We start from the raw sequence: 112,245 nt of genomic DNA, 5'->3' as shown, positions 1-112,245 counted from the left end.
ACCGCAAGGCCGGTGGCGCAGTCGCGCATGCCGGTCGCTCGTCCGCCGGTTCAGCCAAGCGCGCCCCAGCCCGTGCGGAGCATTCCCGCGCCGGCACCGCAGGCCGTTTCCGCCGTTCGCGCCGAAGTCGTGCGTTATCGTCCCGAGGGTGTCTCGCTCGCCGCGCAGCCGGTCACGGCGCTGCCGCGCAAGCCTGTCTTCGAGGCGACGCCGGGCTCGGTGGTGGCGCTTTACCGCGAGGTGGCAAACCGCGCCGTGTCGGCGGCGCCCTTGGTGCCGGCACAGGCCCAGCCGGCGATGACCGAGCCTGTCGCGCCGCTGGAGATGGCCGCTCCGGCACCGCTTCAGGTGACCTCTTCGTCCATTGCTCCGATGTCAGCCGCCTTGCCGCGCCAGCCGCTGTTCAAGGCGCAGGAAGCGCTGGGTGAAGGCGAATACGAACTGCCCTATCTCGACTACCTGCAAATGCCGCCGGTGCAGACGGGCGTGACGATGACGGCAGAAGCGCTCGAACAGAGTGCCGGTCTTCTGGAAAGCGTGCTCGAAGACTTCGGCGTCAAGGGCGAAGTTATCGACGTGCGCCCCGGCCCGGTCGTGACACTCTACGAATTCGAGCCGGCGCCGGGGGTCAAATCCTCGCGCGTCATCGGTCTCTCCGACGACATCGCCCGGTCGATGTCGGCGCTGTCGGCCCGTGTTGCCGTCGTCCCCGGCCGCAATGTGATCGGCATCGAGCTGCCGAACCCGGTGCGCGAGACGGTCTATCTGCGCGAGCTGATCGAGACGCCCGATTATGCCGAGACGCGCTACAAGCTGCCGGTGTGCCTCGGCAAGACCATCGGTGGCGAGCCCGTCATCGCGGAGCTTGCTAAGATGCCGCATCTGCTGGTCGCCGGCACCACCGGTTCGGGCAAGTCGGTGGCGATCAACACGATGATCCTCTCCCTGCTCTACCGGTTCCGACCGGACGAGTGCCGCTTGATCATGGTCGATCCGAAGATGCTGGAGCTTTCCGTCTATGACGGCATTCCGCATCTGCTCACCCCCGTTGTTACCGACCCGAAGAAGGCCGTGATGGCTCTGAAATGGGCGGTGCGCGAGATGGAGGATCGCTATCGCAAGATGAGCCGCCTCGGCGTGCGCAATATCGACGGCTACAATGCCCGGGCCGCCCAGGCGCGCGAGAAGGGCGAGACGATCACCGTTTCCGTGCAGACCGGATTCGACCGGCAGAGCGGCGAAATCGTCTATGAGGAGCAGGAACTCGACCTTTCGCCGATGCCTTACATCGTCGTCGTGGTCGACGAGATGGCCGACCTGATGATGGTGGCCGGCAAGGAGATCGAAGGCGCGATCCAGCGGCTGGCGCAGATGGCGCGTGCGGCCGGTATCCACCTGATCATGGCGACCCAACGTCCCTCGGTCGATGTCATCACCGGCACGATCAAGGCCAATTTCCCGACGCGCGTCTCCTTCCAGGTGACCTCGAAGATCGACAGCCGCACCATCCTGGGTGAACCGGGTGCCGAACACCTGCTCGGCCAGGGCGACATGCTGCACATGGTCGGCGGCGGGCGTATTGCGCGCGTACATGGTCCCTTCGTTTCCGACGAGGAAGTCGAGAAGGTCGTCGCGCATCTGAAGCTGCAAGGACGCCCCGAGTATCTGGGCACCGTGACCGAGGATGCCGACGAGGCGGAAGACGAGCCCGAAGAGGATGTGGCCGTCTTCGACAAGAGCGCCATGGGCGAAGAGGACACCAACGACCTCTACGACAAGGCGGTGAAGGTGGTGCTGCGCGACAAGAAGTGCTCGACCTCCTATATCCAGCGCCGCCTGTCGATCGGCTACAACAAGGCCGCCTCGCTGGTCGAGCGCATGGAGCAGGAGGGTATTGTCGGGGCTGCCAACCATGTCGGCAAGCGGGCGATCATCGTCGGCGGGCGCGAGGTGAGCGGCGATAGCGACTTCGAAGGTTGAGGCATGAGCTGATTGTCATGGCCGGAACTCGGCCTTGACCTCCTTCATCGCCAGGCGGTCGACGATCTGAGGCGCAAGCAGCCTGAGCCAGCGACCGAGCTTCATACGGGGCGTCATGAGAACCTCACGGCGCCCCTTTTCCATGCCCTCGCGGATGAGCCTTGCGCAGGTTTCGACCGGCATGGCGCGGTCGTCCCGGATCATCGAGACGCCGGCCGGTGAACCGCCGGGGCCGAAGCCCCGCTTGCGCAGATCCGTATCGATCGTGCCGGGATAGGCAATCATGACCCTCAGCCCCTTGTGGGCGAGTTCAGCACGCAGCGCCTCAAGAAAACCGTTCATGGCGAACTTGGTGGCACAATAGGCGGTGCGACCCGGGACGCCGACGAGGCCGGCCACGGAACTGACGCCGACGACGAGGCCTTTCGAGGCAATGAGATGCGGTAGCGCCGCCTTTGTCAGCCAGACGACGGACCAATAGTTCATCACCATCAGTCTTTCGGACCAGTCGAAATCGGCATCGGTGAAGCCTTCGAAATTGGCATGGGCCGACATGCCGGCATTGTTGACGAGGATATCAATGTGGCCGAGGCGAGAGATGGTTTCGGCGATCAGGCGCCGGCAGGCTTCGCGGTCCGTTACATCGGTCGGGATCACCTCGATGCGGGCGCCGTAAGGGCGTAGTTCTGCGGCGAGTTCCTGGAGACGGGTCACATTTCGGGCCGCGAGCACGATGGCGACGGCGCTCTTCTCGCGCGCCGCGATCTGCCGCGCCAGTTCGCGGCCGATCCCCTCGGATGCGCCTGTCATGATGATGGATTTCATATCGCGTCTCCTCCCGCCGATCGGGTCTGCAGGGTGCAGTCCTCACCAAGCACGGTCAAGCCAGGGAACCGTCACCCGGGGCGACAGTTGGACCAGGGCAAACCGACACGGGAGACATTCACATGGTAGAAGACCGACGCTCGCTATTCGTCACCGGCCTCAAGAACGCACATGCGATGGAAAACCAGGCAACATCCATCATCAAGCCGCAGCTGAAACGCATCGAGAATTATCCGCAGGTGGCGCGACGCCTGGAGGAGCACTTGCGGGAAACGGAAACCCAAATGAAGCGGATCGAGGACATTCTTGCCAGCCTCGACGAAGATCATTCATCGATCAAGGACTGGATGCTATCTGCCGGTGGAAGCATGGCGGCGATCGGCCACTCCATGGCTGACGACGAGATCCTGAAAAACTCCCTGGCGAACTACGCCTTCGAAAACTACGAGATCGCTGCCTATAATTCTCTGCTTGTGATGGCCGAGATGGGTGGATTCCAAGGCGCGATGGCGTCCTTGCGCCAGAACCTGTCCGAAGAGGAAAACATGGCGCGCTGGCTGAGCGAAAACCTGCGCGAGGTTACAGCGGAATTCGTGACCCGCCGCGAAGCCGGCGAAAGCGCCAAGGTCTGACATAGCACGCGAGGGCAAGCCATGGCCGAAGAACCGCGACACCGAAGCGCCAATCCGGCGCAGGTGAGAGGCGACATCCAGGCGGGGCTGACGGGCGACAAGCGCCCGGGCTTCGATCCGGCCATGGCTCCGCTCGAAACAGATGCGGAAGCGGGCGGCGTCTCGCTTTCGCAAGCCGAAATCCAGACCGCGCGGCAAGAGCAACGCGAGGGCCGTCCCAGAGATGTCTCCGGAGATAGCGGCACAGCCATGCGCTCCAGTTTTTCCGGAAACCGCGCAAGACAAGGGCCGTTCTGGCTGTATTTCTTCGGGCTTCTCCTCATCGCCATCATCGGCATTGGGGTACTGGTCTCCGTCTACGCACTGCCCTGATCGATCGCAAAAACTCATGCATCAAGAAGCCCGCGGGGCTTGTGACCTGCCCTGGCTCTGGTCCAGATTGCGCCGCACGTCACGTTCAGTGGCGCATGGCAGGAGGAAGAGCATGAGTCGTCTGGATGGCAAGATCGCGGTCGTGACAGGGGGAACGCAGGGGCTGGGAGCCGAGGTTGCCCGGCTCTTTGCTGAACGCGGGGCAGAAGGTCTCGTAGTCTGCGGACGCAGCACTGAAAAAGGCGAAGCGCGTGCCAGGTCCATTCACGAGGCCTATGGGACGAAGGTTCATTTCGTTTCGGCGGATCTGGCGGAGGTCGAAGACTGCCGCAAGGTCATTGCAGAAGCACGCTCGACATTCGGGCGGATGGACGCATTGGTGAATGTCGCAGCCATCACCGACCGAGGCACGATTCTCGATACCGATCCGGAACTCTTCGACCGAATGTTTGCCATCAACACGCGCGCACCGTTCTTCCTCATGCAGGAGGCCATCAAGCTGATGCTGGAGACGAAGACGGAAGGCACGATCGTCAACATCTCCTCGATGTCGGCGATGGCCGGCCAGCCGTTCATCGCGGCCTATTGTGCCTCCAAGGGGGCTCTCGACACGCTGACGCGCAACACGGCTTTCGCGCTGCTGAAGAACCGGATCCGCGTGAACGGGCTCAATATCGGATGGATGGCGAGCGACGGGGAAGACCGGATCCAGCGCGAGTTTCACGGCGCGCCGGAGAACTGGCTTGAGCAAGCTGCGGCTAGGCAGCCCTTCGGACGCCTGGTTGACCCGGCCGAGGTGGCGCGGGCCTGCGCCTATCTGTCCTCGGAGGAATCAGGGCTGATGACCGGGGCGACGATCAACTTCGACCAGTCGATCTGGGGCGCCTACGAGGACAGCCCCCATCCGTCGAAACCGTTCTGATCAGTCCTGTACCGGTCGGATGGTGTCGATGGCGATATTGCCTTCGATCACGCCGCGGCTGAGATCGGTGCGGTCCCGATCGATCTCGACGACCGTGTAGAGCTTTTCCGAGCGGAAGGCGCTGGCCATGCTGGTGGTCACGTCTTCTGCCGGTTTGGCATCGATTTCCATGTAATCGAGCTCGCCGGCTGCGGCGACGAGGCGCGCATCGCCATTGGAGCGGGCCGCAACGACAACCTCGCCCTGAAAAGGCGAATTTTTCCAACGGGGATCGTCGGGCTCTGCGGTCGGGACAAGACGGTAAAGGTTCAGAACCTCGGAGCGACGCATTCCGCTATCGGTACCCGCAGCGGCAGCCGCATCACCCTGGCGGGCTTCGATTTCCAGTGGCCTTCCTGTCAGCGTTTCATCCGGCTTTTGCTCCCAGGCAGGAGCGTCCTGTCTGTCGCGATCCATCTTGCTTCTCCCGTTGGTCGTGCCTTTCAACGTCTCGCCGGCGGCTACAGTTCCGGCCGGACGCTGGCGATCGTGCGGAACCAATGGCGGGCAAAGGTGTTCCCGCCTCAGGGGGGATGCCATGTCAGACAGGCCGGATCAGCATGACGCGCAAGCCCATTGCGATGTCGAACGTGGCCGGGATGCCAAGTCACCAGGCGAGATACCCCGGCGCGGGCTCAAGGACGTGGCCATCCGGATCTATAGACGGCTGATGCGCGAGCGCGTGACGCTAACCGCGGCGGGTGTCGCCTTTTATCTGCTGCTGGCGCTCTTTCCCGGTCTGGCCGCGATGGTCTCACTCTATGGCCTCGTATTCGACACATCCTCAATCGCCGGGCAGATGCAGTTCTTCTCCGGCCTGGTGCCGGGCGATGCCATGGACCTGGTGCTTGGGCAGCTCGAAGAACTGACGCGGCAGAACAACAGCACGCTCAGCATCGGCTTCCTGGTCGGTCTCGGGATTGCTCTCTGGAGCGCGCATAACGGCATAGTGGCCCTGTTCGAGGCGATGAACCTCGCCTATGCGGAAGATGAGAGACGCAGCTTCCTGCACATCACACTGCTCAGTACCGCCTTCACATTGGCCGGGATGGTCGTTGCAGCGATCCTTGCCGCGGCATTTGCGGTCCTGCCTGCAGTCATGGCTGTCGTGTTCATCCCGGATCGGGTGGAGCTTCTGATGAAACTCTTGCGGTGGCCGATCCTGCTGGCATTGATCTGGGGCGGGACGGTGCTCGTCTATCGCTATGGTCCCAGCCGGGAGGACGCCAAGCTGCGCTGGCTTGGCCCCGGCACGATTTTCAGCACCGTGGCCTGGCTGATCGCCTCGTTCGGCTACTCCTACTATCTGGAAAATTTCGCCGATCTCAACGCCACCTACGGGACGCTCGGGACCTTTATCGGCTTCATGCTCTGGACCTGGATCTCGACGGTGATCCTGATCGTCGGTGCGATCATCAATGCCGAGCTCGAACATCAGACGGCGCGGGATTCGACCACTGGACCCGGCAAGCCGATGGGCGAGCGGGGGGCCCGGATGGCCGATACGCTCGGCGAAGCGCATCCTTAAGCCGCGCTGATCCTCAAGAGGCGGTCACCTCCCGGCTGCCGGGGAAGAGCAGTTCGATGAACCGGGCGGCCGTCGGCTGGGGCTCGTGGTTGGCAAGGCCCGGGCGCTCATTAGCTTCGATGAAGACATAGTCGGGCCTGGCCGGATCGCGGATCATGAAATCTATGCCGACGACCGGAATGCGGATGGCGCGGGCCGCACGGCAGGCCGCGTCGACGAGATCGGGATGGACCTGGGCCGTGACATCATGAATCGTGCCGCCGGTGTGGAGATTGGCTGCCTTGCGGACGGTGATTTCACGCCCCTCCTGCAGCACGCTATCGAGATCGAGATCCTGTTCGGCGAGGCATCGCCTGGTCTCGGCGTCGACAGGGATGCGGCTTTCACCACCGGTTGCGGCGGCACGGCGACGGGATTGCTGCTCGATGAGCTTGCGGATGGGCGTCTGGCCATCACCGACAACGCGCGGCGGGCGGCGCATGGCCGCCGCCACAAGCTTGTAATCGATGACGACGAGTCGCAGATCTTCGCCCTCGAAGCAGGCTTCCAAGAGGACGCGGTCGCAGACCTGGCGGGCCTGGCGGATGGCCGCCTGCAGCGCTTCCATCGAGGAGATGCCGACGGAGATGCCGCGACCCTGCTCGCCACGGGCGGGCTTGACCACCAGCTTGCCATGCTTTTCCAGAAACGCCCGCTTGTCACTGTCAGGCGCATCCGCCGAGAGCTGTTCGGGAACGTTCAGGCCAGCGGTTTCGGCGAAGCGGCGCGTCACCGCCTTGTCGTCACAGATCGACATGGCGACGGAGGACGTCAGGTCGGACAGGCTCTCGCGGCAGTGGATCGTGCGTCCGCCATGGATCAGGCGGAAGAAGCCGCCCGCAGCGTCGGTCACCTCGACATGGATCCCGCGGCGCAGGGCCTCGTCTACGATCAGGCGCGCATAGGGATTGAGCTCTTCATATCCTTCGACCGGCTGGGCGAAGAACTTCTCGTTGATGGCATTCTTGCGTTTGACCGCAAACAGCGGGACGCGGCGGAAGCCGAGCTTTTCGTACAGACGGATCGCCTTGTCGTTGTCGTGGAGTACGGAGAGGTCGAGATAGGCGAGGCCGCGAGCGTGGAAATGTTCGGCGAGAATGCGAACGAGCCCCTCGCCGATACCCGGCTGGCGGGCCTGCGGATGGACGGCGAGGCACCAGAGCGAAGCACCACGCTCGGGATCATCGAAGAGACGCTGGTGGTCGATGCCGGTGACCGTGCCGACAATCTCACCGGTCGCATCATCCTGGGCGACAAAATAGGTGACGGGCCGGTTGTCGCGTTCGCCAGTGAAGAAGTCCTCGCGCACCTGCACCATGCCGCAGGCGGCATAGACGGCATTGATGCCGGCGGCGTCCGTTTCCGAAGCGAGGCGGCGAAGGGTAATGCCGCGCGGGCGGCGACCGCCGGCACGATAGGTGGACAAATCGAGCCGGAAGGTATGGGAGGGGTCGAGGAAGATTTCCTGCGGCGCGCGGGAGAGCAGGACATGCGGCTCTGCGACATAAAAGGCGATGTCGCGGCTATCGGGGGCTTCTTCCTTCAGCGCTTCGAGCAGCACCTCGTCATCGGCGAAGGTGCTGGCAAAGAGAAGGCGGCCCCAGCCGCAATCGAGAACGATGTTGCTCCCGATCTCTCCGGCCTGCCCCTTGCCCGGGCGCGAGGCACGGGTCGTGGCACCGGGCGCGCGCAAACGGCTGAGACGGTGAGAGACAGCCTTGGTGCTGCGCGGCGCGCGCAGGACGGTGGCAGGTTTTTCGAGCTTCTTCATGGTCATACCTCGTGGGTCTGGAGCCACATTTCGAGCAGGCCGGCCTGCCAGAGTTCCGAACCCTGCAGCGGCGTGATGTGTTCGGATGGCGCTGAAATCAGCGCATCGAGATAGGACTGACGGAAGAGGCCGCGCTCGCGGGCAGCGCTTGAGGAAAGCGTATCGCGCAGCATGTCCAGGTAAGGACCGGCAATGTATTTGAGCTGCGGCACGGGGAAATAGCCCTTCTTGCGGTCGATGACCTCGGAAGGGATCACCTTGCGGGCCACGTCCTTCAGGATGCCCTTGCCACCGTCGCGCAACTTCTCTTCCGGCGGGATGCGGCCGGCGAGCTCAACCAGTTCGTGATCGAGGAAAGGCACGCGGGCTTCGAGCCCCCAGGCCATGGTCATGTTGTCGACGCGCTTGACCGGGTCGTCGACCAGCATGACGGAGCTATCGAGGCGCAACGCCTGATCAACCGGCGTATCGGCGCCCGATCGAAGGAGATGTTCTCGCAGGAGTTCGCCGCTGACATCCGTCTCGGCCATCCATCGGCTCTCAAGCTGGGTTTTCAGAACCTCATGGGAGCGATCCCGGAAGGCCTGGCCGTAGTCGCGCACCACGTCTGTCGAGCCGACCAGCGGCGGATACCAGTGGTAACCGCCAAAGACTTCGTCGGCGCCCTGGCCTGATTGCACGACCTTGATGTGTTTCGAAACCTCCTTCGACAGAAGGTAGAAGCCGACATTGTCGTAGGAGACCATGGGTTCCGACATGGCGGCGATGGTGCCGGGCAGCGCGCCCATGAGATCGGCCGAGGGCACAAAGATCTTGTGATGGTCGGTGCCGAAGCGCTCGGCGATCAGATCGGAATAGACGAATTCGTCGCCCTTCTCGCCATTAGCCTCCTCGAAACCGACCGAAAAGCTCATCAGGCCCGTCTGACCGGCTTCCGCCAGCAGGCCGACGATCAGGCTGGAATCGACGCCGCCCGACAAAAGCACGCCGACAGGCACGTCGGCGATCATCCGGCGCTTGACGGCCAGCCGCAGCGCATCCAGCAGGCGCTCCTGCCACTCCTCTCGGGTAACGGTCGCGTCTTCCGGACGACGCTGATAGGGCGGATCGAAATAGCGGCGATCCTCGAAGCGACCATCGCGCTCATAGATGCGGATCGTTGCGGGCGGCAGCTTGCGGACGCCATTGAGAATCGTACGCGGTGGCGGCACGACGGCGTGGAAGGTCATGTAGTTGTGCAGAGCGTTGAGGTCGATCGACGTATCGACGCCACCGGCCTTGACGATGGCCGGGAGAGACGAGGCAAAGCGCAAGGCGCCTGAAACTTCAGCAATATAGAGCGGCTTGATGCCGAAACGGTCGCGGGCCATGACGACACGACCGGTGTCGCGCTCGTGGATGACGAAGGCGAACATGCCGTGGAAGCGGGCGACACAATCGGGACCCCAGGCATGCCAGGCCTTCAGGATGACTTCGGTGTCGCCATCCGAGAAGAAGCGGTAGCCTTTGGCTTCCAGTTCGCCACGCAGTTCACGGAAATTGTAGATGCAGCCGTTGAAAACCAGGGACAGGCCAAGGTCCGGATCGACCATGGGCTGCTGCGATTTGTCGGAGAGATCGAGGATGCGCAATCGTCGATGGCCGAGCCCGACATTGCCCCTGACCATCACGCCGGCCGAATCCGGCCCCCGAGGGGCAAGAACATCCGCCATGATCGAAACTGCCACAACCGACGGCGATGCGCCGTCAAACCTTACTTCTCCGCAAATGCCACACATGAACCGGGCTGAAACCTCCGTTGAAAGACCAAACGAAAAGGCGCCGCGCAGCCGCTCATCGAAGGACGGCTGACCGGACGCACATTTTGCAAATGGCCGAGAGGTTCCAATGTTCCCTATTTTTGTCTTGCGCATTGAGAGCAGAGGACACGGCTGCGTTGATGTGGGTCGTCAGGGCTTGTGCTGGCTATCCCCGTGACCATGGGCATGACCGGCCTCGCCTTCGGCACCTTCGACCATGACCGTGCCTTCGAAGCTGGCGAACAGAGCCAGTGTTTCAGCCGGCAGCGGTTTTTCGGCTTCGGCAAGGTGATGGGCCAGATGCTCGGCATCCGAGGCCGGAATACCGATCTTGGTCAGCACTGCGGCCTCCTTGAGGCTGTCGCCGCTGCAGAGATGGATGCTCCAGCCTTCGCCCTTGCGCTTCAGCAGCGCGCGGCCACCCTTGCCATCCTGGATCCAGCCGGCAATCGCCCAGTCACCGGCCACGACAACCGGCTCGACGGCAAGCGGATTTCCCTCTGTTTCGAACATCGCCTTGAGCTTTGCGGTGATATCGACGGCGGCGTCACCTGTTGGGGCGGGCTCGTGGGCGGAGCCTGCACCATGGGCGGCATGGGCCTCCGGGTGCTTGTGAGCCTGATGGGCCGAAGCCGATACGGGCAGCGTCAGGGCAAGCAGGGCCGCGAGGGCCGGCACGAGATGTCTGTTCATGAATTGCATCCTCCTCAGGGTGATGGGTGTTGGATTGTCGACAGCGGCAGGATCACCGGCCGCCCGGTTCGGCAGGTGAGGAACTCGGCTTCGACGCCGTAGATTTCCCGAAGTGTCGAAGGTGTCATGACGGCTTCAAAGTTGCCTGCGCCGACAAGACCGCCCTTGCCGAGCATGAGGATGCCGTCGGTGTGGCGCGCGGCGAGATTAAGGTCATGGATGGCGAAGAGAACGAGGGCTCCGGTGCGCTGGACATAGCGGCGCAGCAGATCGAAGACGCGCATCTGGTGGGCGAGATCGAGCGCGCTGGTGGCTTCATCGAGCAGCAGCAGGCGGGGTTCGCGCAACAGGCGCTGGGCCAGCATGACAAGCTGCTGCTGGCCTCCCGAGAGCGTGCGGATCTTGCGGGCTGCGAGATCGGCAAGGCCGAATTCCGAGAGGATGGCGCCTGCCGCTTCGAGTACATCGGGTGAGACGCGCCAGCCGAGGCGTTCATGGCGGCCAAGCAGGACGACTTCCATGACGGTCAGGTCGGCTGCGACATGGGCCTGCTGTGGCATGAAGCCGATTTCGGCATGGTGGATCGGGGCACCGGCAAAGCGGATCAGGCCCTGACAGGCAACGGTACCAGCGATGGCGCCGAGAAGCGTGGACTTTCCGGCGCCGTTCGGCCCGATCACCCCGATGATCTGGCCGGCGGCGAGATTGCAATCGATGCTATCGAGGATCCTCCGGCGATTGCGGGTGACCGAGAGGTTTTCAAGCGTCAGCAAGTCGGTCATGCGCGCCCCCGGTTGCCGGAGAACAGGATGACGGCAAAAAGCATGGGAATGCCGGCCACGGCGGTGACGATGCCGACCGGGATTGCCGCACCCGGCGAGATCGCCTTGCCCAGCACCGAGGCGCCGATCAGGATGATGGCGCCTATGACAGCCGACAGCGGCAGTGAGAAGCGGTGATCCTCGCCGACCAACATGCGGCAGACATGCGGGGCAATCAGGCCGACAAAGCCGATGGTGCCGACAAAGCAGACGGCGGCGGCTGTGAGCAGTGCCACGAGCAGGAAACTCTGACGGCGCAGGCTGTCGACGGAGAGGCCGAGGCTCCTGGCATTGGCGTCACCGAGCTTCAGCGTGGTGAGTGACCAGCAGTTGCGGGCGACGAAGGGCAGGCAGGCGAGGAAGATGAGGCCGCTGACCATGACGCTTGTCCAGGTGGCCTTGAGCAAGCTGCCGAAGAGCCAGAAGACAATCTGTTGCAGGACTTCCGGCGAGGCCATGAATTGCAACAGCGACTGCAGGGACTGAAAGAAGAAGGAGACGGCGATGCCGCCCAGCACGAGGATTTCCGGCGAGACACCGCGCAGTCTTGCGATCAGATGCACGATGCCGGCGGCGGCAAGTGTCATGGCGAAGGCGGCAAGCGGGGTTACGATGTAAATCGGGAGAGGTAGAAGCCCGCCCAACATGATGGCGAGTGCCGCACCGAAGCCAGCGGCGGCCGAGAAGCCGAGCGTGAAGGGGCTGGCCAGCGGATTGTCGAGGATGGTCTGCATCTGCAGGCCGGCAAGTCCGAGGCAGGCACCGACAATGGCTCCCATCAGGGTCTGCGGCATGCGCAACTGCCAGAGGATGGTGGCGATCGTCTTGTCTTCGCCGGCGGGCCCTGCAAGCAGTCCCGTCCAGACATCGGCAAGCGGCATGCCGGAAGGGCCGGTGGTCAGGTCGAGCAGCATGAGCGCCACGAGTGCGGATGCGGCCAGCATGAGGCTGACCGCACGGCGGACGGATGCACGGCGAAACGCGCCGTGCATCGCATCGATATCGCCGGAGGCGAGGCTCATTGGCCGGCGGCCTGATAGGGCAGCACGAAGACGCCATCGGCCGTGATCGGCAGCCACTTGGCGTAATAGTCGGCGATATTCTTCGCCGGATCGACGTCCTTGAAGGCATCCGGATAGAGCTGCTTGGCGATATACTGGGCGTAGACGAAGTCCGACAAGGTGCGGGCGCCGCCATGGTAGATCGCGTGAACCTGGCCGTTCTTGACTGCCGGGAGCTCGCTCCAGCCGGCACGTTCGACATAGGGCTTCATGCGTTCGCGGGTCAGCGCCGGATCAGCACCAAAGCCGACCTGGACCGACTGCGGGCGATTGACCCATTCGGAACCGGCGAGGAAGATCAGGTCGGGCTTTTCAGCGAGAACATATTCGGGGCTGAGCGGTCCCCAGTTGCTGACCTGACCCTTGGCGATGTTCTTGCCGCCGAGCTTTTCGATGACGGCACCCCACATCGTATCCCCATAGGAGTTGCCGACTTCGGCAGCTCCCTTCTGGGCGAGTTCGACATAGACCTTCTTATCCGTCGGGCCGGCTGCCTTGATGCGGGCGTCGATGTCGGCCATTGCCGCTTCATAGTCCTTGGCGAGCTGCTCGGCGCGATCTTCAGTGCCCATCAGCTTGCCGAGGGCCAGTGTCGAGGCGACATGCTTTTCAACGGTCTGGGCATTGTAGTCGAGAACGACAATCGGGATGCCCGCGGCTTCGATCTGCTTGATGCCTTCGCCGAGTGCATCATAGGACCAGGCGGCGAGGATCAGGAGATCCGGCTTTGCGGCCACGACCTTTTCAATCGAGAAGGTATTGTCCTCTGTGTTGCCGACATCCGGAATGGAGGAGAGCTTCGGCAGGGCCTTCTCATAGAGGGCGAACTGGTTCGGGCGCCAGTCCTTCCAGGTGGAGAGTGACAGCGCCACCACCTTGTCGAGTGCCTCCGGGCCGGCAATCGCCAGATAATCCTCGTAGTAGAAGCCGAGCACGACGCGCTCAGGCACGTCCGGGACGGTGACCGTGCGGCCCTTGACGTCGGTGACGGTGATATCGGCGAAGGCCTGGCCGACAAAGGCCAGCGTCGCAACGGCGGCGAGGAGAAGTTTCTTCATCAATGGTACCCTTTGTATTTCGTAGATTTGAAGTTGGTGCGGCGGTGGCGAACCTGCTGCCGCACCGATAGACGTCGATCAGCTCAGCGCCTTCTTCAGCGGCGTGATGTGGCGGAAGACGAGGAGGTCGAGGAGGAGAACCGCGAGCAGTACGGCGCCTGATAGCGGGAAAAGCAACGCCGTTCCCAGCATGACCAGCGCTCCGGTCTTCCAGAGCGGTCCGGGCTCGCCGACGCTGGGTGCCATGAGGCGGGCGGCCCCCTTAGGACGGCGCTTCCACCACATGACGAAACCGCTCACAGAGAGGAAGATGACCGACAGACAGAAGGCCGTGACCAGGATCAGGTTCCAGAGGCCCATATCGCCTTCGTGGAAGGCAATGCCGGCGGCCATGGCCTTGCCGGCGGCGCCGTAATCGGCGAAGCCGACATCGGCGAGGATGCGGCCGGTATACTGGTCGATGTGGACGGTGCGGTCCATCAGCGGGTTGGCACTGTCATTGCTCATGGTGTCACGCGAGATGGTCCAGACGGCTGTCTCGTCTTTCGGGAAAGCGAGCTGGAAGCGCTGATCGAAACCGAGCGTACGGGCGAGCGCGACGATGGCATCCAGCGTCACGGGTTGCCCTTCGGGTGTGCCGGTGACACCGGCTACGGAGCCGGATGCTGGCATCGGCGTCTGTTCCAGCGTCCACGGCACTTCCTTCACGCCGCCATGGTTCATGCTGGCATGGGTCTTGTCGGAGAGGGGCACATTGTCCCACTTCGCGGCCGGGAAGGTGCTCCAGGCCTGGGTCATCTTCTCGCCCCAGATCCCGGCCCAGGTGAGGCCCGAAATGAGGAAGATGGCGAGAAAGATCGAGGCATAGAAGCCGATGGTCAGATGCAGCGACTTCCACAGCTGGCGACCTTTCGCAGACAGGCGCGGGACAAGCACCGAACCGAAGCCTTGGCCATCGCGCGGCCACCAGAGATAAAGCCCCGTCACGACCAGCACGATGCCGAAGCCCGCGGCAATCTCGATCAGGCGGTCGCCGAGGTCGCCGATCAGCAGCGTGCCGTGGATCTTGTTGGCGAGATCATAGAGGCCGTCACGGCGGTCCCAGTGACCAAGGACTTCGGCCGTGTAGGGATCGACTGCCACCATGACGGAGGATTCGCCCTGATTGATTCGGAAGAGCGATGCCTGCTCAGGATCACGCGGCGCGATGTACTGGATGATCTGGCCGGGGACTTCGAGCGTGGCGGCACCTGCCTGGGCGGAAACCGAGGCGAGGCTTGCCTGCGGTTCGACGGCAAAGAGCTTTTCGCCGTCCCGGCCAAAAAGCGTTGCGGTCCAAAGCATGATCAGGCCGGTGATGGCGAGCATGAACAGGAAGGGCGCCACATAGAGGCCCGCATAGAAATGCCAGCGCCAGGCGGTGATGTAGAAGCGGCGCGACAGGGCGGAGCTGTCTGCCCTTGTGGGAGAGAGATCGGAAACGGTCGTCATTCTGGGTCTCGATGGTTGGAAGGATCAATGGGACAGCGATCGATCGCCGGCGGCGATGCCCGCGAGCTGTTGCGGATCGAGCAGGGTGACGAGATCGCCCTGTCTGATGTCGATGAGGGCCGCCTTCTTCAGGCGGGTGAGGCAGCGGCTGACCGTTTCGAGGGTCAGGCCGAGCCAATCGGCAAGGTCGCCGCGCGTGGGATAGAGATGAAAGGTGATGGCGCCCCGCCGCTTGTCGCGTGCCGGGCGGCCGAACTGTCGGGACAGGTCGATCAGCGCGGAGGCGACGCGCTCAGGAGCGGTCTTGCGGCCAAGCAACATGACCAGGCTCTGCGAGCGGGCGAGCATTTCGCTGAGCGCCTGATCGCGCTCGCCCTGAGCCATGCTGTCCGACACAAGTTCCAGCCGGGTGAATCCCAGTGTTTCGGCGGAATAGCGGTTCTGATCCCCGAACCCCAAACCGATCAGGCGTCCTGGGCCAACCAGGTCGATGATCTGGCGTCGGCCATCGGAGAGGGTCTGGGCGGTTGCGACGCAGCCGTCGACCACACGGTATTGCGGGCAGCGGGTAAGGCCTTCGAGAAAGACGACGGTGCGCGGCGGCAGAAGCGGTCCAGCCAGAGAGACCGCGCGCATCTCCGGCGTTGTTGAAGAGACACGCGGGAACGCGGGTTGTGCCGCGGGATTGGCGAGCATTTGCAGCATGACAGACATCCGATTGCGACCGGAGCTGCGAAAACTGCAGGCCCACCGGTCTGACGATACGACCGACCGACGCGAAGCGCCGGCGACGAGGTTCAATCAGACGGTGACGGGTGGTGCGCGGGGATGGCCCGCGGGCGGGAAAAGCTGGCGATAATGTGCCTCGGCCGGCTGCGGCAGGGTGACGGCAGCGATCAGCGGGAGCCGAACGCCGACCGCATCGGACGGCGTGGGCAGGAGGGCGGTTGCGGCAATCCGGCAGGCTTCGCATGTCGGATTGCCGGCATGCGGTTTGCTCTTGCCGTCTTCCGAGGGCAGGCAGAGTTCCGGCAGCGTGCCATCGGGAAGGGTCAGCGCTGCGATTTCCTGAGGAGAAAGCTGCGGCGCGAAAGAAACGGCAGGGCGATGCGCAAGGCCGAGCATAACCAGCGCGACGACGCAGAACATGCGTATCGCCCGATCAAGACTTTTCGGCGAGCCCCACTTGGCCATTCTATCCCCCGACAGAGTTTACGTGGATAGCACCCGCTCGCGCCGCTCACAAGCGGGTGACCGCAATCCATGACGTCGCAGGCAGGGCCGCTAAAACAGCAGCTCCTGAATGAGCGGGCAGGTATCAATGCGACCGTCAGGCGGCCGGCTGGCTTCGCATCTGGCCGGGTGTGCGGCCGTAGGTGCCCTTGAAGACGCGGGTGAAATGGGAGGTGTTCTGGAAGCCGACCTGCAGCGCGATGTCGATCAACGATGCGTTCGTCTGTGTCACGAGCATCTTGGCGCGCTCCATCCGGAGCTTGGTATAGATGCGGGCGGGGGAGACGTCGATCTTCTGGGCGAAGAGACGTTCGAGCTGTCGGCGGGAGAGCCCGACGGAGCGGGCGAGCTGATCGATGGTCAGTTCGTTTTCCAGACTCTGCTCCATCAGGATCAGAACCGCCTTCACCCGAGGATCGTCGCATTCGATGGTCAGCGGACGGCGGACCTGGATGTCCCTGTTGGTGCGGGCCTTCTCGATCTGCAGGACTTCCAGCGCATTGCGCTCGGCATCATGCCCCAGATACTGGCGCACGATGAAGGCCGCAAGATCGGCCGAAGAACTGCCACCGGCGCAGGAGCCGCGCCGCCGGTCGAGATTGAACAGGCGGTCGGAGCGGACCTCGTGATCGGGAAAACGATCGCGGAACTCCTGGTAATGCAGCCAGCTGACGCAGGTCTGGTGGTTCTTCATCAGACCGGCTTCGGCGAGGATGAAGGTGCCGGTGCAAAGCCCGATCAGCGGCACTTTCTGGGCATCGGCCTTCCTGAGGAAGGCGATGGTCTGGTCGTCGACGGCCGGCTGGCGGCCGAGCAGGCCGCCGACCACCACGATGTAATCGAATCGGCCGGGATCGACGAAATCGCTTGTCGGCGCGACCTGAACACCGCAGCTCGAGGTGATCAGGTGCCGGGTACTGCCGATGACCTGCCAATCTGCCAAAACGCGGCCGGAGCGGTCATACTCGTCGCTTGCAAGCCGGATCGTATCGATGAACAGGGCAAAGGCCGACAGTGTGAAGGAACGGGACAGCACAAAGCCGATCTTCAGTCGCGGCCTCTTCGTTGCCTCGTCACCCGACATTGTCCTGGTCTCCGAAAAACCGGCGAAATCGCCATTATCCAAGCTAGCAGCGGACCTATGTCGCTGCAATCACGACTCATCGGGATCGTTCGCTTTCAGATCCTGCCGGGCGGGCACGGCCTTCTGGCGTGTGAAGCCGCTCAGGCCGGAGACTTCCTCCGAATCGCGCTCGATCTGCACCTCGCTGAGCGCGTAGTAGATGACGAGTTTTGCGATCGACATCAAGGCGTGAAGGTGGATGCGTTCATACCCATGCGAGGCATCGACACCGAAGGCCAAAAGCGCCGTGCGCACGTCGTGCCCGGCCTCAACCGCCGATGCGGCATCGGACCGGTAATAGCGGAAGACATCCTTCTGAACGCGGATACCGTGCTCGCCGCAAAGCTCGTAGAGTTTCTTCGACAGGTGATAATCGAAAGGACCGGTCTGGTCGGCCATGGCGAGTGTGACGCCGAATTCGTCGGAATTCTGGCCCGCCGCCGTAGTGCCGTTGTCGACAGCAACAAGGGAGGCTATTTCCGGCACGAGAGCGGCAGAGGCTCCGACTCCGACTTCCTCGCCGATGGTGAAGAGCCAGTAGGTATCCACGGGTGTCTCGACACTCTCGCGTTGCATGGCTTCGAGCGCCGCCAGCATGATGGCGACACCGGCCTTGTCATCCAGATGGCGGGAAACGATGAAGCCGTTGTCCAAGAATTCCGGCTGCGGATCGATGGCGATGATATCGCCGATATCGATCCCGAGCTGGGCGATATCCTTGCGATCCCGCGCCAGGGCATCGATGCGAAACTCGACATGGCGCCACCCGGTCGGCTGGGTATCCACCTCATCGTTGAAGGTGTGGCCAGAGGCCTTCAGCGGCAGGATCGAGCCACGATAGATGCCTTTCGAGGAAAAGACGGAGGCACGCGCCCCCTCCGCAAAACGCGCAGACCAGTGGCCGATGGGCACGAGCTCAAGCCTGCCGTTATCCTTCAATGCCTTGACCTGGCCGCCGAGTGTATCGAGATGGGAGACGATGGCGCGGGCCGGCCTCTCATGGGTGCCCGGGCGCCGCGCCCGGATCGCGCCGCGGCGGGTCAGCTTGACTTCGAGCCCGAGGCGTTCGAGTTCTTGCGCCGTGTAGCGGGCGGATTCATCGGTGAAACCGGTGGGGCTCGGGATGGAGAGCAGTGCTTTCAGCCGTGACCGGAGGTAATCCGGGTCGATGTCGATGGGTGTATGCATCTACGCTTCCTGACAAAGGCTGCCGCCGTCACGCATAAGCGGCCGGGCTACACATTCCGATTGCGGGCGCCCCCTGCTCGCCCCTGCTTTCAGACCTTGTGCAGGGCATCCGGCTTGTGGGCGGCGCGCTCGCCGGTCTTGATGCTCTCGACGATGTATTGAGGGTCCGATTTCGACGCCTTGACTTCGTGACCCTTGATCCTTGTCGGCGCGGTCTGTTTCCGGACGACCTTGCCCTCCGTCGTGCCCTGGCTTGTTTCCCACTCGACCTTGTCGCCCTTGCGCAGGTTCTTCGTCATGGTCCTGATCTCCCTGATCGGATTGGATTGCAGCGCCCATCGCGGTTACTGAAGCTGTTCCTTCACCCAGTCGCGCCCGGCATCACCACCCCAGAGGAGCCAGGCGATGTAACCTGCAGAGGGGCTGTCGTCGTCACCGAAGTTCTTCGCCCTCTTGTCGACCGTGTGACGCGCGAAGTAGCCTTTCATGCGCTTCATCGTGTCCTCGCTCAGATTTCGCTGGTTCTTAAGGTCGCGCGCCCGTGCAACGCCCACCTCGGTTCCGCCGCGTTTGAATTTCTGGCGCAACTCCAGCCCCCGAGCGGCCTCCCTGGCAACGGCTGCGGGCGGCTTGAACCTATCGGACATCTCGGCTTCCTCCGGCATGCATCATGGTGGCGTCGGTGCTTGACGTGGGGCAAGGCGACGCCAGCGGTACCCAGAAGAACGACCGACCGAGGACGAGGTTCCGGGCACGCGGACAGACAGAGGGTGAGGAAGAGAGGCGTCGCGGATTGTGTGACAAGGATTGGGGGGAAGCAGCGCTGGCCCGAATGCTCAAGCTCGGACTCCGGCCAGAGGTGCGGATGGGCAAGCGGATCTTTTCGGAGGGTGGCGGACAGAGAGGGATTCGAACCCTCGATACGCTTTCACGTATACACGCGTTCCAGGCGTGCGCCTTCAACCACTCGGCCACCTGTCCAGGAGGATCGCGGGGAGGAAGCCACCGCGTCGGTCGGGCGGGATATATACCGATGAATTCCGAGGGATCAACCGAAATCTATCAGAATTTTGACAACTGCCGACAATTCCCTATTTATAAGGACAGCCCGACGGCCCGGAAAGGGAAGCGGGCTTCAGCCGGAGACATTTGCAGTGCGGTTCCTGTTCAGGTTCTTGAGTTTGCTTGCGCTTTGCGTGGCTGTGGTGCTCGGCGTGGTGGATGCGATCGCATCCGTTTCGGCGTCGCAAGCGCTGCTGACGCCGCTTTCCGTCGCCTGGATCGGCGCGCATCCGGGATCGCTGATGTGGCTTGAGACCCTGGTGGTTACGAGGCTTGGTGACGGTGCGTGGCTAACGTTGCGGGATGTGGTGCTGCCGCAGCCGGCCTTTGCGGCCATGCTGGTGCTCTCCCTGATCTTCTGGATGGTCGGGTACAAAAAGCCTTCGCCGGCCGGTCGGTTTGCCGCCTGACGGGACAGGCGGGTGGCCACGCGGCCAGGCGGTGGTGTGTAGCCGCCCTGTAAGTTTCAGCGGGTTGCGGCGACCATAGAGACATAGGCCGCAGCCGATCCCTTCGGGGGCGGCAGGCGGCGAACTGCCGGCATGGCAGATTTTCGAACGGAAAAGCAGGCCGACGGACGGCCTCAGGAGGTTTCAGATGTTCCTGATCGACATGTTCAACAAGAAGACGGTGATGCCCACGGCCGAAACGGCGCTGCCGGGCCGGGCCGAACCGATTCCGACCGCAGCCACGCATTTCGTCTCGGGCCTGCCGCTCAAGGGCCCCGTGCCGCAGGGCATGAAGACGGTGTACCTGGGCATGGGCTGTTTCTGGGGCGCGGAGCGGCTGCTCTGGCAGACGCCGGGGGTCTATCTGACGGCATCGGGCTACCAGGGCGGCATCACGCCCAATCCGACCTATCAGGAAACCGTGACCGGCCTGACGGGCCATACGGAAGTGGTGAAGGTCGTCTACGATCCCGCAAAGATCACGCTCGAAGGGTTGCTCAAGGTGTTCTTCGAGGCCCATGATCCGACACAGGGCATGCGCCAGGGAAATGATATCGGCACCACATACCGTTCGGCGATCTATGTCGAGGACGACGACGACATGGCGCTGGCGGTTGCCGTTCGCGACCGTTTCCAGGAGGCGCTGGTGAAGGCCGGCAAGAACAGCCGGATCACCACCGAAATCGCCCATGCCGATACGTTCTACTACGCCGAGGACTATCACCAGCAGTATCTGGCGAAGAACCCGAACGGCTATTGCGGGCTTCGGGGGACGGGCGTTTCCTGCCCGATTTCGCCCGCAGCCTGAGAGCATTTGCTCAAACCCGCAGCAGAAACACCATTGATCTGACTGATTTTTCAGCGACAAACGCTGAAAAATCAGTAGGCTTGTGAATCTTTACCAGATGAAAAAAATCTGGTGAATTTTCGAACAAGCCATGCAAGGATGAAAGCCAGCCAGGACCTCCGGAAAAGGGGGCGGCGGTTCCGCAGACATGCTTTTCCCTCGCGGAAAGGCTTGCGGGAGGACCCAACAAGATCAATAGCAACAACAGGGCTGCACAATGAAGAAAACCCTCCTCAGTCTCTTTGCCTTGGCCGCGATGTCGACGACCGCGCTTGCGGCCGACATCAAGCCGGCGCTGGTTTACGGCACGGGCGGCAAGTTCGACAAATCCTTCAACGAAGCTGCCTATGGCGGTGCCGAGAAGTTCAAGGCCGAAACCGGCATTGAATATCGCGACTTCGAGCCGACCAGCGACACGCAGGGCGAACAGGCGATCCGCAACTTTGCATCGCGCGGCTTCAACCCGGTCGTCGCCGTTTCCTTCGCCTGGACCTCGGCCATCGAAAAGGTCGCAGCCGAATTCCCGGACACCCAGTTCGTGATCGTGGACTCCGTCGTCGACAAGCCGAACGTGCGTTCGGTCGTCTACAAGGAGCACGAAGGTTCCTATCTCGTCGGCCTGCTGGCCGGCATGGCTTCGAAGTCCGGCAAGGTCGGCTTCATCGGCGGCATGGACATTCCGCTGATCCGCAAGTTCGCCTGCGGCTACGAGCAGGGCGCACGCGCTGCCAAGGCCGATATCGAAGTCTTCCAGAACATGACCGGCACGACCGGTGCTGCCTGGAACGACCCGGTTCGCGGCGGTGAACTCACCAAGAACCAGATCGACCAAGGCGCGGACGTCATCTACGCGGCAGCCGGTGCGACGGGTCTCGGCGTGCTCCAGACGGCGACCGACAACGGCAAGCTGTCGATCGGCGTCGATTCCAACCAGAACCACCTGCATCCGGGTTCGGTCCTGACCTCGATGGTCAAGCGCGTCGATCTCGCCGTCTACAACGCCTATGCCGATGCCAAGGGTGACAAGTTCACGCCCGGCCTTCAGGTTCTCGGCGTTGCCGAAGACGGCGTTGCCTATGCGCTTGACGACAACAACGCCAAGCTGATCACGGACGACATGAAGGCTGCCGTCGAAAAGGCCAAGGCCGACATCATCGCCGGCACCGTCAAGGTGCACGACTACATGTCGGACAATTCCTGCCCGAAGTGATCTGAAATCCGGGCGCAGGACGGCGACCAAGTCGTCCTGCGCCCTTTTTGTATGTCTGGGGGACCGGAATGAATGCAGCGAACCAGGCACCCGCGATCGAACTGATCGGCATCGACAAGAAGTTCGGTGCGGTGCATGCCAACAAGAACATCAATCTGACGGTCGCCAAGGGTTCTATCCACGGCATCATCGGTGAAAACGGTGCCGGCAAGTCGACGCTGATGTCGATCCTCTACGGCTTCTACCAGGCCGATCATGGATCCATCCAGATCGACGGCAAGCCGATCACCATCAAGGACAGCCAGACCGCCATCAGTTCGGGGATCGGGATGGTGCACCAGCACTTCATGCTGGTCGAGAATTTTACCGTGCTGGAAAACCTGATGCTCGGGGCCGAAGGCGGCGCCCTGCTCGGCAAGGGCACGGATGCAGCACGCGCTGCGCTGAAGAAGCTGGAAGAAGACTACGAGCTGGAAGTGGATCCCGATGCGATCATCGAGGAACTGCCGGTCGGTCTGCAGCAGCGCGTCGAAATCCTGAAAGCCCTTTATCGCGGCGCTGAGATCCTGATCCTCGACGAGCCGACGGGCGTTCTCACGCCGGCCGAAGCCGATCACCTGTTCAAGATCCTCGGCGTGCTGCGCGACCAGGGCAAGACGGTCATCCTGATCACCCACAAGCTGCGCGAGATCATGGCGATCACCGACACGGTCTCGGTCATGCGCCGCGGCGAGATGGTCGCGACCCGCAAGACCTCGGAGACCACGGTGGAAGAGCTCGCCGAGCTGATGGTCGGTCGCCGCGTGCTCCTGCATGTCGAGAAGAAGCCGGCCAATCCGGGCGATGTCTTCCTTTCTGTGCGCAATCTGACGGTCAAGGACAACCGCGGCGTCGTGATGGTCGACAACGTCTCCTTCGATGTACGCTCCGGCGAAATCGTCGGGATCGCGGGCGTGGCCGGCAATGGCCAGAGCGAACTCCTGGAAGCGATCACCGGCATCCGCAAGCCGACCTCCGGCGAGATCTGGATCAACGGGCAGAACGTGGCGGGTCTCGATCCGGCAGAACTGCGCGGCATCGGCGTGGCGCATATCCCGGAAGACCGCCACCACATGGGCCTGGTGTTGCCCTTCGAGGAAAGCCAGAACGCCATTCTCGGCTATCACCGCGACGAGCGTTACGGGAAAGGTCCGTTCCTCGATCCGAGCCTGATCCGCAAGGCGGCGGTGGAAGAGATCGAGAAATACGACATCCGCCCGCCGAACCCACGGCTGAAGACGGCCAACTTCTCCGGTGGCAACCAGCAGAAGATCGTCGTGGCGCGCGAAATCGAGCGCGACCCGAAGCTCCTGATCGTTGGCCAGCCAACGCGCGGCGTCGATATCGGTGCCATCGAATTCATTCACAAACGGATCGTGGAAACGCGGGATGCCGGCAAGGCCGTGCTGCTCGTCTCCGTCGAACTCGACGAGATCCGCTCGCTTTCCGACCGCATTCTGGTGATGTTCGCCGGCAAGGTCGTCGGCGAGAAGACGCCTGACACTGGCGAACAGACACTCGGCCTGATGATGGCCGGCATTGCCGCTTGAGGTTTTGATGAGCACTGCATCCGTACCCCTTCCAAACTGGATCAATTATGCGCTGCTGCCGCTGATCAACCTCCTGCTTGCCTTCCTGGTGTCGGGCCTCGTGGTCTGGATCATCGGGGAAAACCCGTGGGAGGCACTGAAACTGATGATCGAGGGCGCGCTGGGCAGTGGTGAAGGCATCGGCTTCACGCTGTTTTATGCCACCAATTTCATCTTCACCGGGCTTTCGGTGGCCGTTGCCTATCATGCCGGTCTGTTCAACATCGGATCCGAAGGCCAGGCCTATCTCGGCGGCCTGGGTGCAGCGCTCGCCGCACTCGCGCTCGATCACTATGTGCCGTGGTATGTGACCATGCCGTTCGCCATCATGGCGGCGGCCCTCTTCGGTGCCGCCTGGGCACTGATCCCGGCCTGGCTGCAGGCCAAGCGCGGCAGCCACATCGTCATCACCACGATCATGTTCAACTTCATCGGCGCGGCGCTGATGGTCTATCTGCTGGTCAACGTGCTGATCGTTCCGGGCAAGATGGCGCCGGAAACCCGCACCTTCCTCGAAGGCGGCCAGCTGCCGAAGCTCGACTGGCTGATCGCCATGTTCGGCGGCACGCTCGGCCCTGCCCCGTTCAACGTGTCGTTCCTGATCGCACTCGTGATGTGCGTTCTCGTCTGGGTGCTGATCTGGCGCACCAAGCTTGGCTACGAGATGCGCACGCTCGGCATCAGCCGCTCGGCAGCCGCCTATGCCGGCATCCCCTATGTCAAGATCGTCATGATCACCATGCTGATCTCGGGTGGTCTGGCCGGCATGATGGCGCTCAACCCGGTGCTCGGTGCATCTGCCCGCCTGCAGGTGGAATTCGTTGCCGGTGCCGGCTTCGTCGGCATTGCCGTTTCACTGATGGGTCGCAACCATCCGCTCGGTATCGTGCTCGCCGCAATCCTGTTCGGCATTCTCTATCAGGGCGGTGCCTGGCTCTCCTTCGACATGCCCAACATTACCCGCGAAATGATCGTGGTCATTCAGGGTCTGGTGATCCTGTTTGCCGGCGCGCTGGAATTCATGTGCCGCCCGATGATCGTGCGGATCTATCAGTCACTGACAAAGGCCTGAGGACGCGACCATGGAATCCTTTGACATGCTCATCAGCATCCTCGGCTCGACGATTCGTCTGTCGATCCCTCTGATCCTGGCGGCCCTTGCCGGGCTCTACTCTGAACGCGCCGGCGTCTTCGACATCGGCCTGGAGGGCAAGATGCTGGCGGCAGCCTTTGCCGCGGCCTGTGTGGCCTATCTTACCGGCTCGGCCTGGCTCGGGCTGCTTTCGGGCATCGCCGTCTCGCTGGTGTTCTCGCTGGTCCATGGCTTTGCCTCGATCACCAATCGCGGCAACCAGATCGTTTCCGGCGTGGCGCTCAACTTCGTGGCGGCGGGGCTCACCGTCGTCCTTGGGCAAGCCTGGTTCGGCCAGGGTGGCCGGACGCCGCAGGTCTCCGGCGAAGGCCGTTTCGCGCCAATCATCCTGCCGGGCGCTGATGCCATCCGCGAGATCCCCTTCATCGGGCCGCTCTATTCGAACGTCATCTCGGGCAACAACATCATCACCTATATCGCCTTCCTCGCGGTGCCGATCTCGTGGTGGGTTCTCTATCGCACGCGTTTCGGTCTTCGCCTGCGCGCGGTGGGCGAAAATCCGGGTGCGGTCGACACGGCTGGTATCTCGGTGACCTTCCTGCGCTATCGCGCGGTTCTGGTCGCCGGTCTGCTCTGCGGCATTGCCGGCACCTATCTGGCGATCGCGCAGTCGGCGGCCTTCATCAAGGACATGTCGGCGGGCAAGGGCTTCATCGCGCTTGCCGCCCTCATCTTCGCCAAGTGGAAGCCCGTCCCTGTCATGTTCGCCTGCCTGCTGTTCGGCTTCCTCGATGCGCTTGCAAATTTCATGCAGGGCAAGGCGATCCCAGGAATCGGCGAGGTGCCGGTCCAGCTCTTCCAGGCGCTGCCCTATATCCTCACCTGCATCCTGCTCGCCGGCTTTATCGGCGCCGCCAACCCGCCGAAGGCCGGTGGCGTGGCCTATACCAAGGAGCGCTGATCCATGGCTCACGATCTCTTCGAAGCGGCGCGCGGCGCAATGGCCTTTGCGCATGCGCCCTATTCCAAGTTCCCGGTGGGGGCTGCGATCCGTGCCGATGACGGCAAGATCTATACTGGCGCGAATATCGAGAACCTCTCCTTCCCTCAAGGATGGTGTGCCGAGCCGACGGCGATCGGCTGCATGATCATGGGTGGCGGCAAGAAGATCGTGGAGATGGCGGTGATTGCCGAGAAGCTGGCGCTGTGCCCGCCCTGCGGCGGTTGCCGGCAGAAGATCTCGGAATTCGCATCTGCCGACACCAAGATCTATCTCTGCGACGAAGTCGGCGTGCAGAAGACCATGACCATGGACGAGCTTCTGCCGCTCAGCTTCAAGACGGATGTCATCGGATGAAGGCGGCTGTCGATCTTCTGGTGGAACGGCTCAACGGGCTTGTTCCGCGCCATGCGATCGTGCTGGGATCTGGCCTCGGTTCGCTGGTGAACGAGGTTCGGGATGCGGTTCGCGTGCCCTATTCCGAGCTTCCCGGCTTTCCCTTGAGCGGTGTCTCCGGCCATGCCGGCGAGATCGTTGCCGGCTATCTCGGGCGCACGCCGGTGATCATGCTTGCCGGTCGAATGCATTACTACGAGCATGGCGATGCGAATGCGATGCGCAAGCCGATCGAGGTCCTGATGGGTCTTGGCGTAAAGTCGTTGATCCTGACCAATGCGGCGGGATCACTGCGTGAGGACATGGCCCCCGGCTCGGTGATGCAGATCACGGATCACATCAACTTTTCCGGCAAGAACCCGCTGATCGGCGAGCCGAGCGACGGGCGCTTCGTCGGCATGACCTCGGCCTATGATGCCGAACTGCAGGCAGCGATGCGGGCGGCGGCCGAAGCCGAGGGCGTGCCGCTCTCGCAAGGGGTCTATATGTGGTTCTCGGGCCCCAGCTTCGAGACGCCAGCGGAGATCCGGATGGCGCGTGTGCTTGGGGCTGATGCCGTCGGCATGTCGACGGTGCCAGAGGTCATTCTGGCGCGTTTCTTCGGTCTCAGGGTTGCAGCCGCGTCCGTGATCACCAATTATGGGGCAGGCATGACCGGTGGCGAACTGAGCCACGAAGAAACCAAGGACATGGCGCCGATCGGCGGCAAACGTCTGGCCACCATCCTGAAACGGATGATCGGCGGAGGAAATGACATTGGATAATCAAGAACTGCGCGCTGTCGCTTCGCGGGCGCTTTCGCTGCTCGACCTCACCAACCTGAAGGACGACTGCACGCCCGAACAGATCGTGACGCTGTGCGGCAAGGCCCAGAGCGCCTTTGGCCCGACGGCGGCGATCTGCATCTGGCCGCGCTTCGTGATGCAGGCGCGCACCCTGCTTGGACCTGATAGCCCGATCCGGATCGCGACGGTGGTCAACTTTCCTTCGGGCGAAATGAAGACCGAGGATGTTCTGGCCGAAACACGCGATGCGGTTGCCGATGGCGCCGACGACATCGATCTGGTGATCCCCTACCGGGCGCTGGCGGCCGGTGACGACAAGGCCGTGACCGACATGGTTTCCGCCGTGAAGGGCGCCTGCGGTCCGGCGATCCTCAAGACGATCCTGGAAACGGGCGAGCACAAGGATATCGCCTTGATCCGTCGTGCCTCGGATCTCTCGATCGCAGCCGGCGCGGACTTCATCAAGACCTCGACCGGCAAGGTCGGCGTCAATGCGACGCTGGAGGCGGCCGACATCATGCTGCAGGCGATCCGGGACAGCCGCAAGAAGGTCGGCTTCAAGCCGGCCGGCGGGATCTCGACGGTCGCCGATGCGGCCCATTACCTTAAGCTCGCCGACACCATCATGGGCGAGGACTGGGTGATGCCATCAACCTTCCGCTTTGGTGCTTCGGGCTTGCTCGACAACATTCTCGCGGTGCTTTCGGGCCACCAGGCTCAGGCTCAGGTTTCGGGGTATTGACCATGCTTCCCCAGGAGATCATCCGTCGCAAGCGGGATGGCGGCACGCTGACAGGCGAAGAGATTGCCGCATTCATCGAGGGGCTGTCGAAGGAAACGATCTCCGAGGGGCAGGTGGCGGCCTTTGCCATGGCCGTGTTCTTCAAGGGCATGACGCCGGACGAAATCGTGGCGCTGACGCTGGCCATGCGCGATTCCGGCGACGTGCTCTCCTGGGCCGGTGTCGGCAAGCCCGTGGCTGACAAGCACTCGACCGGCGGTGTGGGGGACAATGTCTCACTGATGCTGGCGCCGATCGTGGCGGCTTGCGGGCTTGCCGTACCGATGATCTCGGGGCGTGGGCTTGGGCACACGGGCGGCACGCTCGACAAGCTGCAGTCGATCCCCGGCTATGACGTAATGCCGGACAATACGGTATTCCGACGGACGGTCGACCGCGCCGGCTGCGCGATCATCGGCCAGACAGGCGATCTCGCACCCGCCGACAAGCGTCTCTATGCGATCCGCGACGTAACGGCGACGGTCGAGTCGATTCCGCTGATCACGGCCTCCATCCTGTCCAAGAAGCTTGCCGCCGGGCTCGAAAGCCTGGTGCTCGACGTGAAGGTAGGCAATGGCGCCTTCATGTCCAGGAGCGAAGATGCGGAGGCCTTGGCGCGTTCGCTGGTCAGGGTCGCCAATGGAGCGGGCGTGAAGACCACGGCACTTCTGACAGATATGAACGAGCCGTTGGCCGATTGCGCCGGCAATGCGATCGAAGTGCAGAATGCCGTCGATTTCCTGAAAGGCCAGAAGAGCGGCACACGACTTGAAGAGGTGACGCTGGCACTCGGGGCCGAAATGCTTGTCAATGCCGGCGTCGAAACCGATCAGAAGGCGGCGCTTGCGCGCTGCAGCGCGGCTCTCGGATCCGGACGTGCGGCCGAAATCTTTGGCCAGATGGTCAGCGAACTCGGCGGGCCCTCGGACTTCATGGACAAGGCGGAACGCTATCTGCCCCGTGCGAAGGTCGAAGTGGTCGTGTTGGCCGATCAGGACGGTTATCTGAGCGCCTGTGATACGCGCGGGCTCGGTCTTGCCGTTGTTGCGCTCGGCGGTGGTCGCCAGCGGCCGAGCGACAGCATCGACCACGGCGTCGGCATTTCCGGCTTCAAGCCGCTCGGCACCCGGGTTGCGAAGGGCGAGCCGATTGCCTTTGTGCAGGCCAATGACGAGGCATCTGCCGCCAAGACCGCGAAGACGGTGGCAGAATGCTATCGGATCTCGGAGACGAAGCCGGCGGAAACTCCCGTCATCGGGCTGCGCATCGGTGCGGCCTGACCTCAATTCGCGCTACTGGATCATCCTGAGGGTGCGGCCCTCGGCAGTGTAGGATCTGAGCTTTTTCATGAAGCTCATGCCGACCAGGGTCGAGGACAGTGCCTCATCCCCAAGCACGAAAGCATCGACCTCGCGCACCCTTATGCTGCCGATCTCGACCTTGTCGAGAACCACGTGGGCCGCCTTGATCGATCCGTTCGCGGTGTTGACCTGATAACGAAAATCGAGACTTGCGGGGCTGAAGCCGAGGCGGCGTGCGGTCGACACATTGATCGCAATGAGCGATGCGCCGGTATCGACCATGGCCTCGACGGGCTTGCCGTTCATCCTGAACGTGCCTTCGTAGTGGCCGCCGGGCCCCATGGTCAACACCGTCTGGCCGGACCTGGCGTCGGCAGGTTTCGGCACGATGTCTGCCGGGGCTGCCGGTTCGCGTTTATCCAGCATAGCCTGAACCTTGCCTGCAATCGTCGGCCACTGGCTGGCGGAGAGCGCGAGCATCAGAACTGTGAACAGCGTGCGAGCGAACATCGGCATGATCCCGTAGACAATGCCAGATCGTAGCAGCCAGGATGAACAAGTTGGATAACCCGTCATGGAAAACGGCCCGAAACCGGGGTTTCGGGCCGTCAAACCTTGCGATCTGGTTAAGAAATCACTTCGTTCCGTACATGCGGTCGCCGGCATCGCCAAGGCCGGGCATGATGTAACCCTTGTCGTTCAGATGGCTGTCGATGGAGGCGGTGAAGATCGGCACATCCGGATGGACGGCGTGGAAGTTCTTGATGCCTTCCGGTGCCGCCAAGAGGCAGAGGAAGCGAATGTTCTTCGCGCCGCGCTCCTTCAGCTTGTCGATGGCGGCAATCGAGGAATTGCCGGTCGCAAGCATCGGGTCGACGACGATGATCAGGCGCTCGGCCAGCGCTTCGGGAGCCTTGAAGTAGTATTCGACGGCCTGCAGCGTCTCGTGATCGCGGTAGACGCCGACATGGGCGACACGGGCGGCTGGCACAAGTTCCAGCATGCCTTCCAAGAGGCCATTGCCGGCGCGCAGGATCGAGGCGAAGACCAGCTTCTTGCCTTCGAGGATGGGTGACTGCATCTCGGTCAGCGGCGTCTCGATCGTCTCCATGGTCAGCTCGAGGTCGCGCGTAACCTCATAGCAGAGCAGCGTGGAGATTTCGCGCAGGAGGCGGCGGAAGCTCGAGGTCGACGTTTCCTTGCGGCGCATGATCGTCAGCTTGTGCTGCACGAGGGGGTGATCGATGACTGTTACGCCGTCCATGGTCGAGCCTTCTTTTCTTGTTTTCTGAGGTGCGTCTATTTTCACGTTCTGTTGGATACCCGCAAGAGCGATGCCGGATTTTGCCGGGTCTTCAACAGCTGCGGCATCAAAGGCGGGCGAGAAGCTGCGCTCTCGTCTCCTCATCGACAAAGGCCGCCTCGATCGCCGTGCGCGTCATGCCGTCGATCTCCGCGTCTGTGAAGCCGAATTCGCTGGACGCCCAATCATATTCCTGGGCGAGCGACGTACCGAAGAAGGGCGGATCGTCGGAGTTGATGCAGACCTTGACGCCGGCTTGGTGGAATTTCTTCAGCGGATGGCTGACGAAATCGGGGAAGACCTTGAGTGCGATGTTCGAACCCGGGCAGACTTCGAGCACGGTGCCGAGATCGGCGAGGCGGCGGACGAGTTCGGGATCCTCGATGGCACGGACCCCGTGACCAATCCGGGCGGGTTTCACCAGGTCGAGCGCGTCGGCCACACTGAAGGCGCCGCAGACTTCCCCGGCGTGGATGGTGAGACCCAGACCCGCTTCACGGGCGATATCAAAGGCACGGGCATAATCGGCGACGCGGCCCATGCGCTCCTCGCCGGCCATATTGAAGCCCGTCACCAGCCGGTTGTTGCTGCGGGCGGCATATTCGGCGGCGGCAGTAACGCTTTCAGGGCCGAAATGGCGCTCTCCGGTGACGATGATGCGCGCCTCTATGCCGGTGGCGGCTTTCGCAGCCTCGATGCCGGCGGTGATGCCGGAGAGATAGGTATCGGCGCCAAGGCCGATGCGGTCGCCGTGATCGGGAGAGACAATGATCTCGCTGTAGACCGTGTCCACGGCGGCGAGTTCGCGCAGATAGGTCTCGGTCAACAGGGCGTAGTCCTCCTCCGTGCGGAAGAGGGCGGCAACGCGGTCATAGGCCTTGATGAACTCGGCAAAGTCGGTCCAGGCATAGGTGCCGTCGCGCATGAAGGTCGCGGGGTCGACGCCGTATTTCTCGGCCTGAGAGAGTGCGAGAGCCGGCGACGCCGCACCTTCGATATGACAGTGCAGTTCGGCCTTCTTCAGTCGTTTCGTCACAGGAAGCTCCGTCCGTGGCGGCCGGGGGCGATCCCCAAATGCGCCGCGATGGTTTCGCCGATATCGGCATAGGTGTTGCGCACACCGATGTTGCGGGAGCGGACGCCAGGGCCGAAGCACATGATCGGCACGCGTTCGCGGGTGTGATCGGTGCCGCGCCAGGTCGGATCGCAGCCGTGGTCCGCGGTCATCAGAACGATATCACCGGGCTTCAGCTTGCGGTGGACTTCCGGCAGACGGCGGTCGAAGGCCTCCAAGGCCGCAGCATAACCCGGGACATCGCGGCGGTGGCCGAAGAGCATGTCGAAATCGACGAAGTTGGTGAAGACGAGATCGCCGTCTTCGGCCTCGTCCATGACCTTCAGTGTCGCATCCATGAGCGCCATGTTGCCGTTCGCCTTGATGACGCGGGAAACACCCTGATGGGCGAAGATGTCACCGATCTTGCCGACGGCATGGACCTTGCGGCCGGCTTCCACAAGGCGATCAAGCAGGGTCGGTTCGGGCGGCGGAACGGAATAGTCGCGGCGGTTGCCGGTGCGCTCGAAGGTCTGGACCGTTTGGCCGATGAAGGGGCGAGCGATAACCCGGCCGATGTTGAGCGGATCGAGCAGTTTGCGCACGATCTGGCAGAGCTGGAGCAGGCGCTCGAGTCCGAAATGGGCTTCGTGTGCGGCGATCTGGAAGACGGAATCGCTTGAGGTGTAGCAGATCGGCTTTCCGGTGCGGATATGTTCCTCGCCGAAGCGGGCAATGACCTCGGTGCCCGAAGCGTGGCAATTGCCGAGGATGCCGGGGAGGTTTGCCTCGCGGCAGATTGCTTCCACGAGTTCGGCGGGGAAGGCTTCGTCACCTTCAGGGAAATAACCCCAGTCGAACATAACAGGCGTTCCGGCAATCTCCCAATGCCCCGAGGGGGTATCCTTGCCATGCGAGGTCTCGCTTGCCGCGCCGTGCAGGCCAAAGACGCGCTCGGGCACGGGCATGCCCTGCGGCATTCTGCCGGTGGCAAGCTTTGCAGCAGCCAGGAGACCGAGCGCCGACATGTTGGGCAGAGCCAGCGGACCCTTGCGCAGGCCATTGCGATCACCGGCGCCGGCGGCACAGAACTCGGCGATGTGGCCCAGGGTATCAGAGCCGTCATCGCCATAGGCCGGTGCATCAGGAGCACCACCGATACCGAAGGAATCAAGGACGAAGAGGAAAGCGCGCGCCATGTGCAACCCACGGCCGGGTCTGGTTTGTTGTTATGCCGGCCTTTGACAGCATCCTTAGCGTTTAGCCCGGAGCTTGGCAAACATTCGAGATCAGCATCCGTCGCATTTGATGGTCTTGTTGAGACGCTGGCGGAAATAGAATTCGCGCGCGATGGTCATGGTCTTGCTCTGGGTCCCAGTCAGGCCCGGCAGGTACATCATCAATTCATGCGAGACGCTGAGTTCGGTGCGGACGAGGAAGGTATCGGCCACGAGCATATCCGCCGGCACCGGCGCGCTGCTGCCAATCACATAGGGCGCGACGCCCGTGGTCGACCAGGACCAGGCGACCTTGGCTGCGCTCTTGGAATCGATACTGACGCCGCTGATCTTGATCAGCAGGTTCTTCGACGGATAGGGAACGAAGATCGCATTGGAGACATTCACCATGTTGGACAGGATTGTCGGGTTGACAGTCTCCTGACGCGCCACGAGATCGGCGATCGTGCTGCTTGCCATCGACGTCTTCTTGGCGACGCTCATCCCCATGGTGAGCTCAAAGGCCATCAGATACAGCACGATCAGCAACGGGGCCAAGAGGGCGAACTCAACGCCGCCCACTCCCTGCCGGTCATGGGTAAGACGCCTTGTCGTGTCGATCAGGCTCTGCCAACCGCACCGAAGGCTTCTCACACCGGCCAGCAGAACAGACATCCGTCGGGCGATCTCGATCATGGATATTTCTCGTTCTGGAAGGCGGTCGTGGCAACGATGAGGAAGTCGGATGGCATGGAGCCGTTCGAGGGGCGGATGGTCGTGATGTAGGGACGAACAAGATCGGTGATCACCTGCCAGCGATAATAGGCGCGCAGCATGTTGACCGAGTCCGGGCCCCCGGGCGTGAACTTGAAGCTTGTCGGATCGATGTCGGCAAAGGCTGCCGTCGAAACCCTCGGAATGGCCACCGGAATATCCTTGAAGCCGCTAAACGTCCGGGCGTCGATATAGAGTTTGCTTGGCGTCGCGATCTCGGTTTCGGAGCACTGGATCATGATGCTCACTTCAGCGCAGAAGGCCCGGCGGAATTTGGTCACATCCATGTCCGTCGCCGGCCGGTTCATCTGATAGGTGATCTGCCCGGTGCGCAGTTGTCTACCCAAGGTATTGACCGCATTGGTGACAAGTTGCTCGGCAGCAAAGGCCACGAAGGTCTCAATGATGGCGAAGATGATGAGGAAATAGGGGATAGCCAGGATCGCGAACTCGATCGCGGCGGCACCATCCTTCGACCTGGCAAGACGCCGCCACAGACGAAACTGTGGTCCGGGCGCGCATTCAGTCCGATGATCTTTATCTAGAGCCTGGCTCGTCATAGCCTGTTTCATCCCCAAAGATGAGGAGAAGCTACGGGTCAAATATTGATTTTCCGTTTCCCGAATCTTTACACTTTGCACCGCCTGGCGGGGCTGAAAGTGGAGAAACTCCCTTTGCCGGCCTTCAATCCGTGTGCTTCAAGCCGCTGCAAACCCTTTACTGTTCAAGGGGTCGCGCCTGTCTTGGCGTGTTCTTCACAATTCGGGGTGCAGGACAAAACAGTTCTCTCGGTCGACTTGAAGACACGCACAGTGCTGGACTCGTCAATGGAGACAAGGATGCGCTCATCGACGATGGCGTTGCCGTCTGCGTCCAGCAGAACGAGGTTGGTCGTGCCATAGGAGCGGCCTGTGAGCACGATGGTCTTTGAATCTGCGACTGTAGCGTCGGCGACCTCGGCATTCCCGACGATAACCTTGCTGACAGGCCGATCGAGCTTCAGAACACGGGCGCTATTCATGTAGACGCGCAGGATGTCTTCGTCTTGCGCATGCACGGTCGTGACCTGAAATGCCATGGCGAGGGCCAAGATCATGGCAGCGGCAATAGGACGATCGGACATGAGCTTGCCTTGGAATACACGCGTGAAAGATCGCCGAAGGATGCCGGCTTTAGGTGAATGAAGGGTTAAGAACCGCGCTCGATCAGGGAGAGGGACAGTTCTGCCGTTCGACGTTCTTTCGGCATGGCTGCAAACGGAAAGCTGCCGGAGATCATTTCAGCCGATGCGGACCTCTCGAACTGGATCGTTTTGAGGCATTAACTGCCAGTCCGGGCCGCGATCTGCATGGAAGATGTCGAGGACGACGGCGACAGTCTCCGAGGAACAAGGGGCTCCGATCCGACCGAGGCCTGGAAAAGGCCGGAAAACCAGGCCAAAGCGTGACATCTTATCGATCTGTTGCAGCATTCGTTTACCACTGTCATCGCTTGGGGCTTTTCACGATCTGCTAACCTTTTTTCTTAAGTCGATGGCAACAGGGCGCCGTTTAGGTTGGCGACATCCGAGCAACGGCAACAGTTGCCGGCAGTGCTGAACAACCTCGCGGAGTAGGAGAATAACATGACCAAGCTTTTCGCACGTTTCGCCAAGGACGAGTCCGGCGCAACCGCCATCGAATACGGCCTGATCGCCGCCCTCATCTCGGTCGCCCTGATCACCGGCGCAACGACCCTCGGCGGCGCCCTGAACAACCAGTTCAACGAAGTCTCGAAGAAGCTGAATTACAAGGGCTAAGACCCCGTGGCATATCGGCTGCAGGGCCGCATCGCGAGGAGCGATGCGGCCCTTCGCTTTTTGGAGAGGTGATTTCCGAAACATTCATCTCTTGCGGCTAGCTTGAGGCAACTGGAGCTGAACATGTATCAAACGATCCTCCTCACTGTTCTGCCTTTTTGTCTGGTCATCGCAGCGTTGACCGACTTCTTCGAGATGACAATTCCGAACTGGATTTCACTGCTGCTGGTATTCGCGTTCCTGCTCCTCAGCCCATTCAGTGGTCTGACACTGGTCGAGTTCGGTTGGCATGTCGCTGCTGCCGGTATGGTCTTCTCCATATGCTTCGCGCTTTTCGCGTTCAATGTCATGGGAGGCGGTGACGCAAAGCTTCTGACGGCTGCCGCTCTGTGGTTTGGTTTCAATCACTCCCTCTTCGAATTCTTGGTGCTTACGGGCTACCTCGGGGGAATGCTCACCATCATCGTCTTGCTGGTGCGTGCCAACTGGGACAAGTTTGCCACTGTTGGCGTAAAGCTCCCTCAGACATTGATGGTTGCGAAGAAGATCCCGTATGCCATCGCAATCGGCGCCGCCGGACTGATGGCATATCCAAGCTCTCCTTTGATGGTTGCCGCGATCCAAAAGGGTCTATAGCGCAATCGCCAGAAACTTCCCGTTAACTACAAATGTAAGCGGGTTATTAACCATAAGTACACCAATTCCTGATCAACCTTGCCGGTAGAACCTATTGCGTCGCCCGAGGATCGATCATGAAACCCGCCCGCCTCATCATACTTGCTGTCGCCGTCGTGGCCGCCGGTATGGCCGGTCTTCTCGCCATGCGGCTCAGCGGCAATCAGACCGTCGTCGTGCAGGATGCCGTTGTCGAGAAGGAGCCGACTGTCGACGTGCTCGTTTCTGCGGCCAATCTGCCCGTCGGAGCCCGCCTCGATGAAAACTCCATGCGGTGGATGGCGTGGCCCGAGGGCAGCGTCGTCGATGGTTTCATCACCTCCTCCACCCGCCCGGACGCCATATCGGAGCTGTCGGGCGTCGTCGTCCGTCTGCCGGTTTTCGAAGGCGAACCGCTGAGGCGCGAAAAGATCGCCGACTCCTCCTCCCGTATCCTCTCGGCATTGCTGCCCTCCGGCAAGCGTGCCGTTTCGACCGAGATCTCGGTCGCGACCGGTGCCGGCGGTTTCATCCTGCCCAATGACCGGGTCGACGTGATCATGGTGCGCAAGGGTGACGACAGCAATTTCCTGACGGAGACCGTGCTTTCCAATGTCCGCGTGCTCGCAATCGACCAGCAGATCGAGGAGGCGCCAGATGGCTCCAAATCCGTCATCGGCACCACCGCGACCCTCGAACTGACCCCGGATCAGACCAAGGTCATTGCGGTGGCGCAGCAGATGGCGGACCGCCTTTCGCTTGCGCTGCGCTCGGTGGCGGACGCGCAGGAAGAGGACACGTCCGCTGCCGACCATCTGCTCAGCGGTGGAGACGGCCAGCCCAACATCCAGGTCATCAAATCAGGCGAGGTGATAAAGCCCAACGCCTTGCCCGCCAATTCCATGCAGTGAGTGGGGACACATCGTGGCAAGTCTGACGCACAAACTTCGAGTATCCCTGACCGCCAGCATCGCATTCGCGATCGCGTTCACCGGCGCTCCGACATCCTTCCTTACGAACGGACCCGCGATCCCGGTGGCCGAAGCCTCGCAGGACACGGTCCTCCGCATCACGAACGCCGGTCCCGGTACGCGCCGCACCGTGAAACTCGGGCTGAAGAAGGCGCTGGTCGTCGATCTGCCCGTGGACGCTCACGACATTCTGGTTGCCGATCCGCTCATGGCTGACGCGGTCACCCGCTCCTCGAGACGGATCTATCTTTTCGGCAAGACAGTCGGACAAACCAACATCTTCATCTTCGGGGCCGATGGACAGGAAATCGTCAGTCTCGACATCGAAATCGAACGTGACATCGTCGGTCTGGAGTCCAATCTGCGTCGGTTTATCCCGCAGTCGGATATCAAGGTCGAAATCGTTTCCGACAACATCGTTCTGACAGGCACAGTGCGCACGCCGCAGGATGCAACGCGCGCCGAGAGCCTCGCACAGGCTTTCCTCAAGGGCGGTGAAGCGACAACGCGTTTTGCCACGGCCTCCGGCGGGGACAATGGCGGCGATGTTGCGATCTTCGCTGAGGGACGGCAGCAATCGCAGATCGTCAACCTGCTCACCATCGAGGGTGAGGATCAGGTCACACTGAAGGTCACCGTCGCGGAAGTCAGCCGGCAGGTGCTGAAACAGCTCGGCTTCTCCGGAACCATTCAGGATGGCAGCAACGGTATCGGCTTCACCAACCCTGCCAATCTCGGCAACGCCGTCAACCTCTCCAATCTGACATCGAACGCGCTTGGCCAGACCCTGTCTTCCCTGAGCGGGTCCGTGGGTGGATACGGCTTTGCAAGCTACCTGAACGCGATGGAACAAGCCGGTGTCATGCGCACTCTGGCGGAACCGAGCCTGACCGCGATTTCCGGTGAGGCCGCGAAGTTCTATGTGGGCGGGGAGTTCCGTCTCGCAGGCGTTCAGGACGTCAGTGTCGACGGGCAGAGCGGACGAACGAATGTCACGCGCACCGTACAGACAGTCGACTACGGGATCGAACTGAATTTCCGCCCCGTCGTGCTCGCGCCCGGCAGAATCAGCCTCAAGATCGAGACCAATGTCTCGGAGCCGACCTGGGAGAATTCGCAGGTCACCGGCAACTCGCTGCGAGGCGCACCCGGCAGCACGTTCATGTCCATCCGCAAGCGCGAGGCATCCACCACCGTCGAGCTTCCATCCGGTGGTTCGATTGTGATCGGCGGCCTTGTGCAGGACAATATTCGCCAGGCCATGTCCGGCCTGCCAGGGCTCGCCAAGGTGCCGGTCCTCGGGACACTGTTCCGCAGCAAGGACTTCCAGCGCAACGAAACGGAACTGGTCATCATCGCGACACCCTATCTCGTGCGGCCTGTGGCGCGCGGTGCCCTGTCGCGGCCTGACGACAATTTCAACCCGGAGAACGACGGTGCGACCTTCTTCCTGAACAAGGTGAACAAGGTCTATGGCCGCCGCGAGAGCAACGAACCGGCCGGCCAATATCATGGCGCGGTTGGCTTCATCTACAAGTGAAAGACGTGAGGATCTCGATGAAACACTCGGCACGTCAAGTCAGGGAAAGTCAGCCAGCCATGGCATCTCAAGGTCATTCATTGCGGCGCATCGTCTTTACCGGTCTCGTTCTTGGAACGGTTGCGGCGCTGTCCGGCTGCGGCAGCATGAAAGACCAGATGTCGACATCCGCCGTTCCCGACGACTATCGCACACGGCACCCGATCATGCTGAGCGAGGTGGAGCACACGCTCGACGTGCCCATCGCTTCGGGAGACCGGAAGCTGACCATGAGCGTCCAGGACTCGATCGCCGGCTTTGCGGCTGACTATCTTTCCGCATCGAGCGGCACGATCCAGGTGATGATTCCGCACGGGTCGCCGAATACGGGTGCGGCGTCGGCGATGCGCAAGCAGATCAGACAGGTCATGATGACCCGCGGCGTGCCTGCAAACAGGATCATCGAGACCTCCTATCAGGCTGAGCCGAACAGCAATGCCGCGCCCGTACGCATCAGCTATGTCGCGATAACGGCGACGACCAATCCTTGCGGCGAATGGCCCGAGGATCTGCAGAACAACACCTTCGGCAACAAGAACTACCATAATTTCGGCTGCGCGACGCAGAGCAACCTCGCCGCACAGATCGCCAATCCCATGGACCTCGTCACTCCACGCGACATGGCCCCGATCGATGCGACGAGACGCTCGACGGTGATCGGGCTCTATCGCCGCGGCAGCGACACGTCCACGAACTGATGCGACTGCGGTCCAAGAGGACAGGATGAAAGCATGAACGCGATCGACTATGACATCGGCGACACCACCGGCGGACATCGCGAGCCTTCCGAAACCGTCATGGCGGGTGATGTCGAAAGCCTGCGCCCGCTGCCGCGGATATCCATTCACGCCTTCTGCATCAGCGAAGGTGTGCACCGGACGATGGAGCAGTGCGCCGTGGATCGGCGCATGGCGCGCGTCAGCATGCGCATCACCCATGGAAATATCGCAGCAGCCGCCAACATGTTCTCGTCGACGCCGACGCCGAACCTGATCATTCTGGAAACCGATGCCGGCCCGCGCGACCTGATGGCGGAGCTTCAGCCACTGGCCGAAGTCTGTGATCCGAGTTCGCGCGTCATCATCGTGGGCCGGCACAACGACATCGCACTTTACCGCGAACTGATCCGCAGCGGCATTTCCGAATACATCGTGGCGCCTTTCACAATGGCGGACATGATGGGGTCCATCGCCTCCATTTTCGTCGATCCCGAGGCCGAACCACTTGGCCGCAGTATCGCTTTCATAGGTGCGAAGGGGGGCGTGGGCTCCTCGACCATCGCCCATAACTGCGCCTTCGGCATTGCTTCGCTATTCTCGACCGAAACGGTGCTTGCGGATCTCGATCTGCCCTTCGGGACGGCCAATATCGATTTCGACCAGGACCCCGCCCAGGGCATGGCCGAAGCCGTTTTTTCGCCGGAGCGACTGGATGAGGTGTTTCTCGATCGCCTGCTGACCAAGTGCGGTCAGAACCTTTCGCTGCTCGCGGCACCGTCCATGCTTGACCGCGGGTATGACTATGAGCGAGGCGCCTTCCAGCCGATCCTCGACGTTCTGCAGCGTACCGCGCCGGTGACCGTGCTCGATCTTCCGCATACCTGGGCCGACTGGACCCGCGCCGTTCTCGCCGATGTCGACGAGATCGTCATCACCTGCGCACCGGACCTCGCAAACCTGCGCAACATGAAGAACATGATCGACGCGCTGAAGAAGCTCAGGCCGCAGGACAAGCCGCCACATCTGATTCTCAATCAGGTGGGCATGCCAAAGCGGCCGGAGATCGCGCCGGCGGACTTCTTCGAGCCGCTCGAGCTCGACCCAGTCGCGATCATTCCGTTCGACGCGCAGCTCTTCGGGACGGCTGCCAATAGCGGACGAATGATCAGCGAACTCGACGGCAAGTCGCCGACGTCCGAAACCTTCTCGCAGCTCGCTCATCTGGTGACGGGCCGCGCCACGATCAAGAAACCGAAGAAAGCGGGCCTTGGTTCGCTGCTTGAAAAACTACGCAAGAAGTAAGACCGGAAACAGGAACAGGTAGAGCTCATGTTTGGCAAACGCGGAAACGACGGTTTCGGCAAAGGCGGGGCGGGCGTCGGCACGATCCCCGCACAGCCGGCTGCTGCCGCGCCTGCGGCACGCTCCAGCACGCTCCTCGAACCAGGCAGCCCCGAGGTGAGCAGCCGGCAGCAGGTCACGCCGCCGCCCATGCAGACGCCGAGCCGCAAGAAACCGCCGCGGACGGAAGACTATTACGACACCAAGAGCCAGGTCTTCTCGGCGCTGATCGACACCATCGATCTGTCGCAGCTGGCCAAGCTCGACGGCGAAAGCGCGCGCGAAGAAATTCGCGACATCGTCAACGACATCATCACGATCAAGAATTTCGCGATGTCGATTTCGGAGCAGGAAGAACTGCTCGAAGACATCTGCAACGATGTTTTGGGTTACGGTCCGCTCGAACCGCTGCTGGCCCGCGACGACATCGCCGACATCATGGTCAACGGTGCCGGACAAACCTTCATCGAAGTCGGCGGCAAGACGATCGAGTCGGAAATCCGCTTCCGCGACAATTCGCAGCTGCTGTCCATCTGCCAGCGCATCGTGAGCCAGGTCGGCCGACGTGTCGACGAATCAAGCCCGATCTGCGACGCGCGCTTGCCCGATGGTTCGCGTGTCAACGTCATTGCCCCGCCGCTTGCGATCGACGGTCCGGCATTGACCATTCGTAAGTTCAAGAAGGACAAGCTGAACCTTGCCCAGCTGGTCAAGTTCGGTGCGATCACGCCCGAGGGTGCCGAGGTCCTGCAGATCATCGGACGCGTGCGCTGCAACGTCGTCATCTCCGGCGGTACCGGCTCGGGTAAAACCACGCTTCTGAACTGCCTGACCGGCTTCATCGATTCCGACGAACGCATCATTACCTGCGAAGACACGGCCGAACTGCAGCTGCAGCAGCCGCATGTGGTGCGCCTTGAAACGCGCCCGCCGAACATCGAAGGAGAAGGCGAGATCACCATGCGCGATCTCGTCAAGAACTGCCTTCGCATGCGCCCCGAACGAATCATCGTCGGTGAAGTACGCGGACCCGAGGTCTTCGACCTGCTGCAGGCGATGAACACGGGTCACGATGGCTCGATGGGCACGATCCACGCCAACACGCCGCGCGAATGCTTGAGCCGTATGGAATCGATGATCGCCATGGGCGGCTTCTCGCTGCCGGCCAAGACCGTGCGCGAAATCATTTCCGGCTCGATCGACGTGATCATCCAGGCCGCTCGTTTGCGTGACGGTTCGCGCCGCATCACGCACATCACCGAGGTCATCGGCATGGAAGGCGACGTGATCATCACCCAGGATCTGATGCGCTACGAAATCGAAGGCGAAGACGCGAGCGGCAAGATCATTGGCAGGCACATGTCGACCGGCATCGGCAAGCCGCATTTCTGGGATCGCGCCCGCTACTACAACGAGGATCGTCGCCTGGCGGCCGCACTCGATGCCATGGAACAGAAATCGAAGGGGATCTGAGCATCATGTTCGGCATGGATCCCACCATTCTCGCCATCGTCCTCCTGGTCGCCGTGTCGACCGCGGCCGTGGCCTATGGTCTGCTTTATTCCAGGATCGAAACCGACAAGAAGACGGCCAGCCGCATCAACCGGGTGCGTGCCGCCGAAACGGACATGTCTCAGGTGAAGGCTGCCCGCGATCGCATGCAGGAGGTCTCCAAGCGCCGCAAATCGGTTCAGGACTCGCTGAAGGAACTGGAGAAGAAGCAGCAGCAGGAGAAGACGAAAAAAGCCAATGCGGCGAGCCTCAAGGCCAAGCTTACGCAATCGGGCCTTTCGATCAGTGTCACCCAATTCTACCTGTTCAGCGTGGTTTTCGGTGTCGTCGTGCTTGCCATGGCCTTTCTGGCGGGCATGCCGCCCCTCGTGATCGCCGGCGCTTCGTTCGTGGCAGGCCTTGGCCTGCCGCGCTGGATCGTGGGTTTCCTCGTCAGCCGCAGACAGAAGAAATTCCTCGAAGAGTTTCCCAACTCGCTCGATGTCATGGTGCGGTCGATCCGCTCGGGTTTGCCCCTCAACGATGCCATCCGGATGATTGCCTCCGACGGGCAGGAGCCGGTGAAGAGCGAGTTCCGCCGCATCGTGGAATCGCAGCAGCTGGGTCTGAGTGTTACCGACTCAGTCGCCCGCATGCATCTGACAATGCCGCTGGCAGAGGTGAACTTCTTCGCCATCGTCGTCGCGATCCAGGGTCAGGCCGGCGGCAACCTGTCGGAAGCGCTTGCCAATCTCTCCCGCGTCCTGCGCGACCGCAAGAAGATGAAGGCCAAGGTCAATGCGCTTTCGATGGAAGCCAAGGCATCGGCTGCGATCATCGGCGCCCTGCCTTTCATTGTTGCCCTCCTCGTCTACCTGACGTCTCCCGAATACATCATGATCCTCTTCACCGATTCCCGCGGCCACTTGATCCTCGGGTGCTCGGCCGTCTGGATGAGCATCGGGCTCTTGGTCATGCGCAACATGATCAATTTCGAGATCTAAGGAGCCAAGCCGATGTCGGAAAACTGGGCCGCACAAGTGACCGATCCGGCCCTGGTGATCGCCGTGCTGGTGGCGCTGGCGGTGTTCGGGACCTTCTACACCATCGCCATGCCCTATCTGGAGCGAGGCGACCTGAACAAGCGGATGAAGGCCGTATCGACCGAGCGGGACCTGATCCGGGCACGAGAGCGCGCAAAGCTGAATGCCGAGGCAGCTCAGAATCGTGCGTCGCTGCGCACCACGAACAACAAGTCCGTCCGGAACATCGTGGAGAGGTTCAACCTGCGTCAGGCGTTGGTGGACGACAAGACCGTCGACAAGCTGAAGGCAGCGGGTTTGCGTTCGCAAAATGCGCTGAACATATTTCTCGTCGCGCGCTTCCTGCTGCCGTTTGCAACCCTCGCCTTGACAGCCTTCTGGATCTTCGTGCTCGGCAATCTCGGTGAAAAGCCCTTGCCGATCAGGCTGTTTGCCACCATCGTTGGAGGTTATGTCGGCTTCTATCTGCCGAATATCTATGTTTCGAACCGCATCACCAAACGCCAGCAGTCAATCAAGCGCGCCTGGCCGGATGCACTGGATCTCATGCTGATCTGCGTGGAATCGGGTATCTCACTGGAGGCCGCCATGCGGCGCGTTTCGGACGAAATCGGCGAGCAATCGCCGGAACTGGCCGAAGAAATGGTTCTGACAACGGCCGAACTCTCGTTCCTACCGGACCGACGCCAGGCGCTCGAAAACCTGGGCACGCGCACCCAACTCGACGGCGTGAAGAATGTCGTTCAGGCGCTGATCCAGGCCGATCGATACGGCACTCCCGTTGCCCAGGCGCTGCGCGTGCTGGCGCAGGAAGGCCGCGACGAGCGCATGAACGAAGCCGAGAAAAAGGCCGCCGCTCTGCCGCCGAAACTCACGGTTCCGATGATCCTGTTCTTCCTGCCGGTTCTGATCGCCGTCATTCTGGGCCCAGCCGGTATTCAGGTCTCCGACCGGTTCTGATGGCCCGGATCGTCGTGATCAGTGAACGGTTGCAAGCTCTTCTTCGAGCAGCTTCAGCGCATCCTGCAGCGCTTCGACAAGGATATCCGTCAGTTCGTCGGATTTGTTTTCGAGAAGCATCAGCTTGACCGCCATGTCCTGCTGCTCGAAATACTGATCAGGTCCTTCGTTCATCATCATGTCCCCTTAAGGCCGAATCATCTCGGCTGGTTCCACGATGCCGCCGCTTCCTTGTGCCGGGCTTTCACCCGATCCTACGTTATCCGTCAAGCCTCAGTCTCGACGCCACGCGTTACGGCCGAACTGAAGTTCGAAAAAAACTCGGCTGCGAGCTTTTTGGAGGTCGATTCGATCAGTCTGCTGCCAAGCTGGGCAATCTTACCGCCGACCTCGGCCTTTACCGTGTAGGTGAGCAAGGTCGCACCGCCGTCTTCCGAAGTGAGGGTTACATCCGCGCCCCCCTTGGCGAAGCCGGCGAGGCCACCCTTGCCTTCCCCCGAAATCGTGTAGGAATGCGGCGGGTTCAGATTTTGCAGTTCCACAGCCCCTTCGAATTTGGCCTTGATCGGCCCGATCTTGAGGACAACCTTGGCCGCCATCTGGGTATCAGATGTCTTTTCCAGGCTTTCGCAACCCGGTATCGACTGGCGCAGGATCTCCGGATCGTTCAGCGCACGCCATACGGTTTCGACGGGCGCCTCGATGCGCTCGCTGCCTTGCATATCCATCCGGCTTTCCTCCTAGTCGATCACGGGCTCCCTTCCCGCAGACGCCAAGACTGCATGGCGAAGGCGGCGGATGCAAGACTGCTAAAGCAGCAGAATGGCATTCGTCAGACAAGAACCGCCTGTTCTACACGGTCCTGGGTTCCGAAAAAGCGAAGGTAACGCTCGACTTCGGCCGGATCGCCGGTTGCCTTGCGCGGATTGTCCGAGAGCTTGACCGCCGGACGGCCATTGGCTTCCGAAACCTTGCAGACGATGGATATGGGACGCAGGCCGGCGATTTCCTGCGGCGCGCAGCCCGCGAAGTCGTTGGTGAGATTGGTGCCCCAGCCGAACGACATGCGCACACGCCCGGCAAAATGGCGATAGGTATCTATGATGGCATCGACATCGAGACCGTCCGAAAAGATCAAGAGCTTCTTGCGGGGATCGCGGCCCATCTTCTTCCACCAATCGATGATCTTCTCGCCGCCTTCGATCGGGGGCGCGCTGTCCGGGCGGAAGCCCGTCCAATCGGCCACCCATTCGGGTGCGTGCTCAAGAAAAGACGTAGTGCCGAAAGCATCTGGCAGGACGATCAGAAGGTTGCCACCGTAGAGACGATTCCAGTCCTTCAGAACCTGGTAGGGTGCAGCTGCCAACTGTTCGTCGGTGTTTGCCAGAGCCGCGACCACCATCGGCAGTTCGTGGGCATTGGTCCCGACGGCTTCGAGATCCGAGTCCATGGCGAGCAGGACATTGCTGGTGCCGGTGAAGGCCGGGCCGATACCCTCCTTCAAGGCTTCGACACACCAGCGCTGCCAGAGGAAGCTGTGGCGCCTGCGGGTGCCGAAGTCGGAAATGCGCAGACCCGGCAGTTCCCGAAGGCGCTCGACCTTGGACCACATCTTGGCCTTGGCGCGGGCATAGAGAACGTCGAGGGTGAAGTAGCCGAGCGAGCGCATCGCAGCGCGGGATCGCAATTCGTTGATGATGGCGAGCGCCGGGATCTCCCAGAGCGTCGTCTCCATCCAGGTGCCATGGAAGGTCAGTTCATATTGGCCTTCACGCTTGGAGAGCTCGTATTCGGGAAGCTGGAGATTGCCGAGCCAGGCCAGAAATTCCGGCTCGAAGATCTGGGCGCGGCCGTAAAAGGTGTTACCGGCCAGCCAGATCATCTCCTTCTTGGTCAGACGCAAGGACCGAACATGATCGAGCTGGTCGCGCAGCTCCTGCTCGTCAATCTCATCCGCCAAGCGCACCGAGGTCGTGCGGTTAATAAGGGTAAAGGTGGCGTTCACCTGCGGGTAGAGCTTCCAGATCATCTGGAGCATCAACAGTTTGTAGAAGTCCGTGTCGATCAGGCTGCGGATGATGGGGTCGAGCTTCCAGGCGTGGTTGTAGACCCTGGTCGCGATGTCTGTCTTGGTCATGATCGACTGCCTTCTCAACCGCAGCGAGCGCTGCGGGGGACGACCGGAACGCTTCGGTCGCTTCCGCAGCAGTTATCGGCAATCGATATCGGATTGTCCAGTCAGCGACGCCTGGACCGATTACTGACCGGGAGTGGGGTTGGACTGCGGCATGTTCTGATCCGCACTATCTGTGCCCGCAGGGGCGGGTGCCGTCGTCTGCGAGGGTTCATTGGCGGGGTTTTCCGGCGCTATCGAATTGCCCCACCATTCGGCGGGTATCCAGACCAGCATCGCCAGGATCAGACCGGCGAGCAAGACGATGAGTACAGGCTTGCCGCGAAAGCCCTGGCGCGCCTCTGTGGGTGTCAACGGCTCCGGCTTCAGGCCTCGGGTCCGGCGGTCGGTGGTGTCGGGCAGATCGGTTCGGCTGCTCATATCATGGCTCCCTGTGTCCTGAGGCGCTCACGGCGCAATTCTCAGGACAAACGGAAGCCTGCGGCGGTTTGTTCCGCGAAGGTTGGGGCTCGATCAGTAACCGCTTGCGCGATCGACTACAAATTCCAGCGGCTTGCCGGCTTCAAACCGGGCGATCTGCGCCTCGACATGACGGAAGAGGGCGCGAACGTCCGAGGCGGCCGCGGCGTGGGGCGTGACGATCACATTCGGCATTGACCAGAGCGGGCTTTCGGCGGGTAGCGGTTCCTTCTCGAAGACATCGAGCGAGGCGGCCTTCAAGGTGCCATCGGCCAGGCATGCCGCCAATTCCGTCTCGTTCTGGCTGCCACCGCGTCCGGCATTGAGGAAGATCGGACCGCCCAGGGGACCGCTGCGGCGGAGCCTCGCGAAGAGGGCGCGATCATAGATGCTGCGCGTATCATCCGTCAGGGGCAGAAGGCCGACAAGCATGTCCGTACGCGCCAGGAAGGCATCCAGCCCAGCGGCATCAAAGGTTTCGATCCCTTCGATCACCCTGGGCCGTCGGGACCAGCCGATCACATCGAAGCCCATGACCTTCAGCTTGCGGACGGAATCAGCGCCGAGAACGCCGAGGCCCATGACACCGACGGTGACGTCGCGTGCTTCCGGCTGGTCGGCGATCTCGTGCCAGACGCGGTCGCGCTGCTGATTGGCATAGGCGATGCCGTTGCGCAGATGATGCAGGCATTGCCAGACGACCCATTCGCTCATGCGGTCGGTGAGGCTGCGATCGACGAAGCGGACGATGGGGAGATCCGGCAGTTCATAGGCCGAGAGGATATGATCGACGCCGGCACCGCCCGAGAAGATGGCCTTCAACCCGGTGGCGCGGCGAAAAAGGGCCGGGTCCGGCTTCCAGACCACGGCGAATTCGGCGTCCGAGAGATCCCGGTCGGCATTGGTCGGATCGCCCATGTCGATGACCGGACGATCCTTGAAGGCGGAGCGGAGAGCGGAGACGACGCTTTCGCGTGCGAAGCGGAGGTCGACGACGACGGGGCGTTTTTCGGACATCTGGAAACTCACATTATTGGCGGATGCCGCCGGCCTCGACGGCTTCGAGATCGAAAGCCGCAGCCATCAGCGCGCGGGTGTAATCAGCCTTCGGCGCGGCGAAGACCTGCGCTGCCGGGCCCTTTTCGACCACCTTGCCGCCGCGCATGACGATCAGCTCGTTGGCGAGCGCCTTCACCACCTTCAGGTCGTGACTGATGAAGAGATAGGCGAGATCGTGTCTGGCCTGCAGATCGCGCAGGAGATCGACGACCTGGGCCTGGACGGTCATGTCGAGCGCTGAGGTCGGTTCGTCGAGCATGACGAAACGGGGTTTCAGCACCATGGCTCGGGCAATCGCGATGCGCTGGCGCTGGCCGCCGGAGAATTCATGGGGGTAGCGCCAGCGGGTGGCGGGGTCGAGCCCGACTTCCTCGAGCGCCCATGCAACACGGGCATCGCGCTCGTCGGCGGACAACTGCTTCTCGTGGACCTTGAGGCCTTCTGCGATGATTTCACCCACGGACATGCGGGGGCTCAGCGAGCCGAACGGGTCCTGGAAGACGATCTGCAAGCGATCGCGAAGCGGGCGCATTTCGCGATAGGAGAAGGCGTGGATGGCCTTTCCGATAAAGCTGATGCGGCCCTTCGACGAGATGAGACGCGAGAGAGCGAGACCCAGCGTGGTCTTGCCCGAGCCCGATTCGCCGACGACACCAAGCGTCTGGCCGGCGCGAAGCGTGAGATCCACACCATCCACTGCCTTCACGTGGTCCACGGTGCGGCGTAGGAAGCCGGCCTTGATCGGGAACCAGACGCGGATGTCCTCGCCCTGCATGACAACAGGTTTTGTTTCGTCCAGAAGCGGCGGTTCGCCACGCGGCTCGGAGGCGAGCAGCTTCTTCGTATACGCATGCTGCGGCCGTTCGAAGATATCCTCAACGGCTCCGGCCTCGACGATCTTGCCCTTGGTCATGACGCAGACCCGATCGGCAAACTTGCGGACGATGCCGAGATCATGGGTGATGAAGAGCATGGACATGCCATGCTCGGACTTGAGGCGGCCCAGGAGTTCGAGGATCTGCGCCTGGACGGTGACGTCGAGGGCCGTGGTCGGCTCGTCGGCGATCAGAAGCTTCGGCCTGTTGGCAAGCGCCATGGCAATCATCACGCGCTGGCGCTGACCGCCCGAGAGTTCATGCGGGAAGGCCGTCAGGCGCTTCTCCGGCTCGCGGATGCCGACCTGATGCAACAGCTCGAGCACGCGGGCGCGGGCGGATGCGCCTTCAAGGCCCTGATGGAGGGCCAGGATCTCGCCGATCTGCCGCTCGATGGTGTGCAGCGGGTTGAGCGAAGTCATCGGCTCCTGGAAGATCATGGTGATGTCGTTGCCGCGCACGGCCCGCAGTTCGGGCTCGCTCGCGGTCATCAGGTCGCGACCGTCGAATAGAATATGCCCCGAGGGATGGCTCGCGGCGGGATAGGGCAGAAGCTTCAGGATAGAAGCGGCGGAAACAGATTTGCCGGAACCGGATTCCCCGACCAAGGCAACGATCTCGCCACGGCCGATGTCGAAGGAGACGCGATCGACCGCCAGGCTCTCGCGGCCACCCTGGTGGAAGGCGACGGAGAGATCGCGCACGGAAAGCAGGGGTTCGGTCATGCGGTGAGGCTTTCGATCAGGGAGGTGAGAGACGGAGCGTCCAAGCGGCAAACTTCAAACAAGTAAGGCTCCTCCCAGGTCCTAACTGTCACGGAGTTCGCGATACCTTGATCATCGGTCAAGAAATGCGTGGTTCCGATCGCCAGAGCCGATGCCACATGGATGGCATCGGGAAGCTTCAAACCACCCCGTCTGGCACGCAATTGTGCCGCAATGTCAAGAATGCCATTGGAAACTGGAACAATCTGCAGCCACGGCAGCCCCGAACCCCAGGCCCTGTAGACTTCAATCAGCCTTGTGTCGTTTTGGCGCAAAGGCTTGACCAAAAGTTCGGACACAGTCAACGCGCTGGTGGCGAGGATGGCGCTCGGTCGGGATGATGCTCTATCGGTCAGGTCTCGCAGCATTTCACGCAGGATACCCTCCCCCTCGATGAGCAAGATCGCGGCATTCGTATCGAGATAGAGTTGGTGCCGTTGCGGCATCAGTCGTCCCATTCGTCGCGGAGTTCCCGAATACGCGCCACAGCTTCAGCGGTCGTAACGCGGCGGTCGTCTTGGCTACGATAGGCCTCCACCTTTTTCATGAAATCTTCAAAACTCGTTTTGGCCGGGTTCGGCGCGTCACCTTCCACCTCAACCACAACCCGCACGGTGCTGCCGTCGGTCAGCCCTTCTCTGAGGTCGGCAGGCAAATTCTCAACCGGATAATGCTCTCTGACGATCTTGTTCATCGCGTCGCGCTCCTGATCAGGCCTGAACGCATCATGCCATACATGCTGTCCTTTGACGAACCTGCTCTCATCGGAAGGTCTTTCTCGGATCGAAGGCATCGCGGACGGCTTCGCCTATGAAGATCAGAAGCGAGAGCATGATCGACATTGTGAAGAACGCGGTGAGGCCTAGCCAGGGGGCCTGGAGGTTGCGTTTGCCTTGCGCGATCAGTTCGCCGAGCGAGGGCGAGCCGGGGGGCATGCCGAAGCCGAGGAAGTCGAGCGAGGTCAGCGTGGTGATCGAGCCCGAGAGGATGAAGGGCAGGAAGGTCAGGGTCGCGACCATGGCGTTCGGCAGCAGGTGGCGGAACATGATCGTGCCGTTGCCAACCCCGAGTGCCCGGGCGGCGTTCACATATTCGAAGTTGCGCGCGCGCAGGAATTCGGCACGCACAATGCCGACGAAGCCGACCCAGGAAAAGAGCAACATGATGCCGAGCAGCACGAAGAAACCGGGCGGCAGGATGGCTGCTATGATCAGCAGGATGTAGAGAACCGGCATCGACGACCAGATCTCGATGAAGCGCTGCATCAGAAGGTCAGTCCAGCCGCCGAAATAGCCCTGGACGGCACCGGCCGTCACACCGATCGCGGCAGACGCGAGCGTCAGCGCCAGGCCGAAGAGGATCGAGATACGGAAGCCGTAGATCATCCGGGCCATCACGTCGCGCGCCTGATCGTCGGTGCCGAGCCAGTTCATGTTGCCGAGCACGCAGTTCGGGTCTTCCGCCTTCAGCGGATAGGCGGCGCAGCGGGTTTCCTTGTCCATCAGCCAGAAGGGCGGCGTGGGGGCGGAGTGGGGCACCTCGGAATTGACCGTGCGGTAGGAGTAACGGATCGGCGGCCAGATCATCCAGCCGTTGGCGTTGATCTCGTCTGATATAAAGGGCGAGCGGTAATCGGTGACCGCAAGGAAGCCGCCGAACTTCTCCTCCGGATAATCGACCACCACGGGGAAGAGGATCTCGCCCTTGTAGGAGGCGATGATCGGCCGGTCATTGGCGATGAACTCGGCAAACATGCTGAGCACGAACAAGACCATGAAGATCCAGAAGGACCACAAGCCGCGTCGGTTCGCCTTGAAATTTTCAAGCCGGCGGCGGTTGGTGGGGTTGAGCCAGCCCTTCTTTGGCGGAGCGATGGTGGTGGTTTCGACAGCGGACATCAGACGTCCCTCCGGTCGAAGTCGATGCGCGGGTCGATCCAGGTATAGATCAGGTCGGAGATCAGGCCGATGACGAGGCCCATCAGCGAGAAGATGTAGAGCGTGGCAAAGACGATCGGATAGTCGCGGTTGACGATCGCGAGGTAGCCGAGACGACCGAGGCCATCGAGCGAGAAGATGTTCTCAATCAGGAGCGAACCGGTGAAGAAGGCGGAGATGAAGGCGCCCGGCAGGCCGGCGATGACGATCAGCATGGCGTTGCGAAAGACGTGGCCGTAAAGCACCTGCCGCTCGCCCAGGCCCTTGGCGCGGGCAGTCACCACATACTGCTTCTTGATCTCGTCGATGAAGGAATTCTTGGTCAGAAGCGTGGTCGTCGCAAAAGCAGAGAGCAGAAGCGCGATCAGCGGCAGGGTCAGATGCCAGAAGTAATCGAGGATCTTCTGCCACCAGGAGAGCTCGGCAAAATTGTCTGACGTGAGGCCGCGCAGCGGAAACCAGTCGAAGAAGGATCCGCCGGCGAAGAGCACGATCAGCAGGATGCCGAAGAGGAAGCCCGGGACGGCATAACCGATGACGATGATGCCGGACGTCCAGACATCGAAGCGGGAGCCGTCGGCAACCGCCTTGCGGATGCCGAGCGGGATCGAGATGGCGTAGGAAATCAGGAGCACCCAGAGGCCGAGCGAAATGGACACCGGCAGCTTTTCGATGATCAGGTCGATGACCGAAGTGTTGCGGAAGAAGCTCTCGCCGAAATCGAAACGGATGTAGTTCCACATCATTTCGAGGAAGCGCTCCAGCGGCGGCTTGTCGAAGCCGAACTGCTTTTCAAGCTTGGCGATCAGTTCCGGATCGAGGCCCTGGGCGCCGCGATAGGTTGAACCGCCCTCCTCCGTGCCGACGGACTGGTTCAGCATGTCACCGCCGCCGGACAGGCGGGCGTCGGCGCTATCGCCCTGGCCGCTGAGCTGGGCGATCACCTGCTCGACTGGGCCGCCGGGCGCAAACTGGATGACGATGAAGGAGATGCCCATGATACCGATCATTGTGGGTATCATAAGCAGCAGACGCCGGAGAATATAGGCGGTCATGCGCGGCGCTCCCGTTTCCGGTCAGATTTGCCCGCGATGTCCGGTCTCGTTTTGTCCGCCAATATCTGCCGCTCCGTCTCACCGCGATTCGTCATCTCCATTCCTAGAGTCTCACGCAGGCGGCGCAAGCCCCGCGATCCGATCACGGCGCCTTGGCCCACCAGATGGAGGGAAAGCCGGTCCCATAGGTGGGGAGCTCTGCCGGGTGTTCGAACTTGTCCCAGAAGGCATAGCGGGCAGTCCGGCCGTAGTAGAGCGGCACGACATAGTCGTGGGCGAGCAAAACGCGATCCAGGGCTTTGGTCGCGGCGATCTGCTCCTCACGATCGGCCGGGAAGATGATCCTTTCGATCAGCGCATCCACCGCAGGATCGGCGATGCCAGCATAGTTGCGTGACCCTTCCTGATTGGCCGTGGACGAGCCCCAGTAATTGCGCTGTTCATTGCCGGGGTTAAGGGTCTGAGCCCAGACGACCCAGGTCATGTCATAGTCGAAGGTCCGGGTGCGGTTCGTATACTGGCTGTCGTCGACGGTACGGACCGACATGTCGATGCCAATCTTACGGAGTTGCTGCTGGTAGGGAACGGCCACGACCTCAAGCTGCGGGTTCGATAGGAGAAGCTCGAAGCGGAAGGGCTGGCCGGTCTTGGAATTGACCATGGCGTTGCCGCGCAGTTCGTAGCCGGCCTGCTTGAAGAGTTCCACCGCTTTGCGCAGGTTCTCGCGCGAGGCCTGCGGGGTACCTCCAACCGGGTTCTTAAACGGGGTGTCGAAGACCGAAGCCGGCACCTTATCCCTCAGGCTTGTCAGAAGCTCCAGCTCCTTGCCTTCCGGCAAACCGGTGGAGGCGAGCTCCGTTCCGAAGAAGAAACTGTCGACACGCTGGTAGGCGCCGTAGAAGACCGTTCGGTTGAGTTCCTCGAAGTCAAGCGCGTAGTTGAGAGCCTCGCGGACACGCTGGTCTTTGAACAGTTCGCGTCGCATGTTGGGCACGAGGGCCTGCATGACGCCCGTGGCCCGGAAGGGATTTTCGAACTCCTCTTTCTTCACCCGCCCATCCTGTGCGGCGGGGAAATCGAAGCCGGTGGCCCAGCGGGCCGCGCGCGTTTCCTGCCAGAAATCGGTATTGCCCGAGCGGAAGGCCTCGAACTCGACGTCGCGGTCGCCGAACATCGTGTAGGTGACGTTCTTGAAGTTGTTGTAACCCCGATTGACGTTGAGATCCTTCGCCCAATAGTCGTCGCGCAATTCATAGCGGATGGTGGCGCCGGCCTTGAATTCGGCGATCTTGTAAGGACCCGATCCCAGGACAGGCTCCAGCGTCGTGCGGGAGATATCGCGCGGCTTGCCATCGGGGCCGTTGCCCTCCCACCAATGCTTCGGCACGACGGGGAACTGTCCGAGGATCATCGGCAGTTCGCGGTTGTTCTTCTCGTCGAAGCGAAAGGTGACATCGCGGTCGCCTGTCTTTTCCGCCGAAACGACATGGCTGTAATAGCTGGTATAGAGCGGATTGAGCTCCTTCAGTTTTTCGAAACTGAAGATCACGTCTTCCGGCTTCACGGGCTCACCATCGGCAAAGCGAGCTTCCGCGCGCAGCCTGAAGGTCGCGCTTGAGAAATCGGCCGGATAAGAGACTCCTTCCGCCAGCAGGCCGTAGCCTGTGGAGATTTCGTCTTCTGCGTCCTTCAGCAGCGTGTCGAAGACGGTTGGGAGTCCGGGAGCCGCCTCTCCGCGGTTCAAGACCGGATTGAAGCTATCGAAGGTGCCGGTCGAGGACATGCGCAGTGTGCCGCCCTTTGGCGCATCAGGATTCACATAGGCGAAGCGCTCGAAACCAGCCGGATATTTCAGATCACCGACAATCGCCACGCCATGCCGGAACGGCTCGGCCGGTCCCTGCGCAAAGGCCGACGGCAGCGGCCCTGCGAGCAACGCCACCAAGCCCCAGACTGCAACGCCCACCTTGTTCAGACCCATCTGCCCAATTCCCCTGATTTGCTTTTGTTGCGGAGCAGAATAGGACAAATATCGGCAAAATACAGATGACTGACATAGAAGTGAGCGTGCGGGCTTCCGCAGATTCACCCCATTTCCGTTTCACGCTAGACTGACAGGTGATTCACGCTGAGCGATCAGTGGTGACGTTCGGACAGACCGGGGACATGCACACGATGAAGAAGACCTGGGGCGCACGCCCGATGGCTACGGCCCTGATGCTTGCGGCAGCCTTTGCCGGCGCCGTCAGCGATACGGCCTTTGCGGAAGGACGACCTGCCAAGGAGTTGTTTGGTGGCATGGCGCTGCCGGCCAAGGCGGCCCCCTCCCCTTACGGTTCCTACGCCAAGGGCTGCATTGCAGGCGCTGTCGCCATCCCAACCGACGGACCGACCTGGCAGGCGATGCGGCTTTCGCGCAATCGTCGCTGGGGCCATCCGGAGATGATCGCCCTCCTCGAACGCTTCTCGAAAGATGCGGTGCAACTCGGCTGGGGCGCCGGTATCCTGATCGGCGACATCTCGCAGCCGCGCGGCGGGCCGATGCTTTCGGGCCATGCCTCGCATCAGATCGGGCTTGATGCGGATATCTGGTTCACGCCGAAGCCGCAAAGCCCGCTCTCCGCGCAGCAGCGCGAGGACATGCCCTTCACCTCGATGCTGGAGAAAGACAAGTTCCTGACCGTCGACAAGCGCCTCTGGACCAATACCCATGCACGGCTCGTGGTGCAGGCGGCGAGCTATCCGCAGGTGGAGCGCATCTTCGTCAATCCGGCGATCAAGAAGAAGCTTTGCGACACGTGGACAGGCGACCGGGGTGTGCTCGGCAAGATCCGGCCGATCTACGGCCATGATGCGCATTTCCATATCCGCATGCGCTGCCCCGAAGGTGCTGCCGGCTGCAAGCCGCAGGCGGCCGTGCCGCCCGGCGACGGCTGTGACCAGTCGCTCGCCTGGTGGTTCACCAAGGAGCCCTGGGCAGCGCCGAAGAAGGACCCCGACGCAAAACCCGCACCGAAGCCACGCGCCATGCAGGTTTCCGATCTGCCGAAGGCGTGCGCGATGGTGCTCGATGCAAGGGGCCCGGCAAACGAGCTTGAGGTCACCTACCGGGCGAGCGGCGGAATCATGCCCAGCAACAGCGCAGCGTCGGCATTTGCGGCCCCGGCGCCTTCCCAACAGACGGCTTTCGAATTGCCGGTCGTGGTTCCCATTCCGGCACCCCGTCCAGCCGGCTGGTGAGAAGCGACCATACGGTGGGTGCCTTTTCAACGGCTCCCGCCTGCGCTAGATGGAGCTATCAAATCGATTTAAATCAGCTGGGGACCCGTCGTGAGCCGCACCCGTTGCATCGCCCTGATCGCGCATGACCAGAAGAAGGACGACATGGCGGAGTTTGCCAGGCGTCACCAGGCCAAGCTGATGAATTGGCGGATCGTGGCGACGGGAACCACGGGCGGGCGGATCAAGGATGCCGTGCCCGAACTCGACGTGACGCGGCTCAAAAGCGGGCCGCTCGGCGGCGACCAGCAGATCGGTGCGCTGATCTCGACGGGGGAAGTGGACATGCTCGTCTTCTTTGTCGACCCCTTGACTCCGATGCCCCATGATGTGGATGTCAAGGCGCTGATGCGGCTTGCTACCGTCTACGACATTCCGATGGCACTCAACCTCGCAACCGCCGACATCCTGATGCAGACCCTCGCTGCCTGAGCAGCAGGGCCCAAGACCGGACAAACCATGGCCAAGACACAGCGTGACGACAAACTCCCCTTCCCGATCCTGATTGGCGATATCGGCGGGACCAATGCCCGCTTTTCGATCCTGATCGACGAGAGCGGTGAGACGATCAGCTTTCCGAATGTGGTGAACAAGGAATTCGCCACGATCGACGAAGCGATCCGCGTTAGCGTTCTCGAGACGACGAGCCATAAGCCGCGCTCGCTGATCCTGGCGCTGGCCGGGCCGATCAAGGGCGATGAGGTGCCGCTCACCAATTGCCCGTGGATCGTGCGGCCCAAGGCGCTGATGGCCGATCTCGGCTTTTCGGAGGTGCTGCTGCTGAACGACTTCGAGGCGCAGGCATTGGCCGCTGCGACGCTCGGCGTCGAGGATCGCCAGCATCTGGGCTCGCTCAGCGAGGCGCCGATCGGCTCGCGCGTCGTGCTCGGCCCCGGCACGGGGCTCGGCGTTGCAGGGCTGGTGCGGGCGCGCGATATGTGGTTCCCGGTTCCGGGCGAAGGCGGGCATGTGGATGTCGGCCCCCGCACCCTGCGCGACCACCAGATCTGGCCGCATCTGACACCGGTGCGCGACCCGACCGCGACGCTCGGCCGGATCTCGGCTGAGGAGCTTCTGTCCGGCCGCGGCCTCATGAACATCTACCGCGCGCTCTGCAAGGCCGACGGGAACCTGACGCCCCGCTATGAGGATCCAGCCCAGGTTTCGGCTGCCGGCATTGCCGGAGCGGATGCGCTTGCGGGCGAGGCGCTCAGCCTGTTTGCCACCTATCTTGGCCGGGTTGCCGGTGATCTCGCGCTGATCTTCATGGCTAAGGGCGGCGTGTTCCTCGCCGGCGGCATCTCGCCGAAGATCCTGCCGGCGCTGCAGAGCGGCGAATTCCGCGCTGCCTTCGAGGACAAGGCGCCCCACCAGGCGGTGATGCACGGGATCCCGACCTTCGTCGTTACCCATCCGCAGGCCGCGCTGCACGGTCTGGCCGCCTTTGCGACCGCGCCTTCAGATTTCGGGCTTGCGACCGAGGGGCGCCACTGGCGCTGAAGGCCTGCCTGACGGCCCTCTATGGCCAAAGGCGCCGCGACTGGCTATAGAGCGGCGGCGCCCGGCAGGGGCATGGACGGCAACAGCACAGGACACTCTTTTTTGGACGCCCAGGACAGCCAGACCGAAAAGCCCAACATGGACAGCGTCTCCGCCGTCCTCAAACGCGTCATCGCTGAAAACGGGCGACAGCATGTGGGTGGGTATGCCTTCGCCATCGTCTGCCTGGTCACGGTTGCGCTGACAACCGCTTTCACGGCCTGGATCATGGAAGCCGTCATCAACGAGGCGTTTGCCAACCGGCGCGCCGATCTGGTCTGGATCATCTGCGGGTCGATCTTCGCCGCCTTCGTGATTCGCGGTTTCGCCGGCTATGGGCAGGCCGTGACGCTTTCGACGATCGGCAACAACATCGTGGCGCGCTACCAGCGGCGGCTGTTTTCGCATCTGATGTCGCTTTCGATCGGCTATTTCAGCGAAGCGCGGTCGGCCCGGCTGGCTGCGCAGATCAATGAAAACATCAACGGGATCCGTGATGTTCTGAACATGACGATCACCTCGCTGGCGCGGGATCTCATGACACTGATCGCGCTTCTCGGCGTGATGCTCTATCAGGACATCGTGCTGTCGCTGATCGTGTTTACCGTGGCGCCACCGCTCTTCCTCGGCCTTCGCTACATCTCCCGGCGTCTGCGCAGCGCGACGAAGGAATCGGTCATCCTGAATTCGCATGTGCTCGGAGCCATCCAGGAGGCGGTGCAGGGGATTGCGATCGTCAAGGCCTTCACCATGGAAAGCCAGCTGGAGAACAAGATCCAGTCGACGATCGATGCCGCCGAGGGGCGTGCCAACAGGATCGCGCGCCTCAGCGAACGCAACGGCCCGCTGACCGAAAGCCTTGCGGGCCTCTCGATTTCCGGCGTCATGGTCTATGCTGCCTATCAGTCGATTTATGGCGGCGTGTTGCCGGGCGCCTTCTTCTCCTTCGTGACCGCGCTGCTGCTCGCCTATGAGCCGGCCAAACGGCTGGCGCGCCTGCAGGTGTTCATGGAACGCGCCGCCGTCAACGCGCGGATGATCTACGAGATCCTCGATACGCAGCCCAACCAGCAGGACAAGGACGGCGCCAGACAGATTGCGGTCAACGGCGCGAAGATCGAGTTCCGCAACGTCACCTTCGCCTATGGTTCCAACGAGCCGACGCTGCGAAATCTGAGCTTCACGGCCGAAGGCGGCAAGACAACCGCGCTGGTTGGCCCGTCGGGCGCCGGCAAGTCGACCGTGATCACGCTGGTGCCACGCTTCTACGACCCGGAGGAAGGCGAGATCCTGATCGATGGTCAGAATATCGCCGATGTGACGAAGTCGTCGCTTCGCCGGCATCTCGCCTATGTTTCGCAGCAGCCTTACCTGTTCGAGGGTTCGATCCGCGACAACATCCGCTACGGGCGCCCGGAGGCGACCGATGCCGAAATCGAGGATGCGGCACGGCTGGCGAATGCCCATGACTTCATCCTGGCGCAGCCACAGGGCTATGACACGCCCGTCGGCGAGAACGGCATCACGCTTTCCGGCGGCCAGCGGCAGCGGCTTTCGATCGCGCGTGCGCTCGTGCGCAATGCGCCGATCCTGCTGCTCGACGAAGCGACTTCGGCGCTCGATACCGAGTCGGAAGCGGCCGTGCAGCAGGCGCTCGATGCCGCCATGGCGGGGCGCACCGTCATCGTCATCGCGCACCGGCTTTCCACCGTCGTGAATGCCGACAAGATCATCGTCATGCAGGATGGCGAAGTGGTCCAGGAAGGCAACCATGAGAGCCTTGCACAGCAGCCGGGTGGTCTTTACGCTCGCCTCAACAACCTGCAGGCCACGTCCAACGGCCAGCACAGCAGCCAGGAATAATCGCGCATGAATACGCCCATGAAGCTCGTCGTCGTTGGTGCCGCCGGTCGCATGGGCAAGACGCTGATCAAAATCATCAGCGAAACGCCGGGTCTTGTCCTGCATGCCGCGGTGGAGCGGACCGGCTCTGCCGTTCTTGGCCAGGATGCCGGCGAACTGGCCGGCGTGCCGAAACTCGGCGTTGCCGTGACCGACGATCCACTGGCGGCCTTCCTGCATGCCGATGGCGTTATCGACTTTACGACACCGGCTTCGACCGTCGAATTTGCAGCGCTCGCAGCCCAGGCGCGGATCGTGCATGTGATCGGCACAACCGGCTGCCTGCCAGAGCATGAGGAGAAGATCGACGCTGCGGCCCGCCATGCACGTGTGGTGAAGTCGGGCAATATGAGCCTTGGCGTCAATCTGCTTTCGGTGCTGATCAAGCAGGCAGCGCGCGCGCTCGATGCCGCCGGCTGGGATATCGAGGTGCTCGAGATGCACCACAAGCACAAGGTCGACGCGCCCTCGGGGACCGCACTTCTGCTTGGCGAAGCGGCGGCCGAGGGCCGTGGCATCTCGCTTGCCGATCATTCCGTTCGGGTGCGCGACGGCCATACCGGACCGCGCGAGGAAGGCTCGATCGGCTTTGCCACGCTCCGGGGCGGCTCGGTGATCGGGGAACACTCCGTGTTGTTTGCCAGCGAAGGCGAGATCGTCACGCTCTCGCACAGCGCTGCCGACCGTTCACTCTTTGCCCGGGGCGCGCTGAAGGCCGCCACCTGGGCCCGGGACAAGAAGCCCGGCCGCTATACCATGCTCGACGTGCTCGGGCTCAACTCCACCCCCTGATCGTCAAGAGAGGAATTGTCGATGACCGGTACCCTCGTGCTCGTGCGCCATGGCCAGAGCGACTGGAACCTGAAGAACCTGTTTACCGGCTGGCGTGATCCGGACCTGACCGAACTCGGCGTGCAGGAAGCCAATGCCGGCGGCAAGGCGCTTGCCGACTACGGCATCAAGTTCGATATCGCTTTCACCTCGGTGCTGACGCGGGCGCAGAAGACCTGCAACATCATCCTCGAAAACGTCGGCCAGACGGGTCTGGAGACGATCAAGGACCAGGCGCTGAACGAGCGCGACTACGGCGATCTTTCCGGCCTCAACAAGGATGATGCGCGCGCCAAGTGGGGCGAGGAGCAGGTTCATATCTGGCGCCGCTCCTACGACGTGCCGCCGCCGGGCGGCGAAAGCCTGCGCGACACCGGCGCGCGCGTCTGGCCCTATTACCTGACCGAAATCCTGCCGCGTGTGCTGCGTGGGGAGAAGGTGCTGGTTGCAGCGCATGGCAACTCGCTGCGCTCGCTGGTGATGGTTCTCGACAAGCTGACCAAGGAGCAGATCCTCGGCGTCAATCTCGCAACCGGCGTTCCCATGGTCTACAAGCTGAACGCGGATTCGACGGTGGCTTCCAAGGAAGTGCTGGGGGACATGTCCGGCGCCCACTGAGGGCAAACACCCTCCCCTTGATGGGGAGGGTCGGGCCAAAGGCCCGGGGTGGGGTGAGCGCCCGGTCGTCCGGAAACGTGTCCCCCCACCCGCCGCTTTGCGGCGACCTCGCCCCTCAAGGGGGAGGTGATTTTCACTGCTTGCGCATGAAACCCTGGATCAGATCGGCGAGCGCCTCCGGCTGTTCGACGCAGGGGATATGGGCGCAGTCCTCGATGACTTCGAAACGGGCACCCGGCACCAGTTGCGAGCCCGCCTCGACCGTTGCTGGCGGCGTCGAGCCGTCCTGGTCGCCGACAACGAAGAGCGTGGGGACCGTGATGGTCGGCAGGATGTCCGAGAAATCCGTGTCGCGCAGGGCATGACAGGTCGAAAGATAGGCAGCCTTCGACTGGCGCGTCATCATCAGGCGGTAGCCGGCCAATTCGTCGGCGCGGTCTTCATGGAAGGCCGGCGTGAACCAGCGCGCCATGGCGCTGTCGGCAGCGCTTTCGACCCCGCCCTTCTCGATGCCGGCGATGCGCTCGGCCCAGATTTCGGCAGTGCCGATCCGGGGGGCCGTGTCGCAGAGGATGAGCTTGCGGAACAGATCCGGACGCTCCTGCCAGAGGCCCTGGCAGACGAGACCGCCAACGGAGAGGCCGCAGAAGGTCGCCTTGCGGATGCCGAGTTCGTCGCACAAGGTTGCGAGATCCGAGACGAGATCGGCCATGCCGAAGGGCTTGTCGGCGCCGCCGGAGAGGCCGTGGCCACGGCTGTCATAGAGCAGCACCGAGACATCGTCGCCGAGCTCGTCGAAGAGCGGCAGCCAGATGCGGAAGTCGGTGCCGAGCCCGTTGGAGAAGACGATCAGGTTCTTGGCTTTCGCCTCGCCGATCAGCTCGTAGTGGACGACATTGCCGTTGATGGTCTTGAAGGCCAAGATTGATACTCCTGTGGGCCGAATGGCCCCTGTGTTTCGCTAACCGGCGAGGCCGGGAATTCTCAGTGCGCCTCGTCCCAATTGTGGGCGGCGCGGGCGTCGACCTTGAGCGGCACGCGCATGGAGACGGCCGGCATGGCGGCGTTTTCCATGATGTCGACGATGACAGGCATCGCGGCATCGACGGCCTCGTCCTCGACTTCGAAGATCAGTTCGTCATGCACCTGCAGCAACATGCGGACGCGCTCCGAGAGACCAGCCGCAGCTAGCGCCGGCTCGATCTGGATCATCGCACGACGGATGATGTCGGCAGCCGAGCCCTGGATGGGCGCGTTGATCGCGGCGCGCTCGTTGAAGGCGCGCATGGAGGGGTTGGACGACTTGATCTCCGGGTAATGGGCGCGGCGGCCGAAGATGGTTTCCACATAACCATGCTCGCGGGCGAAGGCCTTTGTGCTCTCCATGTAGTCCTTGATACCGGGGAAGCGCTCGAAATACTTCTTGATGTAGTCGCCGGCTTCCGAGCGCTCGATGCCGAGCTGGTTCGCAAGGCCGAAGGCGGAGATGCCGTAGATGATGCCGAAGTTGATCGCCTTGGCGCGGCGGCGGACTTCCGACGGCATGCCCTCGACCGGGACGCCGAACATCTCCGACGCGGTCATGGCGTGGATGTCGACGCCATCGGCGAAGGCCTGGCGCAGCTGCGGGATCTCGGCGACATGGGCGAGCACGCGCAGTTCGATCTGGCTGTAGTCTGCCGACAGCAGCTTGTGACCGGGCGTCGAGATGAAGGCGGTGCGGATCTTGCGGCCTTCTGCGGTGCGGACCGGGATGTTCTGCAGGTTCGGCTCTGACGACGAGAGACGACCCGTTGTCGTGGAGGCGAGCGAGTAGCCGGTGTGGACGCGCTTGGTTATCGGGTGGATGTATCCGGGCAGCGCGTCCGTATAGGTGGATTTGAGCTTGGTCAGCTGGCGCCAGTCGACGATCTTGCGCGGCAGCGGCGCGCCCTCGGCGGCGAGGTCTTCCAGAACCTGAGCAGAGGTGGACCACTGGCCGGTCTTCGTCTTGGACCCGCCGGGAAGCCCCAGTCTGCCAAAGAGGATATCGCCGAGCTGCTTGGGCGAGCCGATGTTGAAGCGCTCGCCGGCGAGTTCATAGACTTCATCCTCGGCGGCGGCGGCCTTCTGGGCGAGTTCGCCCGACAGACGCGAGAGGATCTGGCGGTCGACGGTGATGCCGCGCTCTTCCATATGGGCAAGCACCGGCACCAGCGGTCGCTCAAGACGCTCGTAGATGCGGGTCAGCCCCTCGGCGGCCAGGCGCGGCTTCAGCACCAGCCAGAGACGAAGCGTGACATCGGCGTCCTCGGCGGCATAGGCGGTTGCGCGGTCGATATCGACGAGGTCGAAGGTGACAGAGGATTTGCCGGAGCCGGCGACGTCCTTGTAAGGTATCGGCGTGTGGCCGAGCCATTTCTCCGACAGGCCATCCATGCCGTGATTGCCCTTGCCGGCATCCAGCACGTAGGACATCAGCATGGTGTCATCGAAGGCCTGCATGACAATGCCTTGGCGCTTCATTACCAGGTAGTCGTATTTCAGGTTCTGCGCGACCTTCAACACGGAAGGGTCTTCGAGCAGGTCCTTCAGGGCGGCCAGCGCGTCCTTCATCGGGATCTGGCCCTCGGCATGACCACCGCCGAGGAGATCGCCGACACCGGTCTTGTGGGTCAGCGGGATATAGGCGGCGCGGATGTCGGTCGAACCGGGCGACAGGACATTGTCCTGGATGGCGAGCGAGACGCCGACGAGTTCGGCCTGCATCGGATCGAGCGATGTGGTCTCGGTATCGAAGGCGACGAGGCCGGTTTCCCGGGCCGCGGCGATCCAGAGCTCAAGGGTCTCGATATCGCGGATCGTCACATAGGCGCTGGCGTCGAGCGGTTTGCCGGCGAAAGCATTGGCGCGGCTTGCCGAAAGATCTGCAGGGGTTTTGCCGTCGGGGCTGCCGGTCATGGCTGCCGTTGACGCAGCGGTCGGTGCAGTGACGGGGGCAGAAGACGAGGCGGGAGCGTCGCCGGCGTCTAGATCGGGGCCGCGGGCGGCATCGCCCCATTCGACCGGCACGGTGGCAGGCTCGATGGCGGCGGCATCGCATTCGCAGACTTCGGCGACACGGCGGGTGAGCGTGGTGAATTCCATCGCCTTCAGGAAGGCGATGAGCTTCGGACCATTCTGCGGTTCGAGAACAAGATCCTCGAGCTTCATGTCGAGCGGCACGTCGGTGCGCAGTTCGACGAGCTGGCGGGACACGCGGGCGAGCTCGGCATTGGCGACGATGTTTTCGCGGCGCTTGACCTGCTTGATCTCGCCTGCGCGGGCGAGCAGCGTTTCCAGATCGCCGAATTCCTCGAGGAGCTGGGCGGCGGTCTTCGGGCCGATGCCGGGGATGCCCGGTACGTTGTCGGTCGAATCGCCGGTCATCGCCTGCAGGTCGATCATCTTTTCCGGCGGCACACCCCATTTCTCGATGACGTCGGGAATGCCGATCTGCTTGTCCTTCATCGCGTCGTACATATGCACGTTCGGCGTGACGAGCTGCATCAGGTCCTTGTCGGAGGAGACGATGGTGACATCGGCGCCGATGGCCTCTGCCTGGCGGGCATAGGTGGCGATGATGTCGTCGGCCTCGAAGCCTTCCGTCTCGATGCAGGGCAGGTTGAAGGCGCGGGTCGCATGGCGGATCAGGCCGAATTGCGGGATCAGGTCTTCCGGCGGGGCCGAGCGGTTCGCCTTGTAAAGCGGATAGATCTCCTTGCGGAAGGTGGTCGACGAGTAGTCGAAGATGACGGCCAGATGCGTCGGCGTCACACCGACATCGGTGTTGCGGGCGTCGCGCAACAGCTTCCACAGCATGTTGCAGAAGCCGGAGACCGCGTTGACGGGCAGGCCGTCCGACTTGCGGTTCAGGGCCGGGATGGCGTGGAAGGCGCGGAAGATGAAACCCGAGCCGTCGACGAGGAAGAGATGATCGCCTTTTTTCATGAGGGCATGGATAGCGCGAGGCGGCTGAAACGTCCATGACGGTTTCGCCGGCCCGCCGCAAAAACGCGCGCCATGTATGGGAGATCGTCGCGGCGGATCAGCGGCGAATCATCACGAAAAGCTTACCGATTTGTAATCCCGGCTTCCCTTGAAAAACCACATTCCGGATCACAAATCTCAGTCATCGGCGACTGATCACGCCGTAGTCTGAAAGAGGCTCGTCCCCCGCCGCTTCAGACTCGGGCAAAGGCCTTATCCCCCTCTCCGGGCCTTTGTCCCCATATTCCGGAGCCGTCGTGGCAGTCCCCGCCTCAAGCCACGACGGCCTCCACCCCCCTTCTTCCTGAACCCAAAATTAGTCAGCCTCGGAAATGGATCGCATGCGATCATTCCGGAAGACTTCACCTATGACGACGTGTCGAGCGCCATGGCCCATGACCGTACGACCCCTGACCGCTCCGAATCCGCCACCTGGCTGGCGAGCCAGTTGGCGCGCGGGTTCACACGGGCGCTGCAGGCGCGCGCGGCCAAGCTCGGCTTTTCGCCCGGACAGTTTCCGATCCTGATCGAGCTCTGGGAGGAAGAAGGGCTGACGCAGAGGCAATTGCTCGATCGCGTCGATGTGGAGCAGGCGACGATTGCCAATACGCTTGCGCGCATGGAGCGAGACGGGCTGATCGAACGCCGAGCGCACCCAAAGGACAAGCGGGCACAGCAGATCTTCCTGACCGACAAGGCGCGCGGCATGCGCGAGGAAGCGCTCGCTGCAGCCGAAGAGGCCGAACAGGCCGTCTTCAAGGGTTTCCGGCGCTTCGAGAAGGAATTGCTGAAAGAATACATCCGCTGGGCGATCGCGAACGCGCGCAAGCTGTGAATGGATCTTGATGGCACCTTGAGAAAAATTCGCGGTCTCCACGCCTCGAAACCCAGGGAGCTTTGGTCTATCGTCCGCCGCAATTTCATAATTGCAGGACATGACCATGACCGATCTCTCCCCAATCCTCGCCAAGGCCGACGAGGCCCTGCCGCAGAGCCTCGAGCGGCTGTTCGACCTCGTGCGGATTCCCTCGATCTCGACGGATCTGGCCTACAAGGCCGAGTGCCGCAAGGCCGGCGAATGGCTGGTCTCGGCGCTTACCGAACTGGGCTTCGACGCCTCGCTGCGCGACACGCCCGGCCATCCGATGGTGGTCGCCCATCACGCTGCCGATCGGGCCGACGCGCCGCATGTGCTCTTCTACGGCCATTACGACGTGCAGCCGGTCGATCCGCTCGATCTCTGGGAAGACGATCCGTTCGAGCCTGCGATCAAGGAGAAGGACGGCCGTAAGGTGATCACCGGTCGTGGCACCTCCGACGACAAGGGCCAGCTTCTGACCTTCGTCGAGGCCTGCCGCGCCTATAAGGCGGTGAAGGGTTCGCTGCCGGCCAAGATCACGATCCTGTTCGAGGGCGAGGAAGAATCCGGTTCGCCGTCGCTTAAGCCGTTCCTGGCGGCCAATGCCGACGAGCTTAAGGCCGATTTCGCGCTGGTTTGCGACACCAGCATGTGGGATCGCGAGACGCCGGCGATCGCTGCGGCGCTTCGCGGCCTGGTCGGCGAAGAAGTGACCATCATCGCAGCCGACCGCGACCTGCATTCGGGTCTCTTCGGCGGTGCGGCTGCCAATCCGGTGCACATCCTGACGAAGATCCTCGCCGACCTGCATGACGAGACCGGCAAGGTGACCCTTCCGGGTTTCTACGACGGTGTCGAAGAGACCCCCGCCAATATCAAGGCCTCCTGGGAAAGCCTGGGGCGGACGGCGGAAAGCTTCCTCGGCGAGGTGGGCCTGTCTGTCCCGGCGGGTGAAAAGGGCCGTTCCGTGCTGGAGCTCACCTGGGCGCGGCCGACGGCGGAAGTGAACGGCATCATTGGCGGCTACACCGGCGAAGGCTTCAAGACGGTGATTGCGGCCAAGGCTTCGGCCAAGATCTCGTTCCGCCTGGTCGGCAGCCAGGATCCCGCCAAGGTGCGTGAGAGTTTCCGCACCTTCGTGCAGGCGCGCATTCCTGATGACTGCAAGGTGGAATTCCACGAGCATGGCGGTTCGCCGGCCATCCAGCTTTCCTATGATTCGCCGGAGCTGACCAAGGCGAAGAACGCGCTCTCGGATGAATGGCCGAGGCCGGCCGTGATCATCGGCATGGGCGGATCGATCCCGATCGTCGGGGATTTCCAGAAGATGCTCGGCATGGATTCGCTGCTGGTCGGCTTTGGCCTCACCGACGACCGCATCCATTCGCCGAACGAGAAGTATGACCTGAACTCGTTCCACAAGGGCATCCGCTCGTGGATCCGGATCCTCGACGCGCTTGCGAATGGCTAAGCCTAAAAAAGCAAAAAGGCCGGTCACAAACCGGCCTTTCCTTTACGTTTCAACGCTACCTGCCAGTACATCCGTGGTCAGGGACGGAAACGTGCCATTCGATGTCTCGGATGTTGGCCCGCCTTCGCGAACCGCATCCCGGATCGTGATGATCGCTCTGGATGCTTAACAACCGGTTAAGCGTTCAAAGGTTCCTGAAACAGGATTTTCGAAAACGCTCGATCGTCTGGTAAATAAGAAATGGGAGCGATGCGGCCGCGTTTCAAGGCTGTATCGGCTTGAAAAGTTTCGTGGGCTTTGGATAGACTTCTGCCATGACACTCGAAACCGTCCGCCAGTTCTTCCGGGACAACGCTCCCGACATCACCGTCATCGTCACCGAAGCGAGTTCTGCCACCGTTTCGCTTGCGGCCGAAGCACACGGCGTCGCGCCGGACCAGATTGCCAAGACCATCTGCCTCAGGATCGGCGAAGATGTTGTGCTGGTCGTGACTGCCGGGACAAAACGGCTCGACAATCGCAAGTTCAAGGACCGCTTCGGGGTCAAGCCACGCATGCTCGATGCCGAGGCCGTCATCGAGGCGACAAGCCATCCGGTGGGCGGGGTCTGCCCATTCGGCCTGCCCTCGCCGCTCAAGGTCTATTGCGATCTGTCGCTCAAGGCCTTCGATGAAGTGGTGCCGGCGGCCGGCGCAACCAATGCGGCGGTGCGGATCGCGCCGGAACGCATGCTCTCTCTCGTCGGCGGCGAATGGGCCGATCTCTGCCAGTGAGGTCACGACTGGTTCAAGGCCTGTTTACGAGGCTTTAACCACCCCTTAAATCGCCGCATTTACTGTGCAATTGCGCAATCATCATGTGTGGCGCTGCCATGATTGATCGCGATGTCTTGAAGCGATTTCCCAGCCTGCCCGCCAAAGGCAGCATCACGAGCATCTGGAGCAAGATCACCGCAATGGTGAGCCGAGGAAAATCCCGAGACCGCATCGAACCGCGCTTCGAAGACGAGCGCGAGGACGAGGATATGCGGCTCGATGCAGATGATCGGGTCGTCGGCCGCCGCGCGGGCCGATCTGGAGCGAAGACCTCTGGGTCAGCTGGAAAACGCGGCAAGTCGGTGCCGCAGAGAAATCGCAAAGCGAAGAGCGGCAGCGGCTTTGGCCTGGGGAAACTGATCTATTGGGGCTTCGTGCTGTCGATCTGGTGCGGCATCGGAGTCATCGGTCTGGTCGCCTATTATGGCTCGCAGATGCCGAGCGCCAGCAGTTGGTCGATCCCGGAACGCCCGCCGAACATGAAGATTGTTTCCGTCGAAGGCACGGTGATCGCCAACCGGGGCGCGACCGGCGGCGAGGCGCTGCCGCTCGAGGAAATGTCGCCCTTCATCCCGCAGGCGGTGATGGCGATCGAGGACCGGCGCTTCTATTCGCATTTCGGCGTCGATCCCCTGGGGCTGGTGCGCGCCGTCGTCACCAACGTGACCAGTGGACGGGCGGTGCAGGGCGGCTCGACATTGACGCAGCAGCTTGCCAAGAACCTCTTTCTGTCGCCGGAGCGCACGGTCGAGCGCAAAGTCCAGGAAGTGCTGCTCGCCTTCTGGCTGGAGCAGAAATACACGAAAGACCAGATTCTTGCGATGTATCTGAACCGGGTGTTCTTCGGTTCGAACGCCTATGGTGTCGAGGCGGCGGCCCGGCGCTATTTCAACAAGTCGGCACGTGACGTGAACCTCGGTGAGGCGGCGCTTCTCGCAGGGCTTCTCAAGGCGCCGTCACGGCTGTCGCCTGCGCGCGATCCGGAAGCGGCGGAAGCGCGTGCGCAGGTCGTTCTGCAGGCAATGCTTGAAGAAGGCTACATCACCCAGGACGAGATCAAGACGGCGATGACGCAGCCGCCTACGAAGGCGAAACGGTACTGGAGCGGTGCCGGGCAATATGTCGCCGATCTCGTGCGCGACGAAGTCACCATGCTGATCGGCAAGGTCACCGAGGACATCTTGGTCGAGACGACAATCGACATGACGCTTGAGAAAAAGGCGGAGGCCGCGCTGACGGAATCGCTGGCGGCTGAGGGCGAGAAGGCCAACGCCTCGCAGGCCGCCCTCGTCTCGATCGACGGGACAGGTGCGATCCGGGCGCTGGTCGGCGGCCGCGACTATGCCGAGAGCCAGTTCAACCGTGCAGTCAAGGCGAAGCGGCAGCCGGGTTCGGCCTTCAAGCCGTTCGTCTACGCGGCTGCCGTCGAGAACGGTCTGCGCCCGACTTCGGTGCGCAATGATGCACCGATTCGGATCGGTTCCTGGACACCCGAGAACTACGACCAGAAATATCGCGGACCGGTCAGCGCCACGCAGGCGCTCTCGGAATCGCTGAACACGATCGCCGCCCAGTTGGTGATGGAAGTCGGGCCGGCTCAGGTGATCAAGGTCGCGCATCGCATGGGAATCGAATCGGAGCTGCAGAACAATGCCTCGATCGCGCTCGGCACCTCGGAAGTCTCGCTGCTTGAGCTGACGGCGGCATACGCCCCCTTCATGAACGGCGGCTACAAGGCGACGCCGCATATCGTGCGGCGCATATCCAAGGCAGACGGGACGCTGCTTTACGAGAACAACTATCTCGAGCCGCCGAAAGTGCTGAATGATGGCGTCGTCGCAGCGATGAATGTGATGATGCGCAGCGTCATCGATCACGGAACGGGCAAGAAGGCGCAGCTTGCTGGCTGGGAAGCCGCCGGCAAGACAGGAACGACGCAATCGTTCCGCGACGCTCTCTTTGTCGGGTACACGAGCAATCTGACGACCGGCATCTGGTTCGGCAATGACGATGGCCAGTCGATGAAGAAGGTGACCGGCGGCGGGCTGCCGGCGAAGGCCTGGCACGACTTCATGACGGCAGCGCATCAGGGTCTTGCCCCCGCCCCGCTGCCGGGTGGCGACTTTATCGAACCGGCACCTTCCGAAGATCCGATGACCATCGGCACCATCATCTCCGATGTGTTCCAGGGTGGTGGCGAGGAGCGCTATACCGGCGAGCCCGTCTATGCAGAAGAGTATCCGGCGGAGCCCGTGCCGTCGCAGGATATCACCGGTTCGCCTGGGCCTGTTCCGCCGGGTGACGTCGGTGGCCAGCAGAGCACGCGGCGCACGACGCTGCTCGACTTGATTCTCGGTCAGTGATCCCCCATTGACGGAGCCGTTGGCCCGTCGGCCTGACGCAAGGCCGATAGTGTAGCATGCCCAATCAAAAAGGGACGGAAGACCGAGGCAGATCACATGAATCGGCCGTTGCAATCTGTTCTTTTTTCCCGGTTTTCGGCGGATTTCCAGCCTTGCAGTCAGAAATTCCGCTTCTTATATACGCGACATAACCGCAGCGGCGCTGCAGTGTATCCCAGACCATCCACGTCGAGGGGCTGTCAGGAATGCCTGATTGGGGTTCCGGCGGCCTGCTTCAAGGAGAATATGACATGGCAAAAGTAATCGGTATCGACCTTGGAACGACCAATTCCTGCGTCGCCGTCATGGACGGCAAAGATGCAAAGGTCATCGAGAATTCCGAAGGCGCTCGCACCACGCCGTCCATGGTGGCGTTTTCTGACGATGGCGAACGTCTCGTCGGCCAGCCGGCTAAGCGCCAGGCGGTCACCAACCCGACCAATACGCTCTTCGCCGTCAAGCGTCTGATCGGTCGTCGCTACGAAGATCCGACCGTCGAGAAGGACAAGGGTCTCGTGCCGTTCCAGATCGTCAAGGGTGACAATGGCGACGCCTGGGTCGAGGCCCAGAACAAGGGTTACTCCCCGTCGCAGATCTCTGCCATGATCCTGCAGAAGATGAAGGAAACGGCGGAAGCCTATCTCGGCGAAAAGGTCGAAAAGGCCGTCATCACCGTTCCCGCCTACTTCAACGACGCACAGCGCCAGGCCACCAAGGATGCCGGCCGCATCGCGGGTCTTGAAGTTCTGCGCATCATCAACGAGCCGACGGCTGCCGCGCTCGCCTACGGCCTCGACAAGAAGGACGGCAAGACGATCGCCGTTTACGACCTTGGCGGTGGTACCTTCGATATCTCGGTTCTGGAAATCGGCGACGGCGTCTTCGAAGTGAAGTCGACCAATGGCGACACCTTCCTCGGCGGTGAAGACTTCGACATGCGTCTCGTCGAATATCTCGCAGCCGAGTTCAAGAAGGACCAGGGCATCGACCTGAAGGGCGACAAGCTGGCCCTGCAGCGCCTGAAGGAAGCCGCCGAAAAGGCCAAGATTGAGCTGTCGTCTTCGCAGCAGACCGAAATCAACCTGCCCTTCATCACGGCAGACGCTTCCGGTCCGAAGCATCTGACGATGAAGCTGACGCGCGCCAAGTTCGAAAGCCTGGTCGACGATCTCGTCCAGCGCACGATCGCACCGTGCAAGGCAGCCCTTAAGGACGCCGGCGTTTCCGCTGCCGATATCGATGAAGTGGTTCTGGTCGGCGGCATGAGCCGCATGCCGAAGGTCCAGGAAGTCGTGAAGCAGCTGTTCGGCAAGGAGCCGCACAAGGGCGTCAACCCGGATGAAGTCGTTGCACTCGGTGCAGCGATCCAGGCCGGCGTTCTGCAGGGCGACGTCAAGGACGTTCTGCTGCTCGACGTGACCCCGCTGTCGCTCGGCATCGAGACCCTCGGTGGCGTCTTCACCCGCCTGATCGATCGCAACACGACGATCCCGACGAAGAAGAGCCAGACCTTCTCGACCGCTGAAGACAACCAGCAGGCCGTGACCATCCGCGTTAGCCAGGGCGAGCGCGAAATGGCAGCAGACAACAAGCTGCTCGGTCAGTTCGACCTCGTTGGCCTGCCGCCGGCACCGCGTGGCGTTCCGCAGATCGAAGTCACCTTCGACATCGACGCGAACGGCATCGTTCAGGTTTCGGCCAAGGACAAGGGCACCGGCAAGGAACAGCAGATCCGCATCCAGGCCTCCGGTGGTCTCTCCGACGCCGACATCGAGAAGATGGTGAAGGACGCCGAAGCCAATGCCGAGGCCGACAAGAAGCGTCGTGCCGTGGTCGAAGCCAAGAACCAGGCCGAAAGCCTCGTTCACTCCACCGAGAAGTCGGTCAAGGAGTATGGCGACAAGGTTTCGGAAACCGATCGCAAGGCAATCGAGGATGCAATCGCTGCCCTGAAGGGTTCGATCGAAGCCTCCGAGCCTGACGCCGACGACATCCAGGCCAAGACCCAGACGCTCATGGAAGTCTCCATGAAGCTGGGCCAGGCCATCTACGAAGCCCAGCAGGCCGAAGGCGGTGCAGGCAACGCGGATGGCGGCAAGGACGACAACGTCGTCGACGCCGACTATGAAGAAGTGAAGGACGAAGACGCGAAGAAGTCGGCCTGATGCAGGGCCACTTCGGACGCCGTTTTCCGCGCTGGCTGGCCCTCGGGCCAGCCGCCATTTCGTTGATACTGACAACCGGTGCCATGGCACAGGACAGGGGGCAGGTCAGCGCCGTTCATCGCCAGGTGAGCGCCGCCGAAGCCAAGGTGGCCAAGGCGATTTCCGCGAAGGACAGCAATTCCCTTTCCCGCATCGGCAACGATCTCGGCAAGATCATCGAGGCCGCGCTTCAAAGGCGTGAAAACGGTGGCGAAGTCTCCTCCTGCGACATGGCTGCGCATTCGCTGGCCTTTGCAGCGGTCACATCTGCGGATGGGCTGATCAGCAAGGGCGAGGCGCGCAAGCTTCTGATGCAGGATGCGATGTCCGCGGCGTCCGACTTCCAGAAAGACATGCAGGCCTGCGATAAACAGGCCGGCAAGGCGACAGGCAGCCACACGAGCGTTGGGAAAGCTTTGAGAGCTTTGTAAGACCATGGCAAAAGCAGATTTCTACGAGACCCTCGGAGTTGCCCGGACGGCGGACGAGAAGGAGCTGAAGAGCGCCTTCCGCAAGCTGGCCATGAAATATCATCCGGACAAGAATCCCGATGACAGCGAAGCCGAGAAGAAGTTCAAGGAGATCAACGAGGCCTACGAGACCTTGAAGGATCCCCAGAAGCGCGCGGCCTATGACCGCTTCGGCCACGCCGCCTTCGAGCAGGGCGGCATGGGCGGTGGCGGCTTCGGCGGTGGCGGCGGTTTTGCCGGCGGCGGCTTCTCCGACATTTTCGAAGATATCTTCGGCGAGATGATGGGCGGCGGTCGGGGTGGTCGTGCACGCTCGACCGGGGGTCGCGAACGTGGCGCAGACCTGCGCTACAACATGGAAATCAGCCTTGAAGAGGCGTTTACCGGCAAGACCGCGCAGATCCGGGTTCCGACCTCGATCACCTGTGACGTCTGCACGGGTTCGGGCGCCAAGCCCGGAACGCAGCCGAAGACCTGCACGACCTGTCAGGGCTCGGGTCGCGTGCGTGCGGCTCAGGGCTTCTTCTCGATCGAACGGACCTGCCCGACCTGCCACGGTCGCGGCCAGACGATTTCGGATCCCTGCGGCAAGTGCCACGGCCAGGGCCGGGTGACCGAAGAGCGTTCGCTTTCGGTCAGTATTCCCTCGGGTATCGAGGACGGCACGCGCATTCGCCTGCAGGGCGAAGGCGAGGCCGGGCTCCGGGGCGGTCCGTCTGGAGATCTCTACATCTTCCTGTCGGTGAAGCCGCATGAGTTCTTCCAGCGTGATGGTGCGGATCTGTATTGCTCCGTGCCGATCTCGATGACGACGGCAGCGCTTGGCGGAACGTTCGATGTCGTGACGCTCGATGGCAGCAAGTCCCGTGTGACGGTTCCGGAGGGTACCCAGGCCGGCAAACAGTTCCGCCTGAAGGGCAAGGGAATGCCCGTGCTACGTTCGACGCAAGTGGGCGATCTCTACATTCAGATCCAGATCGAGACGCCGCAGAAGCTGACGAAGCGCCAGAGGGAGTTGCTGCAGGAGTTCGAGCAGCTGTCGTCGAAGGAAAACAATCCGGAATCGACGGGCTTCTTTGCCCGGATGAAGGATTTCTTCGACACGCTCAGCGACTGAGCCGTTGTCTTCAAGAGAGCAAATTGCAAGGGGCGGTCCTGGTGGGGCCGCCCCTTTTGCATGGGTTCAGGCTATCAGCCGCGGCTGGCGCAGGATGAACCAGGCGAAGTGCCTGTGGATCGCGGGCGCAATGCCATAAACGATCGAGAGAACCATGATCGGCGCGAGGAGCGCCGTCCGGGCCCAGATCGGCCAACCCTCGGTGAGCGGCATCAGGACATAGAGAATGCCGGTCACGAAGGGATAGATGACCAGGAGCATGAGCAGGGCAAGCCGATGCTTGGACGGGGTCGGGCGGGATGCGGAGGGGGTGGTCATGGGAGGCTCCATAAGAACGGTACGTTTCGTTTATATTGAAACGGACCGTTTCGTTCAATAGATTTTTCTGCTATGGCTCAGTCATAGGAGTACAGACTGTGACAAAGACTGCACACGGGATCACAAAACGCGCCTCGATCGGAGCACAGCGTAACCCTGCAAGCGAGGAGGCGATCCTCTCTGCTGCGGCCGAAATCCTCAGCGAAGGCGGGCTTTCGGCTTTTTCCATCGAGGCTGTGGCCAGACGCGCCAAGGCTGGCAAACCAACCATCTATCGCTGGTGGCCCTCGAAGGCGGCGCTGCTCCTCGACATCTACCACCGGCAGAAGGGCGAGACCTTCTATCCCGACACCGGCAGCACGCGGGGCGACCTGATCGCCTTCCTGGAGACGCTGCTCGGCTTCTGGAAGAAGAGCGGTGGTGAAGTGTTTCGCTCGATCATCGCCGAGGCACAGAGCGATCCGGCCGCTCTGGAGGCGCTGCGTGACTATGCCGTCACGCGCTGCCGGGCAAGCGGGGTCATCCTCGAGCGGGGCGTGACTCGGGGCGAGATCCGCAGCGAACTCGACATTCCGCTCGTGATGGAGTTGTTCTCGAGCTTCTGCTGGCAGAGACTGCTGACCGGTCGGCTCGATGCCTCAAGGGAGCAGCTGACGCATATGGTTGATGCCGTTGTGACCGGTTTCTCTACGGAGTGACATGCCGATCAGTAATGCGGCGGCCGGGTGATGGCGGGAGCTTCCAGCGCCTGCTCCTCCAGCGACAGGAAACGCTCCGTCAGACGGTCGAGCTTGGCGCGGGTTTGCTCCACCACCTTCCATTGCTCGGTCAGCTGATCCGACAGTTCCTCGATGACCCGCGTCTGGTGGGCAATGGTTTCTTCCAGACGCGTGATGCGTTCTTCCTGCGTGTCCATGGCCTTCTCCATCATCTCTGAAGCGGCCTCAATGCCGCAAGACGAAGGTGGGGTCAAATGGGGACTGCAGGGCGCATCAACGTTGTTTCTTCTTTCGGTAAGGCATGGTCATGACTGCAGATGCCGTGACCGCCGCCGCGAAAGTGAGTGCCAGCGGCACGGCCATCATGATGGTCGGGAGCACGGGATGGCTAGACCGGGACAGTGATTTGCCCACGCCGCCGATATCGAACCAGACAATGCCGCAGGCGACGGCGAAGCCGAGGGCCGCGCCGAGCGTAGCGTTTAGTGCAAGAAAACCCAGCATGTCCCAGTGGTCACGGCGGGCTTCTTCGGGTGTGAGATCATCGGAATGCTGGGGCATGACCTGGCTCCAGATCGTCGGCAATGTCATCAAACTAGCGCGTCTCAAGAACTGTTCCATGCCGCAAGGCGCCGCAGGCCCTGAGATAAAGCCGAAAGCACGCTTGCGCCTTGCCTTCACCGGCCAATCGGCCTAGCTCAAGGCGACAACGATTCCGACCGATGACCCAGAAGACACAGATCCACCGGCTCAAACTCACGGACTTCCGCAACTATGCCCAGGCAGGTCTGGCGCTGGACGGACGGCATGTCGTGCTGGTCGGCGACAACGGGGCCGGCAAGACCAATTTCATGGAGGCGATCTCCTTCCTGTCGCCGGGCCGCGGGCTGCGCCGTGCTGTGCTCTCGGACATTCCGCGGCTCGGGGCATCGGTGAGCTTCACGATCTTTGCGGCGATCGACGGCATGGCGGGCGAAGCCGATATCGGCACGGGGACGGAGACGACGGAAGAGGACAATCTCGTCCGGCGTCTACGGATCAACGGCGCGCCGGCGAAGTCGGTCGACGAGCTTACCGATCATCTGCGTATCCTGTGGCTGACACCGGCGATGGACGGGCTCTTCACCGGTCCGTCGGCCGACAGGCGGCGGTTCCTCGACCGGCTGGTACTGTCGCTCGACCCGGCTCATGGACGGCGTGCGAGTGACTTCGAGCGGGCAATGCGCAGCCGCAACAAGCTCTTGTCGGAGGGCCGCTTCGATCCGACCTGGCTGTCCGGCATCGAGCAGCAGATGGCGGCGCTCGGCACGGCCATGGCGGCAGCGCGGCGGGAGATGCTCGGCCTCCTCTCCGGGCTGATCGAGGCGGATCGGGACGCTTCCGCCTTCCCGTCGGCATCGCTTGCTCTGACGGGCTTCCTCGACGAGCTCGCCGATCTGCCGGCCTTCGAACTGGAGGAGCGGTATGTCGAGATTCTCGCCCAGTCGCGGCACCGCGATGCGGCAGCCGGGCGGACGCTCGACGGACCGCACCGCGCCGACCTCGTGGTCCGGCATATCGAGAAGGACATGGATGCCGAGCGCTGCTCGACGGGAGAGCAGAAGGCGCTCCTGATCGGGCTGGTGCTTGCCCATGCCCGGCTGGTGGCGACGATGACGGGCTTTGCGCCGATCCTGCTGCTGGATGAAATCGCGGCACATCTCGATGAAGGACGCAGGGCGGCGCTCTTTGCCCGCATCGATGCACTCGGCGGGCAGGCCTTCATGACGGGGACGGACAAGGCCATGTTCTCGGCGCTTGGCGAGCGCGCGCAATTCGTGACCGTCAGGGATGGGCAGATCGATGGCTGAGCGCGCTTTTCTTCCACGCCTCCCGGTGGCAAAGTGAGCCGCATGGATCCGCTCTCGCCCGAAGAACTTTCCCGCTATCACCGCCATATCCTGCTGCCCGAGGTGGGTGGGCATGGGCAGCAGTTGCTGAAGGCGGCCCGGGTGCTGGTGATCGGGGCTGGTGGGCTTGGCTCACCGGTGCTGCAGTATCTCGCGGCAGCGGGCGTCGGCACGCTCGGGATCGTCGATGACGACGGGGTCTCACTCTCCAATCTGCAGCGGCAGGTGATCCACGATAGCGGGACGCTTGGCGAGAAGAAAACGGAGAGTGCGGCCCAGGCCATCATACGGCTCAATCCGAATTGCCGGACGATCCGCTATGAAGAGCGTTTCACGGCAGAATTCGCTAGGGATCATCTGCCGCGCTACACATTGCTGATCGACGGTTCGGATAACTTTGTCACCCGCTATGCGGCCGCGGATGCGGCCGAGCTGATGAAGATACCGCTGGTGACGGGGGCCGTCGGGCGCTTCGACGGGACCGTGACGGTCCTGAAACCTTACGAGAATGGGCCGGATGGCCTGGCCTATCCGCGCTATACCGATCTCTTTCCCGAGCCTCCTCCCGAGGGGCTGGTGCCGGCTTGCGCCGAGGCCGGCGTGATCGGTGCGCTGACTGGCGTGATCGGCACGCTGATGGCGATGGAGGCGATCAAGGTGATCACCGGGATCGGCGAACCACTGATCGGGCGACTTCTCATGTATGACGGGCTGGCTGCGCGCTTCGACACCATCCGCTACAAGAGACGTGCAGGGACATGACAGTGAGCATCCGTCGCATCGATGAGAGTTTTGGCCGCTATGAAGAGCTTCTGGCGCTGATCATGGGTTCGTTTGCCTATATGGACGGTGTCATCGATCCGCCCTCCTCGGCGCATCGGCTGACCGCTGCATCGCTCAAGGACAAGGCCCGGGACGAGATCGGACTGGTGGCGGAGCTCGACGGACTGTTCCTCGGCTGCGCCTTCCTGCGACCGGAAGAGCACTTCCTTTATCTTGGCAAGCTGGCGGTGTCGCCCGAGGCACAAGGCAGCGGGATCGGCAGCCGTTTTCTGGCCGAGGCCGAAGCGATCGCACGGGAACTCGGCAAGCCGGCCTTGCGGCTGGAGACCCGGATCGAACTCACCGGCAATCATAGGCGGTTCGGCGCCTGGGGCTTCGTCCGGACGGCCGAGAAAAGCCATGCGGGCTATGACCGCATCACCTTCATCGAAATGCAGAAACGCCTCGCCTGAGGATCAGTTGCGGTTCGGCAGGACCCTGTTCGGCGGCCTGTGACCGTCGAAATAGGTGCGGATATTGATGATCACCTTGTCGCCCATGTCGATGCGGCCCTCGATGGTGGCCGAGCCGGTATGTGGCAGGAGCACGACCTTGCCCTCGTTGGCGAGTTTCACCAGCTTCGGATTGACGGCGGGCTCGTTCTCGAAGACGTCGAGACCGGCACCGGCGATCTTGCCGGCGCGCAGCGCCTGCACCAGGGCATCCTCGTCGATGATGTCGCCTCGGGCGGTGTTGACCACGTAACTTGTCGGCTGCAGCAGCGCCAGGCGACGGGCCGAGAGCAGATGGAAGGTTGCTGGTGTCGACGGGCAGTTCACCGAGACGATGTCGACGCGGGCGAGCATCTGGTCGAGGCTGTCCCAATAGGTCGCCTCCAACTCGTCCTCGGTCGCCGGATTCACCCGCTTGCGATTGTGATAGTGGATCGACAGGCCGAAGGCCTTGGCTCGGCGGGCGACGGCGGTGCCGATGCGGCCCATGCCGATGATGCCGATCCGCTTGCCCCAGATGCGGCGACCGAGCATCCATGTCGGCGACCAGCCTTCCCATTCGCCCGGCTTGTCCATCAGCACGCGCGCGCCCTGCACCAAACGGCGCGGGACGGCGAGGATCAGCGCCATAGTCATGTCCGCCGTATCTTCCGTCAGGACATTCGGCGTGTTGGTGACAGTGATGCCCTTCTTCGCGGCAGCATCGATGTCGATATGGTCGGTGCCATTCGAGAAACTGGCAATCAGCTTCAGCTGCGGGCCGGCCTCGGCGATGAGAGCGGCATCGATTCGGTCCGTGACCGTCGGCACCAGCACGTCGGCCGTCTTCACCGCAGAGATCAATTCTTCGCGCGTTCGCGGCTTGTCGTCTACGTTGAGTTCGGCCTCGAAGAGCTCGCGCATGCGCGTTTCCACGGCATCCGGGAGTTTCCGCGTGATATAGACCTTGGGTCTCTTCCTGTTCGTCATGGGCCGGATCGATGCCTTGTTCAGAACTCATTAACCAAGTCGCGGGATACTTCGCTCCTCAGGAAGGCAATTTCTACCAAACCCGTCGGCGAAGACAAACAAAACTCGCTGGATGGGAGCGGATTTGTCCCGGACCCGCGCAAGGCGATACGGGGCGGTGAAGCACTTCATTTCCATAGCTTAGCCCGGAATGACCATGTTTGATAAACTGTGCCGCGTCAGCCTTGCACTCAGCGTCCTTTCGCTGTCTCTCGTGGTCGCTCCGATCGACGGTCGCGCCCAATCTTCGACAAAGGGATCAAGCGGCCTGCCCCTGCCGCGCTTCGTCAGCCTGAAGGCCGAGAAGGTGAACCTGCGGATCGGGCCCAGCACCGATTACGCCGTGTCCTGGCGCTATATGAAATCCGGCCTGCCGGTCGAGATTATCCGCGAGTATGAGAACTGGCGGCAGATCCGCGATGCCGACGGCACCGAGGGATGGGTGAACCAGACCCTGCTCACCGGCGAACGGACGGCCGTTGCCGCGCCCTGGATGCGCGGAAACGGCGACAATGTCTATGTAATGATGCGCCGCGATTCGAACTCGTCGGCGCAGGTGATCGCCAAGCTCGAGCCGGGTGTCGTGCTCAGGCTCCGGGAATGCAATGGCAACTGGTGCCTCGGCGAAACCGGCGGCGTCAGCGGCTGGGTTTCGCAGAACGAGATCTGGGGTGCCTATCCGGGCGAGGCCTTCAAATAAGGCCGATCCCGGCTGCCCCCCTCCGCAGGGACATCATCGGTCGAGGGCCGATCTGCTGGATGACGACACCGGCGGCATAGCAGCCGAGATGGCCGCAATCCTCAAGGCTTCGGCCGTTGGTATAGCCATACAGGAAGCCGGAGGCGAAGAGGTCGCCGGCCCCTGTCGTATCGACCACCGTTTCCACCAGGGTTGCCGGCACGCGGATACGCTGGTCATCCTTGACGATCACGGCACCCTGCTCGCCCATGGTCACGGCTGCGAGCCTGCAATCCCTAGAGATCAGGTCAAGTGCATGGGAGAAATCGTCGGTTTCGTAGAGCGACAGGGCTTCCTGTTCGTTGGCGAAGACGATGTCGACGGTGCCGGAACGCATCAGGTCGAGGAACTCGGACCGATAGCGACCGACGCAGAAGCTGTCGGACAGCGTCATCGACATTTCCCGGCCAGCTTCGTGGGCAATGCGGGCGCAGTCGAGAATCGCCTGCTTGGCGCGTGGCGGATCCCAGAGATAGCCCTCAAAATAGGTCACTTTCGACTGGGCCACCACATCCGGCTCTACATCCTCAGGGCCGAATTCGACGCAGGCGCCGAGATAGGTGTTCATCGAGCGCTCGCCGTCTTCGGTGACGAAGATCATGCTCCGGGCGGTGGGCGGCTGGCCTCCGAGGGGGCGGGTTTCGAAATGCACGCCCTGGGCGCGGATGTCATGAGTGAAGATCTCGCCGAGCTGGTCTTCCGCAACCTTGCCGAAATAGGCCGCCTTCCCACCAAAATTGGCGATGCCGGCGGCCGTGTTGCCGGCGCTGCCGCCGGAGGCTTCGACTGCCGGACCCATCATGCCGTAGAGCCGTTCGGCACGTTCCGCATCAATCAGGTTCATTGCGCTCTTGGTAATGGCGTTGTCGATCAGAAACTGGTCGTCGCAGCGAGAAATAATGTCGACGATGGCGTTACCGATCGTCAGGACATCGAACTGGCTCATGAGGTCCGGGGCTCCGTTTGCTTGGCCTGACGGTCATAGCCGTTTTTGCAACGAAGAAAAGAGGCAAGCGGCGCTCGTCATCTTGTCGTTACATCCAGCAAGTAAGAGGAAGGCGTGGTTGCTCATCTCCCCTGGGCGTCACATGGACCCTACCCGGTCCAGAATTCGGGAACGCTGACCACGGATGTACTGGCGGCAAATCCCATCCCGGTCTTGCCGGGCGTCGAAGCAGGCTCACCGCCTGCTTTTGTCGTTTCTGGCGGATTGGCCGGGCGGGGCAAGAGGCCTAAACAAGGTCCATCTTGTCATCACGAGTCGATTTCATGGCCACCGTTGCCCAGGACGTTCTTCCCATCTTCATCCTCATTCTGTTCGGCTGGGCGCTCGTCCGGCTGAAGATCCTTGCAGCCGAGATCGGCGACGGTCTCGGGGACTTCGTCTTCAAGGTGGCAGTTCCCCTGCTCCTGTTGCGGACGATTGCGAATGCAGACTTCCATGGCGCCTCGCCCTTCCGCCTGTGGATCGCCTATTTCGCGGGCGTCTCCGTCGCCTGGACGATCGGCCATCTCGTGGCGACACGGATCTTCAAGCGCGACCAGAAGCTCGGCGTGCTCGCCGGCATCTCGTCGGCCTTCGCCAACAATGTGTTTATCGGCCTGCCTCTGGTGGAGCGCACCGTCGGACCGGACGGGATCGTCGCCATGTCGATCCTGCTTGCCATCCATCTGCCACTGATGATGATCGCTGGAGTGCTGGCCATGGAGCGGGCGGAGCAGCAGACGGGCGGACGCGAGGCCGCAGGCATTCTTGCCGTTTCCAAGCAGGTGGGCGGCAATCTGATACGCAATCCGCTGATCATCGGCCTTGCCGGCGGAATCCTGCTGCAGCTTCTGGGTACACCGGTACCCGCCTTGATCGATGGTGTCGTCGCGCAGGTCGCGGGCATGGCGGCACCAGCGGCCCTGATCTCGCTGGGCATGACGCTGAACAAATACGGCATGGCGGGAAATCTGAGGATCGCCGGAACCATCTCGCTCTTGAAGCTCGGGCTGATGCCCGCCACCGTCTGGTTGGCATCGACCCTTCTCGGGTTGTCCCCGCAATGGACGGCAGCGCTGGTGCTGACCTCATCCGTTCCGACAGGCATCAATGCATGGCTGATTGCCAGCCGCTTCGGCGTCGGCCAGGGGCTGGCGGCATCGGTCATCACGCTTTCGACGGCTGCCGGCGTTGTGACCGTATCCTTCTGGGCCCTGCTGCTTCTCTGATGGCCAGAACGCAAACGCCCGGCCACAGGGGCCGGGCGCAGGATTGGAACGGATATCGATCTCGATCAGGGCGTCGCAGGCTGAGCCGGCGCGGGCGCGGCCGGTGCTGCTTCTGCGGGTGCAGCCGGTGCGGCCTCTGCCGGGGCGGCAGGAGCAGCCTCGGCGGGCGCGGCGGCCGGTGCGGCCGGGGCCTCTGCCGGCGCGGCAGCAGCATCGGCGGGAGCGGCGTCAGCAGGCGCGGCGGCACCATCGGCTGGTGCGGCATCAGGCGTCGGCAGCGGAACCGGGCTGTCTGCCATGGTGTGCAGATACACAATCAGGTTGGCGCGCTCGTCGTCCTTCTTGATGCCGGCAAAGCCCATGGCCGTGCCGGGGATGTGCTGCTTCGGCGCCAGAAGGAATTCGTTGAGGTGATCCCAGGTCCAGAGTTCCGAGCCGCCCTTGGAGAATTCGGTCATGGCAGCGGAGTAGCTGAAGCCTTCGTGCGAAGCGATCGGGCGGTCGACAAGGCCATAGAGATTCGGGCCAACCTTGTTGGCGCCGCCCTTGTCGACGGTGTGACAGCTCGCACATTTCTTGAAGACGGTTTCGCCCGCTGCCGCGTCGGCGCTGGCGAGGAGGACGGCGATCGGTGTCGCGGCCGCTTCGGGGGCCGCCTCGGCCGGAGCTGCTTCCTCGGCGACGATGGCGAAGCCTTCCTTTTCGGGTGTTTCCGAATGGAAGATGCCCTCAGAGGCGATGGACACAGACATCAGGACGAAAACGGTGCCGAGGAAGGCACCGACGCCCATGTTGGTATAAGAATTCATCTGCAAAGCTCCCCATGCAGCCGGCCGATCAGCAACCGGGCGATCTTGAAATCGCGCGGAACCTATGTCTTTTGCATAACACTTGCAACACGATTATGGTCCCGCAACTGGGACTTTTTGACACTTCTGTTCGGTGATTTGAAGGGCTTATGGGCATGAATGAAGGCGGAACCGCCAAAAGACTGGTCCTCATCCCCGCCCGCATGGCATCGACCCGCCTGCCAGGCAAGCCGCTGGCCGATATTGCCGGCCTGCCGATGATCGTACAGGTCGCAAAGAGGGCCCAGGAAGCCGAAGTCGGGCGAATCATTGTTGCCGTCGACGACCGGACAGTCTTCGACGCGGTGGAGGCCGCTGGCTTCGAGGCGGTGATGACGCGGGGCGACCACCAGTCGGGTTCCGACCGGATCTTCGAGGCGCTGACGAAGGTCGATCCGGACGGAAAGGCAGAGATCGTCATCAATGTGCAGGGTGACCTGCCGACGATCGATCCGCAGACGATCCGGGCAGCGTTGCGCCCCCTTGAAGACCCGACCGTCGACATCGCGACGTTGACGGTGGAGATCGAGGACGAGCAGGAAAAGACCAATCCGAACGTGGTAAAGGTCGTCGGCTCGCCGCTTTCCGCCGACAGACTTCGGGCGCTTTATTTTACCCGTGCCACCGCCCCGCATGGTGCCGGGCCGCTCTATCACCACATCGGGCTCTATGCCTATCGTCGCCAAGCGCTTGAACGCTTCGTTTCGCTTTCGCCCTCGACACTCGAGAAGCGCGAATCGCTCGAACAGCTTCGCGCGCTCGAAGCCGGCATGCGCATCGATGTCGAGGTGGTGAAGACCGTTCCGCTCGGCGTCGACACGCCCGCCGATCTCGACAAGGCGCGCCGCATTCTTTCCGCATCCTCCAACGCAGGACACTGATCCCTTGGCTTTGACGAACAAGATTTCCTTCCAGGGCGACTATGGCGCCAATTCCGACATGGCCTGCCGCGACATGTTCCCCAACATGGAGCCCCTGCCCTGCCCGACCTTCGAGGATGCCTTCGTGGCGCTGGAGACGGGTGAGGTCGATCTCGCGATGATCCCGATCGAGAATACGCTGGCGGGCCGTGTCGCCGACATCCACTATCTGCTGCCGCTCTCGCGCCTGCATATCGTTGGCGAGTATTTCATGCCGATCCGCTTCCAGCTGATGGTGCTGCCGGGCGTGAAACTCGACGAGATCCGCACCGTGCACAGCCATATCCATGCGCTTGGCCAGTGCCGCAAGATCATCCGCAGCCATGGCTGGAAGGCCGTCGTCGCCGGCGACACGGCAGGCGCTGCCAAGCTCGTTTCGGAAAAAGGCGACCGCACGATGGCGGCCCTTGCGCCACGGCTTGCCGCCTCGCTCTACGGTCTGGATATCCTCGCCGAAAATGTCGAGGATTCGGAAAACAACGTCACTCGCTTCGTCGTGCTCTCGCGCGATGAGGACGAGCCAAAGCGCGTGAGCGATGACGAGCGCTTCATCACCACCTTCGTCTTTAATGTCCGCAACATTCCGGCAGCCCTCTACAAGGCCATGGGCGGGTTTGCAACGAACGGGGTCAACATGACCAAGCTCGAAAGCTACCAGATCGGCGGCAAGTTCATCGCAACCCAGTTCTATGCCGATATCGAGGGGCATCCGGACGATGCACCGGTGAAACGGGCGCTGGAAGAACTGCGGTTCTTCTCCGAGAAAGTGCGCATCCTCGGCGTCTACAAGGCGCATGAAATGCGCGGCAAGCTTTGATGGAACGGTGGCGGCTTAGAGCATGTCCGGCGCAAAGGAGCGCCTTCAATGCTCTATCCGTTTGTTTCCACGCAATTCCGGACGCAAAACCGCTTTGCACTTTTGCTGGAATTGCTCAGTGCCGCCACTCGAACCAGTCTTCGATCAGCCGCCGGGCGATCGTGCCTTTTATCGGCAGCGTCCTGCCATCGGCAGAACCTTCCGACAGCATTTGACCGATCTCCGCGCGGGTGAACCAGCGGCAATCCTCTAACTCCGTCGTGTCGAAGGTGATGTTGAAGTCCGCCGCCTCCCCATAACAGCCGATCATCAGCTGGTGCGGCATCGGCCAGGGCTGTGAGGCGTGATAGCGGACGCGACCGACGGTGATGCCCGACTCCTCGCGTGTTTCACGACGGACGGCGTTTTCGATCGTTTCGCCCGGCTCGACGAAGCCGGCAAGGGAGGAATACATGCCGGCCGGAAAGCGCGGGCTGCGGCCCATCAGGCAGCGATCCTGTTTTTCGTCGACGATCAGCATGATGGCGACCGGATCGGTGCGCGGGAAGATCTCGTGGCTGCAGGCGGAGCAGATCCGCTTGTAGCCGCCGATGCGCATCTCCATGGTGCCGCCGCAGCGTCCACAAAAACGGTTGTCGGCATTCCAGCGCAGCAGGCTGAGCGCCTGGGCGACTTCGCCCAGCAGTTCGTCGCCAACAAGCGCGTCGCGGAACAGCGCGCGGGGATCGGCGGGCTTGTAGTGAGCTGCCAGCGCTTCGGGTAGCACCTGCACGGGGACCGCCAGACGCGGCTCCCCCGATGGCTGGTGGCCGAGAAGGATCGCATCATCGAAATTGGGCTGGAGATCCGCGAGCTCGTAAGGGGCAAACAGCGGATCGAGCACCTGGCCGTCATGCTTCAGGACCAGCTGCGTGCCGGAGAAGGCCAGGATATGGGTGCCCTCGACCTTCAGCGCCTTTTCCAGCGAAGACTCGTCGCGGTGTTCGCTGTCACGGTCGAGCTTGTTGCCGGAAAAGGCTGTAAGTTCGCTGGGTTCAAGATGGGGAGCACGATTAAGGAAAATGGAATTCTTCATTGGAATGCTTCGAGGATCCTGTTCTTCATGTCTTGAAAGGCCTGCTCATCATAAGGCACTGGCTGGCCGAAGCCCCAGATAGGACCTGGCCAGTTGGGATCATTCTCGAAACGTGCGACGACATGCACGTGAAGCTGGCGCACGATGTTGCCAATCGCTGCGATGTTGATCTTCTCGGCACCGGTTGCCTTCTTCAGCGCGGCGCCAACCGTCACCTGCTCGAAGGTCAGAACAGCCTGATCGAGCGGGGTCAGGTCGAAGATCTCCGAGACATCGGGACGTTGCGGCACCAGGACAAGCCAGGGCCAACGGCTGTCTTTCGCAAGCCTCAAATCGCAGAGACCGAGCTTCAGGATCGACTCGCTGTCTCTTGCGAGGCGCTCATCGAGGACAAAGGGTGGCACGGCGTTTCTCCCGACAGGTTTTTTGTCACGCTAGCAGTTTTTTTGGCGCTTGGCTTGCATTTGGCGACGTTATTGCCGATATGTCTCCTCGGGAGGTTGGTGGTGGACGAGCCACTCGCCAACCGGGTCAGGTCCGGAAGGAAGCAGCCCTAACGAGCGCGGCACGGGTCATCGTGCCAGCCTCCCACCTCATCTTCATTTCCGGCCTCTGTTTCCGACATGGGCCGTGCCATGCCCGGCTGCGGGCGACGGGGAAGCTGGCAACGCGATGAGCGATTTCGAGCCGACTGCAGAGGCCAAGCCCGCCCCCGGCGGCTACCGCGTTCTCGCCCGCAAATATCGCCCCAAGGATTTCACGGACCTGATGGTCGGCCAGGAGCCGATGGTGCGAACGCTGACCAATGCGTTCGAGACCGGACGTATCGCCCAGGCCTATATGCTGACCGGCGTGCGCGGAGTGGGCAAGACGACGACGGCCCGCATTCTGGCGCGCGCGCTGAACTACAAGACGGCTGAGATCGACAAGCCGATGATCGACCTTCGTATCCCCGGCGAACATTGCCAGGCGATCATGGAAGGCCGGCATGTCGACGTGATCGAGATGGATGCCGCCTCGCATACCGGTATCGACGATATCCGGGAAATCATCGAGCAGGTGCGCTACCGTCCGGTCTCGGCGCGCTACAAGGTCTATATCATCGACGAAGTGCACATGCTGTCGACGGCGGCCTTCAACGGCTTGCTGAAGACGCTCGAAGAGCCGCCGGAGCATGTGAAGTTCATCTTTGCGACGACCGAAATCCGTAAGGTTCCGATCACCGTTCTCTCCCGCTGCCAGCGCTTCGACCTGCGCCGGATCAGCGCCGGCGATCTTGTCGGGCTGTTCTCGACGATCGCATCGAAGGAAGGCATCGAGGCTGACGAAGATGCGCTGGCGATGATCGCGCGCGCCGCCGAAGGCTCGGCGCGTGACGGTCTCTCGCTGCTCGACCAGGCGATCGCCCATGGCGGCGGGGCCGTGCATGCGGACGCCGTGCGCGCCATGCTGGGCCTTGCCGACCGGGCCCGCATCGTCGATCTCTTCGAGCATATCGTGCGCGGTGATGTCGCGGCTGCGCTTTCCGAATTCGGCAGCCAGTACGAGGCGGGTGCCAACCCGACGGTGGTGCTGACCGATCTCGCCGATTTCACCCATCTGGTGACCCGGCTCAAATACATTCCCTCTGCCGCACAGGATCCTTCGCTCTCCGAAGTCGAGCGGACCAGGGGTGCGGAACTCGCCGATAGCGTGGCGGTGACGACACTGTCGCGGATGTGGCAGATGCTGCTCAAGGGCATTCCGGAAGCAGAAGCCTCGTCGCGACCGGCGGGTGCCGCCGAGATGGTGTTGATCCGGCTGGCGCATGCCGCGCATCTGCCCTCACCGGAAGATGCCGCGCGGCGCCTGCTCGAGCTTTCCAATAGCGAGGGTGGCAGCGATCGCGCGCCGTCTGCGCCGCGGCCGAATGGTGGCGGTGGCGGGGCTTCGATGGCGATGCGGGTGCAGGCCGTTTCCCAGCCTTCCCAGGACAGCTCTCCGCGACCGGCGATGAGCCAGCCCGTTGCGCATCTGCAGAGCGTGCCGGCCGGCGATGCCCTGCCTCAGGGGATGGAGCGACGGGAAGCAAAAATCGAGGAAGCGCCGATCCCGGGTGTGCGAGTCGAAACGCTCGACGATATCGCCGATCTCTGCACCAAGAACCGTGCGCCAGTGCTCAGAGCGCAGCTGCGGCAATTCGTGCATCTCGTCAAGATCGAGCCGGGCCGGCTGGAAATCCGGCTCGAATCGCAGTGCCCGCCAACGATTGTCAACGAACTGAAGATGAAGCTCAGCGAATGGACGGGCATCACCTGGTGGGTGACGCTGTCCAACGAGGCGGGCGCACCGACGCTGGTCGAGGTGGAGAAATCGACGCGCGAGGCACGGCTTCTCGATGCACGGCAGGATCCCGATGTTGCCGCGATCCTCGCGCGCTTTCCTGGCGCCAAGATCACCGATGTGAGGATCAAGGCGGCGGCCATCGAGGATGACGATATCGTTGCGGCACCGCCGGCCGCGGCGGAATCCGCCGATGGCGACATCCTGCCGGGCGACGACATCGAATTCTAGGGTTTGGAACCCTCCCCGCAGAACACGACAACACTTCAAGGAGACGACGATGCGCGACATCATGGGCATGATGGGCAAGGTCAAGGAAATGCAGTCGAAGATGGAAAAGATGCAGGCGGAAATCGCCTCGCTCGAAATCGAGGGCAAGTCCGGCGGCGGCCTCGTCACCGTTGTGCTTACCGGCAAGGGCGAGATGCGCAGCATCAAGATCGATCCCTCGCTCTTCAAGGAAGACGAAGTCGAGATCCTCGAAGACCTGATCGTTGCGGCCCACAAGGACGCCAAGGACAAGGGCGAAGCCCAGGCGCAGGAAAAGATGGCGGCACTCACCGCCGGTATTCCGCTGCCGCCGGGCATGAAGTTCCCGTTCTGATCAGGACGGTTGATCGGGTCTGTCAGCGATAGACCCGATCAACCCAAGGATTTTCTCCGTCGCGCAGAAACGCGAGGCTCTGGCGCCAGAAGCCATCCTGATGGCGGGCGTGGAAGAGATCGAAATGGCCGACCCGGTCAAAGCCGAGGTCCTCCGGCGCTAGCATCACCTTTGTCACGGGCGATCGGCGGTAATAGCGCATAGCCCGGTTGACCGCCTTCGGGGTTGCGATCTCATCGTCCGACATGGTGACGCTGAGGATCGGGCCGCTTGCGGTGGCGAAACGGTCGCGCATGACTTCAGCAGCCTCGCGCGACAGACCCTGTTCCGCCCTACCCTGCTGCAGCCCCCAGCCATAGGCGACCCCTTTTGGCAGGTCCTCGAGCCAACCCAGACGCTTGCCCGGAAAATGCCCGAGTGCAAATGTCATTGCGGGCATGGCGACGTGCCATTTCAGGAACAGCGGCAGGCGCCGGTTCAGCCGATAGTCCCCCCAGTAGCCATACTGGCCGCCGACCGAAAGCATGGCCGAGATGCGCCCGATTGCCGGCGAATAGCCGGGCAGGAAGCCACCGATGCTGTGGCCGACGACGAGCACGCGTCCCGTCTCGTCTTCCTGCAAGGCATGGCGAAGGGCCGTGTCGAAATCCCGCTCGCCCCATTGCCGCCAGGTGAAGGTCGAGCCATGCAAGCTTTCGGGGCGGGAGAGGCCTATGCCGCGGTAGTCATAGGTGAGGACGCAAAAGCCATTCGCCGCGAGATAGGCGGCGTAGCGATGGTAATAGCGGGCGTGGACACCGGTTGCCGGGTTGAGGATGACGGTTGCGACAGGTGCCCCTTCAACTGACCGCCACCAATGCCCGGTCAGCCGCACGCCGTCGGCTGCGGTCAGCTCTGTTCTCCTCGGGTCCATCATTCCTCCAAGCGGGCGGCATGATGGCGAGAAGCGCGGGTCGGGTAAAGCCGGGCGAGTTTAAGACCTTTGGCGAAGGCTTACATCTCGCCGGCCCGGATCGCATCGCGGACCTTGTAGTGGACGGGAGCGGCCAGATAACGGGCGCGATCGGTTTCGCTCAGCTTGCGACCGAAGGTCGCCATCATCTCGCGCATCGTCACCCGGTCGCCGCTCCAGGGCTCGAACGCGACGGATTGGCCGGCTTCGACCATGCCACCCTGCAGCACCCGCGCATAGGCTCCCGGACGGGCGGCGCGGGTGTAGCGCTTGACGAAGGTCGGATCGCCCATCTTGGCGGCGAAGGTTGCGCAGGGAATGCGGGCGGAGGTGATTTCCAAGAGGACATCGCCGATGGTCAGCCTATCGCCGGCGGCCAGCATGGCGCTTTCAAGGCCCTCGATCACAAGGTTCTCGCCGAATGTCCCGTGAGGCAGATCACGCCCAAGTTCGGTCCGCCACCAGTCGAGATCGATGGAACCCTCGATATAGACGGCCTGATCGACGCCACCATGATGCTTGCGGTTGAGGATCGCGTCGCCGACGAGCCCTTCGGTATCGACCATGATCGGACCCTGGATGGCGAGCTTGTTGATGCCGGTCTTGTATTTCTTCCCCGGAAGGATCTCGGGTCGACCAAGGCAGACGGCGAGGATTTTCATTTGACGCACCCTTCGGCGATTCCGTTCTTTGACTATATGGGCTAGAAACGCCGCCATGGCAAAACGAGTCACCGGCCCTGAAATCGAGAAACTCATCCAGCTTCTGGCGAAGGTGCCGGGGCTTGGACCGCGCTCTGCACGGCGCGCGGCGCTGCATCTGATCAAGAAGAAGGACCAGCTTCTCGGACCCTTGGGCCACGCCATGGGCGAGGCCTATGACAAGGTGAAGATCTGCTCCTGCTGCGGCAATGTCGATACGATCGATCCCTGCACCGTCTGCACCGATGTGCAGCGCGACCAGTCCGTGATCATCGTGGTCGAGGATGTCTCCGACCTCTGGGCGCTGGAGCGGGCGGGCGCCATGAACGCCGCCTATCACGTGCTGGGCGGCACCTTGTCACCGCTCGACGGGATCGGGCCCGATGATCTCAACATCAAGGGGCTGATCGATCGCGTGGCAAAAGGCGGGGTCCGCGAGATCATCATCGCGGTCAATGCCACCGTCGAGGGCCAGACCACAGCACACTATATAACCGACCACCTGACGGGGCTCGACGTGAAGATCACGAGGCTCGCCCATGGCGTGCCCGTGGGCGGCGAGCTCGATTATCTCGACGAGGGCACCTTGTCTGCGGCGCTTCGCGCCCGGACTGCAATCTGACGGTTTTGCGGGAGGAAAGATCGATGGCACGACTTCGAAAGCCGCTGCGCTGGCTGCTGACCACCGTTTCTCTGGTTACCGCCGCAAGTTTCGCCACGCCTGCTTCCGCCGTTTCGCGCAGCGCGGTCGAGGCGCAGTTCCGGCAATGGATTGCAGGTGACCTCTGGCGGGCGGCTCAGGAAGGTGGGATCAGCAAAGAATCCTTCGACAGGACCTTGCAGAACGTCAAACTGGAATGGGACCTGCCCGATCTCGTGCCCCCGGGCACGGAGCCGCCGAAAGAGCGGACACAAAGCCAGGCGGAGTTCAGCTCGCCGGCCTCCTACTTCAACGAGAAGCGCATGCAGGGCCTTGCCGCCACCGGGCGAACGCTTGCAAGCCAGCATGCGTCGACGCTGCGCAAGGTCGAGGCGACCTATGGCGTTCCCGGCTCGATCATCGTGGCGATATGGGGACGCGAGTCGGGTTATGGCCGGGCGAAGCTACCGCATTCGGCGATCGACGTGCTGGCGACCAAAGCCTTCATGTCGACACGCAAGCCAATGTTCCAGCAGGAGCTGATCTCTGCGCTGCATATCGTCGAAAGCGGGGATGTGAGTGCCGACCGGCTGATGGGCTCCTGGGCAGGCGCGCTCGGGCAGCCGCAATTCATGCCGGGAAGCTACCTCAAATATGCCGTCGATTTCGACGGCGACGGCAAGCGCGACATCTGGAACTCGGTGCCGGATACGCTTGCATCCATCGCCAACTATCTGGTGAAGAGCGGCTGGCAGCGGGGCCGCGACTGGGGCTACGAGATCACCATTCCCGATGGCGTTTCCTGTGCGCAGGAGGGGCCTGACAGAGCCAAGCCCGTCTCCGCCTGGGCAAGCACCGGGCTGACAAGGATCTCGGGCCGGGCCTTCCCGTCATCGGAGGCCTCGCAGCCGGCGATGATGCTGGTGCCGGCGGGGACCTATGGTCCGGAATTCCTGGTGACGCCGAATTTCTATGTGCTCAAGGAATACAACAACTCCGACCTCTATGCGCTGTTCATCGGCAATCTGGCTGACCGGATCGCGAGCGGCGGTGGCGCGTTCAAAGCGGCCTGGGGCGACGTCGGCAAGATGCTGCGTTCGGATGTACAGGTCATGCAGCAGGCTCTCGTTGCTCAAGGCTACGATGTCGGCAAGGTCGATGGTCTTCCCGGCTTCAAGACGCGGCGGTCGCTTGGCGAATGGCAGGCAAAGAACGGGATGAAACCCACCTGCTATCCGAGTGCGGATCTCAAGGCCAAACTGCGCTGACGCCCAGGCTCAGTGGTGGTCGATATGCGGCTGATGGAAGACGTCATCGGCCGGCGGGATCGCCTGACGCTCGATCATCCGGTGCACCTTGGGCGGCCGGTCGCCACGATGCAGTTCGAGCAGCCGATCGGTGATCTCGGCATCGGCCTTGGTGCGGCGCTGGTTGTGGCGGACGTAATCCACCCAGGTCGGCACGTGATAGGTTTCCGTCCAGATGTCAGGATTTTCCAGGTCGCGCATCAGCGTCCAGTTGCGTGCGCCGTCGCGCAGGCGGATGCGGCGGCGTTCGACCATGATCGTCAAAAATTCCGGAACGTCCTCATCCCTGATCTCGAAATCGACATGGATGACGATCGGGCCACTGCGCGGGCGGATGTCGAGTTTCAGGGACGGCTCGTTGAAGCGATTGAGCGGATCGAGATCGAGCGTGGCGAAGGCGGGCATCGGCAGAAAGAAGCCGATGAAGACGCCAACCATCATCAGGAGGCTCGAGGCCACCAGCGCATGGCCGGAACCGTAGTTCTCGGCCACACTGCCCCAGAGCCAGCTGCCGGTCGCCATGCCGCCGAAGGTGGCCGTCTGATAGAGCGAGAGTGCCCGGCCGACGACCCAGCGCGGGGTGGAGAGCTGGACGACGGTGTTGAACAGCGAGAGTGCCAAGACCCAGCAGGCGCCGGCGATCATCAAGGCTAGCGCCGTGATCCAGACAGAGGTGCTGATGCCCGTGACACCGGCTGCCACCGCGAACCCGGCAAAAGCTGCACGGACGATGTCCTCGCTCGACAGAAGTTCACGAGCACGCTGGTTGGCCAAGGCACCGAAGATGGCGCCGAGGCCGAAGGCGCCGAGCAATCCGCCGAAGGTGAGCGGGCCACCCAGAAGCTGGTCGCGGGCGACGATCGGCAGCAACGAGAGAATCGCGGTTGCGGTCAGCCCGAAGACGAAGCCGCGGAAGAGTACCTTGCCGAGATTGGGCGACATCGCGACGTAGCGCAGGCCGGCGGCGATCGCCGAGCCGAGCTGCTCGCGTGGCAACGTATTCTTCGGGATGTCGGGGCGCCAGCGGAAGAGCGCGTAGATGATGGCTAGATAGGAGAGCGTGTTGGCCGCGAAGGCAGCCGCCGCCCCTGCTGCAGCAACAATGGCACCGCCGATCGCCGGGCCGACGCTGCGGGTGATGTTAAAGCCCATGCTGTTGAGCGACACCGCTGCGGGCAGATCGGCACGCGGCACAATGTCGCCGACAGAGGCCTGCCAGGAGGGATTGTTGAGCGCGGTGCCGCAGCCGATCAGGAAGGTGAAGGCGAGGAGCGCCCAGGGCGTGATGAGATCCAGGAGAGCGAACAACGTCAGAATGGCCGAGACCGTGATCATGAAAAGCTGGGCGGCGATCATGACCTTGCGGCGGTCGAAGCTGTCGGCAATCGCGCCGGCGATCAGCGACAGGAGCATGATCGGGCCGGTGTTGGAGGCCTGGACCAGGGCCACCATGTTTTCCGAGGTCGAGATCGACGCCATCATCCAGGCAGCACCGACGCCCTGGATCAGTCCGCCGAGATTGGACGAGATGCTGGCAAGCCAGATCCGGCGATAGGCTTCGTTGCGGAGGGGCAGAAGCGGAGAACGGCGTTCGTGTTCGGACATGTCTACACTTTTCTGGCCGTGGCAATCTCGGGGGGACGACCACGAGGCATGTGAGCTTGCCTTGCGCAACGCGTGAATGGCAAGTTTGTTTTCGAACCTTCCCGAAAAGCTTGCAAAAGTCGGGGTGGTCGGCTATATGAGCTTCAAATTCTTGATCGTCAGATGAAGGGTGGGCCCGGAAGGACCCGCTCTTTTTTATTGGCGATCGTAGCCAATCGGGAGTAAAACGATTGTCTGACGACATGCCGAAGCCGGAGCCCGGCGAAGCACGGATCATCACCGAGACGGGCCTTGACCGTCGGATCGCAGAGATTATCGAGCCCGTGCTCGTCGCGATGGATTTCAAGCTGGTTCGCGTCCGTATGATGAACCAGAACGGAATGACGCTGCAGATCATGGCAGAACGCACCGACGGCACGATGACCGTCGAAGATTGCGAAGCCGTATCGATGGCGATTTCGCCTGTGCTCGACGTCGAAGATCCCGTCGACAAGGCCTATCATCTGGAAGTGTCGTCGCCGGGAATTGACCGCCCGATGGTTCGCAAGTCGGATTTCAGCCGCTGGCAGGGCCATATCGTGAAGTGCGAGACGTCGATCCTGGTCGAAAACCGCAAGCGCTTCCGCGGCAAGATCACGGACGTGAACCAGGACGGTTTCACCCTGGAGCGCGACCAGGTGGCCTATGGCGAGGAGCCGAAGGTGGTCATCCCCTTCAACACGCTCGCCGAAGCGAAGCTCATTCTGACGGACGATCTGATCCGTGACGCGCTGCGGGCCGACAAGCTGGCCAAGGCGCAGGCGGCGAACCAGAACGACGAAGACGACAGCGAAGAATAACGTTTTGACCTATGGCCCGAGGCCGATGCCCGGGCGTGAAGACGGAGACCGAAGACAATGGCAGTCAGTGCTAACAGGCTTGAGCTCTTGCAGATCGCAGATGCCGTTGCCCGTGAAAAGGTGATCGACCGCGAAATCGTGCTCGCCGCCATGGCCGACGCGATCCAGAAGGCTGCCCGCTCGCGTTACGGCACCGAGACAAACATCCGCGCCGACATCAACTCGAAGACCGGCGAAATCCGCCTGCAGCGCCTGCTCGAAGTGGTGGAGAAGGTCGAAGACTACTCGACCCAGATCGCGCTGGAACTCGCCCGCGACCGCAATGTCGACGCCAAGATCGGCGACTACATCGCCGACCCGCTGCCGCCGATGGATTTCGGTCGTATCGCTGCGCAGTCGGCCAAGCAGGTCATCGTGCAAAAGGTGCGCGAAGCCGAGCGTGATCGCCAGTTTGACGAGTTCAAGGACCGCGTTGGCGAAATCGTCAATGGCACCGTCAAGCGCGTCGAGTATGGCAACGTCATCGTCGATCTTGGCCGTGGCGAAGGCATCATCCGTCGCGACGAAATGATCCCGCGTGAAGCCTATCGCTATGGCGACCGCGTCCGCGCTTACGTCTACGACGTGCGCCGCGAACAGCGTGGCCCGCAGATCTTCCTGTCGCGCACCCATCCGCAGTTCATGGTGAAGCTGTTCACCATGGAAGTGCCTGAGATCTACGACGGCATCATCCAGATCAAGTCGGTTGCCCGTGACCCGGGTTCGCGCGCCAAGATCGCCGTCATCTCGAATGATAGCTCGATCGATCCGGTCGGCGCCTGTGTGGGTATGCGCGGTTCGCGCGTTCAGGCCGTCGTCGGCGAATTGCAGGGTGAGAAGATCGACATCATCCCGTGGAGCCAGGATCCGGCCTCCTTCATCGTCAACGCCCTGCAGCCGGCTGAAGTCGCCAAGGTCGTTCTCGACGAAGACGCAGAGCGCATTGAAGTCGTGGTTCCGGACGAGCAGCTGTCGCTGGCCATCGGCCGTCGCGGTCAGAACGTTCGTCTGGCGTCGCAGCTGACCGGCTGGGACATCGACATCATGACGGAAGCCGAAGAGTCCGAGCGCCGCCAGAAGGAATTCAACGAGCGCACCAACCTGTTCATGAACGCGCTCGACGTCGACGAAATGGTCGGCCAGGTGCTGGCGTCGGAAGGCTTCGCCCAGGTCGAGGAAGTGGCTTACGTCGACCTCGACGAAATCGCCTCGATCGACGGCTTCGACGAAGACACGGCTCAGGAAATCCAGACCCGCGCCCGCGAATACCTGGAAAAGATCGAAGCCGAAATGGATGCGAAGCGCCGCGAACTCGGCGTGTCGGACGAGCTGCGCCAGATCGACGGCCTGACGTCTGCCATGCTGGTCGCTCTCGGCGAGGACGGCATCAAGACGATCGAGGACTTTGCCGGCTGCGCCGCTGACGATCTCGTCGGCTGGAGCGAGCGCAAGGACGGCGAGACGAAGAAGTTCGAGGGCCTGTTCTCGAAGTTCGACATTTCGCGCGCCGAGGCAGAAGCCATGGTCGTACAGGCTCGTCTGGCTGCTGGCTGGATCACCGAGGAAGACCTTGCAGCCCAGGCTGAAGGCGAACTCGAAGGCGAAGAAGCCGAGCAGGAAGCGTGATGAGCGCGCAGACGCCCGACGCGACAGAGGCCGAAGACGACTTCGACCTCTCCGACGTGAACGGACGGATGTGCATCGTCACCCGCGAAAGCGGATCGCCGGAAACGCTCCTGCGGTTCGTGGCGGCCCCGGACGGGACCATCGTCCCGGATCTGAAGCGGACGCTTCCGGGTCGTGGCTGCTGGGTCAGCCCGAGCCGCGAGGCCGTCGACAAGGCCGTGGCGAAGAAGCTCTTCGCCCGAGCCCTGAAACGGGATGTGAAGGCGGATCCGGAGCTCGGATCCGTCGTCGACCGTCTCCTGGTCGCGCAGCTGATCGGCATGATGAACATGGCCCGCAAGGCCGGCCAGTTCATCACCGGAGCGGCGAAGGTCGAGGCGGCCGTGCGCAGCGGCGAGGCCATCGCGGTATTCCATTCGCTGGATGCCGCGGCGGATGGCGTGAGAAAGATCGACCAGGCCCGAAAGGCCTGGCACCTCGGTACGGGGGCGGAGGCGGAAGTTCCCGCATTCCACCTGCTGACCGGGGCGGAATTGGACGAACAGATGGGCCAGAATGCGTTTATCCATGCTTGCGTGCTTGCAGGGCAGGCGGGTGAGGGTGTAGTGAAGCGCGCAACTCTGCTCGAAACCTATCGCGGCCACGTGCCGCAGGGATCGGGCGCTGGCCCGAAATCACAATGACGCGGTCACCGGCACAGGTCGGCCTCCGTGGTTTAGGACAGTATGTGAACGGCGAGGCCTGATGCTCGGCATCCGGCCCCGCTCGAAGGAACGGGAACGGAATGACCGACAACAAAGACGACAAGACAATCGGCGTGAAGAAGACTCTCACCCTGAAGCCCTCGGGGATGAGCCAGGGTACCGTGCGCCAGGATATGGGGCGCGGCCGTACGAAGTCGGTCGTCGTCGAGACGGTGAAGCGCCGCCCGACCCGCCCGCTGGACGAAAAGCCGATCACGCCGATTGCGGCGCCCGCAGCACGCGCACCGGAAGCCCCTGCCCCGCAGGCGCAGCCGCGACCGGCTCCGGCCCAGCCTCAGGCACCGGCTCCGCGCATCCATCAGCCCGCCTCGCAGCAGCAGCGCCCGCAGCAGCAGCCTCAGCGCCAGCCGGAACGCCCGCGCGGCGCCGTTCTGCACGACCTGTCGGCCAGCGAAATGGACGCACGCCGCCGCGCGCTGATTGAGGCCCAGGCCCGCGAGGTCGAGGAAGCCAAGCAGCGCGCCATCGAAGAAGAGCGTCGCAAGGCCGAAGCTGCAGAAGCGGCCCGCCTTGCAGCCGAAGAGGCCGCTCGCCGTGCACTGGAACCGAAGGTGGAAGTGGAGGCCGAACCCGAGCCTGCACCGGCACCGGCTCCCGTTGCCGCAGCACCCGTCGCACCGGTTCGTCCGGCCGCTCCCGCTGCCCCGGCTGCACCGGCTGCACCCGGCTTTGTTCGCGGTCGCAAGACCGATGACGATGACGATGATCGCGGTCCCGCACGCAGCATTCCGGGTCGCGGCAAGGTCGCGGCTCCGGCTCCGGCGAAGGTCCCTGCCCGTCCGAAGGCCGAGGAAGACCGCCGTCGCGGCAAGCTGACCGTCACCAGCGCCAACGTGGACGACGACGGCAATGCCCGTGGCCGTTCACTCGCCTCCATGCGTCGCCGCCAGGAGAAATTCCGCCGCAGCCAGATGCAGGAGACCCGCGAAAAGGTCATGCGCGAAGTCATTCTGCCGGAAACGATCACCATTCAGGAACTGTCGCAGCGCATGTCCGAACGCGCCGTCGACGTCATCAAGTACCTGATGAAGGAAGGCCAGATGATGAAGCCGGGCGACGTCATCGACGCCGACCTCGCCGAACTCATCGCCACCGAATTCGGCCATACCGTCAAGCGCGTTTCGGAATCGGATGTCGAAACCGGTATCTTCAACGTGGCTGACGACGAAGGCGAGCTTCTGCCGCGTCCGCCTGTCGTCACGATCATGGGTCACGTCGACCACGGCAAGACCTCGCTGCTCGACGCCATCCGTCATGCCAACGTGGTTGCCGGCGAAGCCGGTGGCATCACACAGCATATCGGTGCCTACCAGGTCGAACAGAGCGGTCAGAAGATCACCTTCATCGATACCCCCGGCCACGCCGCGTTTACCGCGATGCGTGCCCGTGGTGCCCAGGCAACCGACATCGCGATCCTCGTGGTCGCGGCCGACGACAGCGTGATGCCGCAGACGATCGAGTCGATCAACCACGCGAAGGCGGCCGGCGTGCCGATCATCGTTGCGATCAACAAGGTCGACAAGCCGACAGCCGATCCGCAGAAGGTTCGTACGCAGCTCCTGCAGCACGAAGTCTTCGTCGAATCCATGGGCGGTGAAGTTCTCGACGTCGAAGTCTCGGCAAAGAACAAGACCAACCTCGACAAGCTCCTGGAAGCGATCCTGCTGCAGGCCGAAATTCTCGACCTCAAGGCCAATCCGAACCGGACGGCCGAAGGTACGGTCATCGAAGCCGAGCTCGACCGTGGCCGCGGAGCGGTTGCAACCGTGCTGATCCAGAAGGGTACGCTGCGTCCGGGCCAGATCATCGTTGCCGGCGACCAGTGGGGCCGAGTGCGCGCGCTGGTCAACGACAAGGGCGAGCACGTCAAGGAAGCGGGTCCTGCCATGCCGGTCGAGGTTCTCGGCCTGTCGGGCACGCCGGCTGCCGGTGACAAGTTCGCCGTGGTCGAAAACGAAGCCCGTGCTCGCGAAATCTCCGAGTATCGCCAGCGCCTGGCCCGCGACAAGGCGGCTGCCCGCCAGTCCGGTTCGCGCGGCTCGCTCGAGCAGATGATGAACCAGCTGCAGTCCTCCGGCATGAAGGAGTTCCCGCTGGTCATCAAGGGCGACGTGCAGGGCTCGATCGAAGCCATTGCCGGTGCGCTGGAAAAGCTCGGCACCGACGAAGTGCGTGCCCGCATCGTTCACTCCGCCGTTGGTGGCGTGACCGAGTCGGACATCTCGCTCGCCGAGGCCTCGAACGCTGCGATCATTGGCTTCAACGTCCGTGCAAACGCGCAGGCCCGTTCGCTGGCCGAGCGCGAGGGCATCGAGATCCGCTACTACAACATCATCTACGATCTGGTGGATGACGTGAAGGCAGCGATGTCGGGTCTTCTGTCGCCGGAACGTCGCGAAACCTTCCTCGGCAATGCCCAGATCCTCGAAGTGTTCAACATCACGAAGGTCGGCAAGGTCGCAGGCTGCCGCGTCGTCGAAGGCAAGGTCGAACGTGGTGCCGGTGTCCGCCTGGTGCGCGACAACGTCGTCATCCACGAAGGCAAGCTCAAGACGCTCAAGCGCTTCAAGGACGAAGTCTCCGAAGTGCCGGTCGGTCAGGAATGCGGCATGGCCTTCGAGAACTACGAAGACATCCGCGCCGGCGATACGATCGAGTGCTTCCGCGTCGAACACGTTACCCGCACGCTCTGATATCAGGCGTTTCGAACCCAAGATCTCTTCGGGCGCCGGGTCTTCCGGCGCTCGCTGTTTATGGAGATCATGATCTTCGGCCTGGCGCCGGATGAACCAAATTTCACGGCATGACGGAAAGACCTCAGGTCGGCTCATGCGAAAGGCAACTGAACCATGACCAAACCAACCTCATCGGCACCCTCGCAGCGCATGCTGCGCGTCGGCGAGCAGGTGCGCGCCGCCATCACCCAGGTCCTGCAGCGCGGGGAAGTCCGCGACGACGTGATCGAGAAGACGGTGATTTCCATCTCCGAAGTCCGGATGTCGCCGGACCTGAAGATGGCCACCGCCTACGTCACGCCGCTCGGCGTCAAGGACCATGACACGGTGATTGCCGCGCTCAACAGGCATGCCAAGTTCATCCGCGGCCGGCTGGGCAACCAGCTGCGCCAGCTGAAATACATGCCGGAAGTCCGCTTCCGCAACGACACGAGCTTCGACAATTACCAGAAGATCGATGCGCTCCTGCGTTCGCCGGAGGTCCAGCGCGACCTCGGGCCAGACAACGACGAAGACTGAGAAACAAGACAGATGTCCAAACCCCGCAAGCCCAAGGGCCGCCCGATTTCGGGCTGGCTCGTCCTCGACAAGCCGGTTGATTTCGGCTCGACCGAGGCTGTCGGCAAGATCAAGTGGCTTTTCAACGCCCAGAAGGCCGGGCATGCCGGCACGCTCGACCCGCTCGCATCCGGCATGTTGCCGATTGCACTCGGCGACGCGACGAAGACCGTCCCTTACGTCATGGACGGGCGCAAGATCTACGAATTCACCGTGACCTGGGGCGAAGAGCGCTCGACGGATGATCTCGAGGGCGAGGTGACACAGAGCTCGGACAAGCGTCCTGATGAGGCACATATCAAGGCTCTGCTGCCCAACTATACCGGCACCATCAGCCAGATCCCGCCGCAGTTTTCGGCGATCAAGATCTCCGGCGAACGCGCCTATGACCTCGCCCGCGACGGCGAGACAGTGGAAATCCCCTCGCGCGAGGTCGAGGTTCATCGCCTGGCGCTGCTGAAATGCGAGGCCGACAAGGCGCATTTCGAGGTCGAATGCGGCAAGGGCACCTATGTGCGCTCGCTGGCGCGTGACTTCGGTCGCGATCTCGGCTGCTATGGCCATATCTCCTCGCTCCGGCGAACCTTCGTCGCCCCGTTTGCCGAGGAGATGATGGTGCCGCTTGCAGAGCTCGTGGCGCTGGAGGCCATCGAAGATCGCGACGAACGGCTTGCGGCACTCGACGCATTCCTCGTCGATACAGCCGAGGCGCTCTCTGCCCTGCCGCAGCTTCGCATCACCGACGACCAGGCGCATCGCCTGCGCATGGGCAACCCGATCATCCTGCGCGGGCGCGATGCGCCGGTTGCCGAACCGGAGGCCGTGGCGCTTGCCGGCGGCAAGCTGATTGCCATCGGCGAGATCGCCGGAGGCGAATTCCACCCGCGGCGCGTGTTCGCCTGAACGCATACCGCCGCCTGCTCTTTCCTTTCGTGAGCGAATGGAGTATAGGCGGCGGCAGCTGGCCCTTCGGGTGCCCGCATTCACGGCCAATGCTGGACGACATCCCGGCCTTTGGCGTCCCTTGTTTCCCGTTATCCAGAAAGGATTTCCGATGTCGATCACTGCAGAGCGCAAGGCTGCCCTCATCAAGGAATATGCGACCACCGAAGGCGACACCGGTTCTCCGGAAGTCCAGGTTGCGATCCTGACCGAGCGGATCAACAACCTGACCGAACACTTCAAGGGTCACAAGAAGGACAACCACTCGCGTCGTGGCCTTCTGACCATGGTATCGAGCCGCCGTTCGCTTCTTGACTACCTCAAGAAGAAGGACGAAGGCCGCTACACGACCCTGATCGGCCGCCTCGGCATCCGCCGCTAACGACTTCCCGGCGGACCTTCCTCGCGAAGGTCCGCCGGTTGCCTTTCCGGGTCAGGCAAACGACCCGCGACCGGTTCCGCGCGAAGACCGCCCGGAACGAACGACAGGCCGGATGGGCCGGATCTGTCGATGACAACCGATGACCTGTCATGGGGCAGGATTGTTGGATGCTTCCGCGCCGTGGACGGCGCATCTGCCGGCAGATGCCGATGACGAAGCCTCCCACTGTCTTGCCCGTGATTGCGTCAGCACATTGCAGACCGTCTGCCCCTGCCGTTCCGGCAGGATGAAGGTCCGCATATGAAGGACAAGATATGTTTGACATTCACAGCGTCGAAATCGAGTGGGCAGGTCGCCCGCTGAAGCTGGAAACCGGCAAGATCGCCCGCCAGGCTGATGGTGCCGTTCTCGCGACCTACGGTGAAACCGTCGTTCTCGCCACCGTCGTTTCCGCCAAGGCGCCGAAGCCGGGCCAGGACTTCTTCCCGCTCACCGTCAACTACCAGGAAAAGACCTATGCCGCCGGCAAGATCCCGGGTGGCTACTTCAAGCGCGAAGGTCGTCCGTCGGAAAACGAAACGCTGGTTTCGCGTCTGATCGACCGCCCGATCCGCCCGCTCTTCCCGGAAGGCTACAAGAACGACACGCAGGTTGTCGTCACCGTTATCCAGCATGACCTGGAAAACAACCCGGACATCCTGTCGATGGTTGCCACTTCGGCCGCTCTGACGCTTTCGGGCGTTCCGTTCATGGGTCCGGTCGGCGGCGCTCGCGTCGGTTACATCAACGGCGAATATGTTTTGAACCCGCATCTCGACGAGATGGACGAGTCCTCGCTCGATCTCGTTGTTGCCGGTACCTCCGACGCCGTTCTGATGGTCGAGTCGGAAGCCAAGGAACTCAACGAAGAGATCATGCTCGGCGCCGTCATGTTCGGCCACAAGGGCTTCCAGCCGGTCATCGACGCGATCATCAAGCTCGCTGAAGTCGCCGCCAAGGAGCCGCGCGAATTCGAACCGGAAGATCATTCCGCTCTCGAAGCCGAAATGCTCTCGATCGCCGAGACCGAACTGCGCGCTGCCTACAAGATCACCCAGAAGGCTGATCGCTACGCTGCCGTCGACGCCGTCAAGGCCAAGGTGAAGGCACACTTCCTCCCCGAGGAAGGCGAAGCGAAGTATTCGGCCGAAGAAGTCGGCGCCGTCTTCAAGCACCTGCAGGCCAAGATCGTCCGCTGGAACATCCTGGACACCAAGAGCCGCATCGACGGTCGCGACCTGGAAACCGTTCGTCCGATCATCTCGGAAGTCGGCATCCTGCCGCGCACGCACGGTTCGGCCCTCTTCACCCGCGGCGAGACGCAGGCGATCGTTGTCGCGACGCTCGGCACCGGCGAAGACGAGCAGTATGTCGACAGCCTGACCGGCATGTACAAGGAACGCTTCCTGCTGCATTACAACTTCCCGCCCTACTCGGTCGGTGAAACCGGCCGCATGGGTTCGCCGGGTCGTCGCGAAATCGGTCACGGCAAGCTCGCATGGCGCGCCATCCGTCCGATGCTGCCGGCAGCCGAACAGTTCCCCTACACGCTGCGCGTCGTCTCGGAGATCACCGAATCGAACGGTTCGTCCTCGATGGCGACCGTCTGCGGCACTTCGCTTGCCCTGATGGACGCCGGCGTTCCGATCGCGAAGCCGGTTGCCGGTATCGCCATGGGCCTGATCCTGGAAGGCGACCGTTTCGCTGTTCTCTCGGACATCCTGGGTGACGAAGACCACCTCGGCGACATGGACTTCAAGGTCGCCGGTACCGCCGACGGCATCACCTCGCTGCAGATGGACATCAAGATCGCGGGTATCACCGAAGAGATCATGAAGGTCGCACTTGCCCAGGCCCAGGGCGGTCGGAAGCACATCCTCGGCGAAATGGCGAACGCCCTTTCCGAAAGCCGCGGCCAGCTCGGCGAATTCGCTCCGCGCATCGAAGTGATGAACATCCCGGTCGACAAGATCCGTGAAGTCATCGGTTCGGGCGGCAAGGTCATCCGCGAAATCGTCGAGAAGACCGGCGCGAAGATCAACATCGAAGATGACGGCACCGTGAAGATCGCCTCTGCCTCCGGCAAGGAAATCGAAGCGGCCCGCAAGTGGATCCACTCGATCGTGGCCGAGCCGGAAGTCGGCGTGATCTACGAAGGTACCGTTGTGAAGACCGCCGACTTCGGCGCCTTCGTCAACTTCTTCGGTTCGCGTGACGGTCTCGTGCACATCTCGCAACTGGCTTCCGAGCGCGTTGCCAAGACCTCCGATGTTGTCAAGGAAGGCGACAAGGTCTGGGTCAAGCTCATGGGCTTCGACGAGCGTGGCAAGGTTCGTCTGTCGATGAAGGTCGTCGACCAGGCCACCGGCCAGGAAATCGTTGCCGAAAAGAAGAAGGAAGACGGCGAAGCCGCTGAATAAGCGGACGTCGTTCCCGATCCGAGGCGCGGGAGGGTTTCCCGCGCCTTTTTTGTTCGCCGAGAGAGAAGACGAAGCCATGAGCCGCGAGACCCTGAAGACCCTGTTCCACCCCTTCGTGACGGAGGCTGTCGCCCTTCCGGATGCGGCGAGCCGCTACCTGTTTCTTGGGGCCGAGGCCGGGTTTGCCAAGCCTCAAGGTTTTGCCGCAAAGCTGACGGTGGTCCAGGACTTCCGCCCGGAGTTCCGCCGCCTGGAAGCAAGCCATCAGAACCCCGTCCCGACCATCGAAGGCGACGGCTATGACGGGGCCCTCATCCTGTGCAGCAAGCACAAGGGCGTCAACGAGGATCGTCTGGCAGAGGCGCTGAAGCGGGTGAAGGCTGGCGGTCTGGTGATGGTCGCCGGCGCCAAGGAAGACGGGATCCTGCCGCTGCGCAAACAGCTCGACCGATTGGGCTTTGAGCCGGAATCCATGCCCAAATATCACGGCGTGGTGGTCTGGTTCACCGTTCCCTCCGACACGTCGGCACAGGTGTCGACGCTCGCCGCCAAGCCGGTGATGGTCGACGGTCGTTTCGAGACGCGCTCGGGTCTCTTCTCGCATGCCCATGCCGACGAAGGCTCCGAACTGCTGGCAAGCCGGCTGCCGACAAATTTCGACGGCAATGCCGCCGATTTCGGCGCGGGCTGGGGTTACCTTTCGGTGATGCTGGCCGAGGCATCGCCACGCACCAACCGCATCGATCTGTTCGAGGCTAGCCATGAGGCGCTAGAGCATGCCAAGCGCAATCTGACCCGCAACTGCCCCGATCTCACCGCCCGCTTCTTCTGGCAGGATCTCGGCAACGAGCCGCCGAAGGAAAAGTACGATCTCGTCATCATGAACCCGCCCTTCCACGAAGGCCATGCAGCCGAGCCTTCGATCGGTGCGGCGATGATCAAGGCTGCAGCAGAGGCACTTCGGGGTGGCGGCGACCTTTTGATGGTCGCCAATCGCGGCCTGCCCTACGAGCCGGTGCTGGCGCAACACTTCAAGCAGCATGGCGAAGTCTGCCGCAACGCCCGGTTCAAGGTCCTCTGGGCCAAGCGCTGACATCCGCGTGATCGGGGGCCTGCCGGGCGCGCCTTAGACTAAGAGCCCCTCGACTCCCCCACCGGCCTGCCTTAGCATCGGACGCCATCAGCTTCTCTTCTGGCGCCAACGGTCACATGCCTCCTCGGAATCTCACCGACGAATTGACCACAGTGGCCGGCCTCGCCTCTGCGGTGGTCGAGCATGCACGGTCCTATGGCATCGACATAAAGCCGATTTGCAAGGCGCTGGAGATCGATCCGGAGGTTTTTCAGAGCCTCACTGCCCGCATCAGTCTCGATCGCCTGTGCAGGCTTCTGGAGACATGTGCGCTTCTTGCCGATGACGAGTCCTTCGGGCTGTCGAGCATCAAACGCTACGAGGCCGGTTCGACGGGGCCATTCGGTTACGGCCTCATGGCTGCGCCCACGGGGCTGGATTTCGTTCGGTTCCTCGATGACCACATCCAGTATGTGACCCATACCAGCTATTCGCGGCTGACCCTCAACGAGCGCGGCGGCCACCTCGCCTGGACGTTTGCGCCTCTCATCGTCAAACGCGACCAGTATGTCGACATGTCTGTGGGGCTCGTCATGCAGCGCGCCCGGCAGCTTGCCAACAGCGACAGCATCGAGATCGAGCTGGAGCGGCCGGCACCGCGCAATCCGCAACCTTTCCGGCAGATGCTGTCGCGCCGCATCAGCTTCGGCACACGGGTCAATTGCGTGCATTTCCCGCAGAGCTTTCTGGAGGCTCAGAACCCAACCGGAGACAGGCGACTGTTCGAACTCATGGACATGCAGTGTCGCAGCCTCAGGCCGCCTGTCGCCGATCAGAGCGCCGAATTCATCGACCAGGTGCGCCGCTACCTTCTCCTGCACGTCTCCGACGACGACTATCCGCTTGCGCAGATCGCGCCGTATTTCGGCCTGTCGGAGCGCACCTTTCAGAGGCGGCTCGCGACGCATGGCACGAGCCTGAACGAGTTGCGCGACCAGATCCGCAAGGAAGTGAGCTTCAACCTCCTGACCGAGAGCGAGCTGCCGATTTCCGAAATCTGCTACAGGCTCGGTTACTCGGCCCCGAGCGCCTTCACGCGATCGGTAACGCGCTGGTTCGGGACCACGCCTTCGGAGGTGCGGGAGCGAAAGTCGGCCTGAGAGTGAGACGCTGGTTGCGCCTCTTGCGGCAAGCGGATGCCGATCAGCCTTCCGCCAGCCGCTTGACAAGAGGGGCCTGCTCTCCTCAAATATTGTCGTATCCGGCGACCTAGAATTCCGACACTGCTGATTTAGCGTGAGCGGATAAAATATTGTCGTCCCGGGTCAACGACCCGAACTGTCCCATTATGGTACGAGCGCCGCTTGACGACATGGTTTAACCATGACGTCGCATCTCCATTGCGGCATTACTCCCATGCAAACCGATACCAGAAGGTCGATCGGAAGATCGCCTGCCTTTTCAATTCTGACGGAGCCTGAGATCCGTTGTCTTCAGTTCGTTGCCGAAGGCAAGCGTCTAGACGAGGCCGCGAACGAACTCGTGCTCACTCGTGAGGAGGTGCGGGAGGTCCTAGTGAGCGCTCAGGAAAAGCTCGATGCGAGCAATCTGATGCATGCGGTCAGTCTGGCCATGCTGATTGGCGTCATCGACCACGGCGATCCGCATCAACCGAAGTAAGCCGTACTCCCACGGCTGGCGGACCACTTCGGATGAACGCCTGGCGCGGCAACGCGCCAGGCTTTTTTGACTGTTGATGCCGCCGGTCAGCCGCTGTGACGCTGGAAGACGAGCGTGGCGTTGGTACCGCCAAAGCCGAAGGAATTGGACAGCACGGTATCGATCTTGGCGTTGTCGATACGCTTGCGCACGACCGGCACGCCTTCGAATTCCGGATCGAGTTCGGTGATGTGAGCGCTTTCGCCGATGAAGCCGGCCTGCATCATCAGCAGACCGTAGATCGATTCCTGAACGCCCGCGGCGCCCAGCGAGTGACCGGTCAGCGATTTGGTCGACTGGATGTGCGGGATCCTGGCGCCGAAGACTTCGCGGATGGCGCCGATTTCCTTCGAATCACCGACCGGCGTCGAAGTGCCGTGTGTGTTGATGTAATCGACGTCACCCTTCACGGTCGACAGGGCCTGGCGCATGCAGCGGACGGCGCCTTCGCCCGACGGAGCGACCATGTCGTAGCCGTCGGAGGTTGCACCGTAACCGACGACCTCGGCATAGATCTTGGCGCCACGCGCCTTGGCGTGCTCGAGTTCCTCGAGAACCAGGACACCAGCGCCACCGGCAATGACGAAGCCGTCACGCGAGACGTCATAGGCGCGCGATGCGGTGGATGGCGTGTCATTGTACTTCGAAGACATGGCGCCCATGGCATCGAACAGGCTCGACATCGACCAGTCCAGATCTTCGTGGCCGCCAGCAAAGACCATGTCCTGCTTGCCCCACTGGATCATCTCATAGGCATTGCCGATGCAGTGCGCCGAGGTGGAGCAGGCCGACGAGATCGAGTAGTTGACGCCGTGCAGCTTGAACCAGGTGGCAAGCGTGGCAGATGCCGTCGACGACATCGCCTTGGGAACCGCGAACGGACCGATGCGCTTCGGGCTGTTGTTCTGTCGAACGATATCGGCGGCTTCGACAATCTGCTTGGTGGACGGGCCACCGGAGCCCATGATGATGCCGACGCGCTCGTTCTGCTGATAGTCCGCCTCTTCGAGGCCGGCATCGGCAATTGCCTGCTTCATGGCCACATGGTTCCAGGCGCCGCCCTGGGACAGGAAGCGCATGGCGCGACGGTCGACGAGATCGGTCGGATCCAGGGCGGGTTTGCCCCAGACCTGGCACTTGAAGCCGTGCTCGGCGAAATCGGGAGAAAAGGTGATGCCCGACTTGGCATCGCGCAGCGACGCCGTGACTTCGGCGGCATCAGCACCGATGGAAGACACGATGCCAAGACCTGTTACTACAACCCGTCTCATCTCTCAGACCTTCTATAGGAATTTCAGGTGCGGACCGGGCCGGATCAGGCCGTCTTGTCCTTCGACAGACCGACACGCAGGTCGGTTGCCTGATAGATAGTTTCGCCATCGGCCTTTAACCAGCCGTCAGCCGTGCCGAGCACGAGGCGACCGCGCATGACGCGCTTGAAGTCGATGCCATATTCGAGCAGCTTGGTCTCGGGGCGCACCATACCCTTGAACTTCACTTCGCCGGTCGACAGCGCCATGCCACGACCCGGTTCGCCGAGCCAGCCGAGGAAGAAGCCCGTCAGCTGCCACATGCCGTCGAGCCCGAGGCAGCCTGGCATGATCGGATTGCCCTGGAAGTGGCACGGGAAATACCAGTCATCGGGGCGCACATCGTATTCGGCGCGGATGTAACCCTTGTCGAAAGCACCACCTGTTTCAGAGATCTCGGTGATGCGATGCACCATCAGCATCGGCGGCAGGGGAAGCTGTGCGTTGCCCTCGCCGAAGAGTTCACCGCGGCCGCAGGCGAGGATTTCATCGTAGTTGTAACTGGATTGTCTCGTAACCATTGTTCTTCTTCTTCCCCCCTCTGCTTCACATGTCCGGGACCCATTAGAGCAAGACGGTGGCAAATTGAAGCCCCGCAGCCAATCCCGCTTCCTCGAGGCCTTCGCTGCCTCGTCCTCGCCTCATCGTCGCATACAGGAAGGAAAAGGCCATCGCCAGACCCGGCATAGCAAAAAACCCCGCGACTGCAGGCTTCCGAGTGGCTGTCCTCCACCGCAACTATTGAAACAGCCTGATTTTGCAGTTATATCGACAGTCGTGCATGGCAAGCCGTGGCACACAACGACTGGAGTGCGTTTTTGACGATGGCAACCTGCCAAACGGGTATTGAACTGAAACTGCGCCGCTCGGGCCTGCGTCCGACGAAACAGCGTATTGCGCTGGCCGGCCTGTTGTTCGCCAAAGGTGATCGCCACCTGACCGTGGAAGAGCTGCACGAGGAAGCGACAGCCGCGGATTTTCCGGTGTCGCTTGCGACCGTCTACAACACACTTCACCAGTTCACCGAAGCAGGCCTGATCCGCGTTCTCGCGGTGGAGAGTTCGAAGACCTACTTCGACACCAATGTCTCGGACCATCATCACTTCTTCGTGGAAGGTGAGAACAAGGTCCTCGACATTCCGGTCAACAATATCAGCATCGACAACCTGCCACCGCCGCCGGAAGGCATGGAAATCGCACATGTCGATGTCGTGATCCGTCTTCGCCCCAAGCAGGCCTGACGTCTTAGTCTTCCGTCACATGACTTCGTCCGGATGCCGGCCAGGCTTGTGTTTGTAGGTCGGGAAGGTCCAGCCGAAATACAACGCACCGCCACGGATCAGGAAGGCTGCGATTGCGCCGATCGCCGAAGCCGCGTAAAGCGGCGCGCCAAACTCATTTGCCGCCGTGAATACCGCAGCGCCTGCGAGGGCTGCGGTGATGTAGATCTCCGGTCGCAGGAGGACCGAGGGCTCATTGGCGAGCAGATCCCGCAATACGCCGCCCAGACTGGCGGTGAGTGTTCCCGTGACGATCGCGATCGTCGGCGAGCCCGTGGCCGCGAGGCCCTTGGCCGCTCCCATGACGCAATAGGCGGAGAGACCGATGGCATCGAGCCAGATCAGCAGGCGATAGCGCGACTCGACGAGATGGGCCGTGAAGAAGACCACGACACCGATCGCGCAGCAGATCAGGATGTAATCCGGGTTCAGAACCCAGAAGACCGGCACGCGGCCGAGAACGATGTCGCGGACCGTACCGCCGCCCAACCCCGTGACCACGGCAAAGAAGAGAAAGCCGATCATGTCGAGCTGCTTGCGCGAGGCGGCCAGGGCGCCGGTCGCGGCAAACAGGGCAATGCCCGCATAGTCGAGGTAAGACAAAAGCGACATGGCTTCTTTCCTTGCTGGGGCTCTAAAGCCCGGCCAGATTTGCAGCACGTCGTTAAGGGTGAGGCAAGACGCTGGCGCTAGACTTGCTTATCGTTCAGCACAGATTGCGATCCGGAGTCCAGACCGTGAATTTCCTCGCCCGAATCCTTCTCGTCGTCGCAGCCGGCCTTTTCGCCCTGCCTGCCGTCGCCCAGCAGGAATTGCTCAAGGATCCGGAGTTTTACGAGAAGGACCACTACGGCAAGCGTTGCGACGAGGTGCAGTATGGCAGCGGGTTCATCGACCGGATCGACATCAATAATGACGGCATCACGGATGCGGTGACCAATAGCAGCGAGATCGTCTGCGACGGCGTGCGCGGCCCCGACTGCACGGCAGAAGGCTGCCCGTTCAACTTCTATCTGCAGGTCAAGGAAGGCGGCTACTTCATGATCGCCACGGCGCAGATGTATTCCTACGATTTCATCAAGCGCTTCGGCAACATGGTCTTCGTGCTCAAGATGCACCCCCGCTACTGCGAGCGGGAAGAGGGCCAGGAACCCTGCGCGATGACGGTTCGCGTGCGCGGCACGAAATTTTTGACGATCTCGAAAAAGTGACGGCTCAGGGCGCGGGGAAGACCTCGTCGATTCGACCCAGCAGCCTGTAGGCCAGCAATCCCACCCATTCCCGAAGCGCTGTCGACATTTGCTGGGAGTTCAGCGTCGGCTGGGTGAAGTCGAGCGCGAATGACATGTTGCCGGCTGTCCGGTAGTCGACCGGCCAGGGCGTCACCTCGACGCCCGCCTTGCGGAATAGGCCGACGGAGCGCGGCATGTGGAAGGCCGATGTGAGCAGAAGGCACCGGCCCAAGCCGTTCGACGCGAGGAGGTCACGGCTGTTGCGGGCATTTTCGTCGGTGTTCCTCGAGGCGATCTCGGCAATTAGGCGATCACGCGGAATGTCGAAGGCTTCGAAGAAGCGGATGGATGCGGCCGCGTCGCCTTCCAGCACACCACTCAGCGAGCCATCTCCGCCGGAAACCAGGATCTTCGCCTGCGGATGGCGCATGGCGAGCCGCAGGGCTTCCACGAAGCGATCGGCGGCCTGATTGAGGTCGATGCCGCCGCGGGTGGTGGTCACTTCCGTCTCAAAGGCACCGCCGAGCACGATCATGCAGGACACTTCGAAAGGATCGTTTTCCGCTCGCGGAAAACGCGCCTCGAGCGTCTGCAGCAGCAGCGAGCCTAAGGTCGTGTAGAGCGTGAGAAAGAGGATCAGGAGTGCAAAGCCCAGCGATGCCGCCGCAAGCCGCAGCCGGCGAAAGCCGATCAAAAGCAGTGCGAAAAGCCCCAGGAGGAAGACAAGCGAGAGCGGCTGGACGGTATTCCAGAACAGTTTGGAAACAACAAACACCAAGCACTCTCCTCGCCTGCATCCACGTCGTCATGCAAGTTTCCTGTCCTTAAGGGAAGAAAGCCTCGCTCAAGGACGCGTTACTAAACCGTCGAACCACTGTCATCACTGCTGTTGTGAATTTTCCGGGAGGAAGCCCATGCGATTTGCCATCGACACCGTGGATGATTCCGGCAATGACCGCCTCTATATCGGCACGCCCGTGCATGTCAGCGACGACAAGCTGCATCTGAAGCTGCGCGACGGCGAGGTGAAGCTCGACATTCGCAAGATCATCGACTGGTTCCAGATCGACCTGTCGGAAAACGGCGAGCGGGTGGAGCTTTTTCAGAGGTGAGGGTTTGCACCCTCGTCTGAAAGCCCCCCCCCAAAAAAAGACACAGAGGCGAGCCAGCCGGACGCGGCAACAGCTATTGTGCCCCACGAAATTCTACGCCGCTCAGGCATAAATTAGGCTCGAGTTTCCCCAAGTTCTAAGGGTGTCGAGAAGGTGCCCATCGTCGCAACATATTCAATGTCCAGCGCCGATTTGAATATCGGGGAGACGAAAGTCGCAATCTTTTCGTACTCGACTAGCGCATTTTGCGGACCAGCTGCATACGGCGCAACTTGATATGGGGGAAAATGGATCTCAATGGCCTGCTGCCGGTTTCATGGACACCGAGTTAAGGTGTTCCTCCTGAAACCGGAGAGCATGAATGCAAAGACGAATATTCAGCCGCGAGTATAAGC

113 protein-coding genes, 1 tRNA gene and 1 other RNA gene (1 of these 115 only partly in view) are annotated in these 112,245 nt (G+C 62.2%); 63 read left to right on the top strand and 52 right to left on the bottom strand.

What is annotated here, in order from left to right:
* A protein-coding gene (locus H6M51_RS00580; RefSeq protein WP_185807955.1) for a DNA translocase FtsK crosses the window boundary here: on the top strand, positions 1-1,980 show its 3' portion. 1,107 nt of this gene lie to the left of the window's left edge; 1,980 of the gene's 3,087 nt are visible here — the last part of the coding sequence; the start codon falls outside the window, past its left edge; its stop codon occupies positions 1,978-1,980.
* 15 nt (positions 1,981-1,995) lie between these two features.
* On the opposite strand, the gene H6M51_RS00575 is transcribed toward H6M51_RS00580, so the two are convergent.
* Positions 1,996-2,805, bottom strand: coding sequence for an SDR family oxidoreductase (locus H6M51_RS00575; protein WP_185807954.1), 810 nt, complete (start codon positions 2,803-2,805; stop codon positions 1,996-1,998).
* A 122-nt stretch (positions 2,806-2,927) separates the two neighbouring features.
* Between H6M51_RS00575 and H6M51_RS00570 the strand changes: the two genes are divergently transcribed.
* The 3 genes from H6M51_RS00570 (at position 2,928) to H6M51_RS00560 (ending at position 4,731) form a co-directional block, all read left to right on the top strand.
* Complete coding sequence (locus H6M51_RS00570) at positions 2,928-3,437, top strand: ferritin-like domain-containing protein (protein WP_185807953.1); 510 nt, start codon at positions 2,928-2,930, stop codon at positions 3,435-3,437.
* Between the two features lie 21 nt (positions 3,438-3,458).
* The gene (locus H6M51_RS00565; RefSeq protein WP_185807952.1) at positions 3,459-3,809 is read left to right on the top strand and encodes a hypothetical protein; all 351 of its coding nucleotides are present in this window, start codon (positions 3,459-3,461) and stop codon (positions 3,807-3,809) included.
* A 112-nt stretch (positions 3,810-3,921) separates the two neighbouring features.
* The gene (locus H6M51_RS00560) at positions 3,922-4,731 is read left to right on the top strand and encodes an SDR family oxidoreductase (RefSeq protein ID WP_185807951.1); all 810 of its coding nucleotides are present in this window, start codon (positions 3,922-3,924) and stop codon (positions 4,729-4,731) included.
* Here the strand turns inward: H6M51_RS00560 and H6M51_RS00555 are convergent, their stop codons facing one another.
* Complete coding sequence (locus tag H6M51_RS00555) at positions 4,732-5,187, bottom strand: hypothetical protein (protein WP_185807950.1); 456 nt, start codon at positions 5,185-5,187, stop codon at positions 4,732-4,734.
* 121 nt (positions 5,188-5,308) lie between these two features.
* Here H6M51_RS00555 and H6M51_RS00550 point away from each other — a divergent pair, with 121 nt between their 5' ends.
* Complete coding sequence (locus H6M51_RS00550) at positions 5,309-6,298, top strand: YihY/virulence factor BrkB family protein (protein WP_185807949.1); 990 nt, start codon at positions 5,309-5,311, stop codon at positions 6,296-6,298.
* Positions 6,299-6,311: 13 nt separating this feature from the next.
* Here the strand turns inward: H6M51_RS00550 and ngg are convergent, their stop codons facing one another.
* The 14 genes from ngg to H6M51_RS00480 all read right to left on the bottom strand — a co-directional run bounded on the left by ngg (position 6,312) and on the right by H6M51_RS00480 (position 19,556).
* Positions 6,312-8,108 (bottom strand): N-acetylglutaminylglutamine synthetase, encoded by a 1,797-nt coding sequence (gene ngg, locus H6M51_RS00545; protein WP_185807948.1) that lies wholly within the window; start codon positions 8,106-8,108, stop codon positions 6,312-6,314.
* Positions 8,109-8,110: 2 nt separating this feature from the next.
* Complete coding sequence (locus H6M51_RS00540; protein WP_185807947.1) at positions 8,111-9,886, bottom strand: N-acetylglutaminylglutamine amidotransferase; 1,776 nt, start codon at positions 9,884-9,886, stop codon at positions 8,111-8,113.
* 171 nt (positions 9,887-10,057) lie between these two features.
* Positions 10,058-10,600, bottom strand: a complete 543-nt coding sequence (locus H6M51_RS00535; protein ID WP_246780347.1) for a copper uptake system-associated protein — start codon at positions 10,598-10,600, stop codon at positions 10,058-10,060.
* A 14-nt stretch (positions 10,601-10,614) separates the two neighbouring features.
* On the bottom strand, positions 10,615-11,382 hold the full coding sequence (locus tag H6M51_RS00530) for an ABC transporter ATP-binding protein (RefSeq protein WP_185807945.1): 768 nt from the start codon (positions 11,380-11,382) through the stop codon (positions 10,615-10,617).
* Entirely contained in the window at positions 11,379-12,443 is a 1,065-nt protein-coding gene (locus H6M51_RS00525; protein WP_185807944.1) for an iron ABC transporter permease, read from the bottom strand. Before H6M51_RS00525 ends, H6M51_RS00530 begins: the two co-directional genes overlap by 4 nt.
* A complete protein-coding gene (locus tag H6M51_RS00520; RefSeq protein ID WP_185807943.1) occupies positions 12,440-13,540 on the bottom strand; it encodes an ABC transporter substrate-binding protein in 1,101 nt (366 codons plus the stop codon). Before H6M51_RS00520 ends, H6M51_RS00525 begins: the two co-directional genes overlap by 4 nt.
* 78 nt (positions 13,541-13,618) lie before the next feature.
* The gene (locus H6M51_RS00515; RefSeq protein ID WP_185807942.1) at positions 13,619-15,031 is read right to left on the bottom strand and encodes a PepSY domain-containing protein; all 1,413 of its coding nucleotides are present in this window, start codon (positions 15,029-15,031) and stop codon (positions 13,619-13,621) included.
* A 24-nt stretch (positions 15,032-15,055) separates the two neighbouring features.
* Positions 15,056-15,736: a helix-turn-helix domain-containing protein gene (locus H6M51_RS00510; protein ID WP_185807941.1), complete on the bottom strand. Its 681-nt coding sequence runs from the start codon at positions 15,734-15,736 to the stop codon at positions 15,056-15,058.
* Between the two features lie 96 nt (positions 15,737-15,832).
* Positions 15,833-16,225 carry a hypothetical protein gene (locus tag H6M51_RS00505; RefSeq protein WP_185807940.1) on the bottom strand — a complete coding sequence of 131 codons (393 nt, stop codon included), beginning with the start codon at positions 16,223-16,225 and terminating at the stop codon, positions 15,833-15,835.
* A gap of 136 nt (positions 16,226-16,361) precedes the next feature.
* Positions 16,362-17,348, bottom strand: coding sequence for a GlxA family transcriptional regulator (locus tag H6M51_RS00500; protein ID WP_185807939.1), 987 nt, complete (start codon positions 17,346-17,348; stop codon positions 16,362-16,364).
* 69 nt (positions 17,349-17,417) lie between these two features.
* Positions 17,418-18,575 carry an osmoprotectant NAGGN system M42 family peptidase gene (locus H6M51_RS00495; protein ID WP_185807938.1) on the bottom strand — a complete coding sequence of 386 codons (1,158 nt, stop codon included), beginning with the start codon at positions 18,573-18,575 and terminating at the stop codon, positions 17,418-17,420.
* A gap of 89 nt (positions 18,576-18,664) precedes the next feature.
* Positions 18,665-18,874, bottom strand: coding sequence for a DUF2945 domain-containing protein (locus tag H6M51_RS00490; protein WP_185807937.1), 210 nt, complete (start codon positions 18,872-18,874; stop codon positions 18,665-18,667).
* A 45-nt stretch (positions 18,875-18,919) separates the two neighbouring features.
* Complete coding sequence (locus H6M51_RS00485) at positions 18,920-19,222, bottom strand: hypothetical protein (protein ID WP_185807936.1); 303 nt, start codon at positions 19,220-19,222, stop codon at positions 18,920-18,922.
* A gap of 244 nt (positions 19,223-19,466) precedes the next feature.
* Positions 19,467-19,556, bottom strand: a tRNA-Ser gene (locus H6M51_RS00480).
* A 173-nt stretch (positions 19,557-19,729) separates the two neighbouring features.
* Here H6M51_RS00480 and H6M51_RS00475 point away from each other — a divergent pair.
* From H6M51_RS00475 to deoA, 10 genes are all read left to right on the top strand, one after another.
* Complete coding sequence (locus H6M51_RS00475; RefSeq protein ID WP_185807935.1) at positions 19,730-20,047, top strand: hypothetical protein; 318 nt, start codon at positions 19,730-19,732, stop codon at positions 20,045-20,047.
* A 187-nt stretch (positions 20,048-20,234) separates the two neighbouring features.
* Entirely contained in the window at positions 20,235-20,894 is a 660-nt protein-coding gene (gene msrA, locus H6M51_RS00470; protein WP_185807934.1) for a peptide-methionine (S)-S-oxide reductase MsrA, read from the top strand.
* A 256-nt stretch (positions 20,895-21,150) separates the two neighbouring features.
* Complete coding sequence (locus tag H6M51_RS00465; protein ID WP_185807933.1) at positions 21,151-22,143, top strand: BMP family protein; 993 nt, start codon at positions 21,151-21,153, stop codon at positions 22,141-22,143.
* Between the two features lie 68 nt (positions 22,144-22,211).
* Entirely contained in the window at positions 22,212-23,732 is a 1,521-nt protein-coding gene (locus tag H6M51_RS00460) for an ABC transporter ATP-binding protein (RefSeq protein ID WP_185807932.1), read from the top strand.
* 7 nt (positions 23,733-23,739) lie between these two features.
* A complete protein-coding gene (locus H6M51_RS00455) occupies positions 23,740-24,843 on the top strand; it encodes an ABC transporter permease (RefSeq protein ID WP_185807931.1) in 1,104 nt (367 codons plus the stop codon).
* A 10-nt stretch (positions 24,844-24,853) separates the two neighbouring features.
* The gene (locus tag H6M51_RS00450; RefSeq protein WP_185807930.1) at positions 24,854-25,825 is read left to right on the top strand and encodes an ABC transporter permease; all 972 of its coding nucleotides are present in this window, start codon (positions 24,854-24,856) and stop codon (positions 25,823-25,825) included.
* A gap of 3 nt (positions 25,826-25,828) precedes the next feature.
* Positions 25,829-26,221 carry a cytidine deaminase gene (locus tag H6M51_RS00445; RefSeq protein WP_140825762.1) on the top strand — a complete coding sequence of 131 codons (393 nt, stop codon included), beginning with the start codon at positions 25,829-25,831 and terminating at the stop codon, positions 26,219-26,221.
* A complete protein-coding gene (locus tag H6M51_RS00440; protein WP_185807929.1) occupies positions 26,218-27,024 on the top strand; it encodes a purine-nucleoside phosphorylase in 807 nt (268 codons plus the stop codon). The genes H6M51_RS00445 and H6M51_RS00440 overlap by 4 nt, the downstream gene beginning before the upstream one ends.
* Positions 27,011-27,787, top strand: a complete 777-nt coding sequence (gene deoC / locus H6M51_RS00435) for a deoxyribose-phosphate aldolase (protein ID WP_407073532.1) — start codon at positions 27,011-27,013, stop codon at positions 27,785-27,787. The genes H6M51_RS00440 and deoC overlap by 14 nt, the downstream gene beginning before the upstream one ends.
* Positions 27,788-27,789: 2 nt before the next feature.
* Positions 27,790-29,106, top strand: a complete 1,317-nt coding sequence (gene deoA, locus H6M51_RS00430; protein ID WP_185808408.1) for a thymidine phosphorylase — start codon at positions 27,790-27,792, stop codon at positions 29,104-29,106.
* A gap of 12 nt (positions 29,107-29,118) precedes the next feature.
* On the opposite strand, the gene H6M51_RS00425 is transcribed toward deoA, so the two are convergent.
* From H6M51_RS00425 to H6M51_RS00395, 7 genes are all read right to left on the bottom strand, one after another.
* The gene (locus H6M51_RS00425; RefSeq protein WP_185807927.1) at positions 29,119-29,637 is read right to left on the bottom strand and encodes a TIGR02281 family clan AA aspartic protease; all 519 of its coding nucleotides are present in this window, start codon (positions 29,635-29,637) and stop codon (positions 29,119-29,121) included.
* A 124-nt stretch (positions 29,638-29,761) separates the two neighbouring features.
* The gene (upp, locus tag H6M51_RS00420; RefSeq protein WP_185807926.1) at positions 29,762-30,391 is read right to left on the bottom strand and encodes a uracil phosphoribosyltransferase; all 630 of its coding nucleotides are present in this window, start codon (positions 30,389-30,391) and stop codon (positions 29,762-29,764) included.
* 106 nt (positions 30,392-30,497) lie between these two features.
* Entirely contained in the window at positions 30,498-31,466 is a 969-nt protein-coding gene (locus H6M51_RS00415) for an adenosine deaminase (RefSeq protein ID WP_185807925.1), read from the bottom strand.
* On the bottom strand, positions 31,463-32,683 hold the full coding sequence (locus tag H6M51_RS00410) for a phosphopentomutase (protein WP_185807924.1): 1,221 nt from the start codon (positions 32,681-32,683) through the stop codon (positions 31,463-31,465). Before H6M51_RS00410 ends, H6M51_RS00415 begins: the two co-directional genes overlap by 4 nt.
* A 90-nt stretch (positions 32,684-32,773) precedes the next feature.
* A complete protein-coding gene (locus H6M51_RS00405) occupies positions 32,774-33,397 on the bottom strand; it encodes a TadE/TadG family type IV pilus assembly protein (protein WP_246780346.1) in 624 nt (207 codons plus the stop codon).
* Complete coding sequence (locus H6M51_RS00400) at positions 33,394-34,035, bottom strand: TadE/TadG family type IV pilus assembly protein (protein ID WP_185807923.1); 642 nt, start codon at positions 34,033-34,035, stop codon at positions 33,394-33,396. The genes H6M51_RS00405 and H6M51_RS00400 overlap by 4 nt, the downstream gene beginning before the upstream one ends.
* A gap of 164 nt (positions 34,036-34,199) precedes the next feature.
* A complete protein-coding gene (locus tag H6M51_RS00395) occupies positions 34,200-34,571 on the bottom strand; it encodes a pilus assembly protein N-terminal domain-containing protein (RefSeq protein ID WP_246780363.1) in 372 nt (123 codons plus the stop codon).
* Positions 34,572-35,099: 528 nt separating this feature from the next.
* Here H6M51_RS00395 and H6M51_RS00390 point away from each other — a divergent pair.
* From H6M51_RS00390 to H6M51_RS00350, 9 genes are all read left to right on the top strand, one after another.
* Positions 35,100-35,273, top strand: a complete 174-nt coding sequence (locus H6M51_RS00390; protein ID WP_185807921.1) for a Flp family type IVb pilin — start codon at positions 35,100-35,102, stop codon at positions 35,271-35,273.
* A 123-nt stretch (positions 35,274-35,396) separates the two neighbouring features.
* A complete protein-coding gene (locus tag H6M51_RS00385; protein WP_185807920.1) occupies positions 35,397-35,909 on the top strand; it encodes a prepilin peptidase in 513 nt (170 codons plus the stop codon).
* A gap of 116 nt (positions 35,910-36,025) precedes the next feature.
* Positions 36,026-36,838: a Flp pilus assembly protein CpaB gene (gene cpaB, locus H6M51_RS00380; RefSeq protein ID WP_185807919.1), complete on the top strand. Its 813-nt coding sequence runs from the start codon at positions 36,026-36,028 to the stop codon at positions 36,836-36,838.
* 13 nt (positions 36,839-36,851) lie between these two features.
* Positions 36,852-38,438 (top strand): type II and III secretion system protein family protein, encoded by a 1,587-nt coding sequence (locus H6M51_RS00375; protein ID WP_185807918.1) that lies wholly within the window; start codon positions 36,852-36,854, stop codon positions 38,436-38,438.
* A 59-nt stretch (positions 38,439-38,497) separates the two neighbouring features.
* On the top strand, positions 38,498-39,175 hold the full coding sequence (locus H6M51_RS00370) for a CpaD family pilus assembly protein (RefSeq protein ID WP_185807917.1): 678 nt from the start codon (positions 38,498-38,500) through the stop codon (positions 39,173-39,175).
* A gap of 33 nt (positions 39,176-39,208) precedes the next feature.
* Positions 39,209-40,498, top strand: a complete 1,290-nt coding sequence (locus H6M51_RS00365; RefSeq protein WP_185807916.1) for a CpaE family protein — start codon at positions 39,209-39,211, stop codon at positions 40,496-40,498.
* 27 nt (positions 40,499-40,525) lie between these two features.
* Entirely contained in the window at positions 40,526-42,010 is a 1,485-nt protein-coding gene (locus H6M51_RS00360; RefSeq protein ID WP_185807915.1) for a CpaF family protein, read from the top strand.
* A gap of 5 nt (positions 42,011-42,015) precedes the next feature.
* Positions 42,016-43,032, top strand: coding sequence for a type II secretion system F family protein (locus H6M51_RS00355; RefSeq protein ID WP_185807914.1), 1,017 nt, complete (start codon positions 42,016-42,018; stop codon positions 43,030-43,032).
* 12 nt (positions 43,033-43,044) lie between these two features.
* Entirely contained in the window at positions 43,045-44,031 is a 987-nt protein-coding gene (locus tag H6M51_RS00350) for a type II secretion system F family protein (RefSeq protein ID WP_185807913.1), read from the top strand.
* 18 nt (positions 44,032-44,049) lie between these two features.
* On the opposite strand, the gene H6M51_RS00345 is transcribed toward H6M51_RS00350, so the two are convergent.
* From H6M51_RS00345 to H6M51_RS00295, 11 genes are all read right to left on the bottom strand, one after another.
* Positions 44,050-44,205, bottom strand: a complete 156-nt coding sequence (locus H6M51_RS00345) for a hypothetical protein (RefSeq protein WP_167494934.1) — start codon at positions 44,203-44,205, stop codon at positions 44,050-44,052.
* Positions 44,206-44,297: 92 nt separating this feature from the next.
* Positions 44,298-44,759: a carbon monoxide dehydrogenase subunit G gene (locus H6M51_RS00340; RefSeq protein ID WP_185807912.1), complete on the bottom strand. Its 462-nt coding sequence runs from the start codon at positions 44,757-44,759 to the stop codon at positions 44,298-44,300.
* Between the two features lie 104 nt (positions 44,760-44,863).
* Positions 44,864-46,168 carry a nicotinate phosphoribosyltransferase gene (gene pncB, locus H6M51_RS00335; protein ID WP_185807911.1) on the bottom strand — a complete coding sequence of 435 codons (1,305 nt, stop codon included), beginning with the start codon at positions 46,166-46,168 and terminating at the stop codon, positions 44,864-44,866.
* 120 nt (positions 46,169-46,288) lie between these two features.
* Complete coding sequence (locus H6M51_RS00330; protein WP_185807910.1) at positions 46,289-46,585, bottom strand: hypothetical protein; 297 nt, start codon at positions 46,583-46,585, stop codon at positions 46,289-46,291.
* Between the two features lie 93 nt (positions 46,586-46,678).
* Positions 46,679-47,641, bottom strand: a complete 963-nt coding sequence (locus H6M51_RS00325) for a glyoxylate/hydroxypyruvate reductase A (protein WP_185807909.1) — start codon at positions 47,639-47,641, stop codon at positions 46,679-46,681.
* Positions 47,642-47,654: 13 nt separating this feature from the next.
* Positions 47,655-49,283, bottom strand: a complete 1,629-nt coding sequence (locus H6M51_RS00320; protein WP_185807908.1) for an ABC transporter ATP-binding protein — start codon at positions 49,281-49,283, stop codon at positions 47,655-47,657.
* Positions 49,280-49,780 (bottom strand): PIN domain-containing protein, encoded by a 501-nt coding sequence (locus tag H6M51_RS00315; protein ID WP_185807907.1) that lies wholly within the window; start codon positions 49,778-49,780, stop codon positions 49,280-49,282. Before H6M51_RS00315 ends, H6M51_RS00320 begins: the two co-directional genes overlap by 4 nt.
* Entirely contained in the window at positions 49,768-50,016 is a 249-nt protein-coding gene (locus tag H6M51_RS00310) for a hypothetical protein (protein ID WP_185807906.1), read from the bottom strand. Before H6M51_RS00310 ends, H6M51_RS00315 begins: the two co-directional genes overlap by 13 nt.
* 67 nt (positions 50,017-50,083) lie before the next feature.
* On the bottom strand, positions 50,084-51,220 hold the full coding sequence (locus H6M51_RS00305; RefSeq protein ID WP_185807905.1) for an ABC transporter permease: 1,137 nt from the start codon (positions 51,218-51,220) through the stop codon (positions 50,084-50,086).
* Positions 51,220-52,314: a microcin C ABC transporter permease YejB gene (locus tag H6M51_RS00300; RefSeq protein WP_185807904.1), complete on the bottom strand. Its 1,095-nt coding sequence runs from the start codon at positions 52,312-52,314 to the stop codon at positions 51,220-51,222. The genes H6M51_RS00305 and H6M51_RS00300 overlap by 1 nt, the downstream gene beginning before the upstream one ends.
* A gap of 142 nt (positions 52,315-52,456) precedes the next feature.
* Positions 52,457-54,295, bottom strand: a complete 1,839-nt coding sequence (locus tag H6M51_RS00295) for an extracellular solute-binding protein (RefSeq protein WP_185807903.1) — start codon at positions 54,293-54,295, stop codon at positions 52,457-52,459.
* A gap of 185 nt (positions 54,296-54,480) precedes the next feature.
* Between H6M51_RS00295 and mepA the strand changes: the two genes are divergently transcribed.
* The 6 genes from mepA to H6M51_RS00265 all read left to right on the top strand — a co-directional run bounded on the left by mepA (position 54,481) and on the right by H6M51_RS00265 (position 60,483).
* The gene (gene mepA / locus H6M51_RS00290) at positions 54,481-55,554 is read left to right on the top strand and encodes a penicillin-insensitive murein endopeptidase (RefSeq protein WP_185807902.1); all 1,074 of its coding nucleotides are present in this window, start codon (positions 54,481-54,483) and stop codon (positions 55,552-55,554) included.
* A gap of 90 nt (positions 55,555-55,644) precedes the next feature.
* Positions 55,645-56,025 (top strand): methylglyoxal synthase, encoded by a 381-nt coding sequence (locus tag H6M51_RS00285; protein ID WP_185807901.1) that lies wholly within the window; start codon positions 55,645-55,647, stop codon positions 56,023-56,025.
* A gap of 27 nt (positions 56,026-56,052) precedes the next feature.
* Positions 56,053-57,093 (top strand): glucokinase, encoded by a 1,041-nt coding sequence (locus H6M51_RS00280; RefSeq protein WP_185807900.1) that lies wholly within the window; start codon positions 56,053-56,055, stop codon positions 57,091-57,093.
* Positions 57,094-57,231: 138 nt separating this feature from the next.
* Positions 57,232-58,995: an ABC transporter ATP-binding protein gene (locus H6M51_RS00275; RefSeq protein ID WP_407073542.1), complete on the top strand. Its 1,764-nt coding sequence runs from the start codon at positions 57,232-57,234 to the stop codon at positions 58,993-58,995.
* A gap of 18 nt (positions 58,996-59,013) precedes the next feature.
* Complete coding sequence (gene dapB, locus H6M51_RS00270) at positions 59,014-59,826, top strand: 4-hydroxy-tetrahydrodipicolinate reductase (RefSeq protein WP_407073541.1); 813 nt, start codon at positions 59,014-59,016, stop codon at positions 59,824-59,826.
* Between the two features lie 21 nt (positions 59,827-59,847).
* Entirely contained in the window at positions 59,848-60,483 is a 636-nt protein-coding gene (locus H6M51_RS00265) for a 2,3-bisphosphoglycerate-dependent phosphoglycerate mutase (RefSeq protein WP_136539907.1), read from the top strand.
* A gap of 133 nt (positions 60,484-60,616) precedes the next feature.
* On the opposite strand, the gene pcaD is transcribed toward H6M51_RS00265, so the two are convergent.
* Both pcaD and polA read right to left on the bottom strand, forming a co-directional pair.
* Positions 60,617-61,405, bottom strand: a complete 789-nt coding sequence (gene pcaD / locus H6M51_RS00260) for a 3-oxoadipate enol-lactonase (RefSeq protein WP_185807897.1) — start codon at positions 61,403-61,405, stop codon at positions 60,617-60,619.
* Between the two features lie 62 nt (positions 61,406-61,467).
* Positions 61,468-64,452 (bottom strand): DNA polymerase I, encoded by a 2,985-nt coding sequence (gene polA, locus H6M51_RS00255; protein WP_185807896.1) that lies wholly within the window; start codon positions 64,450-64,452, stop codon positions 61,468-61,470.
* Positions 64,453-64,879: 427 nt separating this feature from the next.
* On the opposite strand from polA, the gene H6M51_RS00250 reads away from it, so the two are divergent.
* From H6M51_RS00250 to dnaJ, 7 genes are all read left to right on the top strand, one after another.
* Positions 64,880-65,326 (top strand): MarR family winged helix-turn-helix transcriptional regulator, encoded by a 447-nt coding sequence (locus H6M51_RS00250; RefSeq protein WP_185807895.1) that lies wholly within the window; start codon positions 64,880-64,882, stop codon positions 65,324-65,326.
* 106 nt (positions 65,327-65,432) lie between these two features.
* Positions 65,433-66,821, top strand: coding sequence for a dipeptidase (locus H6M51_RS00245; RefSeq protein ID WP_185807894.1), 1,389 nt, complete (start codon positions 65,433-65,435; stop codon positions 66,819-66,821).
* A gap of 314 nt (positions 66,822-67,135) precedes the next feature.
* Positions 67,136-67,594: a YbaK/EbsC family protein gene (locus H6M51_RS00240; protein ID WP_185807893.1), complete on the top strand. Its 459-nt coding sequence runs from the start codon at positions 67,136-67,138 to the stop codon at positions 67,592-67,594.
* Between the two features lie 182 nt (positions 67,595-67,776).
* Positions 67,777-69,999 (top strand): transglycosylase domain-containing protein, encoded by a 2,223-nt coding sequence (locus H6M51_RS00235; protein ID WP_185808406.1) that lies wholly within the window; start codon positions 67,777-67,779, stop codon positions 69,997-69,999.
* Between the two features lie 290 nt (positions 70,000-70,289).
* Positions 70,290-72,203: a molecular chaperone DnaK gene (dnaK, locus tag H6M51_RS00230; RefSeq protein ID WP_185807892.1), complete on the top strand. Its 1,914-nt coding sequence runs from the start codon at positions 70,290-70,292 to the stop codon at positions 72,201-72,203.
* Positions 72,203-72,673 carry a hypothetical protein gene (locus H6M51_RS00225; protein ID WP_185807891.1) on the top strand — a complete coding sequence of 157 codons (471 nt, stop codon included), beginning with the start codon at positions 72,203-72,205 and terminating at the stop codon, positions 72,671-72,673. The genes dnaK and H6M51_RS00225 overlap by 1 nt, the downstream gene beginning before the upstream one ends.
* A gap of 4 nt (positions 72,674-72,677) precedes the next feature.
* A complete protein-coding gene (dnaJ, locus tag H6M51_RS00220) occupies positions 72,678-73,829 on the top strand; it encodes a molecular chaperone DnaJ (RefSeq protein WP_185807890.1) in 1,152 nt (383 codons plus the stop codon).
* A gap of 66 nt (positions 73,830-73,895) precedes the next feature.
* Here dnaJ and H6M51_RS00215 read toward each other — a convergent pair whose 3' ends face one another.
* Entirely contained in the window at positions 73,896-74,147 is a 252-nt protein-coding gene (locus H6M51_RS00215; protein WP_246780345.1) for a hypothetical protein, read from the bottom strand.
* A 98-nt stretch (positions 74,148-74,245) separates the two neighbouring features.
* Between H6M51_RS00215 and H6M51_RS00210 the strand changes: the two genes are divergently transcribed.
* Positions 74,246-74,845, top strand: a complete 600-nt coding sequence (locus tag H6M51_RS00210) for a TetR/AcrR family transcriptional regulator (RefSeq protein WP_185807888.1) — start codon at positions 74,246-74,248, stop codon at positions 74,843-74,845.
* Between the two features lie 8 nt (positions 74,846-74,853).
* Here H6M51_RS00210 and H6M51_RS00205 read toward each other — a convergent pair whose 3' ends face one another.
* Together H6M51_RS00205 and H6M51_RS00200 are read right to left on the bottom strand one after the other, a co-directional pair.
* Positions 74,854-75,063, bottom strand: a complete 210-nt coding sequence (locus tag H6M51_RS00205; protein WP_185807887.1) for a SlyX family protein — start codon at positions 75,061-75,063, stop codon at positions 74,854-74,856.
* Positions 75,064-75,139: 76 nt separating this feature from the next.
* The gene (locus H6M51_RS00200; RefSeq protein ID WP_185807886.1) at positions 75,140-75,427 is read right to left on the bottom strand and encodes a hypothetical protein; all 288 of its coding nucleotides are present in this window, start codon (positions 75,425-75,427) and stop codon (positions 75,140-75,142) included.
* A 161-nt stretch (positions 75,428-75,588) separates the two neighbouring features.
* Here H6M51_RS00200 and recF point away from each other — a divergent pair, with 161 nt between their 5' ends.
* From recF to H6M51_RS00185, 3 genes are read left to right on the top strand one after another with little or no spacing between them, the layout of a single operon-like run.
* Entirely contained in the window at positions 75,589-76,716 is a 1,128-nt protein-coding gene (gene recF, locus H6M51_RS00195; protein WP_185807885.1) for a DNA replication/repair protein RecF, read from the top strand.
* Positions 76,717-76,758: 42 nt separating this feature from the next.
* A complete protein-coding gene (locus H6M51_RS00190; RefSeq protein ID WP_185808405.1) occupies positions 76,759-77,517 on the top strand; it encodes a molybdopterin-synthase adenylyltransferase MoeB in 759 nt (252 codons plus the stop codon).
* Positions 77,514-77,990, top strand: a complete 477-nt coding sequence (locus H6M51_RS00185) for a GNAT family N-acetyltransferase (RefSeq protein ID WP_185807884.1) — start codon at positions 77,514-77,516, stop codon at positions 77,988-77,990. The genes H6M51_RS00190 and H6M51_RS00185 overlap by 4 nt, the downstream gene beginning before the upstream one ends.
* 3 nt (positions 77,991-77,993) lie before the next feature.
* On the opposite strand, the gene H6M51_RS00180 is transcribed toward H6M51_RS00185, so the two are convergent.
* Entirely contained in the window at positions 77,994-78,998 is a 1,005-nt protein-coding gene (locus H6M51_RS00180) for a D-glycerate dehydrogenase (RefSeq protein ID WP_185807883.1), read from the bottom strand.
* A 196-nt stretch (positions 78,999-79,194) separates the two neighbouring features.
* On the opposite strand from H6M51_RS00180, the gene H6M51_RS00175 reads away from it, so the two are divergent.
* Positions 79,195-79,737, top strand: a complete 543-nt coding sequence (locus H6M51_RS00175) for an SH3 domain-containing protein (protein ID WP_185807882.1) — start codon at positions 79,195-79,197, stop codon at positions 79,735-79,737.
* On the opposite strand, the gene H6M51_RS00170 is transcribed toward H6M51_RS00175, so the two are convergent.
* Positions 79,730-80,722 (bottom strand): adenosine kinase, encoded by a 993-nt coding sequence (locus tag H6M51_RS00170; protein ID WP_185807881.1) that lies wholly within the window; start codon positions 80,720-80,722, stop codon positions 79,730-79,732. The two genes, H6M51_RS00175 and H6M51_RS00170, sit on opposite strands and share 8 nt — an antisense overlap.
* A 323-nt stretch (positions 80,723-81,045) precedes the next feature.
* Here H6M51_RS00170 and H6M51_RS00165 point away from each other — a divergent pair, with 323 nt between their 5' ends.
* On the top strand, positions 81,046-81,990 hold the full coding sequence (locus H6M51_RS00165; RefSeq protein ID WP_185807880.1) for an AEC family transporter: 945 nt from the start codon (positions 81,046-81,048) through the stop codon (positions 81,988-81,990).
* 65 nt (positions 81,991-82,055) lie between these two features.
* Here H6M51_RS00165 and H6M51_RS00160 read toward each other — a convergent pair whose 3' ends face one another.
* Positions 82,056-82,799 carry a cytochrome c family protein gene (locus H6M51_RS00160; protein ID WP_185807879.1) on the bottom strand — a complete coding sequence of 248 codons (744 nt, stop codon included), beginning with the start codon at positions 82,797-82,799 and terminating at the stop codon, positions 82,056-82,058.
* A gap of 155 nt (positions 82,800-82,954) precedes the next feature.
* Here H6M51_RS00160 and H6M51_RS00155 point away from each other — a divergent pair, with 155 nt between their 5' ends.
* Both H6M51_RS00155 and H6M51_RS00150 read left to right on the top strand, forming a co-directional pair.
* Positions 82,955-83,719, top strand: coding sequence for a 3-deoxy-manno-octulosonate cytidylyltransferase (locus H6M51_RS00155; protein WP_185807878.1), 765 nt, complete (start codon positions 82,955-82,957; stop codon positions 83,717-83,719).
* A 4-nt stretch (positions 83,720-83,723) separates the two neighbouring features.
* On the top strand, positions 83,724-84,575 hold the full coding sequence (locus H6M51_RS00150; RefSeq protein ID WP_185807877.1) for a prephenate dehydratase: 852 nt from the start codon (positions 83,724-83,726) through the stop codon (positions 84,573-84,575).
* A gap of 115 nt (positions 84,576-84,690) precedes the next feature.
* Here H6M51_RS00150 and nudC read toward each other — a convergent pair whose 3' ends face one another.
* Entirely contained in the window at positions 84,691-85,650 is a 960-nt protein-coding gene (gene nudC / locus H6M51_RS00145) for an NAD(+) diphosphatase (protein ID WP_185807876.1), read from the bottom strand.
* Entirely contained in the window at positions 85,647-86,054 is a 408-nt protein-coding gene (locus tag H6M51_RS00140) for an HIT family protein (RefSeq protein ID WP_185807875.1), read from the bottom strand. Before H6M51_RS00140 ends, nudC begins: the two co-directional genes overlap by 4 nt.
* A 91-nt stretch (positions 86,055-86,145) precedes the next feature.
* Between H6M51_RS00140 and ffs the strand changes: the two genes are divergently transcribed.
* The 3 genes from ffs to H6M51_RS00125 all read left to right on the top strand — a co-directional run bounded on the left by ffs (position 86,146) and on the right by H6M51_RS00125 (position 88,576).
* Positions 86,146-86,242, top strand: an RNA gene (gene ffs / locus H6M51_RS00135) — signal recognition particle sRNA small type.
* A gap of 80 nt (positions 86,243-86,322) precedes the next feature.
* Complete coding sequence (locus H6M51_RS00130) at positions 86,323-88,203, top strand: DNA polymerase III subunit gamma/tau (protein WP_185807874.1); 1,881 nt, start codon at positions 86,323-86,325, stop codon at positions 88,201-88,203.
* A 49-nt stretch (positions 88,204-88,252) separates the two neighbouring features.
* Positions 88,253-88,576 carry a YbaB/EbfC family nucleoid-associated protein gene (locus H6M51_RS00125; protein ID WP_136598206.1) on the top strand — a complete coding sequence of 108 codons (324 nt, stop codon included), beginning with the start codon at positions 88,253-88,255 and terminating at the stop codon, positions 88,574-88,576.
* A 22-nt stretch (positions 88,577-88,598) separates the two neighbouring features.
* Here the strand turns inward: H6M51_RS00125 and H6M51_RS00120 are convergent, their stop codons facing one another.
* The gene (locus H6M51_RS00120; RefSeq protein ID WP_185807873.1) at positions 88,599-89,489 is read right to left on the bottom strand and encodes an alpha/beta fold hydrolase; all 891 of its coding nucleotides are present in this window, start codon (positions 89,487-89,489) and stop codon (positions 88,599-88,601) included.
* Between the two features lie 80 nt (positions 89,490-89,569).
* A complete protein-coding gene (locus H6M51_RS00115; RefSeq protein WP_185807872.1) occupies positions 89,570-90,190 on the bottom strand; it encodes an MOSC domain-containing protein in 621 nt (206 codons plus the stop codon).
* A gap of 55 nt (positions 90,191-90,245) precedes the next feature.
* Here H6M51_RS00115 and recR point away from each other — a divergent pair, with 55 nt between their 5' ends.
* The gene (recR, locus tag H6M51_RS00110) at positions 90,246-90,851 is read left to right on the top strand and encodes a recombination mediator RecR (protein WP_185807871.1); all 606 of its coding nucleotides are present in this window, start codon (positions 90,246-90,248) and stop codon (positions 90,849-90,851) included.
* Between the two features lie 53 nt (positions 90,852-90,904).
* A complete protein-coding gene (locus H6M51_RS00105) occupies positions 90,905-92,137 on the top strand; it encodes a lytic murein transglycosylase (protein ID WP_185808404.1) in 1,233 nt (410 codons plus the stop codon).
* 9 nt (positions 92,138-92,146) lie between these two features.
* On the opposite strand, the gene H6M51_RS00100 is transcribed toward H6M51_RS00105, so the two are convergent.
* Positions 92,147-93,781: an MFS transporter gene (locus tag H6M51_RS00100; protein ID WP_185807870.1), complete on the bottom strand. Its 1,635-nt coding sequence runs from the start codon at positions 93,779-93,781 to the stop codon at positions 92,147-92,149.
* A gap of 242 nt (positions 93,782-94,023) precedes the next feature.
* Between H6M51_RS00100 and rimP the strand changes: the two genes are divergently transcribed.
* The 10 genes from rimP to H6M51_RS00050 all read left to right on the top strand — a co-directional run bounded on the left by rimP (position 94,024) and on the right by H6M51_RS00050 (position 106,357).
* Complete coding sequence (gene rimP / locus H6M51_RS00095) at positions 94,024-94,620, top strand: ribosome maturation factor RimP (RefSeq protein WP_185808403.1); 597 nt, start codon at positions 94,024-94,026, stop codon at positions 94,618-94,620.
* A gap of 57 nt (positions 94,621-94,677) precedes the next feature.
* Positions 94,678-96,285: a transcription termination factor NusA gene (gene nusA, locus H6M51_RS00090; RefSeq protein ID WP_185807869.1), complete on the top strand. Its 1,608-nt coding sequence runs from the start codon at positions 94,678-94,680 to the stop codon at positions 96,283-96,285.
* On the top strand, positions 96,285-96,968 hold the full coding sequence (locus tag H6M51_RS00085) for an RNA-binding protein (RefSeq protein ID WP_185807868.1): 684 nt from the start codon (positions 96,285-96,287) through the stop codon (positions 96,966-96,968). The genes nusA and H6M51_RS00085 overlap by 1 nt, the downstream gene beginning before the upstream one ends.
* Before the next feature lie 101 nt (positions 96,969-97,069).
* Entirely contained in the window at positions 97,070-99,742 is a 2,673-nt protein-coding gene (gene infB, locus H6M51_RS00080; RefSeq protein ID WP_185807867.1) for a translation initiation factor IF-2, read from the top strand.
* Between the two features lie 156 nt (positions 99,743-99,898).
* Entirely contained in the window at positions 99,899-100,303 is a 405-nt protein-coding gene (rbfA, locus tag H6M51_RS00075) for a 30S ribosome-binding factor RbfA (RefSeq protein ID WP_185807866.1), read from the top strand.
* 12 nt (positions 100,304-100,315) lie between these two features.
* Positions 100,316-101,245, top strand: a complete 930-nt coding sequence (gene truB, locus H6M51_RS00070; protein ID WP_185807865.1) for a tRNA pseudouridine(55) synthase TruB — start codon at positions 100,316-100,318, stop codon at positions 101,243-101,245.
* A gap of 151 nt (positions 101,246-101,396) precedes the next feature.
* Positions 101,397-101,666 carry a 30S ribosomal protein S15 gene (gene rpsO, locus H6M51_RS00065; protein WP_185807864.1) on the top strand — a complete coding sequence of 90 codons (270 nt, stop codon included), beginning with the start codon at positions 101,397-101,399 and terminating at the stop codon, positions 101,664-101,666.
* 314 nt (positions 101,667-101,980) lie between these two features.
* The gene (gene pnp, locus H6M51_RS00060; protein WP_185807863.1) at positions 101,981-104,125 is read left to right on the top strand and encodes a polyribonucleotide nucleotidyltransferase; all 2,145 of its coding nucleotides are present in this window, start codon (positions 101,981-101,983) and stop codon (positions 104,123-104,125) included.
* Positions 104,126-104,201: 76 nt separating this feature from the next.
* A complete protein-coding gene (locus H6M51_RS00055) occupies positions 104,202-105,218 on the top strand; it encodes a class I SAM-dependent methyltransferase (protein WP_185807862.1) in 1,017 nt (338 codons plus the stop codon).
* A gap of 116 nt (positions 105,219-105,334) precedes the next feature.
* The gene (locus H6M51_RS00050) at positions 105,335-106,357 is read left to right on the top strand and encodes an AraC family transcriptional regulator (protein WP_185807861.1); all 1,023 of its coding nucleotides are present in this window, start codon (positions 105,335-105,337) and stop codon (positions 106,355-106,357) included.
* 606 nt (positions 106,358-106,963) lie between these two features.
* On the opposite strand, the gene fabB is transcribed toward H6M51_RS00050, so the two are convergent.
* Positions 106,964-108,187: a beta-ketoacyl-ACP synthase I gene (fabB, locus tag H6M51_RS00040; protein WP_185807859.1), complete on the bottom strand. Its 1,224-nt coding sequence runs from the start codon at positions 108,185-108,187 to the stop codon at positions 106,964-106,966.
* Between the two features lie 44 nt (positions 108,188-108,231).
* On the bottom strand, positions 108,232-108,747 hold the full coding sequence (gene fabA / locus H6M51_RS00035; RefSeq protein ID WP_185807858.1) for a 3-hydroxyacyl-[acyl-carrier-protein] dehydratase FabA: 516 nt from the start codon (positions 108,745-108,747) through the stop codon (positions 108,232-108,234).
* Positions 108,748-109,050: 303 nt separating this feature from the next.
* Between fabA and irrA the strand changes: the two genes are divergently transcribed.
* Positions 109,051-109,467, top strand: a complete 417-nt coding sequence (irrA, locus tag H6M51_RS00030) for an iron response transcriptional regulator IrrA (RefSeq protein WP_185807857.1) — start codon at positions 109,051-109,053, stop codon at positions 109,465-109,467.
* Between the two features lie 15 nt (positions 109,468-109,482).
* On the opposite strand, the gene H6M51_RS00025 is transcribed toward irrA, so the two are convergent.
* Positions 109,483-110,118 carry a trimeric intracellular cation channel family protein gene (locus H6M51_RS00025; RefSeq protein WP_185807856.1) on the bottom strand — a complete coding sequence of 212 codons (636 nt, stop codon included), beginning with the start codon at positions 110,116-110,118 and terminating at the stop codon, positions 109,483-109,485.
* 125 nt (positions 110,119-110,243) lie between these two features.
* Between H6M51_RS00025 and H6M51_RS00020 the strand changes: the two genes are divergently transcribed.
* Positions 110,244-110,717, top strand: coding sequence for a hypothetical protein (locus H6M51_RS00020; protein ID WP_407073531.1), 474 nt, complete (start codon positions 110,244-110,246; stop codon positions 110,715-110,717).
* Between the two features lie 4 nt (positions 110,718-110,721).
* Here the strand turns inward: H6M51_RS00020 and H6M51_RS00015 are convergent, their stop codons facing one another.
* Complete coding sequence (locus tag H6M51_RS00015; protein WP_185807855.1) at positions 110,722-111,513, bottom strand: YdcF family protein; 792 nt, start codon at positions 111,511-111,513, stop codon at positions 110,722-110,724.
* Between the two features lie 139 nt (positions 111,514-111,652).
* Between H6M51_RS00015 and H6M51_RS00010 the strand changes: the two genes are divergently transcribed.
* Positions 111,653-111,850, top strand: a complete 198-nt coding sequence (locus H6M51_RS00010) for a hypothetical protein (protein WP_006725271.1) — start codon at positions 111,653-111,655, stop codon at positions 111,848-111,850.
* A gap of 113 nt (positions 111,851-111,963) precedes the next feature.
* Here the strand turns inward: H6M51_RS00010 and H6M51_RS25035 are convergent, their stop codons facing one another.
* On the bottom strand, positions 111,964-112,143 hold the full coding sequence (locus H6M51_RS25035; protein WP_407073540.1) for a hypothetical protein: 180 nt from the start codon (positions 112,141-112,143) through the stop codon (positions 111,964-111,966).
* Positions 112,144-112,245: the final 102 nt, after the last annotated feature.

Origin of the sequence: Rhizobium sp. AQ_MP (assembly GCF_014237835.1) — a bacterium.
Classification (GTDB): domain Bacteria; phylum Pseudomonadota; class Alphaproteobacteria; order Rhizobiales; family Rhizobiaceae; genus Allorhizobium.
Note: the sequence above shows the minus strand (reverse complement) of the source record. Positions and strands in the feature narration are given on the sequence as shown.

Excerpts from the sequence above, each read along its gene's own strand:
- H6M51_RS00575 (WP_185807954.1), bottom strand. The coding sequence starts at position 2,805 with ATGAAATCCATCATCATGACAGGCGCATCCGAGGGGATCGGCCGCGAA.
- H6M51_RS00570 (WP_185807953.1), top strand. The coding sequence starts at position 2,928 with ATGGTAGAAGACCGACGCTCGCTATTCGTCACCGGCCTCAAGAACGCA.
- H6M51_RS00565 (WP_185807952.1), top strand. The coding sequence starts at position 3,459 with ATGGCCGAAGAACCGCGACACCGAAGCGCCAATCCGGCGCAGGTGAGA.
- H6M51_RS00560 (WP_185807951.1), top strand. The coding sequence starts at position 3,922 with ATGAGTCGTCTGGATGGCAAGATCGCGGTCGTGACAGGGGGAACGCAG.
- H6M51_RS00555 (WP_185807950.1), bottom strand. The coding sequence starts at position 5,187 with ATGGATCGCGACAGACAGGACGCTCCTGCCTGGGAGCAAAAGCCGGAT.
- H6M51_RS00550 (WP_185807949.1), top strand. The coding sequence starts at position 5,309 with ATGTCAGACAGGCCGGATCAGCATGACGCGCAAGCCCATTGCGATGTC.
- ngg (WP_185807948.1), bottom strand. The coding sequence starts at position 8,108 with ATGAAGAAGCTCGAAAAACCTGCCACCGTCCTGCGCGCGCCGCGCAGC.
- H6M51_RS00540 (WP_185807947.1), bottom strand. The coding sequence starts at position 9,886 with ATGTGTGGCATTTGCGGAGAAGTAAGGTTTGACGGCGCATCGCCGTCG.
- H6M51_RS00535 (WP_246780347.1), bottom strand. The coding sequence starts at position 10,600 with ATGAACAGACATCTCGTGCCGGCCCTCGCGGCCCTGCTTGCCCTGACG.
- H6M51_RS00530 (WP_185807945.1), bottom strand. The coding sequence starts at position 11,382 with ATGACCGACTTGCTGACGCTTGAAAACCTCTCGGTCACCCGCAATCGC.
- H6M51_RS00525 (WP_185807944.1), bottom strand. The coding sequence starts at position 12,443 with ATGAGCCTCGCCTCCGGCGATATCGATGCGATGCACGGCGCGTTTCGC.
- H6M51_RS00520 (WP_185807943.1), bottom strand. The coding sequence starts at position 13,540 with ATGAAGAAACTTCTCCTCGCCGCCGTTGCGACGCTGGCCTTTGTCGGC.
- H6M51_RS00515 (WP_185807942.1), bottom strand. The coding sequence starts at position 15,031 with ATGACGACCGTTTCCGATCTCTCTCCCACAAGGGCAGACAGCTCCGCC.
- H6M51_RS00510 (WP_185807941.1), bottom strand. The coding sequence starts at position 15,736 with ATGCTGCAAATGCTCGCCAATCCCGCGGCACAACCCGCGTTCCCGCGT.
- H6M51_RS00505 (WP_185807940.1), bottom strand. The coding sequence starts at position 16,225 with ATGGCCAAGTGGGGCTCGCCGAAAAGTCTTGATCGGGCGATACGCATG.
- H6M51_RS00500 (WP_185807939.1), bottom strand. The coding sequence starts at position 17,348 with ATGTCGGGTGACGAGGCAACGAAGAGGCCGCGACTGAAGATCGGCTTT.
- H6M51_RS00495 (WP_185807938.1), bottom strand. The coding sequence starts at position 18,575 with ATGCATACACCCATCGACATCGACCCGGATTACCTCCGGTCACGGCTG.
- H6M51_RS00490 (WP_185807937.1), bottom strand. The coding sequence starts at position 18,874 with ATGACGAAGAACCTGCGCAAGGGCGACAAGGTCGAGTGGGAAACAAGC.
- H6M51_RS00485 (WP_185807936.1), bottom strand. The coding sequence starts at position 19,222 with ATGTCCGATAGGTTCAAGCCGCCCGCAGCCGTTGCCAGGGAGGCCGCT.
- msrA (WP_185807934.1), top strand. The coding sequence starts at position 20,235 with ATGTTCCTGATCGACATGTTCAACAAGAAGACGGTGATGCCCACGGCC.
- H6M51_RS00465 (WP_185807933.1), top strand. The coding sequence starts at position 21,151 with ATGAAGAAAACCCTCCTCAGTCTCTTTGCCTTGGCCGCGATGTCGACG.
- H6M51_RS00460 (WP_185807932.1), top strand. The coding sequence starts at position 22,212 with ATGAATGCAGCGAACCAGGCACCCGCGATCGAACTGATCGGCATCGAC.
- H6M51_RS00455 (WP_185807931.1), top strand. The coding sequence starts at position 23,740 with ATGAGCACTGCATCCGTACCCCTTCCAAACTGGATCAATTATGCGCTG.
- H6M51_RS00450 (WP_185807930.1), top strand. The coding sequence starts at position 24,854 with ATGGAATCCTTTGACATGCTCATCAGCATCCTCGGCTCGACGATTCGT.
- H6M51_RS00445 (WP_140825762.1), top strand. The coding sequence starts at position 25,829 with ATGGCTCACGATCTCTTCGAAGCGGCGCGCGGCGCAATGGCCTTTGCG.
- H6M51_RS00440 (WP_185807929.1), top strand. The coding sequence starts at position 26,218 with ATGAAGGCGGCTGTCGATCTTCTGGTGGAACGGCTCAACGGGCTTGTT.
- deoC (WP_407073532.1), top strand. The coding sequence starts at position 27,011 with ATGACATTGGATAATCAAGAACTGCGCGCTGTCGCTTCGCGGGCGCTT.
- deoA (WP_185808408.1), top strand. The coding sequence starts at position 27,790 with ATGCTTCCCCAGGAGATCATCCGTCGCAAGCGGGATGGCGGCACGCTG.
- H6M51_RS00425 (WP_185807927.1), bottom strand. The coding sequence starts at position 29,637 with ATGTTCGCTCGCACGCTGTTCACAGTTCTGATGCTCGCGCTCTCCGCC.
- upp (WP_185807926.1), bottom strand. The coding sequence starts at position 30,391 with ATGGACGGCGTAACAGTCATCGATCACCCCCTCGTGCAGCACAAGCTG.
- H6M51_RS00410 (WP_185807924.1), bottom strand. The coding sequence starts at position 32,683 with ATGGCGCGCGCTTTCCTCTTCGTCCTTGATTCCTTCGGTATCGGTGGT.
- H6M51_RS00405 (WP_246780346.1), bottom strand. The coding sequence starts at position 33,397 with ATGATCGAGATCGCCCGACGGATGTCTGTTCTGCTGGCCGGTGTGAGA.
- H6M51_RS00400 (WP_185807923.1), bottom strand. The coding sequence starts at position 34,035 with ATGACGAGCCAGGCTCTAGATAAAGATCATCGGACTGAATGCGCGCCC.
- H6M51_RS00395 (WP_246780363.1), bottom strand. The coding sequence starts at position 34,571 with ATGATCTTGGCCCTCGCCATGGCATTTCAGGTCACGACCGTGCATGCG.
- H6M51_RS00390 (WP_185807921.1), top strand. The coding sequence starts at position 35,100 with ATGACCAAGCTTTTCGCACGTTTCGCCAAGGACGAGTCCGGCGCAACC.
- H6M51_RS00385 (WP_185807920.1), top strand. The coding sequence starts at position 35,397 with ATGTATCAAACGATCCTCCTCACTGTTCTGCCTTTTTGTCTGGTCATC.
- cpaB (WP_185807919.1), top strand. The coding sequence starts at position 36,026 with ATGAAACCCGCCCGCCTCATCATACTTGCTGTCGCCGTCGTGGCCGCC.
- H6M51_RS00370 (WP_185807917.1), top strand. The coding sequence starts at position 38,498 with ATGGCATCTCAAGGTCATTCATTGCGGCGCATCGTCTTTACCGGTCTC.
- H6M51_RS00365 (WP_185807916.1), top strand. The coding sequence starts at position 39,209 with ATGAACGCGATCGACTATGACATCGGCGACACCACCGGCGGACATCGC.
- H6M51_RS00360 (WP_185807915.1), top strand. The coding sequence starts at position 40,526 with ATGTTTGGCAAACGCGGAAACGACGGTTTCGGCAAAGGCGGGGCGGGC.
- H6M51_RS00355 (WP_185807914.1), top strand. The coding sequence starts at position 42,016 with ATGTTCGGCATGGATCCCACCATTCTCGCCATCGTCCTCCTGGTCGCC.
- H6M51_RS00350 (WP_185807913.1), top strand. The coding sequence starts at position 43,045 with ATGTCGGAAAACTGGGCCGCACAAGTGACCGATCCGGCCCTGGTGATC.
- H6M51_RS00345 (WP_167494934.1), bottom strand. The coding sequence starts at position 44,205 with ATGAACGAAGGACCTGATCAGTATTTCGAGCAGCAGGACATGGCGGTC.
- H6M51_RS00340 (WP_185807912.1), bottom strand. The coding sequence starts at position 44,759 with ATGGATATGCAAGGCAGCGAGCGCATCGAGGCGCCCGTCGAAACCGTA.
- pncB (WP_185807911.1), bottom strand. The coding sequence starts at position 46,168 with ATGACCAAGACAGACATCGCGACCAGGGTCTACAACCACGCCTGGAAG.
- H6M51_RS00330 (WP_185807910.1), bottom strand. The coding sequence starts at position 46,585 with ATGAGCAGCCGAACCGATCTGCCCGACACCACCGACCGCCGGACCCGA.
- H6M51_RS00325 (WP_185807909.1), bottom strand. The coding sequence starts at position 47,641 with ATGTCCGAAAAACGCCCCGTCGTCGTCGACCTCCGCTTCGCACGCGAA.
- H6M51_RS00320 (WP_185807908.1), bottom strand. The coding sequence starts at position 49,283 with ATGACCGAACCCCTGCTTTCCGTGCGCGATCTCTCCGTCGCCTTCCAC.
- H6M51_RS00315 (WP_185807907.1), bottom strand. The coding sequence starts at position 49,780 with ATGGGACGACTGATGCCGCAACGGCACCAACTCTATCTCGATACGAAT.
- H6M51_RS00310 (WP_185807906.1), bottom strand. The coding sequence starts at position 50,016 with ATGAACAAGATCGTCAGAGAGCATTATCCGGTTGAGAATTTGCCTGCC.
- H6M51_RS00305 (WP_185807905.1), bottom strand. The coding sequence starts at position 51,220 with ATGTCCGCTGTCGAAACCACCACCATCGCTCCGCCAAAGAAGGGCTGG.
- H6M51_RS00300 (WP_185807904.1), bottom strand. The coding sequence starts at position 52,314 with ATGACCGCCTATATTCTCCGGCGTCTGCTGCTTATGATACCCACAATG.
- H6M51_RS00295 (WP_185807903.1), bottom strand. The coding sequence starts at position 54,295 with ATGGGTCTGAACAAGGTGGGCGTTGCAGTCTGGGGCTTGGTGGCGTTG.
- mepA (WP_185807902.1), top strand. The coding sequence starts at position 54,481 with ATGCACACGATGAAGAAGACCTGGGGCGCACGCCCGATGGCTACGGCC.
- H6M51_RS00280 (WP_185807900.1), top strand. The coding sequence starts at position 56,053 with ATGGCCAAGACACAGCGTGACGACAAACTCCCCTTCCCGATCCTGATT.
- H6M51_RS00275 (WP_407073542.1), top strand. The coding sequence starts at position 57,232 with ATGGACAGCGTCTCCGCCGTCCTCAAACGCGTCATCGCTGAAAACGGG.
- dapB (WP_407073541.1), top strand. The coding sequence starts at position 59,014 with ATGAAGCTCGTCGTCGTTGGTGCCGCCGGTCGCATGGGCAAGACGCTG.
- H6M51_RS00265 (WP_136539907.1), top strand. The coding sequence starts at position 59,848 with ATGACCGGTACCCTCGTGCTCGTGCGCCATGGCCAGAGCGACTGGAAC.
- polA (WP_185807896.1), bottom strand. The coding sequence starts at position 64,452 with ATGAAAAAAGGCGATCATCTCTTCCTCGTCGACGGCTCGGGTTTCATC.
- H6M51_RS00250 (WP_185807895.1), top strand. The coding sequence starts at position 64,880 with ATGGCCCATGACCGTACGACCCCTGACCGCTCCGAATCCGCCACCTGG.
- H6M51_RS00245 (WP_185807894.1), top strand. The coding sequence starts at position 65,433 with ATGACCGATCTCTCCCCAATCCTCGCCAAGGCCGACGAGGCCCTGCCG.
- H6M51_RS00240 (WP_185807893.1), top strand. The coding sequence starts at position 67,136 with ATGACACTCGAAACCGTCCGCCAGTTCTTCCGGGACAACGCTCCCGAC.
- H6M51_RS00235 (WP_185808406.1), top strand. The coding sequence starts at position 67,777 with ATGGTGAGCCGAGGAAAATCCCGAGACCGCATCGAACCGCGCTTCGAA.
- dnaK (WP_185807892.1), top strand. The coding sequence starts at position 70,290 with ATGGCAAAAGTAATCGGTATCGACCTTGGAACGACCAATTCCTGCGTC.
- H6M51_RS00225 (WP_185807891.1), top strand. The coding sequence starts at position 72,203 with ATGCAGGGCCACTTCGGACGCCGTTTTCCGCGCTGGCTGGCCCTCGGG.
- dnaJ (WP_185807890.1), top strand. The coding sequence starts at position 72,678 with ATGGCAAAAGCAGATTTCTACGAGACCCTCGGAGTTGCCCGGACGGCG.
- H6M51_RS00215 (WP_246780345.1), bottom strand. The coding sequence starts at position 74,147 with ATGACCACCCCCTCCGCATCCCGCCCGACCCCGTCCAAGCATCGGCTT.
- H6M51_RS00205 (WP_185807887.1), bottom strand. The coding sequence starts at position 75,063 with ATGGACACGCAGGAAGAACGCATCACGCGTCTGGAAGAAACCATTGCC.
- H6M51_RS00200 (WP_185807886.1), bottom strand. The coding sequence starts at position 75,427 with ATGCCCCAGCATTCCGATGATCTCACACCCGAAGAAGCCCGCCGTGAC.
- recF (WP_185807885.1), top strand. The coding sequence starts at position 75,589 with ATGACCCAGAAGACACAGATCCACCGGCTCAAACTCACGGACTTCCGC.
- H6M51_RS00190 (WP_185808405.1), top strand. The coding sequence starts at position 76,759 with ATGGATCCGCTCTCGCCCGAAGAACTTTCCCGCTATCACCGCCATATC.
- H6M51_RS00185 (WP_185807884.1), top strand. The coding sequence starts at position 77,514 with ATGACAGTGAGCATCCGTCGCATCGATGAGAGTTTTGGCCGCTATGAA.
- H6M51_RS00180 (WP_185807883.1), bottom strand. The coding sequence starts at position 78,998 with ATGACGAACAGGAAGAGACCCAAGGTCTATATCACGCGGAAACTCCCG.
- H6M51_RS00175 (WP_185807882.1), top strand. The coding sequence starts at position 79,195 with ATGTTTGATAAACTGTGCCGCGTCAGCCTTGCACTCAGCGTCCTTTCG.
- H6M51_RS00170 (WP_185807881.1), bottom strand. The coding sequence starts at position 80,722 with ATGAGCCAGTTCGATGTCCTGACGATCGGTAACGCCATCGTCGACATT.
- H6M51_RS00165 (WP_185807880.1), top strand. The coding sequence starts at position 81,046 with ATGGCCACCGTTGCCCAGGACGTTCTTCCCATCTTCATCCTCATTCTG.
- H6M51_RS00160 (WP_185807879.1), bottom strand. The coding sequence starts at position 82,799 with ATGAATTCTTATACCAACATGGGCGTCGGTGCCTTCCTCGGCACCGTT.
- H6M51_RS00155 (WP_185807878.1), top strand. The coding sequence starts at position 82,955 with ATGAATGAAGGCGGAACCGCCAAAAGACTGGTCCTCATCCCCGCCCGC.
- nudC (WP_185807876.1), bottom strand. The coding sequence starts at position 85,650 with ATGAAGAATTCCATTTTCCTTAATCGTGCTCCCCATCTTGAACCCAGC.
- H6M51_RS00130 (WP_185807874.1), top strand. The coding sequence starts at position 86,323 with ATGAGCGATTTCGAGCCGACTGCAGAGGCCAAGCCCGCCCCCGGCGGC.
- H6M51_RS00125 (WP_136598206.1), top strand. The coding sequence starts at position 88,253 with ATGCGCGACATCATGGGCATGATGGGCAAGGTCAAGGAAATGCAGTCG.
- H6M51_RS00120 (WP_185807873.1), bottom strand. The coding sequence starts at position 89,489 with ATGGACCCGAGGAGAACAGAGCTGACCGCAGCCGACGGCGTGCGGCTG.
- H6M51_RS00115 (WP_185807872.1), bottom strand. The coding sequence starts at position 90,190 with ATGAAAATCCTCGCCGTCTGCCTTGGTCGACCCGAGATCCTTCCGGGG.
- recR (WP_185807871.1), top strand. The coding sequence starts at position 90,246 with ATGGCAAAACGAGTCACCGGCCCTGAAATCGAGAAACTCATCCAGCTT.
- H6M51_RS00100 (WP_185807870.1), bottom strand. The coding sequence starts at position 93,781 with ATGTCCGAACACGAACGCCGTTCTCCGCTTCTGCCCCTCCGCAACGAA.
- rimP (WP_185808403.1), top strand. The coding sequence starts at position 94,024 with ATGCCGAAGCCGGAGCCCGGCGAAGCACGGATCATCACCGAGACGGGC.
- nusA (WP_185807869.1), top strand. The coding sequence starts at position 94,678 with ATGGCAGTCAGTGCTAACAGGCTTGAGCTCTTGCAGATCGCAGATGCC.
- H6M51_RS00085 (WP_185807868.1), top strand. The coding sequence starts at position 96,285 with ATGAGCGCGCAGACGCCCGACGCGACAGAGGCCGAAGACGACTTCGAC.
- infB (WP_185807867.1), top strand. The coding sequence starts at position 97,070 with ATGACCGACAACAAAGACGACAAGACAATCGGCGTGAAGAAGACTCTC.
- rbfA (WP_185807866.1), top strand. The coding sequence starts at position 99,899 with ATGACCAAACCAACCTCATCGGCACCCTCGCAGCGCATGCTGCGCGTC.
- truB (WP_185807865.1), top strand. The coding sequence starts at position 100,316 with ATGTCCAAACCCCGCAAGCCCAAGGGCCGCCCGATTTCGGGCTGGCTC.
- rpsO (WP_185807864.1), top strand. The coding sequence starts at position 101,397 with ATGTCGATCACTGCAGAGCGCAAGGCTGCCCTCATCAAGGAATATGCG.
- pnp (WP_185807863.1), top strand. The coding sequence starts at position 101,981 with ATGTTTGACATTCACAGCGTCGAAATCGAGTGGGCAGGTCGCCCGCTG.
- H6M51_RS00055 (WP_185807862.1), top strand. The coding sequence starts at position 104,202 with ATGAGCCGCGAGACCCTGAAGACCCTGTTCCACCCCTTCGTGACGGAG.
- H6M51_RS00050 (WP_185807861.1), top strand. The coding sequence starts at position 105,335 with ATGCCTCCTCGGAATCTCACCGACGAATTGACCACAGTGGCCGGCCTC.
- fabB (WP_185807859.1), bottom strand. The coding sequence starts at position 108,187 with ATGAGACGGGTTGTAGTAACAGGTCTTGGCATCGTGTCTTCCATCGGT.
- fabA (WP_185807858.1), bottom strand. The coding sequence starts at position 108,747 with ATGGTTACGAGACAATCCAGTTACAACTACGATGAAATCCTCGCCTGC.
- irrA (WP_185807857.1), top strand. The coding sequence starts at position 109,051 with ATGGCAACCTGCCAAACGGGTATTGAACTGAAACTGCGCCGCTCGGGC.
- H6M51_RS00025 (WP_185807856.1), bottom strand. The coding sequence starts at position 110,118 with ATGTCGCTTTTGTCTTACCTCGACTATGCGGGCATTGCCCTGTTTGCC.
- H6M51_RS00010 (WP_006725271.1), top strand. The coding sequence starts at position 111,653 with ATGCGATTTGCCATCGACACCGTGGATGATTCCGGCAATGACCGCCTC.